Annotated in this window: 91 protein-coding genes (2 of these 91 only partly in view); 41 read left to right on the top strand and 50 right to left on the bottom strand. The window is 65.3% G+C overall.

Going from position 1 to position 115,343, the window contains the following annotated elements; translation table 11 throughout:
• From ACLIMP_RS19925 to ACLIMP_RS19940, 4 genes are all read left to right on the top strand, one after another.
• Positions 1 to 389, top strand: the final stretch of a protein-coding gene (locus ACLIMP_RS19925; protein WP_185999693.1) for a TonB-dependent receptor domain-containing protein. 2,338 nt of this gene lie to the left of the window's left edge; 389 of the gene's 2,727 nt are visible here — the last part of the coding sequence; its start codon lies beyond the left edge, outside the window; its stop codon occupies positions 387 to 389.
• Between the two features lie 116 nt (positions 390 to 505).
• A complete protein-coding gene (locus tag ACLIMP_RS19930) occupies positions 506 to 2,068 on the top strand; it encodes a sodium:solute symporter (protein ID WP_185999694.1) in 1,563 nt (520 codons plus the stop codon).
• A gap of 46 nt (positions 2,069 to 2,114) precedes the next feature.
• On the top strand, positions 2,115 to 3,005 hold the full coding sequence (locus tag ACLIMP_RS19935) for an N-acetylmuramic acid 6-phosphate etherase (RefSeq protein ID WP_443478887.1): 891 nt from the start codon (positions 2,115 to 2,117) through the stop codon (positions 3,003 to 3,005).
• 6 nt (positions 3,006 to 3,011) lie between these two features.
• A complete protein-coding gene (locus ACLIMP_RS19940; protein ID WP_185999696.1) occupies positions 3,012 to 3,740 on the top strand; it encodes a GntR family transcriptional regulator in 729 nt (242 codons plus the stop codon).
• 112 nt (positions 3,741 to 3,852) lie between these two features.
• Here the strand turns inward: ACLIMP_RS19940 and ACLIMP_RS19945 are convergent, their stop codons facing one another.
• The 4 genes from ACLIMP_RS19945 to yaaA form a co-directional block, all read right to left on the bottom strand.
• Positions 3,853 to 6,120 (bottom strand): FdhF/YdeP family oxidoreductase, encoded by a 2,268-nt coding sequence (locus ACLIMP_RS19945; protein ID WP_185999697.1) that lies wholly within the window; start codon positions 6,118 to 6,120, stop codon positions 3,853 to 3,855.
• Between the two features lie 108 nt (positions 6,121 to 6,228).
• Complete coding sequence (locus tag ACLIMP_RS19950) at positions 6,229 to 8,616, bottom strand: membrane-bound PQQ-dependent dehydrogenase, glucose/quinate/shikimate family (RefSeq protein ID WP_132468916.1); 2,388 nt, start codon at positions 8,614 to 8,616, stop codon at positions 6,229 to 6,231.
• 184 nt (positions 8,617 to 8,800) lie between these two features.
• Complete coding sequence (locus ACLIMP_RS19955; RefSeq protein WP_443478888.1) at positions 8,801 to 9,511, bottom strand: SDR family NAD(P)-dependent oxidoreductase; 711 nt, start codon at positions 9,509 to 9,511, stop codon at positions 8,801 to 8,803.
• The gene (yaaA, locus tag ACLIMP_RS19960) at positions 9,508 to 10,260 is read right to left on the bottom strand and encodes a peroxide stress protein YaaA (protein WP_054441937.1); all 753 of its coding nucleotides are present in this window, start codon (positions 10,258 to 10,260) and stop codon (positions 9,508 to 9,510) included. The genes ACLIMP_RS19955 and yaaA overlap by 4 nt, the downstream gene beginning before the upstream one ends.
• 204 nt (positions 10,261 to 10,464) lie before the next feature.
• Here yaaA and ACLIMP_RS19965 point away from each other — a divergent pair, with 204 nt between their 5' ends.
• The gene (locus ACLIMP_RS19965) at positions 10,465 to 11,106 is read left to right on the top strand and encodes a DsbA family protein (RefSeq protein ID WP_165913202.1); all 642 of its coding nucleotides are present in this window, start codon (positions 10,465 to 10,467) and stop codon (positions 11,104 to 11,106) included.
• A gap of 10 nt (positions 11,107 to 11,116) precedes the next feature.
• Here ACLIMP_RS19965 and ACLIMP_RS19970 read toward each other — a convergent pair whose 3' ends face one another.
• The 7 genes from ACLIMP_RS19970 to ACLIMP_RS20000 form a co-directional block, all read right to left on the bottom strand.
• A complete protein-coding gene (locus tag ACLIMP_RS19970) occupies positions 11,117 to 12,088 on the bottom strand; it encodes a copper resistance protein B (RefSeq protein ID WP_185999698.1) in 972 nt (323 codons plus the stop codon).
• A complete protein-coding gene (locus ACLIMP_RS19975; protein ID WP_443478889.1) occupies positions 12,088 to 13,860 on the bottom strand; it encodes a copper resistance system multicopper oxidase in 1,773 nt (590 codons plus the stop codon). Before ACLIMP_RS19975 ends, ACLIMP_RS19970 begins: the two co-directional genes overlap by 1 nt.
• Before the next feature lie 24 nt (positions 13,861 to 13,884).
• Positions 13,885 to 14,442: an RNA polymerase sigma factor gene (locus ACLIMP_RS19980; protein ID WP_054441939.1), complete on the bottom strand. Its 558-nt coding sequence runs from the start codon at positions 14,440 to 14,442 to the stop codon at positions 13,885 to 13,887.
• Positions 14,443 to 14,448: 6 nt separating this feature from the next.
• Positions 14,449 to 14,889: a periplasmic heavy metal sensor gene (locus tag ACLIMP_RS19985; RefSeq protein WP_132468835.1), complete on the bottom strand. Its 441-nt coding sequence runs from the start codon at positions 14,887 to 14,889 to the stop codon at positions 14,449 to 14,451.
• Positions 14,890 to 14,891: 2 nt separating this feature from the next.
• Complete coding sequence (locus ACLIMP_RS19990; RefSeq protein ID WP_054441940.1) at positions 14,892 to 15,167, bottom strand: hypothetical protein; 276 nt, start codon at positions 15,165 to 15,167, stop codon at positions 14,892 to 14,894.
• A 124-nt stretch (positions 15,168 to 15,291) separates the two neighbouring features.
• Entirely contained in the window at positions 15,292 to 16,698 is a 1,407-nt protein-coding gene (locus ACLIMP_RS19995) for an ATP-binding protein (protein WP_443478890.1), read from the bottom strand.
• Positions 16,695 to 17,423, bottom strand: a complete 729-nt coding sequence (locus ACLIMP_RS20000) for a response regulator transcription factor (protein WP_186000143.1) — start codon at positions 17,421 to 17,423, stop codon at positions 16,695 to 16,697. Before ACLIMP_RS20000 ends, ACLIMP_RS19995 begins: the two co-directional genes overlap by 4 nt.
• Before the next feature lie 218 nt (positions 17,424 to 17,641).
• On the opposite strand from ACLIMP_RS20000, the gene ACLIMP_RS20005 reads away from it, so the two are divergent.
• The 3 genes from ACLIMP_RS20005 to ACLIMP_RS20015 all read left to right on the top strand — a co-directional run bounded on the left by ACLIMP_RS20005 (position 17,642) and on the right by ACLIMP_RS20015 (position 23,541).
• Positions 17,642 to 18,721, top strand: coding sequence for an efflux RND transporter periplasmic adaptor subunit (locus tag ACLIMP_RS20005; protein WP_292636157.1), 1,080 nt, complete (start codon positions 17,642 to 17,644; stop codon positions 18,719 to 18,721).
• A gap of 4 nt (positions 18,722 to 18,725) precedes the next feature.
• Positions 18,726 to 21,995 carry an efflux RND transporter permease subunit gene (locus tag ACLIMP_RS20010; protein ID WP_185999700.1) on the top strand — a complete coding sequence of 1,090 codons (3,270 nt, stop codon included), beginning with the start codon at positions 18,726 to 18,728 and terminating at the stop codon, positions 21,993 to 21,995.
• 139 nt (positions 21,996 to 22,134) lie between these two features.
• On the top strand, positions 22,135 to 23,541 hold the full coding sequence (locus ACLIMP_RS20015; RefSeq protein ID WP_324699634.1) for an efflux transporter outer membrane subunit: 1,407 nt from the start codon (positions 22,135 to 22,137) through the stop codon (positions 23,539 to 23,541).
• A 14-nt stretch (positions 23,542 to 23,555) separates the two neighbouring features.
• On the opposite strand, the gene ACLIMP_RS20020 is transcribed toward ACLIMP_RS20015, so the two are convergent.
• The 6 genes from ACLIMP_RS20020 to ACLIMP_RS20045 all read right to left on the bottom strand — a co-directional run bounded on the left by ACLIMP_RS20020 (position 23,556) and on the right by ACLIMP_RS20045 (position 31,887).
• Positions 23,556 to 23,975, bottom strand: coding sequence for an acyl-CoA thioesterase (locus tag ACLIMP_RS20020; protein ID WP_132468833.1), 420 nt, complete (start codon positions 23,973 to 23,975; stop codon positions 23,556 to 23,558).
• 164 nt (positions 23,976 to 24,139) lie between these two features.
• Positions 24,140 to 26,287 (bottom strand): methyl-accepting chemotaxis protein, encoded by a 2,148-nt coding sequence (locus tag ACLIMP_RS20025; protein ID WP_185999702.1) that lies wholly within the window; start codon positions 26,285 to 26,287, stop codon positions 24,140 to 24,142.
• Between the two features lie 22 nt (positions 26,288 to 26,309).
• Positions 26,310 to 27,017, bottom strand: coding sequence for a TorF family putative porin (locus ACLIMP_RS20030; RefSeq protein WP_185999703.1), 708 nt, complete (start codon positions 27,015 to 27,017; stop codon positions 26,310 to 26,312).
• A gap of 146 nt (positions 27,018 to 27,163) precedes the next feature.
• A complete protein-coding gene (locus tag ACLIMP_RS20035; protein WP_185999704.1) occupies positions 27,164 to 27,928 on the bottom strand; it encodes a nuclear transport factor 2-like protein in 765 nt (254 codons plus the stop codon).
• Between the two features lie 85 nt (positions 27,929 to 28,013).
• Complete coding sequence (locus ACLIMP_RS20040; RefSeq protein WP_443478891.1) at positions 28,014 to 29,363, bottom strand: carbohydrate porin; 1,350 nt, start codon at positions 29,361 to 29,363, stop codon at positions 28,014 to 28,016.
• Between the two features lie 97 nt (positions 29,364 to 29,460).
• Positions 29,461 to 31,887: a glucose/quinate/shikimate family membrane-bound PQQ-dependent dehydrogenase gene (locus tag ACLIMP_RS20045; RefSeq protein WP_185999705.1), complete on the bottom strand. Its 2,427-nt coding sequence runs from the start codon at positions 31,885 to 31,887 to the stop codon at positions 29,461 to 29,463.
• Between the two features lie 491 nt (positions 31,888 to 32,378).
• Between ACLIMP_RS20045 and ACLIMP_RS20050 the strand changes: the two genes are divergently transcribed.
• The 4 genes from ACLIMP_RS20050 to ACLIMP_RS20065 all read left to right on the top strand — a co-directional run bounded on the left by ACLIMP_RS20050 (position 32,379) and on the right by ACLIMP_RS20065 (position 38,451).
• Positions 32,379 to 34,649, top strand: a complete 2,271-nt coding sequence (locus ACLIMP_RS20050) for a glycoside hydrolase family 3 N-terminal domain-containing protein (protein WP_185999706.1) — start codon at positions 32,379 to 32,381, stop codon at positions 34,647 to 34,649.
• A gap of 235 nt (positions 34,650 to 34,884) precedes the next feature.
• Complete coding sequence (locus ACLIMP_RS20055) at positions 34,885 to 36,471, top strand: toll/interleukin-1 receptor domain-containing protein (RefSeq protein WP_324699636.1); 1,587 nt, start codon at positions 34,885 to 34,887, stop codon at positions 36,469 to 36,471.
• 9 nt (positions 36,472 to 36,480) lie between these two features.
• Positions 36,481 to 36,957, top strand: a complete 477-nt coding sequence (locus ACLIMP_RS20060) for a nucleotide synthetase (RefSeq protein WP_185999708.1) — start codon at positions 36,481 to 36,483, stop codon at positions 36,955 to 36,957.
• A gap of 18 nt (positions 36,958 to 36,975) precedes the next feature.
• Complete coding sequence (locus tag ACLIMP_RS20065; protein WP_185999709.1) at positions 36,976 to 38,451, top strand: TRAFs-binding domain-containing protein; 1,476 nt, start codon at positions 36,976 to 36,978, stop codon at positions 38,449 to 38,451.
• A gap of 14 nt (positions 38,452 to 38,465) precedes the next feature.
• On the opposite strand, the gene ACLIMP_RS20070 is transcribed toward ACLIMP_RS20065, so the two are convergent.
• Complete coding sequence (locus ACLIMP_RS20070; protein WP_324699637.1) at positions 38,466 to 39,026, bottom strand: Crp/Fnr family transcriptional regulator; 561 nt, start codon at positions 39,024 to 39,026, stop codon at positions 38,466 to 38,468.
• 710 nt (positions 39,027 to 39,736) lie between these two features.
• Between ACLIMP_RS20070 and ACLIMP_RS20075 the strand changes: the two genes are divergently transcribed.
• Both ACLIMP_RS20075 and ACLIMP_RS20080 read left to right on the top strand, forming a co-directional pair.
• Positions 39,737 to 41,869: a TonB-dependent receptor domain-containing protein gene (locus ACLIMP_RS20075; protein WP_443478892.1), complete on the top strand. Its 2,133-nt coding sequence runs from the start codon at positions 39,737 to 39,739 to the stop codon at positions 41,867 to 41,869.
• 240 nt (positions 41,870 to 42,109) lie between these two features.
• Positions 42,110 to 44,881: a TonB-dependent receptor gene (locus ACLIMP_RS20080; protein WP_231636264.1), complete on the top strand. Its 2,772-nt coding sequence runs from the start codon at positions 42,110 to 42,112 to the stop codon at positions 44,879 to 44,881.
• 42 nt (positions 44,882 to 44,923) lie between these two features.
• On the opposite strand, the gene ACLIMP_RS20085 is transcribed toward ACLIMP_RS20080, so the two are convergent.
• From ACLIMP_RS20085 to pcaF, 3 genes are all read right to left on the bottom strand, one after another.
• A complete protein-coding gene (locus ACLIMP_RS20085) occupies positions 44,924 to 45,787 on the bottom strand; it encodes a class I SAM-dependent methyltransferase (protein ID WP_324699942.1) in 864 nt (287 codons plus the stop codon).
• A gap of 97 nt (positions 45,788 to 45,884) precedes the next feature.
• Complete coding sequence (locus ACLIMP_RS20090; RefSeq protein ID WP_185999713.1) at positions 45,885 to 47,285, bottom strand: aldehyde dehydrogenase; 1,401 nt, start codon at positions 47,283 to 47,285, stop codon at positions 45,885 to 45,887.
• Positions 47,286 to 47,355: 70 nt separating this feature from the next.
• A complete protein-coding gene (pcaF, locus tag ACLIMP_RS20095) occupies positions 47,356 to 48,567 on the bottom strand; it encodes a 3-oxoadipyl-CoA thiolase (protein WP_443478893.1) in 1,212 nt (403 codons plus the stop codon).
• 224 nt (positions 48,568 to 48,791) lie between these two features.
• On the opposite strand from pcaF, the gene ACLIMP_RS20100 reads away from it, so the two are divergent.
• The 6 genes from ACLIMP_RS20100 (at position 48,792) to fumC (ending at position 56,773) form a co-directional block, all read left to right on the top strand.
• The gene (locus ACLIMP_RS20100) at positions 48,792 to 50,783 is read left to right on the top strand and encodes an alkyl/aryl-sulfatase (RefSeq protein WP_443478894.1); all 1,992 of its coding nucleotides are present in this window, start codon (positions 48,792 to 48,794) and stop codon (positions 50,781 to 50,783) included.
• Between the two features lie 85 nt (positions 50,784 to 50,868).
• On the top strand, positions 50,869 to 51,639 hold the full coding sequence (locus ACLIMP_RS20105; RefSeq protein ID WP_185999716.1) for an enoyl-CoA hydratase/isomerase family protein: 771 nt from the start codon (positions 50,869 to 50,871) through the stop codon (positions 51,637 to 51,639).
• 49 nt (positions 51,640 to 51,688) lie between these two features.
• Complete coding sequence (locus ACLIMP_RS20110) at positions 51,689 to 53,719, top strand: 3-hydroxyacyl-CoA dehydrogenase NAD-binding domain-containing protein (RefSeq protein ID WP_185999717.1); 2,031 nt, start codon at positions 51,689 to 51,691, stop codon at positions 53,717 to 53,719.
• The gene (locus tag ACLIMP_RS20115) at positions 53,716 to 54,864 is read left to right on the top strand and encodes an iron-containing alcohol dehydrogenase (RefSeq protein ID WP_185999718.1); all 1,149 of its coding nucleotides are present in this window, start codon (positions 53,716 to 53,718) and stop codon (positions 54,862 to 54,864) included. The genes ACLIMP_RS20110 and ACLIMP_RS20115 overlap by 4 nt, the downstream gene beginning before the upstream one ends.
• A complete protein-coding gene (locus tag ACLIMP_RS20120) occupies positions 54,861 to 55,292 on the top strand; it encodes an acyl-CoA thioesterase (protein ID WP_185999719.1) in 432 nt (143 codons plus the stop codon). The genes ACLIMP_RS20115 and ACLIMP_RS20120 overlap by 4 nt, the downstream gene beginning before the upstream one ends.
• A 101-nt stretch (positions 55,293 to 55,393) precedes the next feature.
• Positions 55,394 to 56,773 (top strand): class II fumarate hydratase, encoded by a 1,380-nt coding sequence (gene fumC, locus ACLIMP_RS20125; RefSeq protein WP_185999720.1) that lies wholly within the window; start codon positions 55,394 to 55,396, stop codon positions 56,771 to 56,773.
• 74 nt (positions 56,774 to 56,847) lie between these two features.
• Here fumC and ACLIMP_RS20130 read toward each other — a convergent pair whose 3' ends face one another.
• The 4 genes from ACLIMP_RS20130 to ACLIMP_RS20145 all read right to left on the bottom strand — a co-directional run bounded on the left by ACLIMP_RS20130 (position 56,848) and on the right by ACLIMP_RS20145 (position 62,165).
• Positions 56,848 to 58,302 carry a sensor histidine kinase gene (locus tag ACLIMP_RS20130; RefSeq protein ID WP_185999721.1) on the bottom strand — a complete coding sequence of 485 codons (1,455 nt, stop codon included), beginning with the start codon at positions 58,300 to 58,302 and terminating at the stop codon, positions 56,848 to 56,850.
• Positions 58,303 to 58,375: 73 nt separating this feature from the next.
• On the bottom strand, positions 58,376 to 59,713 hold the full coding sequence (locus ACLIMP_RS20135) for an MFS transporter (RefSeq protein ID WP_443478895.1): 1,338 nt from the start codon (positions 59,711 to 59,713) through the stop codon (positions 58,376 to 58,378).
• A gap of 42 nt (positions 59,714 to 59,755) precedes the next feature.
• Entirely contained in the window at positions 59,756 to 60,514 is a 759-nt protein-coding gene (locus tag ACLIMP_RS20140; protein WP_185999723.1) for an enoyl-CoA hydratase/isomerase family protein, read from the bottom strand.
• Between the two features lie 103 nt (positions 60,515 to 60,617).
• The gene (locus ACLIMP_RS20145; RefSeq protein WP_185999724.1) at positions 60,618 to 62,165 is read right to left on the bottom strand and encodes an SDR family oxidoreductase; all 1,548 of its coding nucleotides are present in this window, start codon (positions 62,163 to 62,165) and stop codon (positions 60,618 to 60,620) included.
• A 207-nt stretch (positions 62,166 to 62,372) separates the two neighbouring features.
• Here ACLIMP_RS20145 and ACLIMP_RS20150 point away from each other — a divergent pair, with 207 nt between their 5' ends.
• Positions 62,373 to 63,128, top strand: a complete 756-nt coding sequence (locus ACLIMP_RS20150; RefSeq protein WP_185999725.1) for an SDR family NAD(P)-dependent oxidoreductase — start codon at positions 62,373 to 62,375, stop codon at positions 63,126 to 63,128.
• A gap of 33 nt (positions 63,129 to 63,161) precedes the next feature.
• Here ACLIMP_RS20150 and ACLIMP_RS20155 read toward each other — a convergent pair whose 3' ends face one another.
• The gene (locus ACLIMP_RS20155; RefSeq protein WP_443478171.1) at positions 63,162 to 64,907 is read right to left on the bottom strand and encodes an acyl-CoA dehydrogenase; all 1,746 of its coding nucleotides are present in this window, start codon (positions 64,905 to 64,907) and stop codon (positions 63,162 to 63,164) included.
• Positions 64,904 to 67,060 (bottom strand): acetate--CoA ligase family protein, encoded by a 2,157-nt coding sequence (locus ACLIMP_RS20160; protein ID WP_443478172.1) that lies wholly within the window; start codon positions 67,058 to 67,060, stop codon positions 64,904 to 64,906. The genes ACLIMP_RS20155 and ACLIMP_RS20160 overlap by 4 nt, the downstream gene beginning before the upstream one ends.
• A 375-nt stretch (positions 67,061 to 67,435) precedes the next feature.
• Here ACLIMP_RS20160 and ACLIMP_RS20165 point away from each other — a divergent pair, with 375 nt between their 5' ends.
• The 3 genes from ACLIMP_RS20165 to dmeF all read left to right on the top strand — a co-directional run bounded on the left by ACLIMP_RS20165 (position 67,436) and on the right by dmeF (position 71,057).
• On the top strand, positions 67,436 to 69,613 hold the full coding sequence (locus ACLIMP_RS20165) for a TonB-dependent receptor (protein ID WP_231636267.1): 2,178 nt from the start codon (positions 67,436 to 67,438) through the stop codon (positions 69,611 to 69,613).
• A 210-nt stretch (positions 69,614 to 69,823) separates the two neighbouring features.
• A complete protein-coding gene (locus ACLIMP_RS20170; RefSeq protein ID WP_054441961.1) occupies positions 69,824 to 70,099 on the top strand; it encodes a metal/formaldehyde-sensitive transcriptional repressor in 276 nt (91 codons plus the stop codon).
• Between the two features lie 13 nt (positions 70,100 to 70,112).
• Positions 70,113 to 71,057 (top strand): CDF family Co(II)/Ni(II) efflux transporter DmeF, encoded by a 945-nt coding sequence (gene dmeF / locus ACLIMP_RS20175; protein ID WP_185999727.1) that lies wholly within the window; start codon positions 70,113 to 70,115, stop codon positions 71,055 to 71,057.
• 13 nt (positions 71,058 to 71,070) lie between these two features.
• On the opposite strand, the gene ACLIMP_RS20180 is transcribed toward dmeF, so the two are convergent.
• From ACLIMP_RS20180 to ACLIMP_RS20200, 5 genes are read right to left on the bottom strand one after another with little or no spacing between them, the layout of a single operon-like run.
• Complete coding sequence (locus tag ACLIMP_RS20180) at positions 71,071 to 71,856, bottom strand: SDR family oxidoreductase (RefSeq protein ID WP_185999728.1); 786 nt, start codon at positions 71,854 to 71,856, stop codon at positions 71,071 to 71,073.
• Complete coding sequence (locus ACLIMP_RS20185) at positions 71,853 to 72,683, bottom strand: NAD(P)-dependent oxidoreductase (protein ID WP_185999729.1); 831 nt, start codon at positions 72,681 to 72,683, stop codon at positions 71,853 to 71,855. The genes ACLIMP_RS20180 and ACLIMP_RS20185 overlap by 4 nt, the downstream gene beginning before the upstream one ends.
• Positions 72,680 to 73,441 carry an SDR family NAD(P)-dependent oxidoreductase gene (locus ACLIMP_RS20190; protein WP_443478173.1) on the bottom strand — a complete coding sequence of 254 codons (762 nt, stop codon included), beginning with the start codon at positions 73,439 to 73,441 and terminating at the stop codon, positions 72,680 to 72,682. The genes ACLIMP_RS20185 and ACLIMP_RS20190 overlap by 4 nt, the downstream gene beginning before the upstream one ends.
• A 16-nt stretch (positions 73,442 to 73,457) precedes the next feature.
• Entirely contained in the window at positions 73,458 to 74,249 is a 792-nt protein-coding gene (locus ACLIMP_RS20195) for a carboxymuconolactone decarboxylase family protein (protein ID WP_054441966.1), read from the bottom strand.
• Positions 74,246 to 75,733 (bottom strand): aldehyde dehydrogenase family protein, encoded by a 1,488-nt coding sequence (locus ACLIMP_RS20200; protein WP_054441967.1) that lies wholly within the window; start codon positions 75,731 to 75,733, stop codon positions 74,246 to 74,248. Before ACLIMP_RS20200 ends, ACLIMP_RS20195 begins: the two co-directional genes overlap by 4 nt.
• Before the next feature lie 153 nt (positions 75,734 to 75,886).
• Between ACLIMP_RS20200 and ACLIMP_RS20205 the strand changes: the two genes are divergently transcribed.
• From ACLIMP_RS20205 to ACLIMP_RS20220, 4 genes are read left to right on the top strand one after another with little or no spacing between them, the layout of a single operon-like run.
• On the top strand, positions 75,887 to 76,612 hold the full coding sequence (locus tag ACLIMP_RS20205) for a GntR family transcriptional regulator (RefSeq protein WP_132468823.1): 726 nt from the start codon (positions 75,887 to 75,889) through the stop codon (positions 76,610 to 76,612).
• 51 nt (positions 76,613 to 76,663) lie between these two features.
• Entirely contained in the window at positions 76,664 to 78,091 is a 1,428-nt protein-coding gene (locus ACLIMP_RS20210; RefSeq protein WP_443478174.1) for an aldehyde dehydrogenase family protein, read from the top strand.
• The gene (locus ACLIMP_RS20215) at positions 78,091 to 78,432 is read left to right on the top strand and encodes a gamma-glutamylcyclotransferase family protein (protein WP_185999732.1); all 342 of its coding nucleotides are present in this window, start codon (positions 78,091 to 78,093) and stop codon (positions 78,430 to 78,432) included. Before ACLIMP_RS20210 ends, ACLIMP_RS20215 begins: the two co-directional genes overlap by 1 nt.
• Complete coding sequence (locus ACLIMP_RS20220) at positions 78,429 to 79,325, top strand: bestrophin family protein (RefSeq protein ID WP_185999733.1); 897 nt, start codon at positions 78,429 to 78,431, stop codon at positions 79,323 to 79,325. Before ACLIMP_RS20215 ends, ACLIMP_RS20220 begins: the two co-directional genes overlap by 4 nt.
• 4 nt (positions 79,326 to 79,329) lie before the next feature.
• On the opposite strand, the gene ACLIMP_RS20225 is transcribed toward ACLIMP_RS20220, so the two are convergent.
• Positions 79,330 to 80,406, bottom strand: a complete 1,077-nt coding sequence (locus tag ACLIMP_RS20225; RefSeq protein WP_185999734.1) for a Rieske 2Fe-2S domain-containing protein — start codon at positions 80,404 to 80,406, stop codon at positions 79,330 to 79,332.
• 181 nt (positions 80,407 to 80,587) lie between these two features.
• On the opposite strand from ACLIMP_RS20225, the gene ACLIMP_RS20230 reads away from it, so the two are divergent.
• A complete protein-coding gene (locus ACLIMP_RS20230; protein WP_185999735.1) occupies positions 80,588 to 81,253 on the top strand; it encodes a M24 family metallopeptidase in 666 nt (221 codons plus the stop codon).
• A 70-nt stretch (positions 81,254 to 81,323) separates the two neighbouring features.
• Here ACLIMP_RS20230 and ACLIMP_RS20235 read toward each other — a convergent pair whose 3' ends face one another.
• The 6 genes from ACLIMP_RS20235 to ACLIMP_RS20260 all read right to left on the bottom strand — a co-directional run bounded on the left by ACLIMP_RS20235 (position 81,324) and on the right by ACLIMP_RS20260 (position 87,978).
• Positions 81,324 to 82,970 (bottom strand): flavin-containing monooxygenase, encoded by a 1,647-nt coding sequence (locus ACLIMP_RS20235; RefSeq protein WP_324699639.1) that lies wholly within the window; start codon positions 82,968 to 82,970, stop codon positions 81,324 to 81,326.
• A gap of 135 nt (positions 82,971 to 83,105) precedes the next feature.
• Positions 83,106 to 84,221 carry an acyl-CoA dehydrogenase family protein gene (locus tag ACLIMP_RS20240; RefSeq protein WP_185999737.1) on the bottom strand — a complete coding sequence of 372 codons (1,116 nt, stop codon included), beginning with the start codon at positions 84,219 to 84,221 and terminating at the stop codon, positions 83,106 to 83,108.
• Positions 84,222 to 84,228: 7 nt separating this feature from the next.
• Positions 84,229 to 85,404 (bottom strand): acyl-CoA dehydrogenase family protein, encoded by a 1,176-nt coding sequence (locus ACLIMP_RS20245; protein ID WP_185999738.1) that lies wholly within the window; start codon positions 85,402 to 85,404, stop codon positions 84,229 to 84,231.
• Positions 85,405 to 85,464: 60 nt separating this feature from the next.
• Positions 85,465 to 86,349, bottom strand: a complete 885-nt coding sequence (locus ACLIMP_RS20250; RefSeq protein ID WP_185999739.1) for an SMP-30/gluconolactonase/LRE family protein — start codon at positions 86,347 to 86,349, stop codon at positions 85,465 to 85,467.
• Positions 86,350 to 86,354: 5 nt separating this feature from the next.
• On the bottom strand, positions 86,355 to 87,095 hold the full coding sequence (locus ACLIMP_RS20255; RefSeq protein WP_221937309.1) for a carboxymuconolactone decarboxylase family protein: 741 nt from the start codon (positions 87,093 to 87,095) through the stop codon (positions 86,355 to 86,357).
• 103 nt (positions 87,096 to 87,198) lie between these two features.
• Positions 87,199 to 87,978, bottom strand: coding sequence for an IclR family transcriptional regulator (locus ACLIMP_RS20260; protein WP_054434371.1), 780 nt, complete (start codon positions 87,976 to 87,978; stop codon positions 87,199 to 87,201).
• A 293-nt stretch (positions 87,979 to 88,271) separates the two neighbouring features.
• Here ACLIMP_RS20260 and ACLIMP_RS20265 point away from each other — a divergent pair, with 293 nt between their 5' ends.
• Complete coding sequence (locus ACLIMP_RS20265; RefSeq protein ID WP_185999740.1) at positions 88,272 to 89,912, top strand: long-chain fatty acid--CoA ligase; 1,641 nt, start codon at positions 88,272 to 88,274, stop codon at positions 89,910 to 89,912.
• A gap of 1 nt (position 89,913) precedes the next feature.
• The gene (locus tag ACLIMP_RS20270; protein ID WP_185999741.1) at positions 89,914 to 91,095 is read left to right on the top strand and encodes an acetyl-CoA C-acyltransferase family protein; all 1,182 of its coding nucleotides are present in this window, start codon (positions 89,914 to 89,916) and stop codon (positions 91,093 to 91,095) included.
• 85 nt (positions 91,096 to 91,180) lie between these two features.
• Here ACLIMP_RS20270 and ACLIMP_RS20275 read toward each other — a convergent pair whose 3' ends face one another.
• From ACLIMP_RS20275 to ACLIMP_RS20295, 5 genes are all read right to left on the bottom strand, one after another.
• A complete protein-coding gene (locus ACLIMP_RS20275) occupies positions 91,181 to 91,705 on the bottom strand; it encodes a Dps family protein (RefSeq protein ID WP_185999742.1) in 525 nt (174 codons plus the stop codon).
• 134 nt (positions 91,706 to 91,839) lie between these two features.
• Positions 91,840 to 92,229 carry a response regulator transcription factor gene (locus ACLIMP_RS20280; RefSeq protein ID WP_221937310.1) on the bottom strand — a complete coding sequence of 130 codons (390 nt, stop codon included), beginning with the start codon at positions 92,227 to 92,229 and terminating at the stop codon, positions 91,840 to 91,842.
• A 94-nt stretch (positions 92,230 to 92,323) separates the two neighbouring features.
• Positions 92,324 to 92,977 (bottom strand): response regulator transcription factor, encoded by a 654-nt coding sequence (locus ACLIMP_RS20285; protein ID WP_185999743.1) that lies wholly within the window; start codon positions 92,975 to 92,977, stop codon positions 92,324 to 92,326.
• Positions 92,974 to 94,503 (bottom strand): sensor histidine kinase, encoded by a 1,530-nt coding sequence (locus tag ACLIMP_RS20290; RefSeq protein WP_185999744.1) that lies wholly within the window; start codon positions 94,501 to 94,503, stop codon positions 92,974 to 92,976. Before ACLIMP_RS20290 ends, ACLIMP_RS20285 begins: the two co-directional genes overlap by 4 nt.
• A gap of 92 nt (positions 94,504 to 94,595) precedes the next feature.
• Positions 94,596 to 95,309, bottom strand: coding sequence for a sensor histidine kinase (locus ACLIMP_RS20295; RefSeq protein ID WP_443478175.1), 714 nt, complete (start codon positions 95,307 to 95,309; stop codon positions 94,596 to 94,598).
• Between the two features lie 230 nt (positions 95,310 to 95,539).
• Between ACLIMP_RS20295 and ACLIMP_RS20300 the strand changes: the two genes are divergently transcribed.
• Together ACLIMP_RS20300 and ACLIMP_RS20305 are read left to right on the top strand one after the other, a co-directional pair.
• Positions 95,540 to 97,216: an FAD-dependent oxidoreductase gene (locus tag ACLIMP_RS20300; RefSeq protein ID WP_185999746.1), complete on the top strand. Its 1,677-nt coding sequence runs from the start codon at positions 95,540 to 95,542 to the stop codon at positions 97,214 to 97,216.
• Positions 97,213 to 97,515: a UBP-type zinc finger domain-containing protein gene (locus ACLIMP_RS20305; RefSeq protein ID WP_054434618.1), complete on the top strand. Its 303-nt coding sequence runs from the start codon at positions 97,213 to 97,215 to the stop codon at positions 97,513 to 97,515. Before ACLIMP_RS20300 ends, ACLIMP_RS20305 begins: the two co-directional genes overlap by 4 nt.
• 137 nt (positions 97,516 to 97,652) lie before the next feature.
• Here the strand turns inward: ACLIMP_RS20305 and ACLIMP_RS20310 are convergent, their stop codons facing one another.
• Complete coding sequence (locus tag ACLIMP_RS20310; protein WP_324699640.1) at positions 97,653 to 99,368, bottom strand: methyl-accepting chemotaxis protein; 1,716 nt, start codon at positions 99,366 to 99,368, stop codon at positions 97,653 to 97,655.
• 362 nt (positions 99,369 to 99,730) lie between these two features.
• On the opposite strand from ACLIMP_RS20310, the gene ACLIMP_RS20315 reads away from it, so the two are divergent.
• Positions 99,731 to 103,120: a trifunctional glycoside hydrolase family 18/polysaccharide deacetylase/glycosyltransferase family 2 protein gene (locus ACLIMP_RS20315; RefSeq protein ID WP_132470216.1), complete on the top strand. Its 3,390-nt coding sequence runs from the start codon at positions 99,731 to 99,733 to the stop codon at positions 103,118 to 103,120.
• A gap of 75 nt (positions 103,121 to 103,195) precedes the next feature.
• On the opposite strand, the gene ACLIMP_RS20320 is transcribed toward ACLIMP_RS20315, so the two are convergent.
• The 3 genes from ACLIMP_RS20320 to ACLIMP_RS20330 are packed head-to-tail and all read right to left on the bottom strand — an operon-like array spanning position 103,196 to position 105,759.
• Positions 103,196 to 104,584: a sensor histidine kinase gene (locus tag ACLIMP_RS20320; RefSeq protein WP_324699641.1), complete on the bottom strand. Its 1,389-nt coding sequence runs from the start codon at positions 104,582 to 104,584 to the stop codon at positions 103,196 to 103,198.
• Positions 104,581 to 105,267 (bottom strand): winged helix-turn-helix domain-containing protein, encoded by a 687-nt coding sequence (locus tag ACLIMP_RS20325; protein ID WP_054434631.1) that lies wholly within the window; start codon positions 105,265 to 105,267, stop codon positions 104,581 to 104,583. The genes ACLIMP_RS20320 and ACLIMP_RS20325 overlap by 4 nt, the downstream gene beginning before the upstream one ends.
• A gap of 45 nt (positions 105,268 to 105,312) precedes the next feature.
• Entirely contained in the window at positions 105,313 to 105,759 is a 447-nt protein-coding gene (locus tag ACLIMP_RS20330) for a PDZ domain-containing protein (RefSeq protein WP_132470213.1), read from the bottom strand.
• A 206-nt stretch (positions 105,760 to 105,965) separates the two neighbouring features.
• Between ACLIMP_RS20330 and ACLIMP_RS20335 the strand changes: the two genes are divergently transcribed.
• The 3 genes from ACLIMP_RS20335 to mprF are packed head-to-tail and all read left to right on the top strand — an operon-like array spanning position 105,966 to position 109,734.
• Positions 105,966 to 106,733: an AcvB/VirJ family lysyl-phosphatidylglycerol hydrolase gene (locus ACLIMP_RS20335; protein ID WP_324699642.1), complete on the top strand. Its 768-nt coding sequence runs from the start codon at positions 105,966 to 105,968 to the stop codon at positions 106,731 to 106,733.
• Positions 106,730 to 107,155: a DUF2147 domain-containing protein gene (locus ACLIMP_RS20340; protein WP_132469542.1), complete on the top strand. Its 426-nt coding sequence runs from the start codon at positions 106,730 to 106,732 to the stop codon at positions 107,153 to 107,155. The genes ACLIMP_RS20335 and ACLIMP_RS20340 overlap by 4 nt, the downstream gene beginning before the upstream one ends.
• Complete coding sequence (gene mprF / locus ACLIMP_RS20345) at positions 107,137 to 109,734, top strand: bifunctional lysylphosphatidylglycerol flippase/synthetase MprF (RefSeq protein WP_324699643.1); 2,598 nt, start codon at positions 107,137 to 107,139, stop codon at positions 109,732 to 109,734. Before ACLIMP_RS20340 ends, mprF begins: the two co-directional genes overlap by 19 nt.
• On the opposite strand, the gene ACLIMP_RS20350 is transcribed toward mprF, so the two are convergent.
• Both ACLIMP_RS20350 and ACLIMP_RS20355 read right to left on the bottom strand, forming a co-directional pair.
• A complete protein-coding gene (locus ACLIMP_RS20350; protein ID WP_185999750.1) occupies positions 109,722 to 110,426 on the bottom strand; it encodes an energy transducer TonB in 705 nt (234 codons plus the stop codon). The two genes, mprF and ACLIMP_RS20350, sit on opposite strands and share 13 nt — an antisense overlap.
• 67 nt (positions 110,427 to 110,493) lie before the next feature.
• Positions 110,494 to 110,964 (bottom strand): Lrp/AsnC family transcriptional regulator, encoded by a 471-nt coding sequence (locus ACLIMP_RS20355; RefSeq protein WP_324699645.1) that lies wholly within the window; start codon positions 110,962 to 110,964, stop codon positions 110,494 to 110,496.
• Between the two features lie 135 nt (positions 110,965 to 111,099).
• On the opposite strand from ACLIMP_RS20355, the gene ACLIMP_RS20360 reads away from it, so the two are divergent.
• The 4 genes from ACLIMP_RS20360 to ACLIMP_RS20375 form a co-directional block, all read left to right on the top strand.
• Positions 111,100 to 111,846 carry a tryptophan 2,3-dioxygenase family protein gene (locus ACLIMP_RS20360; RefSeq protein WP_443478176.1) on the top strand — a complete coding sequence of 249 codons (747 nt, stop codon included), beginning with the start codon at positions 111,100 to 111,102 and terminating at the stop codon, positions 111,844 to 111,846.
• A gap of 5 nt (positions 111,847 to 111,851) precedes the next feature.
• Positions 111,852 to 112,967: an aminotransferase class V-fold PLP-dependent enzyme gene (locus tag ACLIMP_RS20365; protein ID WP_324699646.1), complete on the top strand. Its 1,116-nt coding sequence runs from the start codon at positions 111,852 to 111,854 to the stop codon at positions 112,965 to 112,967.
• Positions 112,968 to 113,099: 132 nt separating this feature from the next.
• The gene (locus tag ACLIMP_RS20370; RefSeq protein WP_324699647.1) at positions 113,100 to 114,461 is read left to right on the top strand and encodes an amino acid permease; all 1,362 of its coding nucleotides are present in this window, start codon (positions 113,100 to 113,102) and stop codon (positions 114,459 to 114,461) included.
• 78 nt (positions 114,462 to 114,539) lie between these two features.
• On the top strand, positions 114,540 to 115,343 hold the 5' portion of the coding sequence (locus ACLIMP_RS20375; protein WP_443478177.1) for an amidohydrolase family protein. Its footprint extends 585 nt past the window's final position; only the first 804 of its 1,389 coding nucleotides appear in the window; the start codon lies at positions 114,540 to 114,542; its stop codon lies beyond the right edge, outside the window.

Consider the following 115,343-nt stretch of genomic DNA (forward strand, 5'->3'; position numbering starts at 1 on the left):
CAAACTCGACGGTTTCGGCGGTCCAGTGCAAGGGCACCTTCGGCGCCACCTGCTCCAGCGACGGCACCACGCTGGTGCAGCCGGACTATCGCCACACGGTCGGCCTCTCCTGGCTGTTCGACAAGGGCGTGGTCCAGTTCGACTGGCAGCGCATCGGCAAGGTCCGGTCCAGCACCGTCGGGTCTACCGAGACGATCTCGGCCCAGAACACCTTCGATCTGTCCGCCTCGTATGAGTTCACCGACGCGATCACCTTCAGCGCTGGCGTCTACAACCTCTTCGACAAGAATCCCCCTTATGTGTCGACGGGCGGTGTCTTCAACACCTTCCCCGACACATACGACATCCTCGGACGCACGATCGGCTTCTCGCTGACCGCGCATATCTGAGGAAAACCCACCCTGCGCGGCGCCCGGTCAACCTCCTCCTCCGGCCGGGCGCCCGCTTTTTTGCAAGGCTCTGATAACGGGAATCCCGTTCAGGGCCGGGTTCGGAGATGAATTCGATGACGCTCCCTTTCTCGATGGCAGACTGGCTGGTGATAGCCGCCTACCTGCTGCTGCTGGTTGCGGGGGGCTGGATCTTCACGCCGCGCAAGACCGAATCCGCGCATGAATACTTTCTCGCGGGCGGCAGCGTTCCGGCCTGGCTCGCGGCGATTTCGGTACTGTCGGCGACCCAGTCGGCAGCGACATTCCTCGGTGGCCCGGATTATGGCTATCACGGCGACCTGACCTATCTCAGCGGCAATATCGGCGGACTGATCGGCGCGATCTTCGTCGCCCATGTCATGATCCCGCGCTTCTACGCCATCAAGGCGACCACGGCCTACGAAATGCTGACATTGCGCTTCAGCGAGAAGGCGACCCGGTGGGCAGGGGGCATGTTCCTCGTCGGCCGTGTATTCGCGGGCGGTGCGCGCGTTTATCTGGCGGCGATCGCCCTGGCCATGGTCATCACCGGCGGCGTCGATGCCCAAGGCATCATGATCGCGGCAGCCGTTCTCGTCGTCGCGAGCGTGCTGTTCACGTTCGTGGGCGGCCTCAAGTCGGTCCTCTGGAACGATCTTATCCAGTTCGTCGTCTACCTCGGTTCGGCCATAGCCGTCCTGGTGTTCCTGCGCATGTCGATCCCGGCCACCACCGGCGATATCATCCAGGGCCTCGCCAATACCCCCGAGGGTGTCAACAAGCTCAAGTTCTTCGATTTTTCGCTCGACCTTTCACGCCCGTTCTCGATGCTCGCGATCATCACCGGTCTGTCGCTGCTCTATATCGCCAATGCGGGCATGGATCAGGACACGACCCAGCGCCTGCTGTCTTGCAAGGACGCCAAGACCGGCGCGCGCAGCCTCTACCTTTCGGTTCTGGCCACCATTCCGGTGGTGGGCATGTTCATCGTCATCGGCCTCCTGCTCTATGTCTTCTATGACCGGCCAGACCTGATGGGCGGCGCCACGGCGGCGGCAGGAAACGAGTTCGGCGGCGAGAAGATCAGCATCTTCATGCACTACATCCTCACCCAGCTTCCCGGCGGCCTGCGCGGTCTCGTAACCGTGGGCATCTGCGCTGCCGCAGTGGCGACCACCAATTCGGCGCTCAACGCGATGTCATCGGTGCTGGTGCAGGACTTCTATCGTCCCTGGCGCGAAAAGCGCGGCCCGGCGCCGGAACGCCATTTCGTTTCGGCCGGACGCGCCGGCATGGGCGTGATCGGCTTTGCCATGTTCGTGATGGCGGTGGTTTCGTTCTACTGGCAGCGTTACAGCGACATGGGACTGCTGGAGTTCGCGCTGCAAGTCATGGTATTTACATATGCCGGCCTGCTGGGTGTCTATTTCACCGCGCTGTTTACGGGGCGGGGCACCACGGGCTCGGTCATCGCGGCACTGCTTGTCGGCTTTGTCACCATTCTGCTGCTTCAGCCCGGTATCGCGCACGCCATCGGCCTTCCGCCGATCCTCAATGGGCTGTCGTTCCCGTTCCAGCTCTGCATCGGCACGGTCGTGGCCTTCCTCGTCTGCGCCGCTCCTGCAGGCTCGGGCAAGCACATGGCCCCGGCCGAATAATGATCCCCGGCCAGATAAACGTCACCGGACAGGGACAAAGGACAACATGAAAACTGAAGCGCTCGACCCCCGTTACGTCGATCTCGACCTCTGGCCGACCGAACTGGCGGTGGAAGCCATGCTCGAAGGCCAGATGGCGGCCATAGCGGCGATCCAGTCGCAGACCGTCGCCATCGCCCGCGCCGCGGAAGCAGCAGCCGGGCGCCTTGGCGAAACCGGCCGCCTCGTCTTCCTCGGCGCCGGCACCTCCGGCCGTCTTGCGGTGCAGGACGGTACGGAACTCTACCCGACATATGGCTGGCCCATGAGCCGCATGGTGTTCCTCATGGCCGGCGGCACCAGCGCGCTTACGGAAGCCTATGAAGGAGCCGAGGACGATGTGGAGGCCGGACGCGCCGATATCGGTAATTGCGGGATCGGGCCTTCCGACATCGTGATCGGCGTCGCCGCCAGCGGCCGCACGCCCTATACCGTTGCCGCGATCGAGCAGGCACGGGCAGTGGGCGCGTTGACCATCGGGATTGCCAACAATCCCGGTTCGGTGCTGCTGGAGAAGGCCGAGCACGCCATTCTGGCGGTGACCGGGAGCGAGATCGTCGCCGGTTCGACGCGCATGAAGGCGGGAACGGCGCAGAAGGCGATACTCAACCTGCTCTCCACCGCGATCATGATCCGCCTGGGCCTCGTCTATCAGGGCCGCATGGTCGCCATGCGCATATCGAATGAGAAGCTCTTGCAACGGGGCAGGGGCATGGTTCAGGATATCGCCGGGGTCGATGCCGACGTTGCGGCACGCGCTCTCGAAGCGGCAGACAACGAAATCCGGCTCGGCGTGATCGTCGCGCTCGGTGTTTCGGCCGAAGAAGGGCAGGAACTGCTCGATGCACACAAGGGCAGTCTGCGCGAAGTCATGCAGGTGCTGGAAAAGCGAGATTGACCGAAGATGCGTGACATTGCCTGGACGCGAAGCGAGGAAGGGACGCCGCTCTATCTGCAACTCGCCCGCAGCCTGCGCGAGCATATCAGCAGCGGCGGGATCGATCCGGGCAGCGCACTGCCTTCTGAGCGCGATCTCAGCGAAATGGCCGGCCTTTCGCGCGTTACCGTGCGAAAGGGCATCGAACAGCTGATCGATGAAGGCGTACTGGTTCGCAAGCAGGGGTCCGGCACGTTCGTTGCCCGGCGGATCGAAACGGCGGGCTCGCGGTTGAGCAGTTTCAGCGACGACACCCGCTCACGTGGCGAGAACCCCGGCGTAGTTTGGATCTACAAGTCCTACGCGCAGCCCACCGAGGAAGAGGCTGCGGCTCTCGAAGTCCCCGCCACGGCGCGTGTCGCCCGTCTCGGCCGCGTGCGCCTTGCTGGCGGCGAACCACTGGCGATCGAACATGCCGTGATACCTGCGGAGTTCATGCCGGACCTCGATAGTCTGGGAGATTCCCTCTATCAGGCGTTGGAAGCGCATGGTTTTCGTCCCACATCCGGCACCCAGCGTGTGCGCGCTTCGCTAGCCACACAGACGGAGGCCGGCATCCTGTGTGTTCAGCAGAATTCAGAAGTGCTTCGGATTGAGCGAACCACGCGAATTCCGAATGGGCAGATCGTGGAATTCACGCGCTCGGTCTATCGCGGGGATCGCTACGAGTTCGTCACGGATCTCAAGGAAATCTAGGTCAGGGCCCGTGACACCGCGCTCAGCGGTGCATGGTTTAACATAATGTGAATTATCGATCTTGGCATTGATTCTGCGTGAAGAGTGATGATCGAGCCCTTTGCTCGCCGAATTAGGCTGAGCTCGCTGCCCGGATCGTCACAGGAATCGATTTGTAGGCAGGCGTTCCGCTGGCCGGATCATAATCGTCAAGCGGAACGAGGCAGTTGGCTTCCGGATAATAAGCTGCCAGCGATCCCCGTGCGATGGCGTGTTTCACCACGGTAAATCCCTCCAACGTCCTGCCGCCGGTCGCAGTCACGTCCACGGCATCGCCGTGAGCCAGACCCAGCATGGCCAGATCGACTTCGTTGGCAAAGATGATATCCCTACGCCCGGTTACGCCGCGATAGCGATCGTCAAGGCTGTAGATCGTTGTGTTGTACTGGTCGTGGCTGCGAATGGTCGTAAGCAGCAGCGGCTTGCTTGCCGCATCCTCGACATGAGGATGCGTGATGAACTGCGCCTTCCCGCTTGGGGTATGCCAGACACGCTCGCTTGGTCCGATCGTCAGCCGAAATCCGCCGGGCGTGCGAACACGCACGTTGAAGTCGCGGAAGTCCGGGTAGACGGCTTCGATCCCGTCGCGGATGAGATCGTAATCGGCGACCAGTTCGTCCCAGGGCACCCTGCTCTGCGGCATCGCGGCCCTGGCAAGACCCGCCACGATCGCCGGTTCGGACCGGACCATCGGCCCCGGTGCCTTGAGTTTACCGTGAGAGGCGTGAACCATCGACATGCTGTCTTCCACCGTGACCCACTGCGGTCCCGCGTCCTGCATGTCCAGTTCGGTGCGTCCAAGACACGGCAGAACAAGGGTTTCCCTGGCTGTGAGCAGGCAGGTGCGATTGAACTTGGTGAGAATGTTCACCGAGAGGTCAAGATTGCGGACCGCGGCAAAGCAGGCCTCCGGGTCCGGCATCGCCACCGCGAGATTGCCGCCAAGCGCGATCAGCGCTTTGGAATGCCCATCGCGCATCGCCGCCAGGGCTTCCACCGCGTTGTGGCCATGTTTGCGCGGGGACTTGATGCCGAACGCGGCATCAAGCCGTTTCAGCATGTCCTCTGCGGGAATTTCGGTGATGCCGACGGTTCTGTCGCCTTGAACGTTGCTGTGCCCGCGCAGGGGGCAGATCCCGGCACCGGCCTTGCCGAAATTGCCGCGGAGCAGCAGCAAATTGGCGATCGCCTGCACGTTCTGGGTGCCATGGCGATGCTGGGTGATGCCCATGCCATAGCAGACGATGACCCGCCCTGCCGCTGCATAGACTTGCGCCATGCTTTCTATGGCTTCCCGCGCCAAACGGGACTCCGCTTCGATCCACGTCCATGAGGTTGCTTCGATATCGGCCCGCAGCGCTTCGAAGCCTTCGGTATGTTCCGAGATGAAGGCCTGGTCGAGTATTCCCGGCGTGGCCTCTTCCATCGCGAAAAGGGCCTTCATCATCCCTTTCAACATGGCCATGTCGCCGCCGATACGGACCTGATGATAGGCCGAGGCCAGCGGCGTGGCGTGCGTAGACAGCATTTCGGTCGGGTGCTGAGGAGACTTGAACCTTTCAAGTCCGCGTTCGCGCATGGGATTGGCGACGATGATCTGCGCGCCGCGCTTGGAGGCAGCCGCCAGCGTCGAGAGCATCCGGGGATGGTTCGTGCCGGGGTTATGACCGATGCAGAATATCGCATCGGCGTGGTCGAAATCCTCCAGCGTCACTGTGCCCTTGCCGATGCCGATGGACTTCGGAAGACCGGTGCTGGTGGCTTCGTGGCACATGTTCGAACAGTCGGGGAAGTTGTTGGTCCCGAACTCACGAGCGAAAAGCTGGTAGAGGAAGGCCGCCTCGTTCGAGGCACGGCCCGAGCAATAGAACTCCGCCTGGTCGGGATGGTCGAGCGCCTGCAAGGCAGCCCCTGCCCGCATGAAGGCCTCATCCCAACCGATCGGGACGAAGTGATCGGTTTCAGGATCATAGCGAAGCGGCTCCGTCAGGCGGCCTGCGTCCTCAAGCTGATGGTCGCTCCACTCCCAAAGCTCGCTGGCGGAATGGAGCGCGAAGAACTCCGGGTCTACGCGTTTGACGGTCGCTTCCCAGGTTACCGCCTTGGCGCCGTTTTCGCAGAACTCGAAGGAGGATGTATGCTTAGGATCGGGCCAGGCGCATCCCGGACAGTCGAACCCGTCAGGCTGGTTCATCTGGAGCAAAGCCCGCGTATCCGGGCTTGCCTTCATCTGTTCGCGAACCGTCCGGGCAACGGCCGCCAGAGCCCCCCAGCCCCCTGCCGGTCCCTTGTAGTCACTGATGCCCTTCAGGGAACCGCGTTCGTTCTGGGTGTCGGTCATCGGCAAGTTTCCCCGGAGCCATTTTTGGACATCGCCTCGGTAATGTCATCTTACTTACGAAACGCATTTTCCAGCGAATTCGACCGAGCGTGGTCATCAACAACCGCATCAGGGCAATGCATAAGCGATGACCTCGTCGCCGATCGGCGTCTCCATGAAGTGATGACCGCCCGGAGCGATCACCAGGTATTGCTTGCCGTTCATCATGTAAGTCATCGGCGTGGCCTGGCCGCCGGCAGGCAGCACGTCCTTCCATAGGACCTTGCCGGTCCTCAGGTCGATTGCGCGGATCAGGTTGTCCGTCGCGGCCGCAATGAAGATCACTCCGCCCGCCGTTACGACAGCGCCGCCGTTGTTCGGCGTCCCGATCGTCAATGGAAGCATCGAAGGGATGCCGAAAGGCCCGTTGGTGCGTGCTTCACCCAGAGGACGATCCCAGATCGTACGCCCGGTCGCCATGTCGATGGCGCGGATACCGCCATAGGGAGGCTGCTTGCAGAGCATGCCGGTGAGCGGCAGGCGCCAGCCGGCATTGACGTCAATCGCGTAAGGCGTGTGGGCTTGCGGATCGCCCGCGCCTTCGGCACCGCCGATCTCGCCTCGTGCCTGATCGCGCGGCGCCCAGCCCTTCCTGTTCGCCTCCGCGCGAGGAACGAGGCGCACGTAATTGGGCATGTCGTTGTAATTGGCGATGATCACACCCCGGCGCGGATCAACCGCAATGCCGCCCCAGTCGGTACCCCCGTTATAGCCGGGATACTCGATCGAGCGGCGATCGCTTTCCGGCGGGGTGAAGAAGCCCTTGTAGCTCGCTTTGCGGAACTGGATACGGCAGATCATCTGGTCGATCGGCGACATGCCCCACATGTCCCGCTCGGTCAGATCCGGCTTGCGCAAGGTATGCCACAGGGACACCCGCTGGACCGGTGCCCGCTGCGCCGGCTCGACCCCACCTCCCGGCGCCTTGATGGTGCCGACAGGTGTCAGCGGCTGGCCGGTGCGCCGGTCCAGCACGTAGATATCGCCCTGCTTCGATGGCAACACCAGCGCCGGCGTTCCCTTGAAGTCCACCAGCGTCGCCTGTGCGCCGAAGTCGTAGTCCCAGACGTCATCCCTTACCGCCTGGAATTTCCACCTGGGCTTGCCGGTTGCCACGTCGAGCGCGACCAGTGAAGTGGCAAAGTCCCTTTCCGGCGGACGACGCAAACTGGAGTAATAGTCGGCCGCCGCGTTGCCCATCGGCAGGTAGACGAGACCGAGTTGCTCGTCGCCGCTGGCGATAGTCCACATGTTCGGCGTGCCTCGGGCCCAGGTCTGTCCTTGCGGGGGGTAACCGTTCCAGTCCGGGTGCATCATGTCCCAGGCCCAGCGCAGCTTGCCGGTGATCGCGTCGAAGCCTCGGATCACACCGGAAGGTGCCCAGCGATCCTGCCCGTCCAACACCTGATGGCCGGTTACGACGACACCGCGAACGATGGTCGGCGGAGAGTTGATGGAAACATACCCCGGAGGAGTGTCGCCCATCCCGATCTTGGTATCCACCTCCCCGTTCGTGCCGAAGCCCGTACAGCGCGCGCCCGTACGCGCATCAAGCGCAAAGAGGCGGGCATCGAGCGTTCCGTAGATGATCCGCCGGGCGCAGGGCTGATCGGCCGGCGCATTCGGAACCGCAAAGTAGCTGACGCCGCGGCAGGCCGCCGTGTAGGGAATGGCATCGTCCGCAACCTTGGGGTCGAACTTCCAACGCTGCCTGCCCGTGGCTGGATCCAGCGCGAGAACCATGTTCTTAGGCGTGCAGACATAGAGCATGTCGCCGACCTTCAGCGGCGTATTCTCGCCGCCGTAAGTCTTGGCGATCTTTGCGGACGACGGTGTATCGCCGGTATGGATGAGCCAGGCTCGCTTGAGTTTGCCGACATTGGCTGCCGTGATCTGGCCCAGCGGAGAGAAGCGGCGAGCCGCCTCGCTGCCGCCATAGGCAGGCCAATCGTCTCCCGCGGAGGCCAGCGAAGGATCGCTCATCTCGAAACGCAGATCTGGCAGAGCCGATTGAGGGCCACGATCGGCCATGCGGGCGAAGATCGTCGCGGTCACCCCGGCCAGGGCTATGCCGGCAACGGCTGCGCCAAGGCCGAATTTCCAGCGTGCCGGATGAACCGAAAGCGTTGGCATGACCAGGAAGCAAGCCACCAGCAGGACAAGCGGTGCGACCACCCGAGGCACCAGCGCCCAGTTGTTTGTGCCAACTTCGCCCAGGGCCCAGATAACCGTCAACACGAAGATTATGCAGTAAAGCCAGCCGCCGAGGATGTTCCTGCGCAGAAGCAGCGCTCCCGAACCGAGCAGGCCGATCCCGGCAAGAATATAGTAGGCCGAGCCGCCCAGCCCTGCGAGCCAGACCCCGCCTATCGTCAGTATCGCTCCGATCGCTGCAATGATGCTGCCCAGGACGATTGGCGCCGGCGATGGCCGGTGCTGCGCATTTCGAGACAGCATCATTCACACTCCGGAAACATTTTACGGCTGCGATCATGGAATGACAGGAGAGGCGTAATGTTCCAGAAAACTTCGTGTAGTCCTGACGCTATCGCTGATTTGCGACGTCAGCGGCGCTGACGCCGGCCAGCCACAGACGCGCTCAGGAAAAGCGGCTGGCAGGAAAAGCGGCTGGAAGTATCGGCTAGAATGGAATCTCGTTCGCTTCGTAGTCGAGCAGTTTGCCGCTATCGGGCACTTTCAGCTCTTCGATGACGTCAAGCAATTGCAGAGCGGCACGCTCTGGGTCGAACAGCCGCCCGGGCGGCACATTGCCCTGGAATGGCCGGGACAGAGCAGTGTCTACGGTGCCGGGATGCAAGGCAACAACGATCGCGCCGGGATTGCGGCGACGTTCCTCGATGGCAAGATTGCGCACCAGCATGTTGAGCGCCGCCTTCGACGCGCGATAGCCATGCCATCCGCCAAGACGATTGTCCCCTATCGAACCGACCCGCGCCGAAAGTGCCGCAAATACCCCTCGTCCGCCTTTCGGCATGAGCGGCAGGAAGTGTTTCGCGATAAGCGCGGGACCGATGGCGTTCACGGCATGGATTTCTGCAAGCCATGCAGGATCGAGATCCGCCAACGCCTTTTCCGGGGCGAGACCCTCCCTGTGCAGCAAGCCAGTCGCTACGATTATCAAGGTCGGCGCTGGCCCCTTGGCAATGTGTCCGGCCGCTTCCGCAATGCTTGCCTCGTCAAGAAGTTCGAGGTGCTGCGATCCTCCACGGGACCGAGCGAAGCCGTGAACGACCCTGAAAGCCCCCTCCTCGATCAGCGCAGCTTCGAAAGCGGCACCGATGCCGCCCGATGCCCCGACGACGACGGCGGACGCTTCGCCTCTTCCGGTCATGACCGGATGAAGCGCCAATTGTCGGCGTCACTTTCGTCCGGGGCGAACCGATATCCGTCGCTGTCAAACCCGCGCATCGCATCTGCATCGACGATGTGATGCTCGCACATCCACCGCGCCATCATGCCGCGGGCCTTTTTCGCATTGAAGCTCACGAAACGGGGGCCGTCCGGGCCTGGCTCGCGGAAGTCGACGTGAATGACGCGCAAGCCCTTCAGCTTGTTCTCGACGGCGGCAAAATACTCCTGGCTGGCCAGATTGAGCACTACGCCAGACCCCTCGTCCGCGACCTGCTGGCGCAACAGCGCTGCGATGCGGTCACCCCACCAGTCGGTCAACTTCTTGTGCCGGGGCGCCCAGCGCGTACCCATTTCCAGGCGATAGGGACGGATCGCATCCAATGGCCGGAGAAGCCCGTAAAGGCCGGACAGAATTCGCACATGGTCCTGTGCAAAGTCCACACCCGGCTCGTCCAGCGTGTCCACCTCGAACCCCGTGTAGACATCGCCGGCAAAGGCATAAAGCGCCTGTCGCTCGGGCAGTTCGGCAAAGTCGCGGAACCGGTCCGCATTGAGCTTTGCGAGGCGCGGCGAGATCCGCATCAGCTCCGCCAAACGCTTCTGCGAGAGGTTGGCCGCCGATTTGGCGAGATTATGCGCTTCCTCGGTGAAATGCGGCGTCGTGGCGGCAATCGCGGGCAACGTCCGTTCGAAGTCGAGGGTCTTGGCGGGAGAAAGCAGAACGATCATGTCTCACGCGGTAGCTAGGCCCGGATGATGCGTCAAACCTCGACGTTCATTCTTTCCGCGTCGGCCGGAGATCGGCCGAAGGCGCAAGTCTGCGCATCATCCGTTTGCGGGAATGTCCAGTTACATAGGGGCTTGCGGTCCCGTCCAATCTGGCGCAGCGCCGCCGCAAGAGCTTTGAATGGAATTCACGATATGAAATTGGGCATGGGACCGGCCATCTCCGGGTTGGCCATTGCGCTCGCCGCATTCCTGGGTTGCGGACAGGGCTCCCTTGACGCAAGGGCCGAGACCATCGCCTCTCCTCAGGAGCGCGCCCGCATGAAGGAGGCCCTGGCAAACGATCCGGGCGTCCCAATCCTGGCTCCGCAAGGTTACGATGTCACCGTGGTCGTCTTCTCGGACTACCAGTGCCCATACTGCCGCAAGTTTCACGCAGACCTGAACCGGCTCCTCGCCTCAGACCGAAAGCTGCGTGTCGTCTACAGGGACTGGCCAATCTTCGGAGGCCTATCGCGCGAGGCCGCTCGCGTTGCCATGGCAACGCGCTATCAGGGCAAGCACGCTGCCTTCAATGACGCCCTGATGGCTGGCCCGGTCAAGCTCGATGCAACAACCATTCGCCAGGCAGCGGCGCGCGCCGGTGTCGACTGGCCCCGGTTGCAGACCGACCTCAAGCTCCACGGCAATGACATCGATGCGGCCTTACAGAGGACCGGACGGCTGGCGGAGACCCTTGGTCTCTCAGGAACGCCTTCGCTGGTTATAGGCGACTACCTCATTCCCGGCGCCATCGATTTCGCGACTTTGCAAAGGGTCGTGCAGAAATCGCGAAGCGGGAAGCCGTGAAATGCGTAAATCAGAACATCGCGCGCACGCCGAATACCGCTGAAACACCGGAAACATCCTCACCAGCAGCCCGTGCGAGGTCTGCCGTTCCGCCGAGTTTACGCTCCCAGTTGACGCCAACGTAAGGCGCTAGCGAGCGGTTGCGTTCGTAGCGAAGCCGAGCACCCAGTTCGAGACGCTCGAAGCCTGCGCCAACACTCAGGGCGGGCACGTCCTGAAACGCGAAATCTATCTCGGCTTCAGGCTCGACGACCAGTGACTGCGTGATGCGCTGGGTGTAACCCGCCTTGCCGCGTGCATGAATGTCGCCCTTGTTCGAGACGAGCAACTGACCTTGCAACTCGAACCAGTAAGGCGCCAGTCCTTCGATGCCAACCAGCGCGTAGGTTCGCTGCGGATCGGGTCGGAAGTCCTGCCGCGTACCGAGTTGCAGGTTGAACCAAGGGTCCAGCGCGTGGCGCCAGTAGGCGTTAAGCTCAATTCGCTCGGCACGCTGACCGAATGTGCCCTCACCCTCGCTGGCCAGCACGATCCGGTCTATATCACCGCCGTACCACGCCTGCCCTTCCCAGCCGAAACCGTCGCCGCCCTTGCCGGTGCGGAATTCCAGTTGATCAACCTGAAGGGCGAAGGTGTTGAACCTCATCTCCTTCACCATTGCCGCGCGCGAGGCGGCCATGCGGTCAGGCGCGAAGAAGCGGTCGGCGGGAAAATCGGTCGGCACCGGGGGGGGCGGAGCATCGCCCGGCTCATCGGAGACGGTGCTTGCGGGCATGACGTGGGCGGAGTGATCCATGCCTTTCATGTCCGCTTCGCTCATGTTCATGCCGGACATGTCCATCTGCGAATGGTTCATGCTGGCATGGTCCATCCCGGCATGTTCATCGGCCCGTGAGGATGCAGCCTCACTCTCCTGCGCGTGTGCTGCAAGCGGAAAACCGGCCAGCAGGAGCGAGGTAAGGATCGGGAAGAGTCTTGCCATCAGGCTTCTCCCTCCCGGCGCACCGTCACCACGCGCATCATCCCGGCGTGCATGTGCAGAAGCATGTGACAGTGGAACGCCCAGTCACCCTCTGCATCGGCAGTGAGATCGAACGAGACCTTGCCGCCCGGCAGCACGTTGACGGTGTGCTTGCGCGCGCGGTTCCCCGGCTCGCCGCTGACAAGTTCGAAGAAGTGGCCGTGGATGTGGATCGGGTGCGGCATCATCGTGTCGTTGATGAGATTGACGCGCACGCGCTCGCCCAGACGGAACGGTATCGGTGCCGGGTTTTCCGACATCGCCTCGCCGTCCATAGACCACATGTACCGCTCCATCGCAGCAGTCAGGTGCACGTCGATCTGGCGGCTCGGCACGCGCGGATCGGGATTGGGGTCGCGCGAGCGCAGATCGGCGTACGTCAGCACGCGGTGATCGACGCTTTCCAGCCCGGTCGGCCGGTCGGCAAGTCGGTCCGCGGGCATCGGCGAGAGCGTGGCAACTCCCGGCCCCATCTTCACGCCGGCGGCGACCGAAGGATCGCGCATCGACATCGAATGGCCGCTCATCGAACTGATGGCGGGCTTGCTGAGATCGATCTCGCCGCCCTCGCCCATATCCATGCCGCTCATGTCCATGCCCATGTCGCGCATGGTGAGGACCGGACGCTCACGTAGCTTCGGCGTTTCGCCGACGAGACCCGGCCGCTGTGCCAGTGTCGCGCGCACGAGCCCGGAGCGGTCGATTGCCTCGGCGATCACGCCGTAGCTTTCCGCGGTGCCGGGTTCGACGATGAAGTCGTAAGTCTCGGCAATCGCGATCTGCACTTCGTCCGTCTCGACCGGTTGCACAGGATTGCCATCCGCTGCCACCACGGTCAGCGGCAGGCCGGGGATGCGGAAGTTGAAGTTGGTCATCGACGAGGCGTTGATGACGCGCAGGCGTACTTTCTCGCCCGGTGCGAAAAGCCCGGTCCAGTTCTCGGCATTGCCGTGGCCGTTGACGAGGAAGCTGTAGGTCGATCCGGTCACGTCCGAGATATCGGTCGCATCCATGCGCATCTTCCCCCAGGCGAGGCGGTCGGCCAGCGACTGGTCCTTGCCTGCCAGCAGCCCCGCAAGCGTCTGGCGCTGCCGGTTGAAGTAGCCGCCCATCATCTTCAGGCGGCGCATCTGTTCGTGCGGATGGATCGGACTCCAGTCCGATAGAACCAGCACATGCTCACGGTCGCAAGCGATCGTATCGGGGCCGGCGGGGTCGATCACGATCGGGCCGAACAGCCCTTCCGCCTCCTGCATGTCGGAGTGCGAGTGGTACCAGAACGTGCCCGAATGGGTGAGCGGGAACTCGTAGACGAACGTTTCGCCCGGATCGATGCCGGGGAAGCTGACGCCCGGCACACCGTCCATGTGGAAGGGCACCAGCAGCCCGTGCCAATGGATCGAGGTCTGCTCCTTCAGGTGGTTGGTGACGGCGATGCGCACCGTCTCGCCCTCACGCAGGCGCAGCAGCGGCGCGGGCAGTGTGCCGTTCACGGTCACCGCATGACCCGAGCGCCCGCCGGTCGCAAAATGGCTCTCGCCGATCTGAAGCGCGATGGTATCGCCTGACAGCACACCGGGCTGGTTACTCGCATGGACAATGCCCGCCGTCCCGCTTCTTGCCCAAGCCGGGAACAGCCCCGCCATGCCAAGGCTCCCGGCGAATGCACCGCCCAGCGAGAGGAAACGTCTGCGTTCGAGCAGGTGACTATGGTGAGTATCGCGCGGCGTCATGCTCTTCATACGCCGTCTGGGCTGCTACCCCTCGGAGAGATGCGACAATTTTTGCCGAGCGCGATAAATTCGTGTTTCCACCGCCTTGCGGCTGATCCCCAGGATCGATGCGGCTTCATCCTGCGATAGCCCCTCCAGCGCGCAAAGCAGCAGCGGTTCCTTCAGCGCATCGGGCAACGCCGCGATTTCCGCATGGATATGCGCGACCTGTCGGCGCGAGGCCAATCCCTGTTCGGGATCGAGCCCGCCATCGGCAACGCCGGCCGCTTCCTCGATCGGCAGCGCGAAGGAGAAGAAGCGCCGGACCTTGCGGCGACGCGCCCAGTCGTGACACTTGTTGAGCGCTATCCGCAGAATCCACGCCCGAAAAGGCCGTGCCGGATCATAGCGCCTCAGCGCCAGAAAGGCAGCGACGAAGGCCTCCTGCGTTATGTCGAGCGCATCTGCTTCGTTGCCGACATGCGCTCTTGCGAAACGAAATACCGCCTCCCGGTGGAAGCCCATGAGAGCGGAATAGCCTGCCTGTCGCCCGGCGAGCGCGGCCCGGACCGCTTCGGCCTCGCTCAACTCCGATCCGGCCACCCGGATTCAGTCCTGCCGGGAGGTGGTCAGCGCCTGGCCCACGGCCTTGTCGAAGCGTGCTGTCTGGTCCGGTCGCAACACGGCTCGCATGGCGAAGACGTGCTGCAACGTCGCCTTCTGCAGTTCGCCCATCGCCACATGCGATCGATCCACCGCTTTCTCGACGTCGGGGCCATAAGTGTGTTCGTGAGCGATGGCCCGTGCAAGATCGGCGTTCGCGGCTTGCAGTTCCCCTTCCAACTGTCCCCGGCGCTCGGCGAAACCTTGCTCAAGCGCATCGATCCGGCGCTTCTGGCCGGCGTCGAGATCGAGTTCTCCGTGAAGCAATACGTGGATACGGCTCTCTTCCGGGGCATCCCCGCGCAGCTTCTGTCCGAACCACAGCGCACCGAGAGCCACAAGGAACGAGACAAGCGCGACGAGGATATAACGATGGGCGTTCGCCATGATCAGAGCGCCAGCAGATGAGAAGGCGCCGCTGCAGGAATGGCCAGCAAGGGTTCGCTTGGGGAAGTGCCTTGCGCCGTTGCGGAGGTGGGCAGCGCGAGACCTCCCCACAAGCCGACGAAGCCGGCGATGCAGCCCGCCAATACCAGCCCGCGACGTCCCGCCATGCGCTCGCGCCCCGCAGCAAGGCCTGAAAGCACGGCGGCATCAAGCGAACCGAGACCCTCAGGTAAGGCTTCACCGCGAAGCATCGACAGCATTTCGTCCAGTTCGTTCATCGGCCCAGTCCCACCTTCAACCGCTTGCCCAGCAAACGCTCTCCCGCCGCATACGCAACGCAAGCCCGTATCCCTCAAAGCCCTATCAGAAAATTCGGCAAGGCCCTCGGCCGAAATGCAGCAATCAGGTTCCCGGCTGCCCTGGGCTATCGGGAGGATTGGCGATGCCGGGGATTTCGATCTCGGCCACGAGCCCTCCCCCGTCGCGATTGCGCAAGGCAAGGGTTGCACCGAAGGTTCCGACCTGCGCCTGCGCGATGGCCAGCCCGATACCCGTACCGCTGCCCTTGCCTGAAGACAGCCGGCGAAATGGCTGGAAGGCCAGCGTCAGTTCGTCTTCGTCCAGCCCGGGACCGCGATCGGCAACGCGGATCAGGAGATCGTTTCCCGCGTAAAGGCAGCTCAGTTCGGCGCTGCCGCCATATTTCAGGGCATTGTCCACGAGATTGCCAAGTGCGCGTGCCAATGCGTTCGGCTTGACCCTGGCCTGCGCCCCGCAGCCGCGCGCGAAGACCACGCGGTGGCCAAACTCGCCGGCGTCCTCGGCGATGCTGGAGAGGATGGAATCGATATCGAGAACGGCCCAGGGTTCACGCATTTCGCTGCTGCGGGCCAGATCGAGCCCGTTTCGCACGATCTGCTGCGTAATCGCGAGGTCCGCCACGAGCCGGTCGCGCAGGGCTTCGTCCTCGACCTGTTCAAGGCGCAGGCGCAGACGGGTGAGCGGGGTCTGCAGATCGTGCGTTACCGAAGCAAGTATCTGCGTTCGTTCGCGCAGCCCTTCGCGTACGCGTTCCTGGGCGAGATTGAAGGTCTCCAGTGCGGCGCGGACCTCGCTCGGCCCCTTGACCGGGATCGGCTCGAAATCGCCAACCAGCGAGAACGAGCGTGCGGCGCGCTCCATCCGCCTCAGCGGCGTCGTGGCTAGGCTGGCCGCAAGCAGGCCCAGCAGGGCACCGGCCACGATGATGAGTTCGAGATAGGGCGGCCCCACGCTGTGCCGGTCCCAACTCCGGTCGGGCCAGAGATCGACGACGTAGCGATATTCGGCGCCCTTCCCGGACTCGACCCGGACGAACCAGCAGTCAGGCAAGGGATCGGTGTTCATGCCGGCAGCATGGGGAAAACGCGAGAACTGGGCGAAGCACTGATCGTTCAGCAGCGGCATCACGAACGCGGGCCTGCCGAGCCGCTCGCTCAGGCGGCGCGAAAAGGCGGGGTCGAAAGAGGTCATCTTCAGCTCGGCACTGGCACCGTGCGCGCCCAGCACTTGTCCGCGCGAAAGCACCTGCTCGGTTTTCTCCGGCTGCCTGTCATAGCGGTGGGCGATGTCCTCTGCGCTTTTCAGGGCGGCTTCGACCTGCTCCTTGCGGAACATCCGGTGGCGCAGGCTGTCCGAGGCCTGCAGGGCCAAAACGGCCGAAGCGGCCATTCCCAGCGAGAGGACAAGCGTAAGGCGCCCCGCCAGCGAACGCGGATAGTCGCGCAGGCGCTTGAACAAACCTGGCCTGTCGGGCTCCGTCATGGTCATTCGAACTCGACTGGTCCGGGCAGGACATAGCCTTCGCTGCGGACGGTGAGGATCAGTTCGTCTCCGCCCGGCTCGCTGGCGAGCTTGTGGCGCAACCGGCTGATCTGGATATCAATCGAGCGATCGAAGGCGACGGTGGCACTGCGTTCCGGCAGCAATTCCTCGCGCGAAAGCACCTGGTTGGGCGCCTCGATGAAACGGCTGAGCAAGCGGTACTCCGCGGAGGACAGCATCACGAGGCGCTCGTCATTGGTCACCAGTCTGCGCTGGTGCAGATCGAGCCGCCATGGACCAAACCGGGCGAAACGGGCAACGCGCGGCCGGCCGTGATCGAATATCCGCGAGCGGCGCAGGAGATTGCGAACCCGTGCCAGCAGTTCGCGTGGCTCGAACGGCTTGGTCAGATAATCATCGGCGCCCAGTTCCAGCCCCAGAACCCGGTCGATAGGTCCCTCGCGCGCGGTCACCATCATGATCGCGCCCTGATGCCCGGAAGCGCGCAAGTCCCGGCAGATGTCGAGGCCGTCTCCATCCGGCAGGTTGAGATCGAGGATCAGCAGGTCGACCGGATCGCCCTGAAGAATGGCGCGCAGATCCGCGACCGTACCGACCGAATCCACGTGCTGCGGTTCACGCGAAAGCTGCGCGGCGATCAGTTCGCGAATGTCGGGATCGTCCTCGAGGACGATGATGCGCCCCTCCGGCGCATCGCTCTGCGGGATCATGAATGAGGTCATAAACGCGCTGCCCCTCGAAGTCTGCCCCGATGATACACGATGAAACAATAGGCTACGCCCGGCAACCTGACGATACGCGTCGATCCTTGCCCCCGCTTGCTGCGGCGCACAATTGCGAAACCGAGCTGCAACTGTGCACAGGAGCCTTCCGCTTGCGCCCCTCCTTCCAACATCTCGCCATGGTCTCGGCGCTTGCTTTGTCCGCCATGAGCCTCGGCGGCTGCGGCCAGCAGCAGGCCATGCCGCAGCAGGACGTCGAAGTCGGCGTGGTCATGCTGACGGCCGAGCCGGTAACAGTCTCCACCACGCTTTCCGGCCGCACCGCCGCGACGACCGTTGCCGAGGTTCGACCACAGGTGGACGGCGTGATCCAGTCCCGGCTCTTCGAGGAAGGCTCGCTCGTCCATGCCGGCCAGCCTCTGTACCAGATCGACGCGCGCCTTTACCGCGCATCTCTCGATACGTCCCGTGCACAGCTGGAAAGCGCGCAGGCCGATCTTTACAGCGCCGAGGCCAAGGCCCGCCGCTATCGAACCCTGGGCGATAGCGAAGCGGTCAGCGGTCAAGACAAGGACGAGACGATCGCCGCCGCCCGCGCCGCACAGGCTGCGGTGCACCAGTATCAGGCAACCAGTCGCAGCGCCGCGGTGAACCTGGAGTTCACCCGCGTTCTCGCGCCGATCACCGGCCGTATCGGCCGTTCCTCGGTGACGAAGGGCGCGCTTGTTACCGCCAGCCAGACCGACGCCATGGCGACGATCCAGCAACTCGACCCGATCTTCGTCGATATCACCCAGTCCTCCGCCGAACTGCTTCGCCTGCGGAGCGCGCTGGCCAAGGGCAACATGCTTCCGGCCAGTGCGAAAGTGACGCTGACTTTGGAGGATGGCACCGTCTACCCCCAGCAGGGGACCATCGAGTTCAGCGAAGTCAACGTCGATCCCGAGGCAGGCACGGTCACCCTGCGCGCGAAGTTCCCCAATCCCGATGGTCTCCTGCTCCCCGGCATGTTCGTGAACGTGGCCGCGCCGCAAGGCGTTGTGCGCAACGGCATTCTTGCCCCGCAGCAGGGGATTTCGCGCGACGCCAAGGGCGACGGGACGGCGCTCGTCGTCGATGCTGCAGGCAAGGTCGAACAGCGCAAGGTCACGACCGGCCAGGCTATCGGCAACAAGTGGCTGATAACCAGCGGACTGAAGGCAGGCGACCGCCTGATCGTGGAGGGAACCGACAAGGCCCGCACCGGGGCCAGGGTCAAGGCCGTCACCGTAAAGCAGGGCGACTGATCCCATGAACCTCAGTCGCTATTTCATTGACAGGCCGATCTTCGCCTGGGTCATCGCCATCATCGTCATGATGGCCGGCATCGCCGGTATCATGAGCCTTCCCGTCGCCCAGTATCCCGACGTTGCGCCGCCTTCCGTCACTGTCAGCGCCACCTATCCCGGCGCTTCGGCGCAGACGCTGGAAAATTCGGTGACGCAGGTCATCGAGCAGCAGCTTACCGGCATCGACAACCTGCTCTACTTCTCATCCAGCTCGGACAGTTCCGGTTCGGCCTCCGTCACCGCGACGTTCGCCAAGGGCACCGATCCGGACGTTGCGCAAGTGCAGGTCCAGAACAAGGTCCAGCAAGCCAACTCACGCCTGCCGACCCAGGTGCAGCAGCAAGGCCTGACCGTCACCAAGTCGGCCTCGGACATGCTGCTTGTCGTCGGCCTCTACGACCAGAGCGACAAGAGCAGCGACAGCGACGTTGCCGATTATCTGGTCTCCAACTTCCAGGACGATCTTGCCCGCGTGAACGGCGTGGGCGGGGTGCGGGTCTTCGGCGCGCAATATGCGATGAGGATCTGGCTCGATCCCACCAGGATGGCCGCGCGCCAATTGATCCCCTCCGACGTCACGAGCGCGATTTCGGCACAGAACGTTGACTTGTCCGCCGGACAACTCGGCGCCGAACCGCTCGCCAAGGGGCAGATGCTGAACGCGGTCGTCAAGGCCAAGTCGCGCTTGCAGACCCCCGCCCAGTTCCGCCAGATCGTCGTCAAGACGCTGTCGGACGGGTCGATCGTGCGTCTCTCGGATGTCGCCCGGGTCGAACTCGGGCAGGAGAGCTATTCCAGTTCGGCTCGCCTCAACGGGCATCCCGCCTCGGGTATCGCCATCGAACTGGCCTCCGGCGCCGATGCCCTCAAGACCGTCGCCGCCGTAAAGGCGCGGGTGGACGAACTCGCGCATGACCTGCCGGACGGATACAAGCTCGCCTATGCCCGCGACACCAGCGACTTCGTCAAGCTTTCGATCAAGGAAGTGATCGAGACGCTGGTGATCGCCATCATCCTCGTCGTTCTGGTGATGTATGCCTTCCTCCAGAGCTGGCGCGCGACGCTGGTGCCGGCAATTGCCGTGCCGGTTGTCCTGATGGGCACCTTCGGCATCCTCGCGCTGCTGGGCTACTCGATCAATACGCTGACCCTGTTCGCAATGGTGCTCGCCATCGGCTTGCTGGTGGACGACGCCATCGTCGTGGTCGAGAATGTCGAGCGCCTGATGCACGAGGATGGGCTCAGCCCCTATGGCGCCACGGTACGCTCGATGGACGAGATCGGCTCCGCACTTGTGGGCATCGCGCTGGTGCTGTCGGCGGTGCTCTTGCCGATGGCGTTCTTCGGCGGGTCGACCGGGGTGATCTACCGCCAGTTCTCGATCACCATCGTCTCGGCCATGGGGCTTTCGGTACTGACGGCGCTGATCCTCTCGCCCGCGCTCTGCTCGACCCTGCTCGTGGCCAAGGAGCACGCCGATGCCGAGCGCGAACCCGCATCTCGCCTGCGCGGTGCACCCCGGCGGTTGCAACACAGGCTCGACGGATGGTTCGGCAGCTTCAACCGCTGGTTCGACCGCATGACCGGCCGTTATGTCGATACGACGGAGAAACTCATCGCCCGCCGCCGTATCTGGCTCGCAGTCTATGGACTGGTGATCGTGGCACTCGTGATTGTCTTCATGCGCCTGCCGACCGGCTTCCTGCCTACAGAGGACCAGGGCCAGGTCATGGTGGTCTACCAGCTTCCCGCCGGCGCCACTTCCGAACGGACTGACAAGGTTCGCGAACAGATCGAGCAAGCCTTCAGGTCGGAAGGCGCGAACGTGCCCCTGCGCTTCACCATCGGCGGTTTCAGCTTCAATGGAGCCGGCCAGAACGCAGGCATGGGCTTTGCCAGCCTTGCCCCCTTCGATGATCGCAAGGACTCCGAAAAGTCCGCGCAGGCCATCAGCGGCCGCGTCATGGCCAAGCTGGCGAAGATCCGCGATGCGCAAGTCTTCGTGATGACCCCGCCTTCGATCCAGGGCCTCGGCCAGTCGAACGGCTTCACCTTCCAGCTCCTCAATTCGACGAACATGGACCGCGAGAAATTCGTCGCCCTGCGGGACAAGCTGATCGCCGCCGCCAACCAGAGCTCCAAACTCTCGCAGGTCCGCGCTTCCTCTCTGCCGGACACGCCCCAGTTCGACATCAATTACGACGATGCCAAGCTGTCGGTCCTCGGCCTTTCGGTGGCCAATGCAACCGATACGCTCAGCACGGCCTGGGGCGGCACCTACGTCAACGATTTCATCGATCGCGGACGGGTGAAGAAGGTCTACGTACAGGGAGAGGCAAGCGCGCGAATGCTGCCGAGCGATCTCGACAAGTGGTTCGTCCGCTCGACCGCCGCCACCAATGCCGATGGGACCAGCAAGATGGTTCCCTTCTCGGCCTTCACGACGATGAACTGGGAAACCGGCCCGAACAGCCTTTCCCGCTTCAACGGCCGTTCGTCCTATACGATTCAGGGCGATGCCGGGTCTGGATACAGCTCGGGAGACGCGATGAAGGAGATGGTCGCCCTGCAACAGAAGCTCGCGCCCGGCACGAGCTATGCCTGGAGCGACCTGTCCTATCAGCAGAACCAGTCCAGCGGTCAGGCCGTTTACCTTTACGCCCTTTCGATCGCCGTGGTGTTCCTGTGCCTTGCGGCGCTTTACGAAAGCTGGTCGGTGCCGCTGGCGGTTCTGCTGGTGATCCCGCTCGGCGTGATCGGCGCGGTGCTGGCGGTGGCGGTACGCGGGCTGGAAAACGACATCTACTTCCAGGTCGGCCTGCTGACCACCATCGGACTTGCGGCCAAGAACGCGATCCTGATCGTGGAATTTGCCGAGCAGGCGTGGCGAGACGGCCGCGACATGCTCCATGCGGCGCTGGAGGCGGCCCGCGTGCGCCTGCGCCCGATCATGATGACCTCTATCGCCTTCATGGCCGGCGTCATTCCGCTTGCGATCGCCAGTGGAGCAGGCGCCCAGGGGCGTATCGCCATAGGCACGGCGGTGCTTGGCGGCATGTTCACCGCCACCGCGCTGGCGATCTTCTATGTGCCGATGTTCTTCGTCATTGTTGCCGGGCTCTTCCACCGAGGGGGCTCAGGCACGACTGACGGGAGCGCCGGCGCTGCCCGGAACCTGCGGCAAGGGTCACATGCCGAAGTTCCGGGCGCCCCATCAGAGGGCGATGGCTGACGGCATTCGGCTTGGCATCCCGTTTACATCCCCTTTCCCCCACATTCACCGGCGCGGAACAGTCGCACCCTCCCGCGCCGGTGAAGCCCGGAGCCCCTTCAGGTCGGGGCTCCGGGCGCCTTCATCGAGGAATGATCCGATGCGCCGTACCCTGATCCCGCTCATTCTCGCCGCCGGTTCGCTGGCCGGGTGCAACATGGCGCCCCGCTACGTCCAGCCCGAGGCGGCCGCTCCACTGCAGTGGCCGCAAGGCGCCGCCTATGCCCCGGCAGAAGCGGGCGAGGCCGGCCTTCCCTGGCGGGCCCTGTTCGCCGATCCCCGCCTGCAAACGGTGATCGAGCGGGCGCTGGCGAACAACCGGAACCTTCAGGCCAGTCTTGCCAACGTGGCTTCGGCGCGCGCGCAGTATCATGTCGAACGTTCGTACCAGTTGCCGACACTAGCCGGAACGGCAAGCGCGAGCGCCACGCGGGGCCTCAAGAGCTCGCAGGGCGATAGCCAGAGCTACGATGCGAACATCGGTGCCAGCGCTTTCGAACTGGACCTGTTCGGCCGCCTCAGGAACCAGAGCCGGGAGGCTCTCGAGACCTATCTTTCCACCGAGTCCGGCTATCGCGCGGCGCGCCTCACGCTGGTGGCAAACGCCGCGACCGCCTACATAACACTCGCGTCCGACCGCGACCTGCTGTCGCTCGCCGAGCAGACGCGCGACAGCGGACGCCGTTCGGTGGAATTGACGCAAAGACTGCTCAAATCGGGCCTTGCCGCAGCGGGAGACCTGGCTGCCGCGCAGACGGTGCTGGAACAGGCGACTTCCGACGTCGCTTCGCAGACGACGCTGGTCGCGCAGGACCGCAATGCGCTGGAATTGTTGGTGGGCGGCCCCGTGGAAGACGCCCTGCTGCCCGCGTCGCTGGCGGAACTCGACACGCGCATCGGGCAGGTTCCGGCGGGGCTGTCGTCCGATGTCCTCCTGCGGCGACCCGACGTCGTGGAGGCGGAGCATCAGCTCAAGGCCACATATTCCCAGATCGGCGCGGCCCGCGCCGCGTTCTTCCCGACCATCTCGCTGACGTCCGCTCTTGGCCTTGCCAGCACTGCGCTGGCAGATCTGTTCACCGGCGGCGCGCTCGGCGCCAGCGGCACGGCGAGCGCCAGCCTGCCGATCCTTGGCGGCACGAACAAGGGCAACCTTGAATATGCGAAGGCGCAGCAGGAATACTACCTTGCCGCTTACCGGGCGGCGGTGCAGTCCGCATTCCGGGACGTGGCCGATGCGCTTGCCCGGCGCGGCACCATCACCAGTCAGCGCACCGCGCAGGACCGGCTGGTTACCGCAGCACAGAAGAGCTACGATCTGGCGGATGCCCAATACCGGGCCGGAACGGATACCTACCTGAACGCGCTCGTCGCCCAGCGTTCTCTCTATGCCTATCGCCAGACGCGGATTGCGACAATTCTGGCGGACCTCACCAACCGCGTGACCGTTTACAGCGCGATTGGTGCGGACGATACGCTGGCAGAGGAGAAGGCCTCAGGAAACTGAGGCCTGCGGCGGCCTTATTCGCCGGTGTCGCGGCTTTCCGGAGCAAAGAAATGCTGGATCACTTCGCGGGCCAGCCTGGCCGGCCGCATGGTGGAAGCATCCAGGCAGCACCAGCTCGACTTGACTTCGGCCAGCACTTCCTCGCCGCGACGGATGATGGTTTCGTAGAACGCCCGCGCACCCTGCACTTTTTCGAGCAGGACCGTGGCGATCACGTCATCGTCGATGAAGGTCGGCTTGCGATAGGTGATTTCGTGCTTGAGCGCGACCCAGAGATGCTGCGCGACCGCTTCGGTGGGCGCAAGCGCCCGCCAATGATCGAGCACGGCATCCTGCACCCACTTCAGATAGCTGGCATTGTTGACATGCCCCATGAAGTCGATGTCGACCGGGTCGATGCCAATGGGATAGCTGTGGGGAATCGCGTTGCTCACGTCCCCGAAAGTAACAGTTCAGGCCCCCCACAGATAGCGGAAATGGGGGAAACGCCGAGATTTCCTCGGAATGAGGCAGTAACCTGCGGTTTTAATGTGGAATGATCGAAAGAGGAAAGGCCCGCGGATCGTTGCGATCGGTCCGCGAGCCTCGTTTCATCGTATCAGGCCGCCGCGGTGTAGCGAGCCGGGCTCCGGCCGCCGCCCGTGTCGAAGCGGGCCGCCTGATCGTTGAGCGAAATCGCCTCGATCGTCAGGTTGCGTGCCGCGGCCGAAGTTTCCTCGACCATGGCGGCGTTCTGCTGGGTCGACTGGTCCATGGTGGAAACCGCGACCGTGATCTGGCTGATCGCCGACGATTGCGCCTGATTGTCTTCGGCCATCTGTCCGAGCAGGGTGTGAACCTCGCCCACCCCGCCCGAGATGGTCTCGAACGCGGCATCGACACGCTGCACCGCGTCAACGGCGGTCACGATGTCCGTCTGCGTCACGGTAAGCTGGTCACGCGCACGCTTGGCCTCTTCCTCGGCCCGCATGGCAAGCGCGGAAACCAGATCGGCGACGACCGCGAAACCGCGCCCGGCATCTCCGGCGCGCCCGGCCTCGACGGCGGCGTTCATGGCGAGGACGCGGGTCTGGAACGCGATCTTGTCTACGCCTTCGATAACCTGGTCGATGCCCTTTGCGCTCAGGCTCACGCGGTCCATCGCCTGAACGGCCTCGCCAGCCACGGTGCGGCCACCGGCAACGGTCGAGAGAGCCTCGTCGGCGCGGCGCACGGTCTGCGATGCCGCGGTTGCGGAAGCCTTCAGGCGGTGGTCGATCTGGACGAGCGCCGCCGAGGTTTCCTCAAGGCTGGCGGCGTTGGACTCGGTCCGCCGGGCAAGGTCTTCCGATGCCTGGGCGATTTCCTCCGACCCGGTGCGAATGCCAACGGCGCTGTTCGTTACGGCACCGATCATGCGGCGCAATTCGCCAAGGGCGGCGTTGAAGTTTTCCTTCAGTGCGGCATATCCCGCCGGGAACGGCGCGGAAATCTCTGCCGTGAGGTCGCCCCGCGTCAGCGCGTCGAGCCCGGCACCGACGGCGCTGGTGACGATACGCTGTTCCTCGGCCGAACGATGGTCGGCTTCCGCCCGATCTTCCGCGGCCTGACGGAACACATCCGCTGCGCGGGCCATCGTGCCGATCTCGTCCTGACGGTCCAGTTCGGGAATGGCGCAGTGATCGCCCTTGGCCAGACGATCGACAGCGCGGCTCAGTCCGGCGATCGGTTTGCCGATGATGCTGCCGGCCGCGTAGAACAGGCTGGCGAGGACCGCCGCCACGATGACGAGGCCACCGATCACGAGTTGCCATGCCATCGAGCGAGCCGGCGCAGAAATGGTCGCCTCCGGCACGTCGAGAACGAGACCCCAGGTGGTATTGAGCCCCTGAAGCGCGATCGGGCGAATGACACGGCGCGTGGGCACGCCGCCGATGTCGAGATCGTTGAGCACGCGGGTCTCGCCGCTGGCAAGAGCGGCTTTCACCTCATCGAGACCGGCACCTTCATAGGGCTTGCCGAGCTGGGCAGGATCTGGATTGGCCACCCATGTTGCCGAGGAGGACAGGAGCATCACGCGGCCCGTCCCAAACGGCTTGAGCGCTGAAAGACGCTCGGAGAGGCTGCCCAGCTCCATGTCCACGCCCACCACGCCGATAACCTTGTCCCCGGACCTGACCGGATCGGTGATCGATGTCATCAGGATGGTCTTGCCGTCCACGTCATAGGCATAGGGATCAACGATCGCGCCCTTTCCGCTTTCGAATGCCGCCCGGAAATACGGCTTTTCGTAAGCTCCGGCCTCGTTGTTCGGCATTTGCGCCAGCACGCCGTTGCTCTTCACCCAGTATGGCGTGAAGTTGCCGTCTCCGCTGGAGCCGGGAAGCCCGCTCTTGCCGGCGTCAGGACCATCCCACTGGTTGGGCTGGATCATCGTCCAGCTTCCCAATGCCACTTTCGATTCCAGGAGGTCCGTCTTGAGCACCAGCAGGGCCGCGCCGCGATCGCGCATTCCGGCGGCATGCATCTTGCCCAGAGCCGAAGCCATGGAACGCGCCGTCGCCTCGAAAGTGGCGATATCGGTACTGACGCGGTTGCCCTCCGCATCGGCCTGGGCAACGGCGGACTGATCCGACAGTGTCCCCACGACCGAGCCGGTTTCCACGACAACAGCGGTAAAGCCGAACAAGAGCAGCAAGGCGATCGCCAGTCCGGCCACCGTCATCAGCTTGCCCGCAATGCGCATGCGACTGAACAGGTCTTTCATTTAAAAGCTCCAGAAGAAATCTTCAGAAGGCGGCGCTGACCCAGAACAGCGCGGCGCCGTCGGCCCGGGCTCCCCGGCCGAGATCGGTGTCGATGTAGGATAGTCCCAGCGTGACAGGCCCGAGGTTCGCATCCGCGCCGAGCGACCAGTCGTAATAGCCGCCGGGCCGAGGACTGATCGCGCCCTTGCTGCGGCCCCCATGGGCACGAAGCGTGAGCGGCGTCCGCGGGATCGGCACCGCCGCTTCTCCGTAAAGATAGAGGTGATCGCCCCCGAGCGCGGCCTGGTCCCAGCTATAGCCGCTGCCCAGAGTGGCCTGCATGGGGCCGAGGTCCTGCGTGAGCTTCGCCGTGGTTTCGAAGTATTCGATCTTCCCGGAACCCTCGCCGCCGGGATAGCTGTAATAGGCCACGGCCACATCGACGCTGGTGTGGGGCGCCAGGCTTCCCGCCCACCCGGTGTAGAGATCCACCTCGGTCGCGCCGTAGCGTTCGCCCATGTCGATGGAGGAGGCCCAGGTGCCGACGTAGATGCCGCTCTCATGAGACAGGTTGATGGTGGCCTGTACCGCCGGGTCTTTTCCCGTCAGCGAGATGCCCCGAAAGCGATAGTCGCTGATGATGGTAGCGCCGCCGGAAACGGTGAAGGCGGGAGTATCGGATTGGGCATGTGCGGCAATCGGCAACGACAACAGGGTCAGGGCGAACCCTGACGAAATGGCAAAACGCATGGAAGTCCTATTCCGGGACAGATGAGGCAGTGCCATTATAGAAGGGGCACGCCCCGCACCGGGCGTTCACGCCGCAGGTTTGGCCGGGAATTCCTCTAATGCATTAGGATTACGCGGAAATTATAAACTCATGCCGAAAAAGGGGCTCAACGGGCCGGACCGGCCTTGAGGCTGGCGGAGTCTATATGCCAGCGCAGCTGGGCGGGGCTCGCGCCGTCCACGTCGTTGACACGCCTTATCACGTAGCTGCCGCGAAACGTCTGGTGGCGCCCATCGGCAAGGGTCGCATCCACCGTGACGGGCACCGGCTGGTAGATCGACCCAGCCCCTGCGTCCCCCGGTTCGAGCTTGCCGATGGTAACCCTGGTGGATACCGTTTGCGCAAAACCGGCCCTGAAGGTTTCGCGCGTCTGCCTTGGCGGTCCATCCTCGCCCCATTGCTGCCATGCAGTTTCGTAATCCCGCGCATCGAGCGCCGAATAGTAGCGCCTGACGACATCGGCTGCGGCTTCCATGCTCTTCGGTGCGGGGGTGCAGCCGGCCATCGGCGATCCCTTGCCATCGAACAGAGCGCAGCTCCGCGCAATCTCGTCCTCGATCATCGCGCAGCTATTGGACACGTTGCAAGGCGGATGCGTTGCGGGAGAGACGGACCGGCACACCTCGACGCGGCGGGCTGCCGCCGCAGCACCGATCTGCTGCGAACAGGACAGCAGCGCGGAGCCGGAAGCCGCTGGTGCCTGCGTCCTTGATGGTTCCGTTATCGGCGGCGCCTCGGACAGGGTTGCGGTTGGAGGCGCCGAACTTGTCGCCGCCTCCTCGCCATCGGCGCCATCCGGCCCGCCTGGCGATCCGCACGCCGTCACTGCAAGGCCCAGCAGAATCGGGAGAACGGACGCCAGTTGCTTCATTTCCAGAGTTCCTCGTTCCGGCCTTGCCGATGCGCGACGGAAGGATCAACGCACGGGAACCCCGATCGGATGCCGGAGCGCATTCTCAGAACTGCATCTTGACCTGACAGCCGAGCGCGAGGGCATTGGGCGTATTGCGGAAACCGAAGGCGCCCGGCTCGATGATGTACTGGATGTCGGGACGGAGGCTCAGCCAGCGGCGCAGTTGCAGGCCGTAGCTCAGTTCGATCGCGGTCTCCCCGGCGGGCAGCGCGGCATATCCTCCCGGCAGACGATTGGCTTCGACATGGGCCCGGCGAAGACGCGGATCCACGACGGCATGCGTGAAGCCGAGCGCAATCGAATCCGCATCACGTCCCCGGAAAGTGCCCGTCTTGACGAGCCCCGCCGCATACCAACGGGTGATCTGGCCCGAGATCGCGGGATTGGCGGTGAACTGGCCGAAGATCGACAGTCCTCGATTGCCCTGCCCTTCGCGCAGGATCATCTGGTCAGCCAGCAGATAGACGCCGTAACGTCCACGAACCGTGCCGCCGCCGCCCTGACGGGTCACACGCGAAGTGTCGTAGTAGACGCCAAGCTTGTAATGGCCGGGCAGCGAACGGCTGCCCTTCGCCGCGCCGGGATCGTATTCGACTTCCAGCGGCAGAAGTACCCCGGTGGTTCCTCCCGCGAAGGGGTTGAAGGCGTTCTCCTCGTCGTTAAGGCGCGGATTGACCTGGAAGGCGCCGGTCCTGACGATAATGTCCGAACGCAACTTGTAGCGCACCGCCGCGCCCCACCTGGCATTGGGGTAATTGTACCATCCGCTGTCGCCGGAAAGCGAAAGAGGGTGGGCGCAGAACGCGGCGTTCACGAAGTTGCAGCCGATCGGCATGCCGCCCAGATCGTTGCCCATCGCAAAATAGCCCATCCGCAGGTTGAGCTTGCCCTCCAGGAGGTTCTGCTCCCAACTCGCCTCGGTGAGCCGCGCGTAGTATCCGCCTGCCGCTTCCTGAATGGGCAGCCGGTTGCCTACATAGTCCGAGGAAATGCCAACGCCGCGCCGGTCGTTGAACGTGAGGTGCAGCGTCGCACCTTCCCATCCTGCAAGCCGGTCCATGTCGAAGTCCGCGCCCATGCGGACCTGCTGGACATAGGCGGTGCCCCGCTTGAGCCCTCCGTCCACCGCTGAAAAAGTCTCTGAAACATAGTCGCCCCGGAACGTGACGCCGGCCGTCTTGAGCTGCGTGCGCAGTCCGCCCCAGTCACCCGTGAGCGTATCGCGCGCCGCCGGCTGGGGGGCGGGCGTTTCCGCTGCCGGAAGGGTGGCGACTTGCGCGGTCTGCTGCGCTTCGCCGGTTTCCTCGGCACGGGCATCGACCGCCGCGAACGGGGCGGAAACCATAAGGCCGCAGCCGGCCAGACGCGTGAATCTATCCAAACGATGGGCCATGGCCCCCTCCTCCCCCGACGCCTCGGGAAGAGACGCAGGACCAATATGTCTTGAAGAATGGATGGGGGCGGAAGGCTGTGTTCCGCCCCCGAAAGCGTTACGGCAGCTTATAGGCGATCACATAGTCACCGCGATCGGGCGACTGCCGCGCACCGCCGGCGGTGATGACCACGTACTGCTTGCCGGTCTTCAGCGACTTGTAGCTCATCGGGCCGCCCTGGCTACCCACCGGCAGACGGGCCTTCCAGATTTCCTTGCCGGTCGCCGAATTGAAGGCGCGCAGATAGTAGTCCTGGGTGCCTGCGATGAACACGAGACCGCCCTGCGTCGCCAGCGTGCCGCCCAGCGTGGGCAGACCGATCGGTATCGGCAGGCCCATCTTGATGCCCATCGGGCCGGTATCGCGAACCGTGCCGACCGGAACCTGCCACTTGATCTTGCGGGTCTTCATGTCGATCGCCGTCAGCGTGCCGAAAGGCGGAGCCTGGCAGGGAACGCCCAGCGCGGAAAGGAAGCGATCCTTGACCACGGAATAGGGCGTGCCCTTCAGGGGAACGCTGCCCATGCCGGTATTGACCGCCTCACCCGCGGCGCCCGCCTTGCCCGCCTGCTCCTTCGTCTGCGGGAACATCTGCACCCAAAGGCCGAGACGCATGTCATTGGCAAAGATCGTGCCGGTGGTCGGGTCTGTCGAAAGTCCGCCCCAGTTCATCCCGCCGAGCGATCCGGGGAAGCTGAGCGACTTGTCCGTGCCCGGCGCGGTGTAGAGCCCTTCGTAACGCATGCCCTTGAAGGCAATGCGGCACATCAGCTGGTCGAACGGCGTTGCGCCCCACATGTCGGCTTCGGTCAGCGGACCGACGCCGATCTGCGGCATGCCGACCGACTTGGGCTGCACGAGCGAATAGGGCTCGTTCGGGATATTGGCAGCCTTCACCCTGACATTCGCGACTTCCGTCAGCGGTTTGCCGGTGGTCCGGTCAAGGACATAGAGCTGGCCTGCCTTGGTGCCGAATACCAGCGCGGGCACGGTCTTGCCGTTCTTGGCAAAGTCGATGAAGCTCGGCTGCATCGGCAGGTCGAAGTCCCAGAGGTCGTTGTGAACGGTCTGGAAATGCCACTTTTCCTTGCCCGTCGTCGCGTCGAGCGCGAGCATCGAGGCGCCGTACTCGTGGTCGAGCGCGCTGCGGGTGACGCCGTAGAGATCGACCGAGGCACTGCCCACCGGCATGATCACCGCGTTCGTCGCCGGGTCATAGGACATCGCCGCCCAGACGTTGGGAGTGGAGCGGGTGTAGGTCTTTCCTGCGGCAGGCATGCCGGTGATCGCGGGGTTGCCCGGATCGAATGCCCAGCGCAGCTTGCCGGTAACGACATCGAACCCGCGCATAACGCCGCCAGGCATGTCCACCTGCACGTTGTCCGCCACGCGGCCGCCGATCACGACGGTCGTCCCCGCCAGCGTGGGCGCCGAGGTGAGCTGGTACTGCGGGTCGGGCGCGTTGCCGAGGCCAGCCTTGAGGTCTACGCGGCCGCCGTTGCCGAAGTCCGGACAGAACTTCCCGGTATCCGCATCGAGAGCGACCAGTTCGGCGTTGATGGTGTTCATCAGGATGCGGCGCTGGCACAGCGCGCCCTCGGCAACGGTGACGGCCGGGACCGGAGTTGAGCCCGGCACGTCAGGCTGCCGAAGCGGGGCCTTCGCATCGAAATAGGCCAGACCGCGGCAACGCATCCAGACAGAGGCCTTGGCGTTGATGATCGTTTTCCACTTCTCCCTGCCGGTATCGGCATCGAGCGCGATCACGTTATTATGCGGCGTGCAGACGAACACGGTATCGCCGACCTGAAGCGGCGTGTTCTGGTCTTCGGCGCCGTTGCCGTCACTCACCGCGACATCGCCGGTCCGATAGGTCCATGCGACCTTGAGATCCTTTACATTGTCGCGGTTGATCTGATCGAGCGCGACAAAACGGCTACCACCGCTGGTGTTGCCGTATGCTTCCCAGTTCTTCTGCTCATGCGCGGCATCGACGGGAACGAGTCCGCCCATGTCCCCCGAGAATGCCACGGTCGGATGCGCAACGAACATCGCGGCAAAGCCGGACGCGGAACACAGGGCCAGCACGCCCCCGATCGCCAGGGACGGTCCCCAGGCACGTTTGCCGGCAACGGCACCGCGCAGCAGCGGATAGGACAGCGCGATCACGGTCGCGCCGACGCCCATTGCCAGCAGGCGCGAGATCAGCGGCCAGAACGAAAGGCCCACTTCCCACAAGGCCCAGACTATCGTGCAGAGGAAAGTGGCGCCGAAAACGAGAGCGCCCGCCGGGCGTCGGCGAGCGATGAGGAAGCCGGATACGAGCAGCGCGAGGCCCGCGATCACGAAGTAGAAACTGCCGCCGAGGCTGGCGAGCTTTGCCCCGCCTGCGGTGAAGAAGATCCCTGCTAGCAGCACCACCGCGCCGAGCAGCCAAAGCCATGCTCTTGTCAGCAGACTACCGTCGTTCTTCGTGCCTGGCATCCGGCACCTCCTTCGTTTCCTGCAATTATACTCAAAGAAGCCAACAAGGCCACGCAAATGCATGAAACCGCTCAGGGCATGAACGGCTATGCGATCCATTTGTCAGATGCCGCGCACGGAGCAGTGGAACTCGGCGCGTCTCCTGATTACGCGACCTCTCTACCGGCGTTCGCCGACGGAAGAGATGGATCGCCCAGGACAGGGATGCCCGCGCCTATGCGCGTGCTCCGGAACGGCTGCCAATTTGAAATGTGCAGCAGGGATTACGAACCCGGAATACAGCGCAATCCTGGACCCATCATAATGGCATGGTGATATGCCCCGGCGTTATGGGCCGCGCCCTGCCCGCCTGCAGGCAACAGCCGGTCGTGCCGGCGCCCCGGTCGGCCCCGCCTTTCGGCGGCTCGCCTTGCCGCAGTGCAACAAACTCCATACGACTGGATTGCAGCTACTCCCTCCCATCACATTTCCGGGTCTGCTCGCTCTCCTTCATGAACCTAGATCGCCGTAGCATCCTGTCCGGCATCGCCGGTGGCGCATTCGCTTTCACTGTCCCTCGTGCGGCGCTCGGCGCTGACGATGTCCAGCGCGTGGACGACCTGATCGCGCGGATGACGATAGAGGAAAAGGCCGGGCAGATGACCTGCCTTGCCGACAGTTTCCGGCCCTTCAACCCGCCCAATCCGCAAGCCGGCATCCAGGACGAGAAGCGGCTGGCGCAGGAAGTGCGCAAGGGGCGGGTCGGCTGCCTCTTCAATGGCATCGGTGTTGCCGGAGCCCGCCGGGCGCAGGAGATAGCGGTAAAGGAAAGCCGCCTCGGCATCCCCCTGCTCTTCGCCGGAGACGTGATCCACGGCCTCAAGACGATCTTCCCGGTTCCCCTTGCCGAAGCGGCGAGCTTCGACCCATTGCTTGCGGAACGCACCGCCCGCGCCATGGCCATCGAGGCGACGGCAGCCGGGCTCCATCTGACGTTTGCGCCGATGGCGGACGTGGCCCGGGACCAGCGCTGGGGCCGCGTGGTGGAAGGTTCGGGCGAGGACGTGACGCTGACCGCGCTGCTTTCCGCCGCGCGGGTTCGCGGTTTCCAGGGGCGGGACTTGCGACGCGACGATTCGCTGCTTTCCTGCCCAAAGCATTTCGCAGCCTACGGTGCGGTGGCCGGCGGGCTGGAGTACGGCAGCGTCGATATCAGCGACGAAACCCTGCGCGAAACCCACCTTCCGCCCTTCAATGCCGCCTTTGCTGCCGGCGCACTGACCACGATGGCAGCCTTCAGCGAGATCAACGGCGTTCCCGCCACCGCTGATCGCGCGCTGCTCACCGATCTCCTGCGCGGCGAGATGAAGTTTCGCGGCTTCGTTTTCTCCGATTACACCGCCGACGAGGAACTGATCGCTCACGGCTACGCCGAGGACGAGCGCGATGCCGCCCGCCTCGCGGTGCTTGCCGGTGTCGACATGTCCATGCAGAGCGGGCTCTATGTCCGCTATTTGCCGGAACTGGTGAAGAGCGGAGCCGTGCCGATGGGCACGGTCGACGTCGCCGTACGGCGCATCCTTTACGTCAAGGCGGCGATGGGGCTCTTCGAGAATCCATGGCGATCGCTTGACGAAAACGCGGAACGGAGCCGGATCGGTACCAGCGCTCACCGCGCGCTGGCCCGTGAATCTGCAGCCCGTTCCATTGTATTGCTCAAGAACAGCGGCATTCTTCCGATCGATGCCCGCAAGACCGGAAAGATCGCGCTGATCGGGCCGTTCGCCGAAGATAAGGACAACGTCTATGGCCCATGGGCCTTCTACGGCGATCCGGGCCAGGGCGTGGATATCGCCAGCGGCCTGCGCGCCGCGCTGCCCGATCCCTCCGACCTGATCGTCGTTCAGGGCAGCGGCATCGAAGGGCCTGTCGCGGGCGGCATTGCCAAGGCCGTGGAAGCCGCCAGGGCCTGCGATATCGTGCTGCTGGCGATCGGCGAGTCCCAGACGATGTCCGGGGAAGCCCAGTCCCGCACCACTATCGAGATTCCTCCCGCCCAACAGGCGTTGGCCGATGCCGTGGGAGCGACAGGGAAGCCTGTCGTGGTGCTGCTCCGGCATGGCCGGGCGCTGGCCCTTCATGACAGCGTCGCGAATGCGCAGGCGATCCTTGCCACCTGGTTCCTCGGATCGGAAAGCGGCCATGCCATTGCCGATATCGTGTTCGGGAAGGCTGACCCTTCCGGCAAATTGCCGGTGAGTTTCCCTTGGGAATCCGGTCAGGAACCGTTCTTCTACGATCGCAAGTCGACCGGGCGCCCCGTTGTGGACAGCCGCACCGAATATCGCGCCCGCTACACGACAACCGACAACAGCGCGCGCTTCCCGTTCGGCCACGGCCTGAGCTACACGCAGTTTGCGCTCGATCAGTTCAAGCTCTCGGATGAGGTCATGCGCTGGAACGAAACCATCGAGATCAGCGCGCGCCTCACGAACAAGGGCGATCGCCGGGGCAGCGAAGTCGTGCAACTCTATATGCGGGACCGTGTTGCAAGCCGGACCCGTCCGATCCGCGAACTGAAGCGCATGTCCCGGGTTTCGCTCGAACCGGGGGAATCCCGGACCGTCCGCTTCACGCTGTCGCGCAAGGACCTTGAATTCGTGGGCGCCGGAAACCGCAGGATTGCGGAACCCGGCCTGTTCGACCTGTGGATCGGCCAGTCTTCGACGGACGGCCTCCACGGGCAGGTCACGCTCTATGCCGACGTGCCTTCCAAAACATGACCTTGCGGGCTCAGGCGCTCTCAAACATCTACAAGGCATGAGCGCCCCCGTTGCCGTCTACGACTAGCTAACGCCGGCGGGTCCCGTTCATGCCAAATTCACCATGGAATTCATCCGGATAGGGAAAACTCCACATCCCCGCTGGACGCCGCCGCGCTTGTCCCAGTAAGCATACTTGCCCGGGGGCCAGAAAGCCGGGGCTCGCAGGGCGCAGGCAGATGATCGGTTCGCAACGATGAAGGCGAATGAGGAAACCCCGGGACCGGGCGGTGAGCGCCGCTTCCGGGCCTTCCTCAGCTATAGTCACGCGGACGAGCATTTCGCACGCAAGCTTCATCAATGGCTGGAATCCTATCGTATTCCGCCAAGGTTGGTCGGCTCGGCAACACCGATGGGCCATGTGCCGCCGCGCCTCTCGCCCATCTTCCGGGATCGCGCGGAACTCCCGGCGGCATCCAGCCTTGACGAGGAAGTGCGCCAGGCGCTCTCCCAGTCCGACGCGCTGCTCGTGCTGTGCTCTCCGGCAGCGAGGGCTTCGCGCTGGGTCGATGCGGAAATCGCGCTCTTTCGCAGTCTCCACCCCGATCGGCCGATCATCGCGGCTCTGGTCCTGGGCGATCCGGCAGTCAGTTTTCCCTCCGCGCTTCTCGAACCCGATGCGGAAGGCGTGGTGCGGGAGCCGATTGCAGCCGATTTCCGGCCCGACCACGATGGTGCCCGCCTTGCCCGCCTGAAGATCGTCGCCGGCCTGACCGGCGTGGCGCTCGACCAGATTATCCAGCGCGATGCCCAGAGACAATTGCGCCGTGTGATCGCCATCACGCTGCTTACGGTTCTGCTTACCCTATCGATGGCCCTCATGCTGATCTTCGCGTTGCGCGCGCGGATTGAAGCCGAGCATCAACGTCAGCAGGCCGAGGGATTGATAGAATTCATGTTGACCGACCTCAGGCAGAGGCTGGAAGGCGTCGGCCGGCTGGACGTGCTCCAGTCCGTTAACAAACGCGCACTAGACTATTACGCCGACCAGTCCGACCTCAAGACCCTGCCGGCCGACTCGCTCGAACGCCGCGCCCGAATTCTGCACGCCATGGGAGAGGACGACCACAAGCGTGGTGACGTAGCCGGAGCGCTGGCGAAGTTCAGCGAAGCGCACCGTGTGACCGGCGCCCTGCTGGCGGCAAGCCCGCAGGATCCGCCACGGCTCTTCGCCCATGCCCAGAGCGAGTTCTGGTTGGGCTATGTCGATTTCATCGACTACCGGTATGAAAAGGCCCTGCCGCGTTTCATCGCCTATCGCGGACTTGCCGAGCAATTGGTCAGGCTTGTCCCGGGCGATCAGTCCTACTGGCGCGAACTGGCCTATGCCCAGGGCAACATCTGCACGATCGCGGTCACGCGGCGCGGCCCGGAAAAGCAGCTCGCGGAATGCAGCGATGCGCTGGCCACGATGGAGCGCGTGGGCAAGATGGTCCCCGGCGATCTCAGCGTCAAGGCGGACATCGCCAACCGCCATGCCTGGATGGCGGATGCCCTGCGCGTGCAGGGCAGGAACGTCGACGCGCTGCATGAACGCGCGCAGCAGGCGGCGATCGTGCAGCGCCTGCTCAAGGACGATCCGAAGAACGTCAGCTACCTCCAGGACTGGATGCTGGCGCGATATTCGATGTCGCAATTGCTCAATTCGCTGGGCGAGCGGCACAGAGCCGAGAAAATGCGAGAGGATGCTCGTCGCGATGTCGAGCGATTGATCGAATCGGATCCCGAGAACAACGATTGGCGCTTGTGGAAGGCCAAGCTGACCAAACCCCTCGATAAATAGGAACCCATCATGTCGACCCTGAACTACATGCAATACGGTCTGGCGAACCAGCTCGACCTCGAACTGACGGGCGAAGAGCCGATCGTCTTCAACGTCATCCTCAAGGCCGAAGAAGGACGCATCGTCCTGGAATATGACCAGCCCGCCGCACCGGGCCAAGACTATATCGCGATCACCTGCGACAGCGTCGTCGACATCACGCTGGTCGGGGACCAGCTCTGGTTTTCCAAGGAATTCGACGCCATCACCACCAAGGAACCCCTCTCGTCCTTCTATGGCGGGCTTGAGTACAGCGCCTATGACGAGAAGCTCGACCGGTACAAGGCGGTCCGCTTCAACGCGCGCTTCAATCAAGGTGGAAAGTACGGCACGCGCCACCGCTTCAACATCAACGTGGACCTGCTGCAGGACGTAAATGCCTGCGAACCGCGCTGGATCGGACTGACCATCGATCCCGACATCAAGAACCCGCCTCCGCAGGTCTGAATAGCGGATGATCGATTCGTGATCCTTTCGGTACTGGCCCAGATCCGGCAGACGGCACGCGCGGGGGATATCCTCCGCGCGTGGCGCATGTTCGAAAGTGCGGGGCTACTGGCCTCGCAGGCGCCGGATGCTCTCAGCCTCAAGGGCCGGCTGCTCAAGGACCGCGGCCTGCGCAGCTTGGGCGACGAGCGTAGGCAGCTTCTGGACCAGGCGCAGGCCGCCTACATGCAGGCGGCGGGCGAGCGGCGGGCCACCTATCCGCTCATCAACGCGGCGACCATCGCCTTGCTCAACGGCAAGACGCAGGAGGCATCTCTCGTCGCAACAAGAGTGCTGGAACTGCTGGAAAGCGGCGACCATGAACCGGAAACGCGCTACTGGATCGGCGCGACGGCTGCCGAGGGCCACTTGCTGCTTGGCAATACAGAGGCAAGCCGCACCGCGCTCGAACTGGCAATCGCGGCGGCGCCCGAGGCATGGGAAGATCACGCGGTCACGCTGCGTCAGTTCCGGCAGATACTCGAAAGGATCGGGGCGCCTAGCGATCTCTTCGATCATCTCCGCCCGCCGCCGAGCCTCTATTTCAGCGGCATCATCGGCCTGCCGGGAGATGAAAACGAAATCCGCGAGAAAGTCGGCGTCCTGCTCGACGATATCCGACCGGGCGCGGTTTTCGGCGCGCTTGCGGCAGGATCAGATATTGTCATCGCCGAAATGGCACAGGCAAGGGGCGCTCGGCTCAACATCGTGCTGCCGCTCTCCCTGCCCGCTTTTCGCCATATCTCCGTCTCCCAGTACGGCGGCGATTGGGCCGAGCGGTTCGACCGGCTCATCGAGGCTGCCGACCTGGTGGAAACGCTTGACCGGACGAACTGCCTCTCTGCTCCCGCGATCCTGAACGGATCACGCGTCGCGATGGGGCTGGCGCTGCGACGATCGAGAATGCTCGCAACGCGGGCCATCGCACTCCATGTCGGCCGGGAAACGGACAGGATCGCACAAGCCGAAGCGGAATGGCGGGCCCAGGGGCTGGAAATCCATGACCTCACCCTGGACTACTCCGTCCCGGCGAGCGGAGCCGGGTTCGGCAGAGCAGTCGATCGCACCGTCCTTGCCTCGACACGTCCGTTACCGCCTTGTTCCGACCCGTCGGTAGGGGCACCGGAACTGACGGAGGAAGGGTTCTCGATCCTTCGGTTCGGCGATCCCGTCATGGCCATGGATCACGCGGCCGCTATATTGCACATGGCTCCCGAGAGCCGGCTTGGGTTCGATTGCCGCCCCTGCGCGCCGGAATCCGGTGTGGAGGAAGATGCCGAACTTGCCATAGTGCTCGCACGGGCGGCGCCCGCGGGAAGCATTTGCGCGCCTTGGCCGCAGATCGCCGTCATAGACCTGCTCGCCCCCGATTACCGTTTCGAGGCTGCCGGAGACATCGTCACCCCATTGGGCGATTTTGCGATAGGCCTGTTCAGGCTGCTTTCGTCGGCCTGAACAGGCGGCCGCGTTCAGCAGACCAGTTCATGGAGCATGCGGGGGGCGTGGATCACCAGTTGGCCTTCATCACGGCTGATGATGCCCCGCCGGATCAGCGCCGCGATCGCGCGCGATGCCGTCTCGCGAGTGGTATTGGCGCTTAGTGCCAGCGTAGTCACGCGTGGCGGAGGCGCGATCCGTTCCCTGCCATCCGCAAGGGCCAGCAATTCGGCATAGACGCGCCCGGCCGCGCTGTATGTCGTGCGGGCAACCATCCGGTCCAGCGCCCGATCGAGTTGCCTTGCCAATAATCGAGCCATTCCGGCGCCAATTTCCGCATCTGCGGCCACAAGTTCGGCGATCTTTGTGGCTTCTGCGCGCAATAGGGTCGATTCTGCGAGAGTGCCGATTTCCGCGCGATGTACGGTCGGAGCCGGATAGGCGCCGAAAAATTCGCCCGGGCCATGCTGGGCGAGTTGCTGACGCTGCCCTTCAAGGCCAAATGTCTCGATCCGAACCGCCCCATCGATCACCAGCCAGCAGTACTGCGAAGGCTCCCCCTGATGCGCGATGATCTCCTTGGCGCCGAGCAACTGCGGAATCAGGACGCGCGAAAGCGACTCGGCCGATGACCGGCCGCATCGAAAAATCGCCCCGATTGCCTCGATTTGCTCTTCAATATCCAACAGTTGCTGCCCCAGGCCGGAACGGCCTCATCCGTCCCACTATCATGGACCTGACCGATTTTAACAGCACCTGAGGAACAGCAAACCAATTCTGATTCGCTGCATGTGCGTGATCCGTGTCACGCGGAATATGGATTCAATCCGTTAGAAAAGCCTTGCGACCCGAAGGCGGCTCCTAACCGAGCAGCCCCATTTCCTGGCCCGAAGGCTTCACGCCTTCGGGCCATTTTTTTGTACTTTCGGGGCAGGAGCTGAACTCTCTGCGGCATTTCCGTGACGATGCTGCCGAACTGCAAAATTCCACGCAAGGGCGATCGCGGTCAATTCGACGCCATTTAATGCACCGTTTCGAATCGAAACGCTTTCCATGAATTCATCGGGCCATTCAACAGCTGCCACCCTAAACCCGAAAAGGGAAGTTCAAGAGCGGTTCGAACAGTCCTTCTGCAATACTTCGATGCGGCATCATGTCGGGGTGGCAGCCGAAATGTTGCTCCTCGTAATAATTCATTTCCCATAGCGACTTGCCGATCCGACCCGATTGACAGCTTGCAGCAGCGACCACACTGGCCCGTGCAAATGCGATGCATTCGCATTACTCATCAGGGGGATCAGTCTTGTCGAACACGTCCTATCGCCGCGCGCGCATCCTTTCCGGAGCCAGCCTGACCGCGCTCGCCTGCACCGCTCTTACCTGCCTTGCAGGTCAAGGCGCCCATGCTGCGGAAGCCGAGGAAAACACCGGCCCGGCGATCGTCGTCACGGCGGCAGGCTATGAGCAGGACATTACCGTAGCCCCGGCCAGCGTCACTGTGCTGGACCGCGAGGAACTTCAGGAAAAGCGCTTCGGAAGCCTGGCGGAGGCATTGCAGGATGTGCAGGGCGTCGATGTCGGTGGTGAGGCCGGCAAGACCGGGGGCCTCAACATCTCGATCCGCGGGATGCCCAGCGACTATACGCTGATCCTGATCGACGGCCGCCGCCAGAACGCCCCGGGCAACGTCACGCCCAACGGCTTCGGCGAATCCTCAACCAGCTTCATGCCACCCTTCTCCGCGATCGATCGGATCGAAGTGGTGCGCGGACCCATGTCCACGCTCTATGGCTCGGACGCGATGGGCGGCGTCGTCAACATCATCACCCGCAAGGTCGGGACGCGCTGGGTCGGCACGGCATCGGCCGAAACCACGGTTCAGGGCGACGATCGGTTCGGCAATATCCAGTCGATCAACGGCTTCGTGCAAGGACCCGTCGTCAAGGATCTTCTCGGCCTGACCCTGCGCGGCAGCGTGTTCCACCGCGAGGGCGCGAATATCGAGATACCCGGAGATCCTGCGCTCACGCTTGGCCGCAACCCGGTGGAATCGGATATCTACACTTACGGCGGGCGCCTCAGCTTCACGCCCCATGTCGACCATGATCTCTGGGTGGAGATCGACCGTAACGAGCAGACCTACGACAACAGCAAGGGCCAGCTCGGCACGCTGGGATCGGGCGGCTATTCACCGAGGCAGCAGTTCAACCGCACGAACTACGTGGTCGCTCATAGCTGGCGCACCGGCCTCGGCACACTCGACACCACTTTGACGCGCAACGATACCGAGACGATCGGCCGCCTCATTCCCAACGGCACCCCCGGTGCGACGCCCGGGAGTGCCCGCAATCTCGAAGCCCGCAACGACATCATCGATTCGCGCTTTGCCGGAAAGGCAGGCCCCGTTGCCTTCACGGTCGGCGGACAGTACTGGCGCGCGCAGATGAAGGACGGCGTCGCGCCCGCACCGTTCAAGTTCACCCAGTGGGCAGGCTTCGCCGAAGCGACCCTTACCGTGGTCGACGGGTTCAACCTGACTGGCGGCGCCCGTTACGACGACCATTCCACCTTCGGCAGCAAGTGGTCTCCCCGCGCCTATGCGGTCTGGAACATCAACGATGGCCTGACCGTGAAGGGCGGCGTCAGCCGTGGTTTCAAGACCCCGCGCGTCGAACAGATCGCCAGCGGCATCATCGGTTTCGGCAGCCAGGGCCGCGTACCGCTGATCGGCACGCCCGACCTGATGCCCGAGACCAGCACCAGCTACGAAGCCGGTCTCTACTACGACAGCCATGGCTTCTTCAGCGGCAACGTCACCCTGTTCAACAACGATTTCGACGACAAGATCGCCTCCGGACCCGGCATTCCGAACTGCACGTTCTCGGGCTATACCACCCCTCCAGCGGGCTGCATCGACGTGGGCAACTTCCCCAATGTCGAGCTGTTCGGCCAGTCGATCAATATCGACAAGGCCCGGACCCGCGGTGTCGAAGTGGCCACCCGCTTCGCCTTCACACCGGCGATTTCGCTCTCGGTGAACTACACCTACACCGAAACCGAACAACTCAGCGGCAGCGAAAAGGGGCTCCCGCTGGTGGGCATGCCCAAGCACATGCTGAACGGGAACCTGCGCTGGAAGGTCAGCGAAGAAGCGAGCCTCTGGGCCAGGACCGAGATCCGCTCCGGCCGCTGGCGCGGCAACAATGTCCAGCAGGCAGCGGTGGGCGATTTCCGCAGCTACGAAGTGTTCCACCTTGGCGGGTCGTACCAGATCACCCCCGCCTTCCGTCTGGCGGCCACGGTCTACAACGTGCTGGACACCGACTACGCGGTCTACGTGCCTTATGCGAGCGGCACGAGCACGGTCTACACTCCCGCCTACTCGATCAATCAGGAAGGCCGCCGGCTCTGGCTGTCGGCGACGGTGGATTTCTGAGGCTCAACCCAGACGCGCTCCCTTCCTTTCGCGGGAAGGGAGCGCGTTTGCGCAATCGCCGGAAATAAGACGTGAGCTACTTATTACCTTTCGGAAACAGTTTTAATTAGTCCGACTATTTTATTGTTGTAGAATCCATTCTTCGACGATAACTCCCCGGATATCGGATAAATAATCCGACGTTAGCGCCTTCGCTGCGCTGACGTTGCCCCGACAATGGGGAACAGGGGAGAGGGAATCGTGAATAAAGTCAGACTAAGTCTGTCCTGCGCACTCGTCGCGTTCGCTACACCGGCCTGGGGGCAGGCCGTATCGAACGACAAGGACGCCAAGCCTGAAGTCCAGCCCGTTCCGGAAGACGATGCCGCGAAGGAAGCAGTGTCGCCGGAAGACATCATCGTCACCGGGTTCCGTGCCAGCCTGTTCAACGCAGCCCAGATCAAACGCGATTCCGACGCGATCGTCGATGCGGTCGTGGCCGAAGATATCGGCAAGCTGCCGGACAACAACGCGGCGGAATCGCTGGCGCGCGTTTCCGGCATCCAGGTCAGCCGTTCGGGCGACGAGGCCAACCAGGTGCTCGTGCGCGGGCTGCCCGATCTGACGACGACCTTCAACGGTCGCGACATCTTCACCGCGGAATCGCGCGGCGTGGCGCTTTGGGACTTCCCTCCCGGCGCCCTGCGCGCGCTGGAAGTCTATAAGTCCGGCACCGCCGATCTCATCGAGCCGGGCCTGGCAGGCCTCATCAACGTGCGGACATGGCGCCCGTTCGACTTCAAGGGCTTCGAAGTGGCCGGATCGGTTCGCGGCACTTACAACGACCAGTCCAAGAAGTACGACCCCGCCAACGCCAATCTCCAGATCACCGACCGCTGGCAGACCGGCATCGGCGAGATCGGCGCGCTCATCAACTTCGCCTATACCCAGCAGCAGTTCCGCAACGCAGCGCGCTGGAACAGCGCCGATGTGCTGGCGCCGGATGCCGGCAATACCGTGGAACCGGAATCGGTCGGCCGCGATTTCGTCTTCCCGGAAGCGGTCGGCGTCTTCTACAACAGCGGCATCCGCAAGCGCCCGTCGATCAATGCGTCGCTCCAGTGGAAGCCCGCGCCCAATCTGGAAATCTACGTGGATGGCCTGTGGCAGGCCTATCGCGGACGTGATGCGAACGACTTCTTCGCGACCTCGCTGCGCTTTGCAGGAGCGCAGCTCAGCAATGTCGTTCTCGATCCCGACGAGCCCAACAAGGTTCTCAGCCTGACCAAGACGGGTGGCTGGCGCCCCGATATCTATCGCTCCACGGTCAATGGCGACACCAATACCTATCAGGGTGCGATCGGCGCGGTCTGGACCACCGGCAAGGCGACGATCTCGACCGACTTCGCCTATACCGACAGCACGTTCAAGCAGACCGAATGGAGCCTGGACTCCGCCCTCACTTCCGCGCCGACGGTGGATGCCGCCTTCGACGTGAAGGGCTCCGCGGCCTTCTCACTTCCCGGCTTCGATGCGACGGATCCCGCCAACTACCAGTTCCGCGGCTTCTTCGACCGTATCTACGTGGGCAAGGGCAACGGCATCCAGTGGCGCGGCGACGTCTCGCTGGAAACCGACATTCCCTTCCTGCCCCTGCTCCAGGTCGGCAGCCGGGTGACGACACGGGATTCGTCGGTGCGTTCGGGTTCGCGCTATGCCTACCTGATGGATCTCGGCATCGGGATGAACGAACTCGGACTGGGCGACATGTCGCTCATCGACAATACCTTCCGGGGCGGCGTGCAGGGCTTCACCCAGTGGCTGGCGCCGAGCCGCTCGGCAGTCCGCAGCAATATCGACGGCCTGCGCGCGATATCGCTTGCCGGATTGCAGCAGCTGGCGCTGATGTATCCGAACGATGCCGGCATCCGCGACAATATCCAGCGGTGGTCAAGCGTTGACGTTCCGCTCGATCCGCTGGCTTCATGGGATGCGAGCGAAAAGACCTATGCCGCCTATGCGCAGGGCAAGTATGCCTTCGACATCGGCGGGGTGGAGATCGGCGGTCTCGTCGGCGTGCGCATCGTCAATACGGATGGCCGCTATTCGGGCACATCGCTGGTGGACGGCGTGCAGACGCCCGAGGAAACGCGCCAGAACTATGTCGACGTGCTGCCCAACTTCAGCACGCGCATCCGCTTCACGGACAAGTTCCAGGTCCGCCTGGCCTATACCAAGACGCGTACCCGTCCGACGTTCGGCCAGTTGAATCCGGCCGTGAACATCACCCGCGCGCAGAACACCGGCGGCACGCCGGGCCGCTATGACGCTTATGGCCGCGCCGGCAACCGCGACCTCGCGCCGCTGACCTCGCGCAACTATGACGCCACGCTCGAATACTACTTCTCCCCGCGTGCGGCGGCGGGCGTCTCGCTGTTCTATCGCGATCTCGACGGCTTCATCAGCGATTATACGCGCGACGTGCAGGACCCGGTCTACGGGCTGATCCAGGTGGTTCGCCCCGAAAATGCCGGCTCAGGCCGCATCAAGGGCGTCGAAGCCGGGTTCCACAGCTTCTTCGACTTCCTGCCGGGCATGCTTTCCGGCTTCGGGGTGCAGGGCAACGTCACCTATCTTGACGGAAAGAACCAACTGCCCAACGCGCTTGGTCAGGACACCAGGATGGTGGCCATCCCCGGCGTTTCGCACTGGAGCTACAACGCCGTGCTGTTCTATGAACGCGGCAAGCTCTCGACCCGTCTTTCGTACAATTACCGGTCGAAGTTCACCAACTTCTACTCGCCCGACGCCAATGGCAATCTCTACGTGGGCGAAGGAACCAAGGCGATCGCCCGACTGGACTATTCCCTGTCCTACACCGTGATCCCGGCAATCACGATCACGGCGGACGTCAGCAATATCCTGGGCAAGCCGTTCAACAACTACCGCTACTTCAACCAGACCCAGACCTACCCGCGCGACATCCGCTACGAAGGCCGCTACTTCGGCCTCGGGACGCGCTTCCGCTTCTGATCGGACAGAAGGGCGCGGTGTTTCGCCGCGCCCTTCTGTCCATCACGAAGATGCGTTGCGTGCGGTCACGATCCATGCCGCACCGTCGATCATCACCGAGTGCTCGCCCGGACGCCGGGCGAAAGCATCGCGCACTGCTGCTGCGGCGCTTTTTCTCACGTCCGGGGCGGCGTCCGCCAGAGCGCGGGACAGCGGGCCGACCTCGAAGGCCATGTCCACCGCATCGCCGATGGCCCCTTCCCTGCTGGTCCCGAGCCCGAAGGGGATTTCGCGGTCAAACGGCGCGATCGCGATATCCGTGAACCCCGCAAGCGAGAGGATCGATCGGACTCTTTCCCCGTCACCGAACGAAAACGGCCCCGGTGCATCAGGCTCCGGCGGCGGCGAAGCTGGGACGATGCCCTTGATCGCCCCCATCGGCAAGCGCACCCAGTCATTCTCGTCGGCCCCGCGCCAGCAGACGAAGGCTGCCCGTCCTCCCGGTTTCAACGCCAGACGCAGATTGGTGAAGGCCGCGACCGGCTCGGCGAAGAACATGACGCCGAAACGCGAATAGAGCAGGTCGAACCGCGCCGCCCCCAGATCGGCACTGCCCGCATCCTCCAGTTCGAAATCGAGCCCTGTATCTGCCGGGTAAAGCCCACGGGCGCGTTCGATCAGGGCGGCGGAAATGTCGATGCCGGTGACGTGGCCGTCAGGGCCGACACGATCGGCGAGCACGCGGCTCGTCGCGCCCGCTCCGCAGCCGATATCCAGCACCTGTTCGCCCGGCACCGGCACGGCAGCCTCGATCGCGGCGGCTCCGAAATGTTCCAGCATGGCATCGAGACGCGCCTGGTTGGAGACCCAGCGTTCGCCGCTCTTTCCGTTCCATTCGCTCACTCGGTAGACGTTGGCCTGCGGCATGTTCACTCGCTATTTGAGAACTGTTCGCAAATAGCCTATCGAGAGTTTCCGCGATTGGAAAGCGCCAAGCATCGAGCCGGGCCCTGGAGCCGAGCGGTCAGATCGGGAAATGACCCGGCTGCGTCTCGGCGGTGATCCAGCGCAGTTCGGTGAAGCTGTCGATCCCGGCCTTGCCGCCGAAGCGGCCATAACCCGAAGCGCCGACCCCGCCGAACGGCATCTGCGCCTCATCGTGAACGGTCGGTCCGTTGACATGGCAGATGCCCGAACGAATGCGGCGCGCGATGCCGAGACCGCGCGCGGTATCGCGCGTGAACACGGCCGCCGAAAGGCCATATTCGGTATCGTTGGCAAGTTCCACGGCATGGTCTTCGTCCCGCGCCCGGATCACGCCCACCACCGGGCCGAAGCTCTCGTCACGGAACAGCTTCATCTCCGGCGTTACCCCGTCCACGACATGCGCAGGCATGAGAACCTTGTTCGTCGTTTCGCCGCCTACCAGAAGGCGCGCCCCTCGCGCCACGGCATCCTCCACCAGGCTGCGGCAATGCGCGACCGTCTTCTCGTCAACCACGGCACCCAGCGGCGTCGCGCCCTCGCGCGGATCGCCCACTGCCATCCCGGCGACCCTGGCCGCGAACCGTGCCACGAATTCATCGGCCACGGCATCGACCACGATGATCCGCTCGGTCGACATGCAGATCTGGCCCTGGTTCATGAAGGCCCCGAACGCGGCCGCCTTCACCGCCTCGTCGAGATCGGCGTCCTCCAGAACGAGCAGCGGCGCCTTGCCGCCCAGTTCGAGCAGGCAGGGCTTGAGATGGCCCGCAGCGCGGGTCGCGATGATCCGGCCGACTGCGGTGGATCCGGTGAAGTTGATGCGCTTCACTTCGGGCGCATCGATCAGGGCGCCCACCACCCCTGCGGCATCTGCGGGTGCGTTGGTGACGACGTTCACCACGCCTTCCGGGAACCCCGCCTCGCCCAGCGCCTCCACGATCAGGCCATGCGTCCGGGGACAGGTCTCGCTGGCCTTGAGGATGACCGCATTACCGCAGGCGAGCGGCATGGCGATGGCCCGCACGCCGAGAATGATCGGCGCATTCCAAGGAGCGATGCCAAGGATGACGCCCACCGGTTCACGCAGGGCCATGGCAATGCAGCCCGGCTTGTCGGAAGGGATCACCTCGCCGCCGATCTGCGTGGTCATGGCGGCCGCTTCGCGCAGGATACCGGCTGCCAGCGTCAGGTTGAACATTGCCCAACCGGCGGTTGCGCCGATCTCGCCCATCATGGCGGCGACGAAATCGGCCTTGCGCGCCTCCAGCGCATCGGCCGCCTTCATCAGGACCGCGCGACGCGCCGCAGGCCCCTGCGCTGCCCACAACGGCTGCGCTGCCGCGGCACGGGCGGCAATGGCCGGCATTTCGGCAGCGGTCATCGCTGCCGCACTGGAGGCGACCTCGCCGGTCAGGGGGTTGATGCGCTCGAACTGCATGGATGCTCTCCCGGAACTTAGCTATTTTAGATAGCAATGCAGCTCCACCGGCGCAACCATGCCGCAGCGGTCAAACGCGTTCGACAGCCAGCGCCAGTCCCATGCCCACGCCGATGCACAAGGTTGCCAGACCCAGCCTGCCGCCACCCGCCTCCAGTTGCCGCGCCAGCGTCAGCGCGAGACGCGCGCCCGACATGCCAAGCGGATGGCCGAGAGCGATGGCGCCGCCATCGGCGTTCACATGCGGCGCATCGTCAGGCAAGCCAAGCGCGCGCAGCACCGCGAGCGACTGGCTGGCGAAAGCCTCGTTCAGCTCTATCGCGTCGAAATCGGCGATGGAAAGGCCCAGTTGCGCCATCAGCTTGCGGGTCGCCGGAACTGGCCCGATGCCCATCACACGCGGCTCCACCCCGGCAGAGGCCATACCCAAAATGCGCAGGCGCGGCACCAGGCCATGGCGCTTCGCCGCAGCCTCCCCGGCAATGACCAGCGCCGCCGCGCCATCGTTGATGCCGGAAGCATTGCCTGCGGTAACCGTGCCCTCCGGGCCGAACAGCGGCTTCAGCCTGGCCAGCGCCTCAGCCGTGGTATCGGCGCGGGGATGCTCGTCAACGGCGATCTCCACGCTTTCCCCCCGCTTGCTCCCCGGCACCGTGACCGGCACGATTTCCGCCGCAAGGCTGTTCGCGGCCTGCGCGGCAGCGGCGCGCTTCTGGCTCCGCAGCGCGAAGGCGTCCTGATCCGCGCGGGAAATCCCGAACTGCTGCGCCACGTTCTCACCGGTGCGGGGCATCGTTTCGGTCCCGTGAAGCGCATCGAGCGCGGGATTGACGAAGCGCCAGCCCATCGTCGTATCCTCGATCTTCTGGCTACGCCCGAACGCGCCTTCGGCCTTGCCCATGACGAAAGGCGCGCGGGTCATGCTCTCTACCCCTCCGGCGACAGCGAGTTCCATCTCCCCGGTCCGCACCGCGCGTGCAGCGGCCCCCACCGCCTCGAGACCGGAAGCGCAGAGCCGGTTGACGGTCACTCCGGGGACGGACACCGGCAGGCCCGCCAGCAGCAGGCTCATCCGCGCGACATTGCGATTGTCTTCGCCCGACTGGTTGGCACAGCCGTAGAACACTTCCTCGATCGCGGCCGGATCGAGCCCGGGATTGCGCGCGAGCAAGGCTCGCAGCGGCACCGCGCCCAGGTCGTCCGCACGAACAGCCGCAAGCCCGCCGCCGTAGCGCCCGATCGGGGTGCGGACGGCATCGCAGATGAAGGCATGGCTGGTCATGGCGCAGGTTCCTCGGCCCCGGGTCGGGGTGATCCGGTCCCGCTCCTCCTAGCAACCCGCCCTTCGCCCCGGCCCCTTACGCGGGAGCCCCGGAAACATTATCACAACCGGGAATTACGCCGCGCCGATCCTCGCGGGGTTTGCCGGTGGCCGGCCCGCGAGGACAGTGCGGCGGCTGTCTGGCCGGGGAACGACACCCGGCGCCGGTCGCAAAGAGGATGCCCATGACCCGTCGCATACATTCGAAAGCGGTAGTTGCCGCGATCTCCCTCGCCGCTTTCGCCGCCGGAACCGCTCATGCGCAGGACGCCGGCACCGCCGAATCGAAACCCGCCTCGCCCGCCACCTTGCGCTACTTCGAGGAAACCACATCCCGGTTGCCGTGGAACGACCGGGAGGATTTCGAACTTGCCAGCCGCGGGTTCATCGCGGGCATTCCCGGCAGAGTGATCGCGAAGGAAGACGGCCGCAAGATCCGCGATCTCTCCGAACTCGACATGTTCAAGGGCCCGCGCCCGGACAGCGTCAATCCCAGCCTCTGGCGCAACGCGCAGCTCCTGTCGCAATCGGGGCTCTTCAAGGTGACGGACCGCGTCTATCAGGTGCGCGGGATCGAACTCGCCAACCTGACCGTGGTGCTGGGGAAGACCGGCTATATCGTCGTCGACACCCTCACCACCGTGGAAAGCGCGAAGGCGGCGATGGACCTCGTGCGCGCGAAGCTCGGCGACCGGCAGGTCGTCGCGGTGATCTACACCCATAGCCATATCGACCATTTCGGCGGCGCTGCGGGTGTCATCGGCGCCGAAGAAGCCGCGCGCCGAAAAGTGCCGATCATCGCGCCCGGCGGATTCCTCAAGGAAGCGATTTCCGAAAACGTGATCGCAGGCCCGGCCATGAGCCGCCGCGCCACATATGCCTTCGGCCACCTGCTGGGAACCGGCGCCAGAGCCGACGTGAGCGACGGCATCGGCCCGGCCTTCAACCGCCTCGGCATGGCGACCGGCACGGTCCGGATGCTCCCGCCCACGCGCGAAATCCACAAGACCGGCGAAACAGCGACGATCGATGGCGTGCAGCTCGAATTCCAGTACATGCCCAATACCGAGGCCCCGGCGGAAATGGCGATCTATTTCCCCGGCCTGCGCGTGCTGGACATGGCGGAAAACGCCAATTCCTCGCTGCACAACATCCTGACCCTGCGAGGTGCGCAGGTCCGCGATGCAAAGGCCTGGGCGGACGACCTCACCGAATCCATCCGGCTTTACGGCGCGGGTACGGATACGCTCATCACCTCCCATTTCTGGCCGCATTGGGGCAATGCGAAGATCCTGGACTACCTCTCTGCTCACCGGGACATGTACAAGTACCTGCACGACCAGTCGGTAAGAATGATGAACCAGGGCCTGAACGGCACGGAAATCGCGGAGAACCTCAAGCTGCCTGCACCGCTTGCCGATCGCTGGTTCAATCAGGGCTATTATGGAACCCTCAGCCACAACGCCAAGGCGGTCTACCAGCGCTACATGGGATGGTACGACGGCAACCCGGCGAACCTGAACCCGCTGCCGCCGCAAGCGGCCGCGCCGAAATATGTCGCGGCGATGGGCGGGCCGGACGCGGTGCTGGCGCAAGGACGCAAGGCCATCGAGGGGGGCGACTATCGCTGGGCATCGGAACTGCTCTCCCGCCTTGTCTTCGCAGAGCCGGACAACCGCGCCGCCAAACTCGCCCTGGCCGACAGCCTGGAACAGCAGGGCTACGAGGCGACAAGCTCGATGTGGCGCAACGCCTTCCTCTCCGGCGCGAAAGAACTGCGCGAAGGCGTGAAACAGGCCGGGTTCGATTCCGTAGCCGGCTCGATCCCCGCACTTTCGCTGGACGAGATACTCAACCTGCTCGCCGTGAGGCTGGTCCCGGAACGCGCCCTCGCGCAGCCGATGACGCTCGATCTCGCGCTGGATGGCGGGAAGGAAGCGCAGCACATCGACGTGCGCAGCGGCGTACTGATCCATCAGCCGGTCGGGCCGGGCGTACCTGCAGCGCCGCGGCTCGAAATGACCCACGCCCAGCTCGTCGCCGCGATCACGAACACGCCGCCGGTCGATCCGCTGGACGAGGATCGGGCCGGGCGGCTCAAGGCCTTTCTGGGCCTGTTCGAGGCGCCCAGGGGTACTTTCGGGCTCGTTGCACCCGCACCCCAGGTTGTAAACTAGCATAAGGCCCCATCATATCCGTGAATATGGCCGCCCCCGCGCACTTGGCCTCCTGCCGAAAGGACAGGCAGCCTAAGCCGGGGGCATGAGCATTACAGTCACCCGCGATGGCCCGGTCGCCATTGTCGCCTTCGATCGCCCACGCGCGAAGAATGCCTTCACCATGGCGATGCGGCGGGATTTCGTCGATGCCTTTGCCGCGCTGGACGCGGATCGTTCCGTCCGCGCCGTCGTCCTTACCGGGAGCGAAGGCAACTTCTGCTCCGGCGCGGATATCGGCGAAATGGGAGACACTGGCCCCGAGGACTTCCTGGCCCGGATGCATCTCCTTCATGCCATGGCCCGCGCGGTAGCCCGCTTCCGCGCTCCGGTGATCGCTGCGGTGGACGGCGTTTGCATTGGCGCGGCGTGGGGCTTCGCCCTCGCCGCCGATATCGTGCTCGCCGGTGAAGAAGCACGCTTCGCCGCCACTTTCCGCCGCATCGGCTATGCTCCGGATGCGGGCCTCGCCTGGCACTTCCTGCGCACCGTCAATCCGATGCGCGCACGGGAGATCGTCTATTCCGGACGCGAGGTCCGTGCCGAAGAAGCCCTCGCGCTCGGCCTTGCCATGGAAGTCCTGCCGGGAGATGCCCTGATGGACCGCGCCATGAAACTCGCGCGCGATATCGCCGAAGGGCCCGCCACCGCGCTTCATCTCGCCAAGCGCCAGTTCGCCGCAGCTCCCGCGATGAGCTTCGAGACCTTTCTAGACTTCGAAGCCACGATGCAGCCCCTGCTCGGACAGACCGGCGACCACCGCGACGCCGTGACCGCCTTTCGCGAGAAGCGCCCGCCCCGGTTCAACGGCGGCTGAGCCCTTCCTTCCTGCCCCGATCCCCGCTCTTTACCTTCTGGAGTTCCCCATGATCCGCACGGCCCTTTCCGGCACCATTCTCGAGATCACCCTGGACAATCCGCCGGTCAACGCGCTCGGCGCTTCCGTGCGCGCGGGTCTTTCCGAAGCAGTAGCCCGTGCCGCCTCGGACGACGCGGTAACCGCGATAATCCTGACCGGCGCGGGCAGGCTGTTCAGCGCCGGGGCCGATATTTCCGAGTTCGGCAAACCACTTGCCGATCCCCAACTGCCCGATGTGCTGGACGCGATCGAGACCTGCCCCAAACCGGTGATCGCCGCGATCAACGGCACCGCGCTGGGCGGCGGTCTCGAACTCGCGCTCGCCTGCCATTACCGCATTGCCCTTGAAGAGGCGAAGCTGGGCCTGCCGGAAGTGACCCTGGGCATCCTGCCGGGCGCTGGCGGCACCCAGCGTCTGCCCCGTCTCGTCGGCCTGGACGAGGCTCTGCGGATGATCGTCTCCGGCTCTCCCATCGCAGCGGCCAAGGCGGCCGGGATCGGGCTCGTCGATCACATGGTTGCGGATTACGCGGAACTGCTTCCGGCCGCCCGCGAACTGGCCGCTTCCGGCTTGCCCGCGCGCCCTACCCGCTTGCGCGAAGTCTCCGGCGAAGCGGGAAGCGCGGATGCGTTCGTGGCGGCCAACCCCCGACTGTTCAAGGGCCTCCATGCCCCGGCCGCCTGTGTCGAGGCGGTGAGGGCCGCCGCCGCGCTACCATTTGCCGAAGGCATGGCGGTGGAGCGCCGCCTCTTCCTCGATCTCGTCGCCGGTGACCAGTCCCGCGCGCTGCGCCACGCCTTTTTTGCCGAGCGCTCCGCCGGACGGATCGAGGATCTGCCCAAGGACACGCCCCTGCGCGAGATCGGCCGCGTCGGCATCATCGGCGCAGGCACGATGGGCGGCGGCATCGCCATGAACTTCCTGTCGGCGGGAATCCCCGTCACCATGGTCGAGACCAATGGCGAAGCATTGGAGCGCGGCACCGGGGTGATCCGCCGCAATTACGAAGCGAGCGCCGCCAAGGGCCGCCTCACCCCGGAACAGGTCGAGACGGCGATGGACCGACTTTCGCCGACCCTGGATTTCGAGGCTCTGGCCCAGTGCGATCTCGTGATCGAGGCGGTCTACGAGAACATGGACGTGAAGAAAGAGGTTTTCGCACGGCTGGACAAGGTTGCCCGCCCCGGCGCGATCCTCGCATCCAACACGTCCTACCTCGACGTGGATGAAATCGCCGCAAGCACTTCCCGTCCGCAGGACGTGGTCGGCCTGCACTTCTTTTCGCCCGCCAATGTGATGAAGCTGGTGGAAGTGGTGCGCGGCGCGAAAACGGCGCCGGATGTGATTGCCACCGCCATGGCGCTCGGCCGCAGGATCGGGAAAGTTCCGGTGGTTGCGGGGGTCTGCTACGGCTTCATCGGCAATCGCATGCTGATCCCCCGGCAGGACAATGCCCTGGCCCTGATCCTGGAAGGGGCCAGCCCCGATCAGGTGGACAAGGTCCACACCGATTTCGGCATGCCCATGGGACCGTTCCAGATGACCGACCTCGCCGGGGTGGACATCGGCTGGCACCGCGATCCCGCCCGGATCGAAAACCTCAAGGACGCCCTTTGCGCACAGGGACGCTGGGGCCAGAAAACCGGTGCGGGCTTCTATGATTATGACGAACAGCGCAAGCGCACGAACTCTCCGGTCGTCACCGCCCTGATCGAGGAATTTCGAGAGCGCGAGGGCATCGTCCCGCGAGAGATTGCAGACGAGGAAATCGTTGTGCGCACGCTCTACACGATGGTCAATGAGGGGGCAAAAATCCTGGAGGAGAGGATCGCCCAGCGCGCTTCCGATATCGACGTGGTCTGGCTCCATGGCTACGGCTGGCCCCGCTGGACCGGCGGCCCGATGTTCTGGGCCGGGGAGACAGGCCTTGCCAGGATCGTCGAGGCGCTTAACCGCCACGCAGACCGTCTCCCGGCCGATTTCACTGTCTCGCCCCTGCTGCGCGACCTTGCCCGGCGCGGGGAAGGCTTCGCATGAGCGCCCCCTTCAGCTTCACTTACGGCCCGCGCGTGACCTGCGGTGAAGGCACCGCCAGGCGGGTTGCCGACATGCTGCCCGACGGCCCGGTCCTGTTCGTCACCGATCGCCAGATCGTGTCGCTGGGACTGGCGGAACCGGCGCTGGAAGCGCTGAGAACCTCCGGTCGGCCAGTCGCGGTTTTCGACGCGGTGGAAGCAGACCCCTCCCGGGCGACACTAGAAGCTGTCGTGGCAGCGGGGCAGGACATCGCGGCAGCCGGTGTCGTCGGTTTCGGCGGTGGCAGTCCGATGGATGTCGCAAAGCTGGCAGCCTATCTGCTCGGCTCGGGCGATGACCTCGACAAGATCTGGGGCGTGGGCAATGCACGCGGCACCGGCCTGCCGCTGGTGCTGATCCCGACGACTGCCGGCACCGGTTCCGAAGCCACGCCGGTTTCGATCATAACCCTGCCCGGCGACGAGAAGCGGGGCGTATCCTCACCCGCGCTGGTGGCAGGAAATGCCGTGCTCGACCCCGCGTTGACGCTCGGTCTCCCCAGCGCAGTGACGGCCGCCACCGGCATGGATGCGATGGTCCATGCGATAGAAGCCTATACCTCGCGGCATCTCAAGAACCCGCTGTCAGACATGCTGGCCCGGGAGGCGCTGACCCTGCTCGCAGGCAATCTCCTCACCGCCTGTACCGAGCCCGCCAATATCGCCGCGCGCGAGGCCATGCTGCTCGGCGCGCATCTGGCGGGAGTGGCCTTCGCCAATGCCCCGGTGGCGGGGGTACACGCCCTTGCCTATCCTCTCGGAGGCCGGTTCCACGTTCCCCACGGCCTGTCCAACGTGCTCATGCTGCCCCATGTGCTGGCGTTCAACATGAGTGCCGCATTGCCGCTCTACGCCCAGCTCGGCCCGCTGGTCGATCCGGGGCTGGCAGGACTTGGCGGGCAAGCGCAGGCCCAGGGTCTGCTTGAAGCGCTGCGGAACATGGCCGAAACGGCAGGAATGCCATCCCGTCTGGCCGAAGTGGGCATTTCCCGCGCCGATCTGGACAGGCTTGCCGCCGACGCCATGTTGCAGGAACGCCTGCTGCGCAACAACCCGCGCCCGATCACGCTTGACGATGCGCGTCAACTCTACGAGGCAGCACTATGAGCCGCGAACCCTTGCGCCCGCGCGAAACCTATCGCCACTTCACACCGATCACCACGCGCTGGCACGACAACGACGTCTACGGCCACGTCAACAATGTGGTCTACTATTCGTGGTTCGACACTGCCGTGAACGCATGGTTGATCGAGGCAGGCCTGCTCGATGTCGAGAACGGCAATCCGATCGGCCTCGTCGTCGAAACCGGCTGCCGCTACGCCGCTTCGGTGCAGTTCCCGCAGAAGCTGGAAGTCGGCATCCGCGTCGCCAGACTGGGTTCGAGCAGTGTCACCTACCACCTCGGCATCTTCGTGGAAGGTTCGGGAGCAGCGGCCGCCGAGGGGCATTTCACGCATGTCTACGTCGATCGCGATAGTCGTAGGCCGGCGCCCTTGCCAGAGGAGTGGCGAATGCTGCTTGAAACGATAACTTGATATTGATTATCAAAAGCAAATTGGTTGCATCCTTTGCAGTGAACTCCTAACTCGGCTCAGGGCCACGTTCCCGGCCCGGCAACGAGGAGTAGGCTGCGGCCATGGATATTCGTCGCGAATCCGACAGCATCGGTGAAATCGAAGTTCCCGCAGCCGCCTACTGGGGTGCGCAAACGCAGCGCAGCATCGAGAATTTCCCCTTCGCATCCAGCGAGCGCATGCCTCTTGCGATCGTGCGCGCCCTTGCGCGCGTCAAACTGGCAGCGGCACGGGTGAACCGCGCCCACGGCCTTGAAGGCGGGCTCGCCGATGCCATCGAGGCCGCCGCTGCGGAGGTGGTGGAGGGCAAGCTCGACGACCAGTTCCCGCTCGTGATCTGGCAAACCGGCAGCGGTACCCAGAGCAACATGAACGTCAACGAGGTCATCGCCGGGCGCGCCAACGAAATCCTCAGCGGCCAGCGCGGCGGCAAGTCCCCGGTGCATCCCAATGACCACGTCAATCGCGGACAGTCCTCCAACGACAGTTTTCCAACCGCGCTTCATGTCGCGGCAGTCGTGTCGATCGAGGACGACCTCGTGCCCGCGCTGGACCGGCTTACCGCGTCGCTCGATGCCAAGGCACAAAGCTGGCAGGACATCGTGAAGATCGGCCGCACGCACTTGCAGGATGCCACCCCGCTCACCCTCGGGCAGGAATTTTCCGGCTATGTGCAGCAGCTTCGCGATGCCTATCAACGCATCCGCGATGCCGAAAAGGGCGTGCTGCGACTGGCGCAGGGCGGTACGGCGGTCGGCACCGGCCTCAATGCCCCGGAGGGCTTCGGGCTGGCTGTCGCCGCCGATCTCGCGGAGCAGACCGGCAAGAACTTCGTCCAGGCGCCCAATACATTCGAGGCGCTCGCCAGCAATGACGCGCTCGTCCAGCTTTCCGGCACACTCTCCACCCTCGCCGTCGCGCTCACCAAGATCGCCAACGATGTGCGTCTGCTGGGTTCAGGCCCGCGTTCCGGCCTCGGCGAACTGGATCTCCCGGCGAACGAGCCCGGCAGTTCGATCATGCCCGGCAAGGTCAATCCGACCCAGTGCGAGATGCTGACGATGGTGGCCGCGCAAGTCATCGGCAACCATCAGGCCGTTACCGTCGGCGGGCTGCAGGGAGCATTCGAGCTTAACGTGTTCAAGCCGATGATTGGCGCGGCGGTGATCCGCTCGATCGATCTGCTCTCCACGGGCATGACCAGCTTTGCCGAACGCTGCGTGGACGGGATAGAGCCCAACCGTGCGCGTATCTCCGAACTGCTCGAACGCTCGCTGATGCTGGTGACCGCGCTTGCGCCCGAGATCGGCTACGACAATGCCGCCAAGATCGCCAAGCATGCCCATGCAAAGGGCCAGACCCTGCGCGAGGCGGCGCTGGAGCTCGAACTCGTGGACGACGCGACTTTCGACCGGCTGGTACGGCCCGAAACAATGGTCTGAAGGAACGACCGGTTAAGGCTATCAGCCTTCAGGAAGCGGCGGCGCGCTCAAGGAAAGCGCCGCCACTTCCTGTTTCAGTTGTTGCCCCCGACTTCAGGCTCCTGCGGCAGCATGAGCGAAAATCGGCAGCGAAGCCCCTTCGGATCGAACTCCATCGACGACTGGCCCTTGTCAGCCGCAAAGCTGCGTTCGATCAGACGGGTACCGAACCCGCGGCGGACCGGCGGCGAGACCATCGGGCCACCGCTTTCAAGCCAATCGATCACCAGCCTTCTGCCGTCTTCCTCATCCAGAATTCGCCAGTTTATCGCGATTTCCCCCGAGACCGACGACAGCGCGCCGTATTTCACGGCATTGGTCGCCAGCTCGTGCATGGCCAGTGCCATCGATACCGAGGCGTGCGGCACGAGCAGCACCGACGGGCCATCGATGCGCACCCGGTCGATGGCCGATCCTACCGCAGCCGCAACCGTGCCGCGCACCGTCACGCTCAGTTCCGCAGGTTGCCAACTTCGTTCGGTCAACAAATCGTGCGCGACGGCGAGTGCCCGCAGCCGCCCCTCGAAAACCAGTCTCGCGTCGGCAAAGGATTTCGGGTCGCGGAAGGACTGGGTGGCAAGGCTCTGCACGATGGCGAGCGTGTTCTTGACCCGGTGGTTGAGTTCGTCGATCAGCAATTGCTGCCGTTCGACCGCTTCGAACTGCTCGGTAACGTCCTGACCCTGGACGAAAATCTGTACGACCGAACCTCGCTCATCGAGGATCGGCTGATAGATGAAATCGAGATATCGATCCTCGAAACGTCCGGTCCGCTTGCTCTCCAGAGAGACCCGGGAACCGCGTCCGATATAGGGGATCCCGGTACGATAGACCTCGTCGAGCAGGTCGACGAACCCCTGCTCCACAACTTCCGGCAAACCTTCCGCCACCGTCTTGCCGATGATCGGACGGCCCGCCGTCAATTGGCGATAGGCATTGTTGGCGATAGTGAAGACGTGGTCCGGCCCATCGACGATGGCGATGAAGCCCGGTGCCTGATCGTACATCGTCTTCAGACGCTGACTTTCCGCCGCCAGGTCGCGATTACGGGCCTGCACTGCCCTGGCGCGCTCGACGACATGTTTCTCGTCCCGCAATTGCCGCAGCCCGTGAAGTTCGGTCACGTCGACAGTGTGCTGTAGAATATGCGCCACCTGCCCGTCGCTGCCGAACAGGGGGGTGTGGGTTGCACTCCAGTAGCGACGCTCCATTCCGCCATCGGCGCGTGGTATATCGTAACGAACAAAGGCCAGTTCATCGGCACTGGCCGTTTCAAGGACCCTCTCGAAGGAAGCCTTGAGCATCTCATGACTTTCCGACCCCGGCTCGCTCGGGAAAGCCTCGAAAATGCCCAGGCCGGTCAGTTCCTCCCGGCTCCGCATGGTCGAGCGCGAATAGGCATCGTTCAGCCAGGCAATATCGAGATTGCGGTCAACGACGATGTAGGGGTTGGGAGAAAGCGCGAAGAGCGCCTCGAAATCGATGGACAATCAGGGCTCCATGCCTTCACGAAGAGCCCGTGCGCCCCGCGACGACAAGCACTGCGCCGAGCCCGGTTCCAAGTCAATCGGCTGCGATCCGTGTACCGGCGCCGCCTTGCCGCGAGGCAAGGCACATCAACAGCGCCCCGAGCGGTCCGAAGGCCGCCGCCATCGTCGTCAGCCAGAGATTGAGGCCGTGAGCGCCGTAGACATGGTCGGTGAGCAATCCGACCATGACCGAGCCGAATGCCCCGCCGGTGAGATTTACGAGCGCCATGTACAGCCCGGTGTAGAGCCCTCGCAAGGTGGGCGGCACCACCGCGACGATAAGCACGAAGATCGATGCCACGGATATCGAACTCACGAACAGGTTCACATAGGACATCGCCACTGCAAGCTGCACCGTGGGCACGATCGGGCCGACCAGCGTGGTCACGGCCAGCACCGCCATCGACGAGAAGCTGAGGTAGTAGGCCGCCCTGTCGCCGAAGCGGAAGCGCAGCCACTTGTAATAGGGATGAACCGCAAGGCACCCTGCGATGCCGCCCAGCAGGAAGGCGGGACCATATGTGGTCGCCACCAGACCGGGGGTCATTTCGTAGGAACGCATGAGCATCGCCGGGTACCAGTTCAGCAACCCGTAGTTGTTCATCGACCATGACACGATGCCGAGCGCCAGCAGCACGATGAGCTTGCGGTTGGCGCGGGCAAAGGCAAGGGCTTCCCCCTTGGCGGGCGCCGCGCGCTGTCCGCCGCCACGCTCTTCCCTGACGGATGACTGGACCAGCAGCGCCACGAACAGCCCCGGCACGGCCAGTAGCAGGAACACCACGCGCCAGGGCTCCGCGCTGTCGATGAAGGGCAGGTCGTATGGCCCGCCTGCGGCAAACCGGGTGAGCAGATGCGCGCCCAGCATCATGGCCATGCCGCCGCCGACGTAGAGCCCGGTGGTGAACAGCCCGATCGGCTTCTGCACCTTGTCCTGCGGAAAACGGCTTGAAATGATGCCGATCGCCGCCGGATTGAGCCCCGCCTCACCCACGCCGACAAACATGCGGGCAATGAACAGGGTGACGAAACCGGTGGCGAGGCCGCTCGCAGCCGTAGCGACGGACCAGACGAGGATGCAGGCGGCCAGGATCGTCACTCGCCGTCCCCGATCGAGCATGCGCCCGATGAAAACACCCCCGAAAACATAAAGCACGGCGAAGGCCATGCCGGTCACCGCGCCCAGTTCCGCATCGGATAGCGAGAGATCGGCCTTGATGTCCTCCACCAGGAAACTGAGGATCACCCGGTCGATATAGCCGAGCACCGAAACCGAGAAGAGAATGGCGACGACGTACCAGTCGTAGGCGCCGGCGGTCCTGGGGCCGGATGCCGCTGGCGGCGCCTCTTCGATCGTCATCGTCGCTGTCATTTCCTCGATCTCCCGCATCTTCTTTATCGTTTTCGGGCGACCTTAGCGGCCCTGGAACACCGGCTGGCGCTTTTCCCGGAAGGCGGCAATCGCCTCCTTCGAATCTTCCGACTTCGAAAGCTTGTGCGTGTTGTTCTGCTCGTAGCGATAGCCGTCGCGCAGGGTCATGTTCTCGATCGTGCGCATGGAATCCTTGGCGAGGCGGGTTGCCATCGGGCTCTTCGAAGCGATGGTCCGGGCCATGTCCATGACCCAGGGCATCAGTTCGTCCTGCGGCAGGCAGGCCTCGATCACACCGCGCCGGTAGAGTTCGCCGGCTTGCGCCCGCCAGCCGGTCAACATCATGCGGCGGGCCATCGAATGCGGCAGGATACGCGCGGCATGTTTCCCGCCGCCCATCAGGCCCACGTCGACCTCAGGCAGCCCGAACACCGCATTCTCGGACGCCACGATGATGTCGCAGCTCGCGGCAAGCCCCAGTCCGCCGCCCAGAGCCGGGCCATTGACGGCGGCGATCACCGGCTTGTTGCATTCGATGATCGCATAGCTGGATTCCCGCACCGCGCGGTTCCGCTTCCAGGTCGAACCCGGTGCTGACAGGTCGGGGCGGTTCTTGAGATCGGCCCCGGCGGAAAAGCACTTGCCCGCGCCCGTCAACACGGCGACGCGCACGTCGTCGCGATCGCTGATCTCGTCGAAGGCATCGGCAAGACCGTGGATCATCTCCATCGACTGGGCATTGACCGGCGCATTGTCCATGGTGACCACGGCGACATGGTCGGCAACTTCAAGTCTGATCATCTTCCAGCATCCTCTGTTCCGCCCACCATCAGACCGCAGGACAGCACCTTCCGTCGCGCTTCCGAACCTGCGGAGCGGGTTAATTCCATATGCGATTGAAGGTTCACTCGACCTCGGCCGCATCACCGGCGTCGCCGAAGGCGGACCAGCCGCCATCCACCGGCACGATCGCTCCGGTGAGGTAGGACGCACGTGGTCCGGCAAGGAACGCGATAGCCTCGGCGATCTCCGCAGGATCGCCCAGCCGGCCCAGCGGAACCCGGCGGCGAACAGGGCGCAGCGACCGCTTGCCCTCTGCCTCCAGCGCGGAAACGCCGGGCGTCGCGATATAGCCGGGGGCAACGGCATTCACCCGCACGCCGCTCGCCGCCCATTCGCAGGCCAGGGAACGCGTCATCGCTTCCACCCCGGCCTTCGCGCCGCAGTAAGCATTGCGCCGGGGCAAGCCTCCGCGCGCTGCTATCGAGGACATGTTGATGATTGCGCCGCCACCATTGCGGGCCATCACCCTCGCCGCGGCCCGCGCCAACCGGAAAGGCGCCATGAGGTTCACGGCAAGGCTGAGGTCGAACGCAGCCAGCGTCTGGTCTACCGTGGGCAGGAAATCGTCGGCGATCGCAGCGTTGTTGACCAGTACGTCGATGCGCCCGTGACTTTCGGCAATCCCGGCGATCGCGGACTCCACGGCTTCGCCGTCCGTAATGTCGAGCACATGGCCCACGCGCCCGGACGGCAGCGCGGCAAGAGCGCTCTCGTCACGGTCCAGCACGATGACCCGGGCGCCTTCGGCTTCGAAGCGATCCGCCGTCGCGGCGCCGATGCCCCTCGCGCCCCCTGTAATGACGACCACGCGCTGCGAAGGCGGGTCAGCTTGCGGTGCAGGACCGGTCGCTGCGGCATCGGAACCGCCGTAGACGCCGTAACCGCCATCGGCGACCACGCTTGCGCCGGTGACATAGCGATTTCCCGCCAGCCAGTAGACCGCCTCGCCGATCTCCTCCGGCATGGCCATGCGGCCCAGCGGCACCCGCCGCGCCACCGCCGAGGTATCGACTTTGCCTTCCGCCACCAGAGAGGCGACGATCTCGGTCTCGACATAGCCCGGGAGCACCGCGTTGACGCGCACGCCGCCATGCGCCCACTCGCACGCCAGCGCCCGGGTGAAGCCCAGCAATGCCGACTTCGACATGGCATAGGCAGCGCGCCCGGGGATCGTCAGAAACGCGATCAGCGAAGAGAGATTGATGATGCAACCCTCTCCCTGCCGCAACATGGCCCGGCCCGCTTCACGCGCGGCGAGATAGCTTCCGGTCAGGTTGACCCGCAGGAGGCGCTCGGCGGTTGCCATGTCGATATCAAGCGCGGACCGGCCTTCCGGATCGACGATCCCGGCATTGTTGACCAATACGTCCACCCGGCCATGCCGCGCGAGAACCGCCGAGATTCCCGCAACGATGCTGCTCTCCTCCGCCATATCCATGACCAGGGCGGAATGCGGCGCCCCCAGTGCCCGCGCCGCCTTAGATACGGCGCCTTCGTCCCGGTCCGCCAGCACCACGATATCCCCGCGCGAGGCGAAAAGGCGGGCCGTGGCAAGGCCGATCCCGGCTCCTGCGCCCGTGATGACGATGATCCTCGATGGCAATGGCATCTGCGCGTTCTCCCATGGCTTCCGGTCTCGGGCCGGCTTCGTGGTACGGTCGTGAAATAAGGGCCAAGCATTTGCCGGAGACGCCCTCAATCGCGGGTGCCGTCCGCTGCCGCCTATCACCTATGCGATAAGCCGCCCTGCCCTGCGCCCCGCTTTGGCCGCGCCCACGCCGGCCATTAAGCGCCGGGGGAAAGGACGGAGAAGATCATGTCGGAAAGACTTTCAGGACGGGTAGCTCTCGTAACCGGCGCCTCGCGCGGTTTGGGACGGGCTATCGCCGAACTCTACGCTGCGCAGGGAGCTGCGGTTGCCGTGCTCGATCTCAAGGAGCACTGGGCGCAGACGGTGGTGGACGGGATTGTCGCACGCGGCGGACGCGGCATCGCGGTCGGCTGTGACGTATCGGATCGAGAGGCGGTACAAGCCGCCGTCAGCCGCACCGTGAACGAGCTGGGCGGACTCGACGTGGTGGTGAGCAGCGCGATGTGGAACCGCTATGAACCGATAGCCGATATCGCTCCCGAGACACTGGCCCGCATGTCCGGCGTCGGGTTCGACGGGATCGTCTGGATGATCCAGGCTGCCGCGCCGCACATGAGCGCGAAGGGAGCCTCCATCATCAACATTGCCTCGGTCTCGGCGCTCAAGGGCATGAAGAACGCGTTGCTCTACTGCGGCATCAAGGCGGGCGTCGGCGGATTGACGCGTGCCGCTGCGGTCGAGCTGGGTGCCCAAGGCATCCGGGTGAACGCCATCGCGCCTGCCACCGTGGCGACCGAAGGGGTCAAGTCGATGCTGGATGCAGAGGCGCTGGCCGAACGCGCCGCGCGCATTCCGCTCGGACGACTGGGCGAAGTGGAGGATATCGCCAATACCGCACTGTGGCTGGCATCCGAGGAATCCGCCTTCGTCAACGGACAGATGATTACCGTGGACGGTGGCCTGGCCAACGGTATTCTCTGACGCGAATGGGGCGGCTTGGGCCGCCCCGCACCATCAGAGCCAGTCGGCCTCCACCGCAAACAGGTCCGACGAAGCCATGCAAGGCGTGAGCCATGCGGCGATGCGCGGTATCTCGCAATCGAAGAAATACCGGCAGGCCGCCAGTGTGCCGCACTGCAGACGCGGCGAGGCCGCGCGCGCGGCTATCGCAAGATCCAGCCATACCCATCCGACAACGCCGTGCCCGAATGCATGGAGAAACGGCGTCGCCCGAGCCAGGGCCTGCTCCTGCGGCATCGTGCGCAGCACATCGAGCGCCGCCTCGATCGCATGCCATGCCGCCGACAGCGCATCGCCCATCGCCGCCAGTTCGGGCAGCCACCGAGCATTTCTGGCGGTTGCGGCGATGCGGGCCGTCAGCACCGCCGCGCCTTCTCCGCCGCGCAGCAGTTTTCGGCCAAGCAGGTCAAGCGCCTGGATGCCGGTCGTTCCTTCGTGGATCGGGTTCAGGCGATTGTCGCGATAGAGTTGCTCGACATCGAAATCCCGCGTGTAGCCGTAGCCACCATGGACCTGCATGGCGAGGGCATTGGCCTCCAGCCCGAACTCCGACGAAAAGGTCTTCACGACGGGTGTCAGCAGGGCGAGCAGGGCCGCACTTTCGGGATCGTGTTCCTCGTCCACCAGGCGGGCGGCAAACAGGCAGAGGGCCAGCGCGCCTTCGGCATAGCTCTTCTGGGCCAGCAACATCCGTCGCACGTCGGCATGCGCGATGATGGGAACCGCGCCTGTTGACCCGCTGCCCCGCATTCGTCCCTGCAGACGCTCCTGCGCATAGCCCAGCGCATGGCCGAAGCCCCGGCACGCGATGGCCGCCGCCCCCAGTCCGACAGATATGCGCGCCTCGTTCATCATCATGAACATCTGGCGCAGGCCCTGCCCCTCCTCGCCGACCAGCCAGCCGGCCGCACCTTCCTGTTCGCCGAATGCCAGCAGGCAATTCGGGATCGCCCGATAGCCCATCTTGTGATTGAGCCCCGCCACCGCAATCTCATTACGCGAACCATCGGGAAGCACGCGCGGGACGATGAACAGCGACAGGCCGCCCGTTCCATCCGGCAAGGAGCCGTCCTCCCGCGCGACCTTCGCAAGCACGAGATGGACGATGTTGTCCGCGGCATCGTGCTCACCGCCGGAAATCCACATCTTCGAGCCCGTCAGGCGGTAGCGGCGGCCGAGGCCGTCTTCGCCGTGGAATTCGGCGCGGGTCCGCACCGCGCCGAGATCGGACCCCGCCTGCGGTTCTGACAGGCACATCGTGCCGAACCATCGGCCCTCGATCTGCGGCCGGGCAAAGGCTTCGACCTGGGCGGGGCTGCCGAACGATGCGATCAGCCGCGCGTTGGCCACAGTCAGCATTGCATAGGACGATGTGGCGATGTTGGCGGCGGCGAACCAGGCAAAGGATGCGCTCGCGGCCAAGAACGGCAGGCCGAGACCTCCAAGGTGCTCCGGGAAACCGGCGGAGAAGAAGCCGAGCCGGGCATATTCCCCCAAGGCTGCGGCAACCTGCGGGTGAAGCTGCACGCCGTCCGGTCCGAACCGGGGTTCTTCGGCGTCTCCTTCCTTGAAGTGCGGCAGGAACATGTCCCGCGCGACCTCTTCCGAAAGGTCGATCACCGCATCCACCGTTTCACGACCATGTGCCGCGAAGCGCGGCTGCGCCAGCACTTCGCCGATATCCAGCCAATCATGCAGCAGGAAATCGAGGAACTCGCGGTCGAGCAGACGACTGCTCATCGCGAGAGCAGCACCAACGCATCAAGCGGAACCACGCCTTCACCCACTGGCATGACCCTGATAGGATTGATATCGACCCCGGCAAGCCGGTCCTGGTTGGCAGCGGCAAACCGCGAAAGCGCCGCCAGCGTTTCCGCCAGAGCGTCGATATCGGACGGCGGCGCGCCGCGAACCCCTTGCAACACCTTGCCGGCATTGGTTTCGGCAATCATCCGCCTCGCCTCATCCGCGGAAAACGGCACGGCACGGAACGAAACATCCTTGAGCACTTCGACGAGGATACCGCCCAGACCGAACATGACGACCGGACCGAGCGTCGGGTCCAGGCTGACACCGGCAATCACTTCCACGCCGCCCGCAATCATCGGCGCCACCAGAACGCCCTCTATCCGCGCTCCCGGCACGGCTGCCCTTGCCCTTTCGATCAACAGGCCGGTAGCCTCACGAACGGCGGCTTCGTCCTTCACGTTCACCGCCACACCGCCGACTTCGGTCTTGTGCGCGATATCGGGCGAACAGATCTTGAGCACGACGGGAAAACCGATCGCCCGCGCCGCGATCACGGCGTCGTCCGCATCGCCGGCCAGCCGTTCATCGGGGAATGTCATCCCGGCTGCCGCCAGCACCCGCTTGGCGCCATGTTCGGAGAGCGCGCCGCTGGCTTCTACTGGCGAGGGCAGTGGGGGAACAGGCTCTGCATGGCTGGCCGCCCGGGCAAAACTCCGCCGGAAGTGCACAAGCGCTCCCAGCGCGCGGTTTAGCGCCGCGCTGTCCTCGAACACGAGGAAACCACGCTCCTCATAACGGCGTACGACATCCTGCGGGGCCGACATGGTGACGGCCTTGATGATCCCGTCATGCCCCGTTGCCGCTGCATCCAGCGCTTCGGCCAGGCGCACCGAATAGGACGGCAGAGCCGGCGCGGTGCCGAGAACGGCCACGAAGATATCGTATCCGCCCTGCTCCATCACCGTGCGGATGTAACGGGTCATCAACGGCAAGTCGGTCATCGCCTGCGCCGTCGCGTCGATGGGATTTACCGGCGAGGCATAGGGCAGCAAGGCCTTCAGCTCCGCCTGTGCGGCCTCCGGCATGGGGGTCACGGCAAGGCCCGCCTCATCCGCGTCGTCCGCCATCTGGATACCCAGCCCGCCCGACATCGAAAAGATGCCCAGCTTGTCGCCTTCCGGCACCCCGGCCCGGGCAAGGGCATAGGCAACGTCGATCTGCTCTGCAGTGCTGCGGGCACGGTGGGCGCCGAACTGGCGGCAGATTGCATCGAAGACCGCGTCCGACCCCGCCAGAGCAGCGGTATGGCTGCCCACGGCATGAGCGCCGACTTCCGAACGACCGACCTTGAGCAGCACCACGCCGATACCGCGCCGACGCGCCACATCCAGCGCCTCGAAGAACAGGGCGCGGTTCCGCACGCCCTCGGCATAGGCCATGACCACTTTCACGCCCTCGCGGTCCACCACCCAGCGCAGGGCTTCCGCCATGTCCACGTCGCACTCGTTCCCGGTGGTGATCCAGTGCCTGATGCCCAGCCCGCGAGACCGCGCAAGCTGCGCGATATGCGAACCATAGGCGCCGCTCTGCGAAACGATGGCAACCGGGCCCGGCTCCAGGAAACCGTCATCGAGCATGACGGAAAAGGTGCCGTAATAACCGATCGAGGAATCGGCCGCGCCAAGACAGTTCGGACCCAGCAGCCGCAGCCCCCCCGCCCGCGCTATGTCCACTATCCGCGCCTGCTCGGCCCGCCCTTCTTCGCCCATTTCGGCAAATCCCGCCGCGAAGACGATCGCCGCCTTCACGCCTGCCGCCACGCAATCTTCCACCGCCTGCCGCGTGGCAGCGGCCGGAACGGCCAGCAGGGCAAGGTCCGGCGCTTCCGGCAAGGCCGAAAGCGAAGCGTAGGCCGGCTCGCCCTGCACCGTTTCGCGCTTGGGATTGACGGGATAGACCGGGCCGGAGAACCCGCTCGCGCGGAGGTACTTGAGCGGCCGCCCGCCGATACGCGCGGCATCGTCGGACGCGCCGACCAGTGCGATCGAACGCGGCGCGAAAAGCGCGTCGAGCCCGCCGCGCGATGCGCCGATGGCTGCCGGTTGTTCAGGCTGGGACAGGGTGGCTTGGCCGCTGGTCGTCACGATCACCTCTTCCGATGGTTCAGGCTTTTTCACGCAAGAGCCGTGGCACGGGGCCGGCACGCCCGATACCGATCGGCCGGCGGGGACGCATGTTTCATATCCGTGATATGGCTGGGCGATCCGTGCAGACGCGGGACGATATGCATCGCCCCACTTCCCCTGTTTCCCATTTGTGATAGCGACCGCGCGGCGCCGCTGAAATCGATATCAGCCTTGTGATAATCCCCCTCGAAACCCGGCTCCGAATTGAACAGGACGCCATCAGCAAGGATGCCTTGGGCGTCTGAAACGGAGGCGGCACCCGCAACAACGGGCCGCACGAGACAAAAAAGAACATGAAGGCGCGACGCGCCGGGATTTTGGGAGGATCGCTGAGTGAACATCTCCAGGACCATCAAGGCTGGGCTCTTGGCAACGAGCGCCGGGCTCGTGCTGTGCCACGCCTCTGCCGCGCTGGCGCAAGACGCCGCGCCGCAGGCGGACACGGCGCAGGAATCGAACAACGGCGGCCTTGATACCATCGTCGTTACCGCCACCAAGCGGGGCCAGGCATCCAACGTGCAGGACGTCCCCTTCGCGGTCACCGCATTTGGCGCGGCGCAGCTTGAGGAACAGCACTTCCAGACGTTCCAGAGCCTCAGCTACTCGATGCCGAACGTCCAGCTCAGCCAGATCGGCACCACCCCCGGCTACGCCAACTTCTCGATCCGCGGCCTGGGCATCAACAGCTCGATCCCCTCGATCGACCCCACTGTCGGCGTGTTCATCGACGGAGTCTACCTCGGCGTGAGCGCGGGCGTCGTCTTCGGCAACTTCGATATCGAAGGGCTTGAAGTGCTGCGCGGCCCGCAGGGACTGCTGTTCGGTCGCAACGTCACCGGCGGCGCCGTGGTCGTGCGCACCACCGTTCCCAAGGATCACTTCGCCGCCGACTTCAAGGCCTCGGTTTCGTCAGGCCCGGAATACAAGGTCAGCGGGACGATCACCGGCCCGATCGTGCAGGACAAAATCTCGGCCAAGCTCGCCGTCTACTATGACAAGGACGAGGGCTACTTCCACAACGATTTCAACGGCAACGACCACCTCGGCAAGAACCGCACCCTCATCGTGCGTCCGGCCTTGCGCTTTACGCCGATTGACGGGTTTGAAAGCATCTTCCGTTACGAATACGGCAAATATGACGGCGATGGCGCCGTGGCGACCAACCATGGGCTCTACCCGGTCAAGAGCTTCCGCGTGAACCTCGACGAAGAAGGCTTCGCGCACAACTACTGGCACATGGCCTCGAACGAAACGAACATCGATACCGATTTCGGCAACGGCAAGATCACCAACATCATGGCCTACCGCGAGTACAACTCGAACGTGGCCAACGATATCGACGCTTCACCGGTGCACAGTTTCCATTCGGGTAACACCACGCACCAGAAACAGATGAGCGACGAGCTTCGCTATGCCGGAACCTTCGGCAGAGTGGACGTAACGACCGGACTTTATTTCTTCACCCAGCGCATCGCCTACATCGAACAGCGCACGCTTTCGGGCGGCACGCGCACCCTTTCGGGCGGCGGCATCCAGAACCAGGATACCTACGGCGCATTCGGCGCGGTGGACTGGCACTTCACCGACAGCCTGACGCTGAACCTCGGCGCCCGCTATTCCAGCGAGACCAAGTCCGTGAAGGTCGCCAACCTCACCGCCACGGGCTGCGATTACGAAGCGCAGACCTGCGACTTCACCTTCCACGGAAAGAACACCTGGAAGGGCCTGACGCCGCGTGTGGGCCTGCAATGGCAGCCTGATCCCGAAACCCAGGTCTATGCCTTCTGGGCCAAGGGTTTCCGCAGCGGCGGCTACAACTTCCGCAACGTCAACCCGGCCGTCGATCCGGGACCGTTCGATGACGAAGTGCAGAACTCCTACGAAATCGGCATGAAGAAGGATATCGGCGGCATCCTGCGCGTAAACGTTGCCGGTTTCTGGAACAAGATCGACGGCGTCCAGCGCGAAATCCAGACCCCGGTTCTGGGCAGCGGCACGGCGCAGATCATCACCAACTCGGCCAATGCCCGCATCCGCGGCGTGGAAGGCGAAGTGACGCTGCGCCCGGGCGCCGGTTTCACCCTGAGCGGCCAGTTCGGCTATACCGAAGGCAAATACACCAAGATCATCTACGACCTGAACAACGACGGCGTCATCAACGACGTCGACTACGGGCTGAAGCTGCCGCGTCTCGCACCGTGGACTTATGGCGGCACGCTGGCATGGAGCCATGATTTCGACCAGTTCGGCGTCGATGCCCGCGTCAGCGCCAACCACCGCGATGCCGACTGGTACAACGACGCCAACACCGGCCTGCTGCGCGGCGCCACCATGGTCGATGCCAACCTGACCTTGCGCCATGGCGGTTACAGCATCTCCGCCTATGCCACCAATCTGCTGAACGAGGCGACTTACGGCACCGAGGCCCCGTTGCCGTTCTTCGCCGGATCGACCTTCGCCCCGCTCAACAAGGGCCGCGTCTACGGCATCGAACTGGCCGCGAAGTTCTAGGCAATCCGGAACTTCCCAATCCACTTGGAGACTGTCCGGGAGAGCATCTCTCCGCACATCCCTGACAGTGCCTGAGGGGCCGGCGGGCACCAACCCACCTTTTATGCCCGCCGGTCCTCTTTTTGCTGCCCCCCTGACCCGCAAGCGACACTGGCGCGAGTGCGCAGCACTTCTTGCGCCAGACTTCAATATACCATAGGGGGGTATCCTATGGCTCACTTGACCGAAAACAACGACGCGCTCGTCATGCGCGTCCGCCGCCTCATCGGGCAGCTCCAGGCCGTCGAGCGTGCGCTCGTCGGCGGGGAAGACTGCGCGAAGACGCTTCACCTGGCCGCAGCAGTACGCGGCGCGATCAATGGTCTCATCGACGAACTGATCGCCGATCATGTGAAGGCGCACGTCGCAGCCCCGGACCTGACGCAGGACGAACGAGAAGAAGGCGCGGAAGCCCTGATCGCGGCGATCCGCCGCTATGCCAAGTAGAAGGCGCTGCGCCATGGCCACTCACTTCGACCTCGATCGCTTCGCACACGACCACGACTTCCTCGGCGCCTCTCATGACGAGAACGCGCGGCGAACTCTGTGGGTCGTCCTGCTCACTGCCCTGATGATGGTGGGCGAAATCGTCGCTGGGTACCTGACCGGCTCCATGGCCCTGCTGGCGGACGGTTTCCACATGGCCACTCATGCCGGCGCGCTGAGTGTCGCCGCGATTGCCTACCGCTATGCCCGGCGGAATACCCGCAATCCGGCTTTCAGCTTCGGCACCGGCAAGGTCGGCGATCTTGCCGGGTTCGCCTCGGCGCTCGTACTCGCGCTCATCGCACTTGGTATAGGCGTGGAATCGTTCCTGCGCCTGTTCCGCCCGATCACGGTGGCATTCGGCGAGGCAACCGTGATCGCGGTGATCGGCCTGGCCGTGAACATCGTCAGCGCCCTGCTGCTATCCGGCCATCATCATCACGATCACCATGGACACCACGAGCATGGCCACCACGACCATAGTGGTCATGGGCACCATGGGCATGGCGACAACAACCTGCGTTCGGCCTATGTCCACGTTCTTGCCGATGCGCTCACTTCGGTTCTGGCGATCGCGGCGCTGCTGGCCGGACGCTACCTCGGCTGGATCTGGCTCGACCCGGTCATGGGCATCGTCGGCGGCGTAGTCATCGCGCGCTGGGCCTGGACGCTCATGAAGGAGACCGCCTTCGTCCTGCTGGACCGCACCGACACGCACGTCGCCGAAGAAGTTCGCGAGGTCGTGGAAGGGCCGGGAGATGCCCGCATCACCGACCTCCACGTCTGGCGGATCGGTCCGGAGGCCCACGCGGCAATCATCGGCGTCACCGCCCACGACACCGCCGTGGACACCGCCGAATTGCGCCGACGGCTCACCCCGGTCCACGAACTTCGCCACGTCACCATAGAGCGGCATTGACTGCCGCCGGGGATCACGGGCGCAGCACCCATCCTCCGTCGACATGGATGGTCTGCCCCGTGATCCACTGGCCCGCCTGCGAACAGAGCAGCAGCGCGGTGCCGACCAGTTCGTCCGGCTCTCCGCGCGGACGCAGCGCGCAGGTCATCTTGAGGAACTGGATGAAAGGGGAATCGTCCGGCACCAGCATCTTTCCGGCATCGGACATGACATTGCCCGGCGCGATGGCGTTGCAGGTCACGTTATCCTTCCCAAACTGCTTGGCAAGCGTGGTGGTGAGCCCGACCAGCGCCAGTTTCGAGATACCGTAAAGCCCGGTTGCCGGGAATGCCCCGCCCGACGTCTGGTTGACGATACGCCCACCCCCGCGCGCGCGCATGGAAGGCAGGACAGCCCTTGCACAGAGCAGTGCGCCGTTGAGGTTCACGGCAAAGGCCCGGTTCCAGGCATCGAGGCTGATCGTCTCGCAATTGTCGTAGCTGACATCGACCATGAGAGCGGCGTTGTTGATGAGGATATCGATCCCGCCAAAGGCTTCGCTCGCTGCAGCGGCCATGGCCAGGGTCGATTCCTCGCTGGCAACATCCACCTGCACGGCCAGCGCCCTGCCGCCCGCCGCGGCGATCTCGTCCGCAACAGCCTGAGCCCCTTGTTGATTGAGATCGGCAACCACCACGGCCGCGCCTGCATCGGCAAGTCCAAGTGCATAGGCCCTGCCGATCGAATTGCCGCGCCCGCCCGCTCCGGTGACGACAGCGACTTTTCCGTCAAGACGGAACTGGTCGAGAGTGAAGCTCATGGATGGGTCTCCGTAAGGTCAGCGCCGATCGCGGCGGAAAGGAAAGGTTCGGCAGCAATGCGAAGCGCCTCGGCGCCCCCGGCCTCGGGAAGCGTGGCCTTGAGCAATTTCACGTCCTTCACCAGCAAGGGCGCGCCGTGGGAGAAGGCCTGCGGCGACGGCAGCCTGGCATAGACCTCGAAACCGAAACTGCGGCCGCTGCTGGCCTTGACCAATTCGCGTAATGCCGCGCCTTCGAGCCCCAGTTCCGCGCCTGCCTGCATCGCGGCATGGGCAAGCCCCATGTTCGCGGCCATCAGCGCGTTGTTGACGATCTTGGCCCGCTGGCCCGCACCTGCTGCGCCAAGGAGGACGATCATCCCGCCGAACGTCTCGAACACGGGGCGCGCCGCCGCGAAGTCGTCAGCCTGACCGCCGCACATCACCGTCAGCGTGCCGGCGGATGCCCCCGCGCCGCCGCCGCTGACAGGAGCGTCCAGGAAGGCTATACCCTTCGCCGCGCACCGCGCCGCAAGCCGCTGGCAGTTTTCGGGCAGGATCGTGGAATGGACCACGATGCGGCTACCCGGCCGCATCGCCGCCAGCAGTTCCTCGACGATGGCGGCCACACCGTCATCGTCGACCACGCAGATGCCGACGTGGTCGCAAGCCGCGCCAAGCTCCGCGATGGTCGCCGCCCCCCGGGCTCCCGCGTCCACGAATGGCTGAAGCGCCTCGGGACGCCGCGCCCAGACGGTGAGCGGATAGCCCGCCGCCGCGATGCGCTCGGCCATGGGGCCGCCCTGGCTGCCGAGCCCGATGAAGCCGATGGTTTCCTTCGCGCTCATCCCGCGGTGATCCCGGCGTCGATCGAGATGCAATTGCCATGATAGCCGCGCCCGGCAGGCGAGGCGAGCAACGCCACCATGTCGGCCACATCGTCCACCTCCACCGTCCCGCGCATTCCGGAAAATCGCTTGAGCAGTTCGATGTCGCAGCCTTCGGGCGGCTTGTAGTTGACGGCGATGTTCGTGATCATCCCGCCCGGCGCCACCGCGTTGATGCGGATGGGCTTGCGCATATACTCCATCGCCATGGCCTTGGTCATGTTCACGAGACCTGCCTTGGTGGCGCAATAGGCCGCGGCATAAGCCTCACCGATGAATGATGCGCAGGACGCCACGTTGACGATCGCGCCCTTCGCTTCCAGCAGATGCGGGATCGCCGCCTGCGAAAGCATGAAGGGTGCCGTCAGGTTGACCGCCATGGTGCGGTGCCAGAGTTCCTCGGCCATCTCGTGCGAATGGGCGAGATAGATGAGCCCCGCCACGTTGCAGAGGGCATCGAGCCGACCGAAGCGTGCCGTTGCCGCCGCAACGGATCCCTTGCAGGCGGCGGGGTCCGAAAGGTCGGCGGCATGGACCAGCACTTGCGCGCCGATATCGGCCAGGGCGCCTTCGGTCTCTGCCAGCCCTTCCGCATTCACGTCCACGATGCAGAGCGCGGCACCCGCCTGCGCCAGCTTCAGCGCCACCGCACGGCCGAGACCCGATGCGGCGCCGGTAACGAGGGCCACTTTGCCCGTCATGTCGATTGCAATGGTCATGTCGGTTTCCTTCGCCTCACCCGTTCCAGGGCAGGCCCTTCTCGAACTTGGCGGCCATCTCGAAGACCACGCCCTGAACCACCGAGGCTTTCGGCCATCCCGCGTGGACCGCATATTGCAGCACGAATTCATGAAGTTCGGCCGGCGTGCAGTTCCCACTCGCCATGGCGGCATGGAAATGGCTGCCGATCGGCACGACCGCGGCGGAATCCGCAACGCCGACGAGCGTGAGGAAACGGCGCGAACGCTGGTCCAGCCCGGGGCGGCACCACATCTCGCCGAACACGAAGTTGAGGATGCCGTGTTGCAGGTACGGCATTCCGTTGCCCACGCGCGGGCCGTCGAACGTCATGACTTCGCGGAAGGCGGCAAAGCCCTGTTCCATGCGTGTCTGCGGATCCCACGGTTCGCCGCGGATCGGTGCCCAGGGCGCCGGGTCGAGGCCCAGTTCCGCCTCCACGCGCGTGATCGCGGCATCGAGATCGCCGCCCTTGTCCCACCCGGCATAGACCGCCACGTGCAGCGCCGCTTCCCGCAATTCGGCCAAGGTCAGGTCGCCAGTCGTCAAAGCGCCCCTTACATAGCCGTCAAGCGCATCGCGCGGGCCATTGCTTCCGGCCGACGAAGCCATCGAGATCAGGAAGCGCGCGCGCCGATCCAGCCCCGGACGCGACCAGATTTCCGCATATATGAAGTCGCGCCAGCTTTCCTGCAGCAGGCTTGCAGGCTGGGCTGCCGCCCTGCCGGTCACTTCCGACTGGACCGCGATGCCGCGCGAGGTCCGCTCACCCGGATCGAGCAGGCTCACGAGTTCACCTCCGGGGCAGCCATGCTCATCCAGACGTTTTTCGGCTGGAGGAATTCGTGAAGGCCCTCCACCCCGCCGAGCCGCCCATGACCGCTCTTCTTGAAGCCGCCGAAGGGACAATTTGGCTGCATCGCCTCCCCGGAGCCGTTGACATGGATCATGCCGGACTGAAGTTCCCGCGTGACGTGGTGTGCGCGGCGCAGGTTCTGCGTATGGACATAGGCGCCGAGGCCATATTCGGTGCCGTTGGCCAGGGCGATGGCTTCTTCCTCGGTATCGAACGGCGTGGCCACCAGCACGGGGCCGAACACCTCGTTCTGCGCGATTTCACAATCGTTGGCGACGTCGGCGATGACCGTTACCGGCAGGAAAAACCCATCCGCGAATTCGCCGCCAAGCCGCTCGCCCCCGGCCACCACTCGGCCGCCATCAGCAACGCCGCGATCGATCATGCCCTTGATCCGTTCCAGGGCGCCCCCGCTGATGACCGGGCCGAGCACAGTGGCCGCATCGAAAGGATCACCGCTCTTCACATGACCGGCCATGGCAGCCAAGATCTGCAGATACTGGTCGTAGACCCCGCGCTGGACGAGCAGGCGCGTTCCGTTCACGCAGCCCTGACCGTTGGAGGAAACGGCGCCGGTCAGGCCCTTCTTGGCCGCCAGCATCAGGTCGGCATCGTCGAAAACGATCACCGCGGACTTGCCGCCAAGCTCCAGCCCCACGGGCTTGAGCGATTGCGCTGCCGTGGTCAGCACCTTTTTGGCGGTGGCGCCGGAACCGATGAATTCGATCTTGTCGATACCCGGATGCGCGACCATCGCTTCCCCGACATCCGCCGCACCGGTCACGAGGTTGACGACGCCTTCGGGAAGACCGGCCTCGTGGAGGATCTCGACCAGTTTCATCACGCTGTAGGGAGCAAGGTCGGGCGCCTTCAGAACGATGCAGTTGCCCGCCGCCAATGCGGGCGCCATCACCATCGTTGCGGCGAACAGCGGGCCGTTCCAGGGGACGATGATGCCGACCACGCCATAAGGCTCATAAGCGACGTGATCGTGCGCGGGCGCGCCCCACATCGGGATCGTTCGCCCGTGGATCTTGTCGCACCAGCCACCGAAGTAACGGAACTTCTGTGCAGCGTCGTAGCCCATGTAAGGCGCCGTCATCGCGACCGAACCGTTTTCGGATATAAGGCTCGGCGCAAAATCGGCGGACCGGGCCTCGAACAGCGCGGCGATGCGGAACATGAGATCGCGGCGCTTGTCCCCTGGCATCGCCCGCCAAGCGGGAAAGGCCTTGCGGGCAGCCACGACCGCGCGGTCCACGTCATCGGCGTTGGCCATGCGGATTTCCCGCGTGACCTTGCCGGTGGCCGGATAGACATGCGCCAGCATTTCGCCGCCGCCTTGCTCTTCATGCCGCCCACCGATGATCAGCGGATGACGCGGCAGTGCGTCAATGGATGGATTCCTGAAAGCCATGGCATTCGCTCCCTGGCCGGCAGGTGCTCCGGCCCTGTGTTATACCGCATTCGGTCTTGTTGCCGAATATAACGGGCATGTTTTGATTCTATCAAGCCGATCCGCCGCAAGATCGCCCTTGCGAAATCATAATAATATGCTCATTTTTACAGGATGACATCGACAGAGGCTGAACGGGCAACCGGCCGCAAGAGCGGCGAAAAGCGCCAGGTGGTGCGAAATACGGCAGAATGCCTGCGCAACCGGATATTTTCCCTTCCGCCCGGAGAGCAGATCGGCTCGCTCCCGGAGCTTGCCCGGGAGTTCGGCGTGGGCATCGTCACCGTTCAGCAGGCGGCGCGAATTCTCGAGCACGAGGGCCTGCTCGAAGTGAAACGCGGACCCGGCGGGGGCTACTACGGCAGGAGGCCGGGCCGGGCCGACCTTGAAAGAGTGCTCAGCGCCTATGTGAGAAGCGAAAAATCCTCCTGGCGGGAAGTGCTCGACATAACCTCGCTCCTGTTCAACCGCCTCTGCGCGGCATCGGCGCGCTGCAGCGATCAGCCGCTTCGAGACGAACTGCGCAAGGTCAGGCAACATATCGCGCAATGCGCCGATGACGCCCAGCTCGGGCCGCTTGAATCCGGGTTGCAGGAAACCCTGTTTCGCATGGTCGATCAGCCCTTGTTCGAACTGCTTACCCGCGTGGCGCTTGAAACCTCCCGCAACACCCACCCCGATGGACCGATGCAGGGGATGTTCGGGCTGGACCAGTGGAAGGCGGGACGGTTGAAGATCATCGATGCCATCCTGGAGCAGGACCCGGCGCTTGCGCGGTTCGAGGCGGATCGACAGAACCGGCAGACCCTTGTCGCGCTCTACGGGCTCGACGACATCTGATCTGGTGAGACCATCCGCCCACTTTGCCGCGCGGCCTCCGGCGGCTAGGGCATGGCGATGCAATACCGACTACTTCTCGACGGCCGCCTGAAACAGGGCGCTGCCGCAATGGACGTGCTCAATCCCGCAACCGGCGAGGTGATCGCGGCAAGCGGATGCGCCGATGCGGCGCAGGCGGAGGAAGCCGTCGCCGCCGCGCTGCGCGCCTTTCCCGGCTGGCGCGCACGTTCGCAGGACGAGCGCGCCGCCTGCCTCGAAGCGATGGCACAGGCCCTTGCAGCCCGGAGCGAGGAATTCGCGCGCCTGCTGACGCAGGAACAGGGCAAGACGCTGGCCGAGGCACGCGGCGAAGTCGAAGGGTCCATCGCCGCGCTGCACTACCATGCCGGGCTGCGACTGGAGCCCGTGGTCCTCAAGGAGAACCCTTCCGAGAGAGTGGTCGAGCAGCGCTATCCGCTCGGCGTCGTCATTGCGATCGTGCCGTGGAACTATCCGCTGCTGCTCCTCATGCTCAAGCTCGCTCCGGCGCTGCTCGCGGGCAATTGCGTTATCGCCAAACCCGCACCCACAACGCCGATTACGACGCTGCGCTTCGGCGAACTCGTCGCCGACCTGCTTCCGCCGGGCACGTTCCAGACGCTGGGCGACCGCGGCGACCTTGGACCGGTGCTGACGGCACATCCCGATGTGGCTCATGTCAGCTTCACCGGTTCCACCGCAACCGGGCGCAAGGTACTTGCCAGCGCCGCGGGCACGCTCAAACGCTTCACGCTCGAACTGGGCGGCAACGACGCGGCGATCGTGCTGGACGATGCGGATATAGCCTCGGTTGCGCCACAGCTTTTTGCCGGTGCCACGGCCAATGCCGGTCAGATCTGTCTCGGCATCAAACGCATTTACGTCCACCGCGACAAGGCCGATGCGCTTTGCGAGGCGCTGGTCGAGCTGGCGCGTGCCGCCGTCATCGGCAATGGTCTGTCGGAAGACACCACACTGGGCCCGGTTCAGAACGCGGCCCAGCATGCCCGCCTGGGCGGCCTGCTGGAGGAAAGCCGAAGGCTCGGCCAGGTCCTCTGCGGCGGTGTTTTTCCGGACGGCCCGGGCTGGTTCGTTCCTCCCACCGTGGTGCGAGGGCTGCCGGACAATGCAAGGCTCGTGCGCGAGGAACAATTCGGTCCGCTGATCCCGGTCATGGCCTATGACAGCCTTGACGAGGCCGTCGCGCGCGCCAACGCCAGCGAATACGGGCTCGGCGCCTCAGTCTGGAGCGGCGACGTGACGCGCGGGATGGCCGTGGCGGAGCGGATCGACAGCGGCCTCGTCTGGGTGAACCGGGTGTTCGACCTGCCCTTCGAAGTCCCCCTTGGCGGCGCGCGGCAATCGGGCATGGGCCGCCATCAGGGACTTGCGGGTGTGGAGGAATTCACGCAGGCCCGCATCGTCAACGCTGCACTCCAGGTCATCGCTGAGAGGTCGTAATGTCGGATATCCTCCTTTTCTCCTACGGAACTCTCCGCCAGCACGAGGTCCAACTGGCGCTGTTCGGCAGGCTGGTGGAAGGCGAACCGGATGCGATACCGGGCTGGCGCCAGCGGATGATCGAGATCACCGACCCCGAAGTCATCGCCAAGAGCGGCACCCGCTGGCATCCCATGGTCGAACGGAGCACCGATCCCCAGGATGCCGTCGAAGGCACCCTGTTCCGCCTGTCCGAGGCCGATATCGCCGCCGCCGATGCCTATGAGGTCGATTACATCCGCAAGGAAGTGCGCCTGAAGTCAGGTACGCTCGCCTATATCTACGGGGACCCGGCGGAATGATTGTCCGCCCCAAGCCGGGACTTCGCGAGGTTGCCTTTGCGGTGCACGGCTCCATCCTGCCCCGCATTCTCGGCCGTTTGTTCTCGATCGCGGCGATCGGCGTGGTCGCAGTGCTGGCCGCAAGGTCGCATCCCGGCCTGTTCGCCCAGATCAGCGCGATCCCCTTCACCCTGATCGGGATCGCGCTTTCCATCTTCATGAGCTTTCGCAACAACGCCTGCTATGATCGCTGGTGGGAAGGAAGAAAGCTCTGGGGCTCGCTGGTCATCGCCTGCCGGTCCTTCGCCCGCCGCATCGCCACGCTGGACGAGGCAGACCGGCAGTTCCTGCTGAAGGGCTGCATCGGTTTCGCCGCCGGTCTCGCCGCCCGCCTGCGCGGCGGCGAGGAAGTGGCTGCGATAGCCGGCCCTTGCGGCCGGGGCACATGGAACGATGCCGTCAACCCGACGGACGCATTGCTGGTCCAGATGGGCCGCCGCTGCCTCGACCTCATGCAGCAGGAGCGGATCGGAGCGATCCACCATTCGCTGATCGAGGAACAGCTTCATCTCATGGCGCAGGTCCAGGCAGGCTGCGAGCGTATCGCGCAGACGCCGGTGCCCTTCAGCTATTCGCTGCTGCTGCACCGCACCGCCTATATCTTCTGCCTGGCCCTGCCTTTCGCTCTGGCCGGATCGCTGGGCTGGTGGACGCTGCTGCCGGTGCTGCTGGTCAGCTACACATTCTTCGGGCTCGACGCATTGGGGGACGAACTGGAAGATCCCTTCGGCCTCGAGCCCAACGATCTCCCGCTCGATGCGATGGCCCGCACGATCGAGCGCGAGATGTTAAGTGCGCTGGGCGAAACCGACCTGCCCGCACCGATCGCGGCGCGGGAGCACCGCCTCAGTTGATCGGTCAGCAGGTGAAGAAGCGGTTGAGCCCCAGCGCCTTGAGACCGCGCCGATACGTCATCGAACTCATGTCGGCGGGAATATGCGCCTCCTCAGCCGGATCGAGGGGCAGCCATTCGGGCATCTGCGCCTCGACGATGGCCTTGTCCTCCTCGAAGATGCGCAAGTTGAAATCATAGACGTCCTGCACCGGCAGGTCGGTGTCGAAATTCCGGCCGATCGGCGCGAAGAGGCGCGTCACCCTGGCGGAAACCGGCGAAGCCGCATTCATGATGACAAGCCGGTCCTTGCCGGGGAAATGGATTTCCAGCGTTGCCGTGAACGGCAGATGGCAGCGGAAATGACGCAGCCAGTTGAAGCCCGGCACGCCGCGCTGCGACACGCCGATCGGATAGTTCCCCACGCTGCTCCAGTATTCCGCCTCGAACCCGTAATCCGTGCGCCGGGGCGTATAAGTGGGCACTTCGGCATTGTCGGGATCGGCGAAGGTCGCATGGTGGACGAAAGCGAAGTGAGCGACATCGAGGAAGCCTTCGAGCTGACGGCCAGCAAAGCCGTTGATGTCGATCCATGGACAGACGATCTGCTGGAATTCCGGCTCGTCCCAATGGGGCATGTCGGCAATGGCGCCGGGCGGAGGCGCGGTGTCTTCGGTATCGAGGCAGGTCCAGACGAGGCCATAGCGCTCCACACTGGGATAGGCCTTGAGGCTCAGCCGGGCCGGGATATCCCGCGAGGGATGTGCCGGCACATGGACGCATTTGCCGCCCTTCCCGAATGTCAGCCCGTGATAGGCGCAGACGACGCCGCCCTCCCCTGCGGTGCCCATGCTCAACGGCACGCCGCGATGAGGGCAGACATCAGGCGCGACGACGACCTCGCCATCGACACGATAGAGCACGAGAGGCTGGTCCAGCAGTTTGGCCCCGAGCGGCTTCTCGTCCACTTCACGGGACAGCGCGACCGGATGCCAGTGGCGGGCGAGGATGGCCCAGTCCTCCGGCTCGAAAGTGCAACCGCGCGGTGGCACCGCCCCGGTTGTCGGTCGTTCTAAAGTGGCGGTGCTGGCGGCGGTGGTCATGGGCAGGTATCCGGTTGCGAAAAGGCGGCTCCACCCATCCCGCGATCAGCCCTCTCTATCAAACGCAATGATTCACACGTTGCGTTGCAAAAATAAGGTACCCCGTGATGCGAGCCGCTCTTGACGGCTAACCTGCAAGCCCGCCAAACGAGCGCCCCCGATCCCTTCCTGGAGCCCGTGCATGTCCGCCACCCCTGCGAGCCGCGAAGCGGTGGGACCGCGCTACGACCTTGATACCATTCGCCGTGCCCAGGCCCGGTCCTGGCTTGCGCTGGAGAGGATTGCCGCCATCGTCCGGCCCGGAATGCGTGAAAGCGAGGTCCACGAGGCAGGCCGTGCCGTACTGGCGGAACTGGGCATGGAAATGTCCTGGCACCCCCTGCTGATCCGCTTCGGCGCCAATACACTCAAGATCTTCAGCGACCGTTCGCAGGGCGACGCCGTGCTGGCCGGAGACGATATTTTCTTCATCGACATGGGCCCCGTGTTCGACAGCCACGAAGGCGATGTGGGCGCGACTTTCACGGTGGGCGACGATCCGGAGATGAAAGCCTGCGCCGCCGCCTCGAAACAGTTGTTCGAGCGCGTCCGCACCATCTGGAACGCGGGCGCGGTGACCGGCAGCGCACTTTACGACCGCGCCGCGCAGGAAGCGCTGGCGATGGGATGGGAACTCAATCTCGACATTCGCGGACACCGCGTGAGCGACTATCCGCATTCGGTGCACAAGGGCGGGAACCTCGGAGATTTCGAAGCAGTGCCCGGCAAGGGACTGTGGATCCTGGAAATTCAGATCCGCCATCCAACCCGGCCGTTCGGCGCTTTCTACGAAGACCTGCTGGTCTGACACGCCTTCGAAACGGCAAAGGCCCCGGAAGCAGGACGCTTCCAGGGCCTTTTTTCGTAAAGCGGTGCGATCAGGCGGTCGTTTCGGGAACGCCCGCACGCTCGAAGGCGATGCCGGGATAGTCCTGAGACGCGGCCTCTTCGCAGGCTTCGCGATAGGCCTTGAAACCACCGGTATACATGGTGAGCCCGCGCGATTTTCCCGCGATATTGGTGCCGGTGTACCAGGTCTTCGCCTTGGACACGAGCGTGCCTTCGGCAAGTCCCGCCACGAGGTCCATCCAGCCCTGCTCCGCCTCTCCCGTGGGTTCCATCGCGGTCAGGCCATGGGAGCGCATGTGGCTGATGGCGTCGGCGATCCAGTTCACGTTCTGCTCGTTGATCGTGAAGATGTTGGCAAGCGCCGAAGGTCCGTTGGGGCCGCAGATCATGAAGAGGTTCGGGAAGTCCTTCATCATCAGGCCTAGGTGCGAATGCGCGCCCCCCGACCAGCGTTGATTGACCGTTTCTCCGCCGCGTCCCACCACGTCGAAAGCCATGAGCGCGCCGGTCAGCCCGTCGTAGCCGGTGGCGAGTATCAGCATATCCAGCTCGATCTCGCGGTCGCCCACCTTGATGCCGTTATCGGTGAGGGTGTGGATCGGCTCCCTGAAACAGTCCACCAGCCTGACGTGCGGCAAATTGAAGGCTTCGTAGTAGTGGGTGTCGAGGCAGGCCCGGCGTGCGAAGATCGGATAGCCGCGCGGCTTGAGCATTTCGGCGGTTTCGGGATCATTCACGACCTCGCCGATCTTGCCGCGGACGAATTCGGCCACTTCCTCGTTCGCTTCCTCGTTCTGGAGAAGGTCCGAAAACGTGCCGAGGAAGGTGTGTCCGCCGTTCTTCCAGGCATCCTCCATCAAGGAAATGCGCTGCTCGGGCGGCACGCTGAAATAGGGCCGCGTGGACGAGGGACGCACCCCGCCAAGCGGACTGTTGCGCGCCGACGCGCGCATGGCGGGCAGGTGGCGCTTGATCTGTGCCTGGTACTCCGGCGTGTAGGCGTGATTACGCATCGGCATCGTGAAGCTCGGCGTGCGCTGGAACACCGTGAGTTCCTTCGCCTCCTGCGCCACCACCGGCACGATCTGGATACCGGTGGAGCCGACGCCGACCACGCCCACCCGCTTGCCCTCGTAGCTCACCGGCTCCTTCGGCCAGCGTCCCGAGTAATACAGTTCGCCCTTGAAGCTGCCGTTCGCCACGAATTCGGGCACCTTGGGCACCGAAAGCGGTCCCGTGGCCATGACCGCGTAACTCGCCTCGAAGACCTTGCCGGTGTCGGTATGGAACTGCCAGACCTGACGGGCCTCGTCATAGGCCGCCCGCTCTACCCGCGTCCCGAACAGGTAATCCTTGCGCAGTTCGTGACGGTCGGCCACGAAATTGATGTATTCCAGGATTTCGGGCTGCGCTGCGAACTGTTCCGACCACGACCACTCCGCGTCCACTTCCGGCGAGAAAGTGTAGCAGTAATCCACGGTCATCAGGTCGCACCGGGCGCCCGGATAGCGGTTCCAGTACCAGACCCCGCCGACATTGTCGCCCGCCTCGATGCCGAGCACCGAGAGGCCCATTTCGCGCAGCTTGTAGACCATGTAGAGGCCGCCGATGCCGGCGCCGACGACAACCGCGTCATAGGCGGCATCCACCCGACCAGCGCTGTTTGCTTCAACCATTTTGCCCATCATCTCCCGGAGCATTGACCCGCCGATTATGCGGGAGGGATGGTCGGTAATCCGACCGTTTGGAGCGATGCGGAGCCAAGATCACATCCGTGAACGCGGCCCCGCGAGATGCACGTCTCCCGCGCGTCAGGCGGCGCTTGCGAAGCGCGAAAGGTGATGCTCGGCAGAGCCGTAGGCGCAATCGAGCATCATCAGCCGCTTGAGGTGGTGGCTGATGACGAGTTCGTCCGAGAACCCGACGCCGCCGTGAAGCTGGACCGCCTGCCGCCCGACGTAGAGCCCGCATTGCCCCACGCGCACCTTGGCGGCGCTGACCGCGCGGCGGCGCTCGGCCACCGGCCGGTCGAGGCTGAGCGTTGCCCGGTAGGACATCGAACGCGCCTCTTCGAGGGCGATGGCCATGTCGACCGCCCGGTGCTGAAGCGCCTGGAACGTGCCGATGGCGACGCCGAACTGCTTGCGGGTGCGCAGGTATTCCAGCGTGGCCAGATGCGCCGCCTCCATCGAGCCGACCGCTTCCGCCAGGTTTGCACAGATCGCCCTGTCCACCGCCGCCTCGATGACCGGCAAGGCCGATCCGGCGCGGCCAACGGGGATCGCACCGGTCACATTCTCGAAGCGCAGGCGCGCGTGGCGATGCTGGTCGATGGCCCGGAACCGCTCCACGGCAAGGCCGGGCGCGGCGGCGGGAACAAGAAACAGGCCGATGCCTTCCGCATCCCGCACATCTCCCCCCGTTCGCGCGGAAACGACGAACCAGTCGGCGCCTGCCCCATCCTCGACGTGAAGCTTCTCGCCGCTGAGCGTCCAGCCTTGTGGACCTTGCGTGGCGGAAAGACCGACATGGGACAGATCGTACCCACCGCCCGCTTCGAGCAGCCCGGCCGCGGCGCGGGCACTGCCCTGCGCGATCGCCGCCAGTACGTCGGCAGCCGCCGGGTCGCCGCCGATCAGGGCGGGAACCAGCACACTGCTCGCGACATAGGGGGCCGGCACGAGATGGCGGCCAAGGCCCTCCATCAGCGCCATGACGTCAACCGCCGATCCGCCAAGGCCGCCATCGGCCTCCGCGATGGGCAGCATCAGCCAGCCCAGCTCGGCCATCCGCGCCCATGTTTTCGCGGAGATTTCCTCGAAAGCGTCGATATGGCGAAGCCGCTCGGCCGCCGGCCAGAGGTCGCCGCCGAGACGGTCGGCGCTGTCCAGCAGCATGCGCTGCTCGTCGGAATATTCGAAGTTCATGGCAGCCTCACAGACCCAGCGCGCGGCGGGCGATGATGTTGTGCTGGATCTCGCTCGATCCGCCGTAGATCGAGGTGACGCGGGAATAGAGCGCGCCCTGCATCGCATAAGGCATGTCGGGGAGCGCATCCCCGTCCAGCGCCCGGAAATGCGCGGCCTCGGGCCCAAGCGCTTCCATCCACAGCGCCATGCCGCGCTGGTAGAGATCGGACCAGCGCAGCTTCACCATCGAGCCGCGCGGGCCGGAATCCTGCCCTACCGCCAGATCGGCGAGCAGCCGAAGCACCATGGTCTCGAGCGCCATCGCCTCGATCTCGATCTGGGCGAGCTGCGCGGCGAAGGCCGGGGTCTCGACCAGCGGAATGCCGCCCACGCACCGGGCCGAGGCAGCCTCCCGCACACCGTCCAGCACTTGCGGCAAATGGAGCGCGGTGGCCGAGCAGACCATCCGCTCCCGGTCGAGCAGGACCTTACCGTATTCCCAGCCGCGACCTTCCTCACCCACGAGATTGCCGACCGGCACCCGCACTTCGTCAAGGAAGACCTCGTTGGTGGTATACTTCTCGTCCATGGTCTCGATCTTGCGGATCGAGATGCCGGGGGTCTTCATATCCACCAGCAACAGCGAAATGCCCTGCTGGCGCCTGGCCTCCTGTGAGGTGCGCGCCAGCACGAACATGTGGCTGGCGACCTGGGCAAAGCTGGTCCACATCTTCTGCCCGTTGAGGATGTAATGATCCCCGTCGCGCACCGCCGTCGTGCGCAGGGAGGCGAGGTCGGAACCGGCGCCGGGCTCGGAATAGCCCTGACACCACCAGTCGTCGGCGTGGATGATACCCGGCAGGTAGCGGTCCTTCAGCGCCTGCGAGCCATATGTGAAGATGATCGGGCCGATCAGTTCGAGGCCCTGATGGAACTGGATCGGCGCACCGGCACGGGCGGATTCGCTTTCGAAGATGTAGATCTGCGCAGGGCTCCACCCGGTGCCGCCATATTCCACGGGCCAGGTCGGCGCGCCCCATCCCCTTGCGGCGAGCGCCTTCTGGTAAGCGATCAGTTCGGCGGGTTCGAGGCGCAGCCCCGATCTTACGCGGGTGAGCCAGGTATCCGGCACATGTTCGGCGAAGAAGGCGCGTACCTCATCGCGAAAGGCCAGTTCGTCTGTTGTGAAATCGAGGTCCATGCCCGTTTGACTGCACGGGGACGGGTGCCCGCTTCCAGTGTCAGCCGGGCTCTGCGGGCACTAATTCCAAGTGTGATTATCTGGAACGAAGCGCGCCTCGCCGATCCCTCGTGCACCGAGCCCGGAAATCGCCAGCATCCGCCCCGCATCCGGGTGATCGGATTTCAGTTTATGCCCGGAATCGGAAATCGTCGTGACATAGAGCGTGGCCATATCCGGGCCGCCGAACGCCGGGCACGAGGGATAGGGCACCGGCAGGTCGACAAGGCGCAGCAGTTCTCCCTCAGCAGACAGGCAGGCGATCTGCGCGGAGATCACCAGCGCAACCCAGATGTGCCCCTCGCTGTCCACCGTGGCGCCGTCCGGCGCGGTGCCGGCAGCAGCAAAATCGAACAGCGACTTCATCGGCCCGAGCGCCCCGGTTTCCGGATCGTAGGGATAGCGGCGCAGCACGCCCTCCAGCGAATCCGAGACATAGAGCCAGCGCCCGCACGGCGAAAAGCACAGCGAGTTGGTCAGCCGGAAGCCATCCAGCAGCTTCTCGGCATCGCCGCCCCGGCCAAGCCGCCATAGCGTGCCCAGCGCGCTTTCCTGCCCGCCATGCTGCATGGTGCCTGACAGGAAGCGCCCCTGCCGGTCCATCTTGCCGTCATTGAAGCGGATCGCCCCCTCGCCGATCGCGGGGCGGACGAGATCGCGCACCCGGCCGTCGAGGTCGATCAGCGAGAAGCCGTCGGCAAAGGCGGCTACGAGGCCATCTTCGGCCAACCCGATGGAGCCGACCTGCCGGTCGAAAGTCCAGTCGCGCACGAGCGTTCCCGATGTATCCACGGCCATGACCCGGCCCTTGCGGATATCGATCCACCAGAGCCATTGGCGTTGCCCGTCCCACACCGGGCTCTCCCCGAGATCGCTGGCGATCGGGGTGAAAAAAGCAATGTCCATCGGCTCTACTCCTGCGAAGCGCGCATCACGGCGGGAATGCCTTCGGAACAGGCATGGAGACCAAGATGCGCGACAAGCTGGAAAACCTGAGCGATTTCGTCAACGCCCGCCCCCAGTTCCAGCGCCCGGCGCGTCTCGGTCCGCACCGCCTCCCGGCTGAGGTGCGTGGGAGAGGCGGCCAGCGCCAGACGGATCAGGGCCCGCTCCCTGGCGGTCAGGCGCGAGGTGCCGTCAGCCGTTTCAAGCAGATCGACCAGCACCCGCGCCCATTCCGGGGAGACGGCCGCCATCGCCGCCAGCCAGCCAGGCCGGTCGCCGTGCAGCGCTTCGTAGCGGTCCAGCACCCCGCCGTCCGCCTGCTCTACCGGTATCGCGCGGCCCATTGCCGCCAGTTCCTCTTCCAGAACAGACATGCCCAGCACCACGCTGTCGAGCCCCTGCATCGTCGCCAGTTGCAGGACCTCGACGAGCTCACCCGGCGTGCAGCCCACCTGCAAGGCCAGACGGACATGAATTTCCAGCCCCGCCAGAAAAAGATGCGTGGTGGAGCCATCGACAGCGACGTAGATCAGTTCGCGCATCCGCGCCGAAAGCGGCCCGACGCGCGCCGGGGTCGAGGAATAGGCGAGGTAGGCCTCAAGCCATTCGGGGCTGTGTTCCAGAAGGCCGTCGTTGAATTCGACCCAGTAGCCGCGCGCCTCGATATAGGCGCGCCTGAAGGCCTGTTTTTCTGTTTCGGACCGCAAGGCTCTCTCCCTTTTGCGCAGCCCGCAGAACGTCTGGGGGCAGGCACGGCGATGTCGAACCCGCCGTGCCTGCCCCCACAACTATCACGTCCGTGATCGCCCGCTACTCGGCCGCTTCGGCATAGTGCTGCTCTTCGCGAAAGGCCTTGAACTCGGCGATGCACTCCCGCATCGCCTCGATGATGTCGTACTGAGACTTGGCAATACGTTCGGCGAGCCCGCCCACGCCGATCGCCAGCGGAATGCCGTGGATCTTCTCGCCCAGCGAGATCGAGATCTGCGACACTTCCTTCAGCGGCTTGTGCGCGAGGTAGGCATGGCCGATCTGCCGCGTCCAGCGGATTTCCCGCATCAGTTCGGCGTGATCGAAGCGGCGCCCCTCGGCTAGCTGATAGTAATTGGTGTAACGGCAGATCTTGTCGATCTCGCGGTCCTTCATCTCGCTCATCAGGGCCAGGCCGCTGGAGGAATCTACCAGCAACCGCATCGTTCCCACCGGCGGCACCATCTTGAACTCGTGATCGGGCGCCTTAAGCAGGATGTACTGCACGAACAGATCGTTCTGGGTGGAAAGCCCCACGGTCTCGTCGGTGCGGCGCTGGAGTTCGTCCACCAGCCAGCGATAGCTTTCGTCCGAGTAGACGAACCCCGGCAGCCAGTTGCCCAGCGCGCCGACACGCATGGTGGGCAGATAGGTGCGGGTCACGCGGTTGTAGTTGAGGTAACCCATGACGACCATGGATTTCAGGAGGTTGGTGGCGCTGGACTGCGGATAGCCCAGGATCGTGTAGACCTCGTGCAGACGCATGGGCCTGCGTTCCTCGGCAAAGAGTTCGAGGACCTCAAGGGTCCGTGACGCCGATTTGACCGTTCGCCGGATCATTCTCGCCTCTCCATTTTTATCCGGAGCTTTCGCGCTCCTTTTTTCTCGTGCCGATTGGTAACGCCGTTCCGCCGGGCAAGGGAATGGCCCGCAATCGATATCACATATGTGATTCCACGGGATCGCGGCGAATGCAACTTCGCGGGTCCGGCGCATTTCGGGCCGCGACTATCCAGCCTGTGATATTCCACCGGCAGCCTGCTCCCTGCGTTGCCGCTCCCGCCCGCCGGCCACATCAAGGCCCTCAATCGCCGGGAGAAACCCGCGCGGAACGTAGAGGAGCCTGCCGCACCATGATGGGGCTGATGCAATGCCTGCCGCTGACCATCGGCAGCGTGATCGACCACGCAGAACGCAACCACAACGACACCGAAGTGGTATCGAGAGGCACAGAAGGCACGCTCGAACGCTCGACCTGGGGCCGCGTTGCCCAGCGGTCGCGCCGCGTCGCCGCCGCCCTGGAATCGCTCGGCGCGAAGCCCGGTGATCGCATCGCCAGCCTCGCCTGGAACCGGCTTCCCCATCTCGAACTCTATTACGGCGTTCCCGGCGGCGGCTATGTCCTCCACACGCTCAACCCCCGCCTGTTCGAGGAGCAGATCCGTTTCGTGCTGGCCGATGGCGGCGCGCGCATCCTGTTCGTCGATCCCGATCTTCTCCCCTTGGCGGAGGGCGTTCTTGCCATTCACGATGCGCCGGTGACCGTGGTGGTCCTGTGCGAGCGGAAGGACCTGCCGGAATCGCCGCTGGCCGATATCGTCGCCTACGAGGACCTCCTTGCCGCTGCCGAACCGCTGGCGGCCTGGCCGGACATCGACGAGCGTTCCGCCGCCGGGCTCTGCTACACTTCGGGCACGACCGGCAATCCCAAGGGCGTGCTCTACAGCCACCGTTCCACCGTGCTTCACGCCATGTCGCTCTGCTCGGCGGATTCGATGGCGCTGTCGGCGCGGGACCATGCGCTGCTGCTGCCGCCGATGTTCCACGTCAATTCATGGGGCGTGCCCTATGCCTCCGCCATGTGCGGGGCCAAGCTGGTGCTGCCCGGCAGCGCGCTGGACGGGGCTTCGCTTCACGCGCTGATCCGGGATGAGGAAATCACGTTTTCTCTCGGTGTTCCAACGGTATGGTTCACTATCCTCGACAGGATCGAGGCCACGACCACGGCCGAGGAACGCGCCGCGCTCAAGCTGGACCGCGTGTTCATGGGCGGCGCCGCCACCCCGCGCGCGCTCGTCCAGCGGTTCCGGGACCTTCTGGGCGTGGAGACGATGCAGGCCTGGGGCATGACCGAAACGAGCCCGGTCGTCGCGGTGTGCCGCACGGCAGCCCGCCACCGCGACCTTTCACCAGAGGCGCATCTGGACTTGCGCGCCAAGGCCGGGCGTTGCCTGTTCGGCAGCGAGATCGGCATCGGCGCGGAGGATGGCAGCGTCACCGGGCCCGGCGGCGACAACGTCGGCCCGCTGCTGGTACGCGGGCATTGGGTGGCCAGCGGCTACTTCGGCAAGGAGCCCGGCTCCGCGCTCGATGCCGGGGGCTGGTTCGACAGCGGCGACATCGCCCGGATCGACGGTGACGGCTTCATCCAGATCACCGACCGCGCGAAGGATGTCATCAAGTCCGGTGGGGAGTGGATCTCCTCGATCGAGCTCGAGAACGTCGCCGTCGCCCATCCCGCCGTGCGCGAGGCCGCGGTCATCGGCGTCCCGCATCCGCGCTGGCAGGAACGGCCGCTGCTGTTGCTCTGCCTCCATGAAGGGGCGAGCGTTAGCCGCGCGGAAATGCTGGCGCACCTGGCCGATCACGTCGCGCGCTGGTGGCTGCCGGACGATGTCGTCTGCGTGGACGAACTGCCGCACACCGGCTCGGGCAAGGTCATGAAGGCCGAACTGCGCCATCAATTCCGCAGCCATCTGGAACAGGCAGGCTGACATGAAGACGATCTACGCGGTATCCGCCGCCCGCACCGCCATCGGCGCCTTCGGCGGCACGCTCAAGGACAGGACGCCCGGCAACCTTGCCGCCCACGTCGGCCGCGCGGCGATCGATCGCGCCGGGATCGCGCCCGAAGCGGTGGGCAACGTGGTGTTCGGCCACGTCATCACCACGCATCCGCGCGACCATTTCGTTGCCCGCATTGCCGGGATCGGTGCCGGTGTCCCGGAGGAAGTGCCCGCGCTGACCGTCAACCGGCTTTGCGGCTCGGGGCTTCAAGCCCTGATAAGCGCCGCGCAGTCCATCATGCTCGGAGACTGCGAACTGGCCCTTGCCGGCGGAACCGAGGTCATGAGCCGCGCGGCGCATTACCTTCCGGACTTGCGCTGGGGCCGCAAGATGGGCGACGCCCGCGTGATCGACGGCCTCAACGGCGCGCTGACCGACCCGTTTCACGACATTCTCATGGGCGTTACCGCGGAAAACGTCGCACGCCGCTACGGCGTGACGCGTGAGATGCAGGATGCACTGGCACTTCTCAGCCAGCAGCGGGCGGCGCGGGCGATCGCCGAAGGGCGGTTCCGCGAACAGATCGTCCCCGTCGATATCGCCGCCCGCAAGGGCAGCGTGCGCTTCGATACCGACGAATACGTTCGCCGTGATGCGCAGCCGGAGGATTTCTCGAAGCTCCGTCCCGTCTTCGCGGAAACGGAAGGCACCGTCACCGCCGGGAATGCCTCGGGCATCAACGACGGCGCCGCCGCACTGGTGCTGGCAAGCGAACAAGCGCTCAGCGATCATGGGCTCACCCCGCTGGCCCGTCTCGTTTCCTACGGCCATGCCGGGGTTTCGCCGGAATACATGGGCATCGGCCCGGTTCCGGCGACCCGCAATGCCCTTGCCCGCGCGGGCCTGACCGTCGCCGATCTCGACGTGATCGAAGCCAACGAGGCATTCGCCGCGCAGGCCTGCGCGGTGACGCAGGAACTGGGGCTCGATCCCGAACGGGTGAACCCCAACGGCAGCGGCATCGCGCTGGGCCATCCGGTGGGCGCCACCGGCGCCATCATAACCGCCAAGCTGCTCTACGAACTGCGCCGCAGCGGCGGCCGCTACGGTCTTACCACCATGTGCATCGGCGGAGGACAGGGGATTGCGGCGATCTGGGAGCGTGTCTGAAATATCCTTCCCAAACCGATGAAATAACGCGGCATTGCGGGCATGTAACGTTCCCGTGTCCGCAATGCCGCATGGGAAGGTGGCCTCAGACGCGGCCGGTGCGGCAGCTTTCGTAAAGGAACCACGCGCGGCGCTCGGTCTCGTCGATCCATACCTCGATCAGGCTGGCGCTGGCGATATCGCCATATTCATCGCAAAGCGCGTGAACGGCGCGCATCTCGGCCACGAGCTGCTTGTTGTCGCCATGGAGTTCCGCCAGCATGTCCAGCGGATCGACATAGTCGGCATTGTTGTCGAGCAGCCGCTGGTGGCCGGAAATGTCGGAGATCGAACGGATCGTGGTGCCGCCCAGCTTGCGCGCGCGCTCGGCAATGGGGTCCGTCATCGCGAAGATCTGGTCGCCCTGCTCGTCGAGCAGAAGGTGATAATCGCGGAAATTTGGGCCGCTCATGTGCCAGTGGAAGTTCTTGGTCTTGAGATAGAGCGCAAAGACATCCGCCAGCAGCGCCTTGAGCCCGCCGGAGATATCGCGCGTCGCATCGGCGCCAAGGTCGGTGGGCGTACCCAGGCGGCGCTGGGCGGGTGTGACGAGGGTGTGCGGGTCGGACATGGGAGAGGCTCCTTCTGACGTGGCGGCGTCGGATGCCGCCAATCAGTCACCCAGATAGGCGCTGCACGGCGCCTGACCCAGCCACACCTAGGTATGGCCCGATGCCGGTATGGTACTGGCGGTATGGTCCGGTATCAGGCCAGCACCGCCTCGATCGCCGCCAGCAGCGCATCGGGGTCTATCGGCTTGGTGAGAAAGGCCGCCGCACCGCCAGCCTCTGCCTGCGCGCGCGCGGCGGGGGTGGGATAGGCGGTCATCAGGATCACCGGCTGCGTCCAGCCCTGCCGGGCCAGCTCGGACTGGAGTTCGAGCCCGGTCATCTCCGGCATGTGCAGGTCGGTGACCACGCAGGCGATCCGGGCGCGCAGGCCGCTTGCCAGCAGGCCAGCCGCGCGGTCGAAACCCAGGCCCACCATTCCCGCCGAACGCATCAGGCTGTCGAGGCTGCCCCGAACCCCGCTGTCGTCGTCGACGATGGCCACGATCGGGGGGGAGGCGGATGGATCGGGAAACGGGGCGACCAATGTTATCTCCGGCGTCTTCGGGCGGGGCCTTGCCCTCGCCCTGCTGGCCCCCCCTTGCCCAGTTGGCCCGGGGCGAGCACGCCCGCCATCATACTCAGGTGTTATAGCGATGGATGGATTCGTCCCGCACGCCCAGCATCTCGGCCATGCGCACCAGATCGGCGAGCGACTGCGCCGCCATCTTGCGCATCACGTTTCCGCGATGGATCTTCACCGTGATCTCGGACAGGTCGAGCCGGGCGGCAACCTGCTTGTTCATCAGCCCGGTCACCACCAGCGCCATGACTTCGCGTTCGCGCGGCGTCAGGCTCTCGTATGTTCCGCGCAGGAGCGTGCGGCCCTCCAGTTCGGCGCGGCGTGCGCGGTCGGAATCCAGCGCCGCCCGGACTGCCTCCAGCAATTGCCCATCCTCGAAAGGCTTGGGCAGGAAATCTATCGCGCCCGCCCGCATGGCCCGAACGGTCATCGGAATGTCGCCATGCCCGGTGATGAGGATCACCGGGATCGCCAGCCCCTCCGCCGCGAGCCGCTCCTGGAAATCGAGCCCGCTTTCGCCCGGCAGGCGGATGTCGAGCACGAGACAGCTCGCCACCTCGGGGCGGCGGGCTGCAAGGAACTGTGCCGTGGAGGCGAACAGCGCGACCTCGAACCCGCTTGCCCGCAGCAGGCTGCCGATGCTGCCGCGCACTTCGGCATCGTCGTCCAGCACGCAGACCAGCGCGGCCGTTTCGCTTCCGTTACCCGTCATGCCGGCACGATCTCCATTTCCATCCTCGCGGGAAGGCGCAAGCGGAACGTCGCGCCGCCTTGCGCATTGTTGGCGGCGGTCAGCGTGCCGCCATGCTGTTCGGCGATGGAACGGCAGATCGCCAGCCCCATGCCCATGCCTTCGCCCTTGGTGGTGAAGAACGGGCGGAACAGCGCTTCCGGGTCGCCCTCGATCCCGGTGCCGCAATCGGCGATCTCGACCGTAACCCCGCCCTGCCCGTCCGGCGAGGCGCGAACCGCCAGCGCGCGCCGTTCGGGCGCAAGCGGCGCCATCGCCTGTTCCGCGTTGAGCATGAGGTTCATCAGCACCTGCTGCAACTGCACCCTGTCTCCCAGCAGCTCGGGCAGGTCCGGCGCCAGCACGATGTCGAGCGCGACGCCCTTGGCCTGGAAATCGCGCCGCAGCAGGGCCGCCGTCTCCTCCACGAGCGGGGGAAGCGCGATGCCTTCGCGCTTGGGATCGGCCTTGCGGGCGAGTTCGCGGATGCGGGCGATGACATCGGCGGCGCGGGTGCCGTTGCTCGTGATATGGTCGAGACAGTCGGATACTTCGGCGGCTGAGGGCGCCTCGCGCTCCAGCCAGCGCTTGCCAGAGCGGGCATATGTGATGATCGCCGAAAGCGGCTGGTTGACTTCATGCGCGATAGACGCGGCAAGCTGGCCCAGCGTCGTCACCCGCGACATGTGTGTCAGCTCCGCCTGAGACTGGGCGAGCCGCGCCTGGGCGCGGTTGCGCTCGGTCACGTCGAGCGCCATGACCAGCACGCGCTTCCACCCGCCGTGATCGGGCGGCAGCGAGACTTGCAGCAGCACGTCGATCACCTCGCCCGCGCGGGTGACGAAGCGGGTCTCCTCCTCGATCGATTCCGCGCCGTCCAGCAAGCCCGAATAGATGCGCGACAGGGACTCGAAAGCCGCCGCGGTCGCGAATTCGCCGATGGTGCCGCCGATCAGTTCGGCCCGGTCCGCCAGCCCGAACAGCCGCGCCGCGGCATGATTGGCGTTGCGCACGCGCGCGGAACCGAAGGCCATGTCGACCATGCCGTCTTCGATATCAGAGCCTTGCAGCGCGCCGAACAGGCGATAGGCGCCCGACCAGTCTGATTCCCATATCGGAAAGCCCGCCGCCGAGAAGATCGTGCGATAGCGAGCATCGGAACGCTCCCGCTCCGCCCCTTCGGCAAGCTGGCGCAGGAACAGGACGGTAGTGACCAGAAGCGCCACGAGGCTCACCGCAAGCCGCATCGCGGGCGAACCCATCGGCGCGCTCCAGTGCGAGACGCAGTAGCCCGCGAATGCGAGCACCGCGCAGAACACCGCCGCGAACAGCACCAGTTCGCGCGACTGGGTGCGGCCCACCAGCACCACCACCGTGGTATAGAGCACCGCGACCGCACCCTGGAACGGGCTCAGCACGTCAAGCGCAAAGATCCCCAGCGCCAGAAGAGCGGCCGATAACGCATAGATCTTGCTGACCAAACTTCTTGCCTCGGCATCGCCGTGCATCGCCGCCTCCTGCCAGGAACCGTACCGGGGCCTGACGGGGAACGTGCCGGGGAGTTTTCCGGGGCGCAACCACAACCTTCGGTTAGGTCCGCTCATGCCAGCGGGACGGCAAGGACCACGCGGGTGCCGGGGCGGGCATCCTCCCAGACCAGCGCCGCGCCGATCCGCGCAGCCAGCATCGCGATCAGCCGGGCACCGAAACCGGCGGAAGGCAGCGCGCCGCCGTGCCCCGCGCCATCGTCCTCCACCGTCAGCCTCAGGGCATGAGGCCCTGCGAGGCTCAGGCCGATCCGCACCTCGCCGGGCGCTTGCGCGGCATAGGCGTACTTGCAGGCATTGAGCACGCATTCCGATGCGATGAGCCCCATCGCCGCCGCGAGCCGGGCGGGCACCAGAACAGCATCCGAACGGACCCGCAACCGCCGCCCGGCCGCCGCGTCGCAGCACCCCGCCTCGATCTGCCGCGCCAGCGTGCGGAGATAGCCGCCGATATCGACCACGGCCGAAGCCGCCCCAGCCCCTGCCCCTGCCCCTGCCTCTGCCGTCCGCGTAAGCTGGCGGTGGACCCCGGCGATCGCGCCGATCCGCCCCAGCATCCGGTCCAGTGCAAGCCCGGCTGCAGGATCGGAAACCTCGCGCTTTTCCGCAGCGATCATCGCCATGAGAAGCTGGAGATTGTTGGCGATGCGGTGATCGCTTTCCTCGGCCTCCAGTGCGGCTTCCGGCCAGGCTTCCCCGCTTCCGGGCAGCGGCGCGGCATGGCGGGCAGGACCTTCCTGGTTCGGCGTGCGTTCAGCCATCGGCATCGGGTTTTCCTCCTGGGCTGGCCGCTCGGGCCGGTTGGGATGAGGACTTTTCGCCGCACCGCCCGCGTCTGGCCATCATACGCAGGTTTGGGGGCTTAGGCGGTTTGGGGCTTGGGTTCGGGCCCTTAAACCTGCGTATGATGGCGCGGGATGCCGCCCGGCCCGATAACCATCGGTACACGGCGGCGCAGCCCGTCCGACCATGTCCAGATTTCGCCTTGGAGACCGGCATGAGCACGATCGAAACCCGCGAATACCAGATGTTCCCCGTGCTCGCCCCCGCCGAGATCGCGCTTGCCCGCCGCTTCGCCAGCGGCCCGGAGCGGCGTTTCGAGCCGGGCGAGACCGTATATGCCATCGGCGACCGCGAAGCGCCGACCTGGCTCGTGGTCAAAGGTCAGATCGAGGTGCTGCGCCGCGACGGGCTCAATCTCGACGGTTCCGGGCGCGAGGTCCACCTTACCACGCACGGCCCCGGCCAGTTCACCGGCGAGATCAACCAGCTTGCGGGTCGTCCCTCGATCGCGGGCGGCCGGGCGGGCCCCGAAGGCTGCACCGCCCTGCCCATCGATGCCGCGCACTTGCGGGCACTGATGATCGGCTCGGCCGAACTGGGCGAGAAGGTCATGCGGGCGCTTATCCTGCGCCGTGTCGGCCTGATCGAGGAGGGCGGAGCGGGAACCATCCTGATCGGCGTGCCGGACAGCCCGGACGTGGTGCGCCTGCAGGAATTCCTGCGCCGCAGCGGTTATCCTTTCCTCGTGCTCGACGTGAGCGCCGATGCCGAAGGCAAGGCCATGGTGGAGCGGCTGGGCGTGGCGCCCGCCGAATACCCGCTCGTCGTCTGTCCGACCGGGCCGCTGCTGCGCCGCCCCCGGAACGAGGAACTGGCCGCCTGCCTGGGGCTCACCTCCCATATCGATCCCGAGACCGTCCATGACGTGGCCATCGTCGGCGCGGGGCCGGCCGGGCTGGCGGCGGCGGTCTATGCCGCGTCCGAAGGGCTGTCGGTGGTGGTGCTCGATGCGCGTTCGATGGGCGGGCAGGCAGGCGCCTCCGCCCGGATCGAGAATTACCTCGGTTTTCCCACCGGCATCTCCGGGCAGGCGCTGGCCGGGCGCGCCTTCAACCAGGCGCTCAAGTTCGGTGCCAAGATCGCCATCCCCGTCGCGGTGGAGAAGCTGGAACGCCGGGACGGACACTTGCAGCTCGCCCTTGCCGGGGCGCGAAAGGTGCAGGCGCGAACCGTGGTCATAGCTTCCGGCGCGAAATACCGCCGCCCCGCCATCGCCGGGCTGGAGCGTTACGAGGGTTCGGGCGTGTTCTACTGGGTTTCGCCGATCGAGGCGCGGCTCTGCGCCGGAGAGGAAGTCGCCCTGGTGGGCGGGGGCAATTCGGCCGGGCAGGCGGTGGTGTTCCTGGCCCCGCAGGTCAGGCGGCTTCACCTGATCGTCCGGCGGGAACTGGCCGAGACGATGTCCCGCTATCTGGTGGACCGCATTGCCGAACTGCCCAATGTCGAGGTCCATGTCGCCGCCGAAGTGGTGACGCTAGAGGGCGACGAGACGGGCCTGCTGTCCGGCGTCGAAATCCGGCACAATGCCGACGGTTCGCTGCACCACCGGGCGCTGCGCCACCTGTTCCTGTTCATCGGCGCCGATCCCAATTCCGACTGGCTGCCCGGCGAGGTCGAAACCGACGGCAAGGGCTTCGTGCTGACCGGCCAGGGAGACCGGGGGGCGCAACCGCTCGAAACGGGAATGCCCGGCGTATTTGCCATTGGCGACGTGCGCGCCGGCTCCACCAAGCGCGTGGCTGCCGCGGTAGGCGAAGGCGCGGCGGTCGTGGCTCAGATCCATGCCGCGTTCAGCCAGGAACTTGCTGAAAAGACGGAGAAAGCATCATGACCGGCTGTTCGCATAGCATGACGATCAACACCGTGACGCCAAGCGCGAAAGGCTGCGAGGAATGCCTGCGGATCGGCAGCCCCTGGGTTCACTTGCGGCTGTGCCGAAGCTGCGGACACGTCGGCTGCTGCGACGATTCTCCGCACCGCCATGCCCGCGCCCATTTCCGCGAAACGCATCACCCGATCATCGAGGGCTACGATCCACCCGAAGGCTGGGGCTGGTGCTATGTCGACGATATCGAAATCGACCTGCCCGACCAGACACCGCAATGGGGCCCGATACCGCGCTTCTATTAGAAACGCGGTATCGGAACGGTGCTTATCCTCCCCCGAAGCGCCGTTCCGCCTCAGCCGGGCAGTGGAGGCGATATCCCTCCCCCGACCCTCGCAGCCGCTGCCCGGCGCTTCTTCGTCATATCCGGCGTCTCGCCCGATCAGGCGACCTTGAACTGCGAGGCATGGGCGGTCAGCCGGTCCACCTCGTCGGTCAGGCTGCGGGCTGCGGCGGAGGCCTGCTCCACCATGGCCGCGTTCTGCTGCGTGGCGATATTCATGGCGCCGATGGCGGCGGTAATCTCGCTGACCGACGTGGCGGAAGCGCGGTTGCCGGCCGCCATCCCGCCCAGGAGCTGATGGACCTGGCCGACATCGCCCGCGATATTCTCGAAGGCGCCGTCCACCCGTTCCACCGCGCCCACGGCGGTAACGATCTCCGCCTGGGTAACGGTAAGTTGCTCGCGCGCGCTGCGGGCCTCTTCCTCGGAACGCATGGCCAGCGCCGAGACGAGATCGGCCACGACCGCGAAACCGCGCCCTGCCTCCCCGGCCCGGCCCGCCTCGACGGCGGCATTCATGGCAAGGACGCGGGTCTGGAAGGCGATCTTGTCGAGCCCTTCGATGACGCTGTCGATGTTGGTGGCGCTTTCGGCCACGCGGCGCATCGCGCCCACCGCTTCGGCGGCAACGTCACGGCCACCGCCGACCGTGGCGATCGCCTCGTCCGCGCGGGCAACGGTCTGGCTCGCGGCATTGGCGCCCGCCTTGAGCCTATTGTCGATTTCGGCCAGCGCGGCGGAACTCTGTTCGAGGCTGGCTGCGCTGGCCTCGGTCCGGCGGGCGAGATCCTCGGAAGCCTGCGCGATCTCGAACGAGCCGCCCCGGATCGCCGCCGTGCTGGCGCTGGCCGCGCCGATCAGGCCGCGCAGTTCCGAAAGCGCGGCATTGTAGTTGCGGCGCAGCTCCTCGTAGCCGTCGGGGAAGGCGCGGGCGATTTCCGCGGTGAGATCGCCCGAGGAAAGCTCCGCAAGGCTCGAAGCCAGCGTCTGTACGACCTGGCGCTGCTGCGCGTCCGCCGCTTCCTTGGCCATCGCCGCATCGCGGAACACCACGAGGGCGCGGGCGATCCCGCCGATCTCGTCAGGCCGGTCCGTTCCGGTGATCTCGATGTCGAGCTGGCCTTCCGCCAGATGTCCCATCGCCGCTTCCGCCGTTTCGAGCGGTGCGAAGAGCTTGCGGGCGCCGCGCATGTAGCCGGCGGCCGCCAGCGCGGTCACCAGGACGGCAACCAGCAGGATATTCCAGCCCAGGCTGTTCACATGGGCATAGAATTCGTCGGCGGACACGCCCACGAACAGGATGCCGATCACTTTGCCGGACCGGTCCTTGATCGGATCGTAGGCCGCGAAATAGCGCTTGCCGAGGATTTCGGTCTCGCCGCGATAGGGCTTGCCGGCGTCCAGCACCTCGTCGTGCACCGGACCTGCGGCCAGACGGCTGCCAAGCGCGCGGCCGCCCTGCTCGTTCAGGACATTGGTGGCGACGCGCGTGTCGCCCATGAAGATCGTGGCGGTGCCGCCGACCAGTTCCTTCATGCGGTCCACCGCTGCGTTATTGTCGTTCAGCACGACCTCGCCGGCGTAGAGCCTGCCTTCGCGCAGGCTGTTGTCCAGCCCGTTCTGGCGGAGCACGGACCAGGCCACGCGCATGTTGGTATCCAGTCGTTCGGTGCCTTGCTCGCGCGCGCTGCTCACGAGCAGGAACCGGGTGCCGAGGAAGATCGCGGCCGACAGCAGGACAAGCGCGGCGACGGCCATCAGGGTAACCTTGGCCGAAAGATGTTGTCTGTTCAGGAATTCACGAAAACGTGTCATGACGAATTCTCTGCTGGGGGGAAGAAGAGAGCGAACATCGCATTCGAATGGAGCTGATCTTCCACGCGAAACCGCGATTGCAATCGTTATAGGACGGCTGTCCGGCTTCAGGACTCCAGCCCGCCATTTTCCGCCGAAAATGCGTTTGAACCGGCCCCGGCATCAATTCGGAAACATGAATCTTTTGTAACCTGGCCTCCACGCGGGCTCCATGCCCGCCGGGTTAGAAAGGCCGTGCGGTCCGGGAACCGTTTGTGACATTCGCACCCTCGTCATTGCCTCTGGTTCCCGGCCCGCACCCCCAAATACCAAATACTCCGGGCGGCGCCCCCCGCGCCGCCCGGATCTTTGCGAGAAACGCAGTGGCAGCACCCGTCTTCTTCGATCCCACCGGCAATCGGCGCGTCCGGGTTCGCCGCATGGGTCTTTTCCTGTTGCTCGTGGCTCTCGCGGCCTGCGCGATCTTCGCGACGACCGTTGCCAGCGTTCCCGCCCCGCCGCCGCTGCCGATCGCCTACGAGCACGCCTCGCCGCTGCCGTTCCGCGCGCAGATCGGGCACCTGACCCGCCGCGCCCGCAAATTCCTGTTCGGAAAGGCCACCGTGCCGGCGCCCACCCCGGGCGCCAAGCCGATCACCGTCGGCTTCTACACGCCGTGGAGCGATGACAGCGCCACCTCGCTCGAGCGCCATATCGACCGGCTGGACTGGATCGCCCCGGCCACGCTCTCGGTCGACGGGACCGGCGCGCTCAAGATCGAGGACGACGCCCGCCTCGCGCATATCCTCGCCACCGCGCTGCACCGCCCGCTGGTGGTTCCCGTGCTGCAGAACACCCTCGACGGCGAGTGGCAGGGCGATGCCGCCGCCGCCCAGCTCGCCTCGCCCAGCCGCCGCCATGCACTGGAAGCGCAGGTTTCCGCCTATCTAGACAAGACCGGCTACGCCGGCGTCATGGTCGACTTCGAGACCATGCCCGCCGCCAGCCTGCCGAACCTGCGCCTGTTCCTTGGCGAGCTGCGCGCGCAGCTGGCGCCCCGGCACCGCATCGTCTCCGTCACCATGCCGATCGACAATCCCGAATGGTCGCCCCGCGCCTTCGCGCAAGTTGCCGACCGGCTGGTGCTGATGGCCTATGACGAACACTGGCAAGGCGGCACCCCCGGCCCGATCGCCTCCAACCCGTGGTTCGCGCAGAAAGTCGCCCATGCACTGGCCGGGCTGCCGCGCGGCAAGGCGATCATCGCGCTGGGCGAGTACGCCTACAACTGGCACGACGGCAAGGCGGACAGCATGACCGTCGAGGAAGCCTGGCTCGACGCGCACGACAGCACCACCGCGCCCCAGTTCGACGCGATGAGCGGCAATGCCGGCTATTCCTACGACGATGCCCAAAGCGACGGGGATCACCGCCACGACGTCTGGATGCTCGACGCCGCCGCGACGTGGAGCCAGATGAAGATCCTCTCGCGCCTTGGCGTGGGCGACATCGCGCTCTGGCGGCTCGGCTCGGAGGACCCCGGCTTCTGGAACACCGTGAAGGCGTGGCGCACGCACAGCCTGCCCAACCTCGCTCACCTCGTGCAGGCCGCCAATGTCGATGTGGAAGGCCAGGGCGAGATCCTCGACGTGACCGCCACCCCGCAGGACGGCAGCCGTGCCGTCACCTTCGACAAGACCACCGGGATGGTCTCCTCGGAGCGCTATGTCCGGCTTCCCACGCCCTATGTCGTCCACCGCACCGGCGCGCTGCCCAGGAAGCTCGCGCTGACGTTCGACGATGGCCCGGACCCGACCTGGACCCCGCGCATCCTCTCGATCCTGGAACAGTACCACGTTCCCGGCACCTTCTTCATGGTGGGCGAGAACGCGCTGACCAATCGCGACCTCGTCAAGCGCATCGCCGACGATGGCGACGAGATCGGCAATCACAGCTACACGCACCCCAACATGGCCGAGGAAGCCGCCACCGGGATCGGCCTCGAACTCAACGCCACGCAGCGCCTGATCGAGGCCACCACCGGCCATTCGATCCGCCTGTTCCGCGCGCCCTATTTCGGGGATGCCGAGCCCACCACGGCAGACGAACTCGTCCCTGCCGCCATCGCGCGCCAGCACGGCTATACCGTCGTCGGCCTGCACGTCGATCCGGACGACTGGAAGCGCCCCGGCGTCCAGCACATCATCGACAGCACCATCCAGCAGGTGGAATCGGCCTCGCCCGACCGCTCGGAGAACGTGATCCTGCTGCACGACGGCGGCGGCGACCGTTCGCAGACCGTGGCGGCGCTTCCCGTCATCATCGAGCGCCTGAAGCAGGACGGCTACACGTTCGTCCCCGTCTCGACGCTCGCCGGTCTCTCGCACGACGCGGTGATGCCCAAGGTGGACGGCGTGGACCTCTTCGCCGTGCGCGCCGACGTGGCCCTGTTCGGGGCGCTGGCGGCCATTCTCGTGGCGCTGAACTGGACCTTCTTCTTCGCGATCTCGCTGGGCGTGCTGCGTTCCGTCGGCCTCGCCTCGCTGGCCAGCCTGCTGCGCCGCCCGCAGCCGATGGACGCGCCGGAAGACACCTGCGCGCCGCTCGTCACCGTGATCATCCCCGCCTACAACGAGGAGCGCGTGATCGAATCCTCGATCCGGCGCGTGCTCGAAAGCGACTACCGGCAGCTCCAGATCATCGTCGCCGACGACGGATCGAAGGACCGCACCAGCGCCATCGTTGCCGAAGCCTTTGCCGGCGATGCCCATGTCGAACTGCTCACCCTCGTCAACGGCGGCAAGGCGGCCGCGCTCAACCGCGCGCTCAGGGATGCGCGCGGCAGCGTGATCGTGGCGCTCGATGCCGATACCCAGTTCGAACGCGAGACGATCTCGCGCCTCGTGCGCTGGTTCGCCGATCCCGCCATCGGCGCGGTGGCGGGCAATGCCAAGGTCGGCAACCGCGTCAACCTCGTCACCCGCTGGCAGGGCGTGGAATACGTCACCGCGCAGAACCTCGAAAGGCGCGCGCTGACCCGGCTCGATGCGATCATGGTCGTGCCGGGCGCTGTCGGGGCGTGGCGGCGCGAGGCGCTGGACGATGTCGGCGGCTATCCCGAAGACACCCTGGCCGAGGACCAGGACCTCACCATCGCCATCCAGCGCAAGGGCTGGAAGATCGCCTACGACGAGGACGCCGTGGCATGGACCGAAGCGCCGGAAAGCTTCAAGGCCCTGTCAAGACAGCGTTTCCGCTGGTCTTTCGGGACGCTCCAGTGCCTGTGGAAGCATCGCGGCACGCTCAGGAAGGGCCGTCCCTCCGGCCTCGCCTTCATCGGCATGCCGCAGGCCTGGCTGTTCCAGATCGTCTTCGCGGTGATCTCGCCGGCGATCGACCTCGCCCTGCTGATCTCGATCGCCGGCACCGCCCTGCGCGTTTCCCAGCACGGCTGGGCCCAGACCCAGACCGACGTGCTGCGCATGGGCGCCTACTGGCTGGCCTTCACGCTGGTGGACCTCGCCTGCGGCTGGATCGCCTATCGCCTCGACACCCGCCGCGAACGGTTCCGCCCGCTGCTGCTGCTGGCCCAGCGCTTCGTCTACCGCCAGCTCATGTACAGCGTGGTGATCCGCGCGGTGGGCGCGGCCTTTGCGGGCAAGGGCATCGGCTGGGGCAAGCTGGAACGGACCGGCCGCGTCAACGCCAGCCCTGCGGCAACCACCGCTTCGCCTGCGGTGGCAGCGCAGCCGGAACTGGAAGCGGTGCCATAATCCCTGCCTGATGCCGCGTTGGGAAACAGGCCCGTCAGCCGGCGGAAGGATCGGTGGGTTACCGGCTGTCCGCCGTCACTCCCTGGCCCCCAGCAACAGCCGCACTTCAAGCCCGCCCCCCGGCGCATCGGCCAGTTCGACCCGGCCGTCGTGCAGTTTCGCCACCGCTTCCACCAGCGCGAGGCCGAGGCCCGATCCCGCCACGGAACGCGTGGGATCGAGGCGGCCGAAGCGCTGGAGCGCCGCCTCGCGCTGAGCTTCGGGAATGCCCGGCCCATCGTCGCGAACGCCGAGCACCACTTGCCCCTCGGACTTGCCCGCGAACAGCGTGATCGCGCTGCCGCCGCCGGCGTACTTCACCGCATTGTCGATGAGATTGCCCAGCGCCTGCCCCATCAGTTCGCGGTGGAGCAGCACCGAAAGGCCCTCCGGCGCCTCGGCGGCGAGCGTGAAACCCTCCTCCTCGGCATAAGGTTCGTAAAGGGCGGCGAGGTCTTCGAGGAAGCCGTCAAGTGCCGCTTCCTCGAACCGTTCGCGGCCGATCCCGGCCTCCGCGCGGCCGATCTGGAGCGCGGTGGCAAGGATGCGCGTCAGCGTATCGGCCTCGGCCAGCGCGCGGTTCATCGCCGCTTCTGCCGCGGGATCGCTTGCCTCCAGCGCGGCCTGTTCCAGCGCCGAGCGCAGCCGGGTGACCGGCGAGCGCAAGTCGTGTGCCAGCCCTTCCGCCACCACGCGCAGTTCGCCCACCAGCGTCTCGATCCGCGCCAGCATCGCGTTGATCTCTCCCGCCAGTTCGTCGAAAGCATCGCCCGAACCGTCGAGCGGCACGCGCGCGTCGAAAGCGCCGCTGCCCACCCGGTGCGCGGTCTGCGCCATGTCGTGCACGCGCTGGCCCACCAGCCGCGAGGTCAGCACCGCCACCAGCATCGCCAGCGGCAGGGCAAGGAACAGCGCCGCCACCAGCGCCTGCTCGAAACTGTGCTGGAGCTTGAGGTCGCGCCCGATCTCGATCCCGGCCAGCAGGGTGGCCCCATCCGGCAGCCGCGTCTCGGACAAGGCCATGTGCTGGGGCTGGGTGCTGTCGCTGCGGTAGAGCACCGTCTCGAACAGGCCGCCCGCAGCGGGGTCGGGCGGCGGGAGCGCCGAGAGGTTTCCGGCAAGGCTGCGGCCCTGCGCATCGGCAAGGAGAAGCACCGGCGCGCGGCGTCCTTCGCTGCCCAGCCTCCGTTCGATATTGGCTGCCAGCGCCGTGACGCCGCCGTCCTGGTAAGTGTCCAGCAGGTCGTCGCGCAGTTCCTCGACCAGCGCCTGCTGCTCGTCGCGCACGCTCTGCTGCCCCGCGATCCACACGAACGACAGCACGCCCCCGGTGGCAACGAGCTGGAAGAGGACCACCGGAACGAACAGCCGGAAGGTGGTGGAGCGCAGGAACGGCCGCAGGCGCTTGCCCAGCCGCGCCCTCAAGCGGCGGTGCCCAGCCGGTAGCCCGCCCCGCGCACGGTGTGCAGCAGCGGCGCGGCCCCCGCCTCGTCCAGCTTGCGGCGCAGGCGGCTGACATGGACGTCGATGACATTGGTGCCGGGATCGAAATGATAATCCCACACCGCCTCCAGCAGCATGGTGCGCGTGACCACTTCGTCGACATGGCGCAGGAAGTATTCGAGCAGGCGGAATTCGCGTGGCTGCAGGTCCACCGCGCGGCTGCCGCGCTTCACCTTGCGCGCCAGCAGGTCCATCTCGAGGTCGCCGCAGGTCAGCCGCGTCTCCACCGCCGCCTGCCCGGCGCCCCGCTTTACCAGCAGGCGCACCCGGGCGAGCAGCTCGGCGAAGGCGAAGGGCTTGGTGAGATAATCGTCGGCCCCCGATGTCAGCCCGGCCACCCTGTCCTCGGTCGATCCCAGCGCCGAAAGCACGATCACCGGCGTTTCTATGCCGCCCGCGCGCAACGCGCCAAGCACGGACATGCCGTCCATCTGTGGGATCATCCGGTCCAGCACGATGGCATCGTAAGTGCCGTCGCTCGCAAGGAACAGCGCATCGCGCCCGTTGCCCGCCCGGTCCACCACGAAGCCTTCCTCCGCCATGCCCTTGGCGATGTACGTGGCCGTGGCATCGTCATCCTCGACGACCAGCAGCTTGTGACCCATGTTCTCGTCCGGCCCCTTCACGCCTCGTGGATCACGTCCTGACCGTCACGGAGCCTTGCGGCCCTGCTCGCCGGCGAGGTCGATCATCCGAACCGCGCCCTGACGCACCACTTTGAGATGCATAGGGCGTGGACCCTGCGCAGACAACTCTTCCGCCAGCGCCTGAAGGGATTCGGTATGCTGGCCGTCCGCGCTCTCGATCCAGTCGCCCACGGTGAGCCCTGCGCGCTCGGCGTTGCCGCGTGCGCGAACGCTGGTGACGACGAGGCCCGGCTGAGGGCCGGGAACCGGGTCCGCGGTGAAATCCAGCACCCGCCGCCAGGCCTCGCCCGGCTGCGCCACCGGACCGTGCGGCATGGTGTGCCCGAGCAGGCCGAAATGCCGCTGCGCCCAGATATCCCCCCAGGTAAGCGCGCCCGTCACCGCGAGCAGCGCGCCCAGCATCGGCAGCAGGTTTATGATCCGGCTCCTGTTCCCGCTCGTCTCGGTCATGCGCAATGGTCCTGCGAGCAGGCGTTCGGCCGGGGAGAAGGGGGCGAAATGGGCATGCCTTGGAACGGTCCTCGATGCCAGTTCGCGACTGGCCGCAGTCTGCACCCTTGCCCGGCACTATCGCAGCAGCGCTGCGCGAAGTCACATTAAGGAAAGTCCATGTTTGCTCCACCCTGCGGCAAGGTCCGCAGGCGCAGACCGGCACCATGACCAGGGTAGCAACACGCAGGCGCCGGCGCTGGATCGGGCCGCTCATCACGGGAATCGTCGTTTTCGCGGTGCTTCTCGGCGCCGTGTTCGGATGGCTCGGCGCCTGGAACGCGAGCCCCTTCACCGACCTGCCCGGTAAGACAGGGGCAGGCGCGCGCGCGCAGGGCTATGCCGCCGTCGTCCTGTCGGGCGACATGGGCCCGCGTACCGGGCTCGGCGGTGAAATCGCCGAACGCCTCGCAAGCCATGGCGTCGCTACCGTCGCCGTCAATTCGCTCAACTACTTCAAGGTGCGCCGCACGCCGGAGCAGGTCACGGCCCTGCTGTCGGACGCGATCCGGCGGGCCATGGCGCTGGGCCATGTCGGCCGCGTGGTCGTGCTGGGCCAGTCGTTCGGGTCGGACATGGTCCATGTCGGCCTCGAACACCTCTCGCCCGACATGCGCCGCCATGTCGCGCTGGTCGTGCTGACGGTGCCCACGCAAACCGTGTTCCTGCGCGTCTCGCCGCTGGAATGGCTAGACCGTACCCCGCCCGATGCCCCCGCCATCGCCAGCGCCCGCAAGCTCGACTGGCTGCCGGTGGTGTGCATCCATGGCCAGGATGAGGCCGACAGCCTCTGCCCCCTGCTTCACCTGCCGCGGCTGACGCAGATCGTCCTGCCCGGCGACCATTATCTCAACAAGGATGCCGACCGGCTGTTCGGGGCGATTCATCAGGCGATCGCCCGCCTCGTGCCTTCCGGTCCGGAGACTGCCCGATGATCCGAGTTCCCTTTCCCCTGCGCTTCCTCCTCCCGGTACTGGGCATCGCCCTGGCCGCGACCGCCCCGGCCCAGCCGTCGAACGCGCCCAGCCCTTATGGACGCTGGCTCAATCCGCACGGCGACGTGGAGGTTTCGGTGGCGCCCTGCGGGGCCATGCTTTGCGGCACCGTCACCTGGGTCGGCGGGCAGGCGCTGGCGGATGCCGCCGATGCGGGCGTGCCCCATCTGGTCGGCACCCAGCTCCTGCGCGACTATCATCCCGAAGGCAGCGGCGCCTGGCAGGGCGAGGTCTATGTGCCCGACATGGGCGAAAGCTTCTTCTCCCGCATTCACCAGAGCGATCCCGCGCACCTGAAGATCAGCGGCTGCATCCTGCACGGCCTGCTCTGCAAGTCGCAGACATGGACGCGCCGGCCGTGAACGCGCACCTCAAGTCGCTGGCAGCGCGGCTGGCGGTTCCCGCCCAGCTCGCCGTCGCCGCGCTGGTGCTCGGCCTTGCTGCGCTCTGCCTGCACCGGCTGGCCACATCGCTGGACATTCACGCCGTGCTGCGGACCGCGCGGGCGATCCCCGGCTGGCGGCTCGCGGCGGCGTTCGCGCTCACGGCCGGCAGCTACCTGCTGCTCACGGCCTACGATGTCATGGCCCTGCGCACGATCGGCCGCCCCCTGCCCTACCGCACGGCCGCGCTCGCCTCCTTCACCAGCTACACGCTGAGCCACAATCTCGGCTTCGGCATCCTTACCGGCGCAGCCGCGCGCCTGCGCATCTACGGTGCGAAAGGCCTCGGCACCGGCGAAGTCGCCCGCGTGACCGCCATCGCCGGGGTGACCTTCTGGACCGGTGTCTTCGCCTCGGCCTCGCTGGCGCTGCTGGTCCACCGCCGTCCGCTTGCCGTCGCCGGGCACGTCGTCTCGATGGGCGCGCAGCACGCGGCAGGCGCGGGCCTGCTGGCGCTGCTGGTAGGCGCCACGCTGATGGCGCGGCGCTGGCACCTGCCCCGCCCTGCCGCCATTGCCCGCATGACGCTGGTCGCCCTGGCCGACATCGCCGCCGCCTGCGGCACGCTCTACGTCCTGCTTCCGCACCTCGCCATCGCGCTCTATCCGCCGCTGCTGCTGGCCTATGTCCTGGCCATCGTCGTCGCGCTGGTGAGCCACGTTCCCGGCGGCCTCGGCGTGTTCGAGGCAACCGTCGTCGCGCTCTGCCCGCAAATCCCGCCCGGAGAACTGCTCGCCGCGCTGCTGGTCTACCGCATCGTCTATTACCTGCTGCCGCTGGCGCTCGCCCTCGTGCTGCTGGTCCGGCACGAACATGCGCGCTGGCGCCGTCCGGCAGCCCTTGCCGCGCGCGCGGCGGAGACCATGATCGTCGGCCTCGCGCCGCGCGTGATCGCGCTGCTGGTGTTCTTCGGCGGAGCGATCCTGCTGCTGTCCGGCACGACCCCAGCGCTGCCCGAACGCATGGCGGCGATCCGGGGCGTGGTGCCGCTGCCTTTCGTCGAAGCCTCCCAGATCGCCGCCAGTCTCGTGGGAACCACGCTGCTGCTGCTCGCCCCCGCGCTCTACCGGCGGCTCGACGCGGCTTTCCTGCTGACCCGCGCCCTGCTGCTGGCCGGGGCCTGCTTTTCGCTGGCGAAAGGCCTCGACTATGAAGAGGCGCTCACCCTGCTGGCGGTAGCGGGTGTTCTGCAACTGGCGCGCAAGGGTTTCTGGCGGCGGACCGCGCTCACCACCGACGTGATGAGCGTGAACTGGATCATGGCTATGGTCGCCACGATCGCGCTGATGATCGTGATCGGCTACTTCACCCAGACCTTCCCCGCCTATCGCAGCAGCCTCTGGTGGAAGTTCGCATGGTCGGGCGATGCCTCGCGCTACATGCGCACGAGTTTCGCGGTGGCGGTGCTGACCGGCGCTTTCGTGCTGCTGGCGTTCCTGCGCCCGTCCCGCCACGCAGTCCAGCCCGGAGACGCCCCGGTCGACGTGGCGCAGGCGCTGACCCATGCGGTGCGCAGCGAGGCGATGCTGGCGCTGACCGGGGACAAGCTGTTCCTTGCCGGACCCGACAGCCGCAGCATGCTGATGTATCAGGTGCAGGGCCATTCCTGGATCGTCATGGGAGACCCGGTGGGCGATCCGTCCGACTGGCCCGAACTGCTCTGGCGCCTGCGTGAGCGCGCCGATGCCAACCAGGGCCGCGTCCTGCTCTATCAGGTGACTCCCGCTGTGCTGCCGATCGCCATCGACATGGGCCTGCAACTGATGAAGTACGGCGAGGAGGCCCGTGTGCCGCTGGCCGAATTCGGGCTGGACGGTCCCGCCGCCCGCCCGCTGCGCCACGCCATGCGCCGCGCCGAGCGCGAAGGCGCGGAATTCGCCATCGTCCCGGCCGCCCGCACCGGCGCGATCATGGGCGAACTGCGCGCCGTTTCCGACGCCTGGCTGCACGCCAAGGGCCAGCGCGAGAAAGCCTTCAGCGTCGGCCGTTTCGAGGCGGACTACATCGCCCGCTGCGACATCGCCGTGGTCCGCTGCGAGGGGCGGATCGTCGCTTTCGCCAATCTCTGGAAGACGGCGGGCCGCGAGGAGCTTTCGGTGGATCTCATGCGGCACTGCGCCGAAGTGCCCTACGGCTGCATGGACTTTTTGTTCACCCGGCTCATGCTCTGGGGGCGGCAGGAAGGCTATCAGTGGTTCAATCTCGGCCTTGCCCCGCTCTCCGGTATCGAGGCACGGCGGCTCGCGCCGACATGGGCGCGCGCTGCGGGGATGCTGTTCCGCCACGGGGAAGCCTTCTACGGGTTCGAGGGCCTGCGTAACTACAAGGAAAAGTTCTGCCCGGTGTGGGAGCCGCGCTTCATCGCCTGCAACGGCGGCATGGCGACCGGCCGCGCCCTGCTCGATCTCCAGTCTCTGATCGCCGATGGCAAGGGCAGCGCGGCGCGTCAGCAGGCGCGGCTCCGCCTTCGCGATGCGGAAAAGCTTCAATTGGCCTGAGCGAAGCGCTCCCTGCGGTTCAGGCTGAACTCGATCGGCACGGACACGTCGAGTTCGTCGGGCCGGTCGCGCGGGATTTCCGGCAGGGGCTCCGCGCGCCGCACCATGCGAAGCGCTTCGGCATCGAGCGCGGCAAAGCCCGAGCGGCCCACCACTTGCGCGGAAAGCACTTCGCCTTTCCGGTTCATCCGGAAGCGGAGCTGCACCACGCCCTGCTGGCGGCGGCTGAGCGCATCGGCAGGATAGCGGCGCATCTCCTCGATCCGGGCGAGCAGCAGGCCCTCGAAAGTGGTGTCGCCCTTGCGCGGCTGCGGGGGAGGCGGCACGTCCACCGCATCGACAGCCATCCGCACCGGCTCGAACGTCAGCGCGGCGGGCGCGAATTCCACCGGCGGCGCCAGCACGAGCCGGGGCAAGGGCGCCGCCATGGCCGGGGCGACCGGCAATGTGCGGGCCGGAACCGGGGTCTCCCGGCTTTCCTTGGGCCGCGAGGGATGAAGAATGCGCACCGGCGCGGCCGGCAGGGCCTTGAGCCGCACGACCGTGACAGGCGGCGAAGGCGGCCGAACCGGGGCCGGGCCAAGGCGCCACTGCATGAACAGCACCGCCCCCAGCAGAACGTGGAACCCGGCCGCCATCGCGGCGGCCATGCACTTCCTGGAAACCGAGACCTGATCTGCGACGCGAGCCATGCCGCGCCTTATACGCTAATGCGAATTATTCGCAACACCTGCCAGTTCGGGAAGAAGTCTCCCGCAGTCAGGACGCCGCATCGGTGAGATAGGCGCCGGGCTTGATGTCCCGCATGGCCAATGTCGTGTTGAAGTGCCGCACGCCGGGGAGTCTTCGCAGCCGGTGGCGCAGGAACTCGTCCAGTTCCGGCACCCCGCCGGTCATGACGTGCAGCAGATAGTCGAAATCGCCCACCGTCGCGTGGCATGCCAGGATCGCCGGCTGATCGAGCACGGCGCGTTCGAATGCCTCGTGATGGTCGAACTCGATGGAAACATGGACGAAGGCGCTGGTGGAAAGCCCGATCGCGACCGGATCGATCGTGGCCCGGTACCCGGTAATGACGCCCGCCTTCTCCATCGCCTGCACGCGTTTCCAGCTTGGCGTCTTCGACAGTCCCGCCGTTTCGCCCAGGCTGGCGAAACTGAGCCGGGCATCACGCTCAAGCGCTTCGAGCAGGCGGGTGTCGAGGGCATCGAGGACCAGCGGCTTTCGCATCGGAACGTTCGTTCTCCAAAACCTGCAATATGTTGCCATACGCTCCGGTTATCGCCGGAAATTCCACGATATTTGGGCCAATGTCCCGGAACCGCGGTGCTAAACGTCCTCTCACACAAAGGATTGGGAGGCAATATGGAACGCCGCAAGGTCTACGAACTGCTCGAAGCGCCCGCGACGCTGGACTACGAGCTCTATCTCGACACCGAACGCCTGCTGTCCTGCCAGAAGCCCTTCGACGAGCTGTGCAACCGGGACGAACTCCAGTTCCAGATCGTCCATCAGGTCGAGGAGCTCTGGATGAAACTCATGGCCTATACCATCGTTGAGGTGGACGAGTATCTTCGCGCCGGGCACGCTCTGCGCGTCACCACCCTGCTAGCCCGCTGTCATCGGCTCCTGCGGATGATGATCGACCAGCTCGACGTCCTGGAAACCATGTCGCCCAAGGAGTACCAGCAGATCCGGCTTCAGCTTGGCAATGGAAGCGGCCAGGAATCGCCCGGTTTCCGCGTGCTCCTGCGCATCATTCCCGATCTTTGGCAAAGCTTCGAGGCGACCTATCTCACCGCCGCCGGCCGCACCGTGCGCGACATCTACGACCATGGCTACGCGCATGACGAAGCCTATGTCGTTGCCGAGGCGCTGATCGAGCTGGACGAACTGTTCGGCAAGTTCCGCTGGCATCACCTGTTCCTCATCCACCGCTCCATCGGCATGGGCTCCGCTTCGCTGAAGGGCCGCTCGGTCGACCTGCTCCAGGCGGGCGCGAAGCACCGCTTCTTCCCCGCGCTGTGGGACGTCCGGGTCGAGATGACGGACGAATGGAGCCACGATTATGGACGCGTGCGCGAAAGCATCGCCGAAGCCGGAGCCCACTGACCCTCATGCGCGACCTGTTCCACCTTCCCTCCGGCGGCCCCTATCTGCTCAGCCACTCGGTAGGCTGCCTGCCCCGCCGCGCCCGCGCCGCGCTGGAGGCAGGCTACCTCGAACCCTGGCAGCAGACGGGCGGCGCCGCCTGGGGGCCGTGGCTGGAGACGATCGAGGGCTTTCGCGCCGCACTGGCCGCGCTGATCGGCGCCGACACCGCCGAGGTCGCCCCGCAGCAGAGCGTATCGGCCGCGCTGTTCTCCTTCCTTTCGGGCCTCCGGGCGGTCGGCGGGCGGAACCGCATCCTGATGTCGGAACAGGCCTTCCCCACGGTCGGCTTCGTCGCTGCGGGACTGGAACGACTGGGTTTCGAGACCGCGTTCATCCCCGCCGCACGCTCACCGGGCGACGCGGCGAACTGGGAGAGCCACATCGACGGCAGCGTCGCCGCCGTCGTCGCCATGCATGTCCACTCCAACACCGGGGTGGTTTCGCCGCTCGCCGAAATTGCGGCGCTGGCACGCCATCATGGCGCGATCTCGGTCGTCGATGCCGCACAGTCTGCCGGAATCCTGCCGATCACGCCTCGCGAATGGGGGGTCGACGCGGTGATCGGGTCGAGCGTGAAATGGCTCTGCGGCGGACCGGGCGCAGCTTGGCTCTGGCTCCGCCGCGAACTGGCAGGCGTGATCGAGCCGCTGGATCTCGGCTGGTTCGGCCACGAAGACCCCTACGCCTTCGATATCCGGCATTTTCGCCATGCCGCCGATGCCCGCCGCTTCCAGGGCGGCAGCCCGTCCATCGCGCCATTCGCCCTCGCCCGCGCCGGGATCGAGACGATCCTGGAGATCGGGCAGGACGAGATCCTGCGCGGCAATCGCGCCTGCATCGCCGCCTTTGCGGAAGCCGTGGGCCGCCCGGTCGACATGACGGATCGCGGCGGCACGCTGTGCCTCGCGTTCGATGATCCGGCCGCGATTGCCTCGGCGCTGAGCGCGCAGGGCTTTCATTTCGACATGCGGGGCAAGTGCCTGCGCGCCTCGTTCCACGCCTGGAACAGCCCGGAAGAAGCCGCCCTGCTCGGCCGGACGATCGCAGACACGAGGCTGGCGTTCCGCCCCGCGGCCTGACCGCCGCCGCATGTCCTTGGGGATCGGAAGGCGCGCCCGGCTTTTCGTGACCCGGCAGGAATGCTAGTCGGTGGCTCCTGAAAGCGCGATCCCGCCGGATGCGGGACATATCCGGGAAAGACAGACAAGACGATGACCGAAGCAATCCAGCCCGCGCCCGCCGCGCTGCCAAAGACCCTGTCCTGGCCGCACCTGCTGGCGCTCGGCGTCGGTTCCATCGTCGGCACCGGCATCCTGACGCTGATCGGCGTCGGCGCCGACCGTGCCGGTCCGGCAGTGCTGGTTTCCTTCGCCATCGCCGGTGCCATCTGCGCCTGCGCCGCGCTCGCCTATGCCGAGCTTTCGACGATGATGCCCACCGCCGGCAGCGCCTACAGCTACAGCCACAAGGTGCTGGGCAGCACGATAGGCTGGATCGTCGGCTGGAGCCTGATCCTCGAATATTCGCTGGTGGTATCGACCGTCGCGGTCGGCTGGTCGGGCTATGCCTCGCCGCTGCTCCACGCGGTGGGCTTCCCGAAGGCACTGACCGAGGGCCCGGAACTGGGCGGTCTCGTCAATGTCCCCGCCGTGTTCATCATCGCCGTCGTCGCGGGCCTGCTCGCCTTCGGCACGCGGGAAAGCGCGCGGATCAACACGGTGCTCGTCGTCATCAAGATCCTGACGCTCAGCCTCTTCGTCGCCGTGGCCCTGCCCGCGTTCGACGCCGCCAACCTTTCCCCCTTCATGCCTTACGGCTTCGGCAAGTCGATGAGCCCCGACGGGATCGAACGCGGCGTCATGGCCGCCGCCGCGATCATCTTCTTCGCCTTCTACGGTTTCGATGCGATCTCGACCGCGGCCGAGGAAACCCGCAATCCCAGCCGGGACCTCGTGATCGGCATCATCGGCTCGCTGGCGATCTGCACGCTCGTCTACGTGCTGGTTGCCGCCGCCGCGATCGGCGCGATGCCCTTTACCCGCTTCGCCGACAGCCCCGAGCCGCTCGCCCTGATCCTGCGCCAGATGGGCCGCGAGCCGGTCGCCCGCGTCGTCGCCATCGCGGCCGTGATCGCCTTGCCCACCGTGCTGCTCGGCTTCCTCTACGGCCAGAGCCGCATCTTCCTCGCCATGGCCCGCGACGGCTTCCTGCCCGCCTCGCTCGCAAAGCTCTCGTCGCGCGGAACCCCGGTGCGGGTCACGACGATGACGGCGGTGATCGTGGCCATCCTGGCCGGCATCCTGCCGATCTCGGAAATCGCCGCGCTCGCCAATGCCGGAACCCTCATCGCCTTTGCAGCAGTGGGCACCTGCCTGATCGTGCTGCGAAAGCGCGAACCCGGCGCGCACCGCCCGTTCCGCGTGCCCGCGGGCATTCTCGTCGGCGTGCTGACGATCGGCGGCTGCCTCTATCTCTTCGCGAGCCTGCCGAACAAGACGCTGCTGGCCTGCCTCGGCTGGAACGTCCTGGGTGCCGCGCTCTTCCTGCTCCATGGTCGCCGCCGCGCCGCCTGACGCGCGCGCCCCGACCGGACCGGTGAACTCCCGTTCATCGGCTTGCAACCCTGTAATCCGCCCATTACCGATGGCCGGATGATCGCCTTTACCCGAACGGCCGCTGCGGTCGGCGCGCTGCTTGCGCTTTCCCTTGCCGCCCCGCGCACCGTCCAGCCTGCAATGGCTGCCGAACCGGTCGTCCCCGTGCTTTACGGCGGCGCCACGGTGATCGACGGCACGGGCGCAGGCGCCCGCGCCAATCAGGACATCCTCGTCCAGGGAGACCGCATCCTCGCGATCGGTCCGCACGGTTCACTCCCGGCGGAAGAGGTCGCAGGGGCGCGCAAGGTCGATCTTTCCGGGCGCTGGGTCATTCCCGGCCTGATCGACACGCACGTGCACATGGCGACCCCGCCGAACCCGAAGCGCGCGCAAGGCCAGCTCCGCCGCCTGCTCTATGGCGGCGTGACCTCGGTACGGGACATGGCGGACGACCTGCGCTCGGTCAGCGAACTCGCGCGCGCGGCCCTCGTCGGCGAAATTCCGGCGCCGGACATCTATTCCGCCGCCGTCATGGCCGGGCCGCCGTTCTTCGGCGATCCCCGTGTCGGCGCGGTCAGCATGGGATACACGCCCGGCACCGCGCCCTGGGCACAATCGATCGACGCCAGGACCCCGATCCCCACCGCGATCACCCTGGCGCGCGGCACCGGCGCCACCGCGATCAAGATCTACGCCGACCTTCCCGCCGATCGCATCGCCGCGCTCACCGCCGAGGCACACAGGCAGGGCATGAAGGTCTGGGCGCACAGCGCCGTCTTCCCGACACGCCCGGCCGACGTCATCGCCGCCGGGCCCGACGTGGTCAGCCACGCGTGCTACCTCGCCTATCAACTCGAA

Origin of the sequence: Novosphingobium aeonii (assembly GCF_052279045.1) — a bacterium.
Taxonomy (GTDB): domain Bacteria; phylum Pseudomonadota; class Alphaproteobacteria; order Sphingomonadales; family Sphingomonadaceae; genus Novosphingobium.

Excerpts from the sequence above, each read along its gene's own strand:
- ACLIMP_RS19930 (WP_185999694.1), top strand. The coding sequence starts at position 506 with ATGACGCTCCCTTTCTCGATGGCAGACTGGCTGGTGATAGCCGCCTAC.
- ACLIMP_RS19935 (WP_443478887.1), top strand. The coding sequence starts at position 2,115 with ATGAAAACTGAAGCGCTCGACCCCCGTTACGTCGATCTCGACCTCTGG.
- ACLIMP_RS19940 (WP_185999696.1), top strand. The coding sequence starts at position 3,012 with ATGCGTGACATTGCCTGGACGCGAAGCGAGGAAGGGACGCCGCTCTAT.
- ACLIMP_RS19945 (WP_185999697.1), bottom strand. The coding sequence starts at position 6,120 with ATGACCGACACCCAGAACGAACGCGGTTCCCTGAAGGGCATCAGTGAC.
- ACLIMP_RS19950 (WP_132468916.1), bottom strand. The coding sequence starts at position 8,616 with ATGCTGTCTCGAAATGCGCAGCACCGGCCATCGCCGGCGCCAATCGTC.
- ACLIMP_RS19955 (WP_443478888.1), bottom strand. The coding sequence starts at position 9,511 with ATGACCGGAAGAGGCGAAGCGTCCGCCGTCGTCGTCGGGGCATCGGGC.
- yaaA (WP_054441937.1), bottom strand. The coding sequence starts at position 10,260 with ATGATCGTTCTGCTTTCTCCCGCCAAGACCCTCGACTTCGAACGGACG.
- ACLIMP_RS19965 (WP_165913202.1), top strand. The coding sequence starts at position 10,465 with ATGGGACCGGCCATCTCCGGGTTGGCCATTGCGCTCGCCGCATTCCTG.
- ACLIMP_RS19970 (WP_185999698.1), bottom strand. The coding sequence starts at position 12,088 with ATGGCAAGACTCTTCCCGATCCTTACCTCGCTCCTGCTGGCCGGTTTT.
- ACLIMP_RS19975 (WP_443478889.1), bottom strand. The coding sequence starts at position 13,860 with ATGACGCCGCGCGATACTCACCATAGTCACCTGCTCGAACGCAGACGT.
- ACLIMP_RS19985 (WP_132468835.1), bottom strand. The coding sequence starts at position 14,889 with ATGGCGAACGCCCATCGTTATATCCTCGTCGCGCTTGTCTCGTTCCTT.
- ACLIMP_RS19990 (WP_054441940.1), bottom strand. The coding sequence starts at position 15,167 with ATGAACGAACTGGACGAAATGCTGTCGATGCTTCGCGGTGAAGCCTTA.
- ACLIMP_RS19995 (WP_443478890.1), bottom strand. The coding sequence starts at position 16,698 with ATGACCATGACGGAGCCCGACAGGCCAGGTTTGTTCAAGCGCCTGCGC.
- ACLIMP_RS20000 (WP_186000143.1), bottom strand. The coding sequence starts at position 17,423 with ATGATCCCGCAGAGCGATGCGCCGGAGGGGCGCATCATCGTCCTCGAG.
- ACLIMP_RS20005 (WP_292636157.1), top strand. The coding sequence starts at position 17,642 with ATGAGCCTCGGCGGCTGCGGCCAGCAGCAGGCCATGCCGCAGCAGGAC.
- ACLIMP_RS20010 (WP_185999700.1), top strand. The coding sequence starts at position 18,726 with ATGAACCTCAGTCGCTATTTCATTGACAGGCCGATCTTCGCCTGGGTC.
- ACLIMP_RS20015 (WP_324699634.1), top strand. The coding sequence starts at position 22,135 with ATGCGCCGTACCCTGATCCCGCTCATTCTCGCCGCCGGTTCGCTGGCC.
- ACLIMP_RS20025 (WP_185999702.1), bottom strand. The coding sequence starts at position 26,287 with ATGAAAGACCTGTTCAGTCGCATGCGCATTGCGGGCAAGCTGATGACG.
- ACLIMP_RS20030 (WP_185999703.1), bottom strand. The coding sequence starts at position 27,017 with ATGCGTTTTGCCATTTCGTCAGGGTTCGCCCTGACCCTGTTGTCGTTG.
- ACLIMP_RS20035 (WP_185999704.1), bottom strand. The coding sequence starts at position 27,928 with ATGAAGCAACTGGCGTCCGTTCTCCCGATTCTGCTGGGCCTTGCAGTG.
- ACLIMP_RS20040 (WP_443478891.1), bottom strand. The coding sequence starts at position 29,363 with ATGGCCCATCGTTTGGATAGATTCACGCGTCTGGCCGGCTGCGGCCTT.
- ACLIMP_RS20045 (WP_185999705.1), bottom strand. The coding sequence starts at position 31,887 with ATGCCAGGCACGAAGAACGACGGTAGTCTGCTGACAAGAGCATGGCTT.
- ACLIMP_RS20050 (WP_185999706.1), top strand. The coding sequence starts at position 32,379 with ATGAACCTAGATCGCCGTAGCATCCTGTCCGGCATCGCCGGTGGCGCA.
- ACLIMP_RS20055 (WP_324699636.1), top strand. The coding sequence starts at position 34,885 with ATGAAGGCGAATGAGGAAACCCCGGGACCGGGCGGTGAGCGCCGCTTC.
- ACLIMP_RS20060 (WP_185999708.1), top strand. The coding sequence starts at position 36,481 with ATGTCGACCCTGAACTACATGCAATACGGTCTGGCGAACCAGCTCGAC.
- ACLIMP_RS20085 (WP_324699942.1), bottom strand. The coding sequence starts at position 45,787 with ATGCCGCAGGCCAACGTCTACCGAGTGAGCGAATGGAACGGAAAGAGC.
- ACLIMP_RS20090 (WP_185999713.1), bottom strand. The coding sequence starts at position 47,285 with ATGCAGTTCGAGCGCATCAACCCCCTGACCGGCGAGGTCGCCTCCAGT.
- pcaF (WP_443478893.1), bottom strand. The coding sequence starts at position 48,567 with ATGACCAGCCATGCCTTCATCTGCGATGCCGTCCGCACCCCGATCGGG.
- ACLIMP_RS20100 (WP_443478894.1), top strand. The coding sequence starts at position 48,792 with ATGACCCGTCGCATACATTCGAAAGCGGTAGTTGCCGCGATCTCCCTC.
- ACLIMP_RS20105 (WP_185999716.1), top strand. The coding sequence starts at position 50,869 with ATGAGCATTACAGTCACCCGCGATGGCCCGGTCGCCATTGTCGCCTTC.
- ACLIMP_RS20110 (WP_185999717.1), top strand. The coding sequence starts at position 51,689 with ATGATCCGCACGGCCCTTTCCGGCACCATTCTCGAGATCACCCTGGAC.
- ACLIMP_RS20115 (WP_185999718.1), top strand. The coding sequence starts at position 53,716 with ATGAGCGCCCCCTTCAGCTTCACTTACGGCCCGCGCGTGACCTGCGGT.
- ACLIMP_RS20120 (WP_185999719.1), top strand. The coding sequence starts at position 54,861 with ATGAGCCGCGAACCCTTGCGCCCGCGCGAAACCTATCGCCACTTCACA.
- fumC (WP_185999720.1), top strand. The coding sequence starts at position 55,394 with ATGGATATTCGTCGCGAATCCGACAGCATCGGTGAAATCGAAGTTCCC.
- ACLIMP_RS20135 (WP_443478895.1), bottom strand. The coding sequence starts at position 59,713 with ATGACAGCGACGATGACGATCGAAGAGGCGCCGCCAGCGGCATCCGGC.
- ACLIMP_RS20140 (WP_185999723.1), bottom strand. The coding sequence starts at position 60,514 with ATGATCAGACTTGAAGTTGCCGACCATGTCGCCGTGGTCACCATGGAC.
- ACLIMP_RS20145 (WP_185999724.1), bottom strand. The coding sequence starts at position 62,165 with ATGCCATTGCCATCGAGGATCATCGTCATCACGGGCGCAGGAGCCGGG.
- ACLIMP_RS20150 (WP_185999725.1), top strand. The coding sequence starts at position 62,373 with ATGTCGGAAAGACTTTCAGGACGGGTAGCTCTCGTAACCGGCGCCTCG.
- ACLIMP_RS20155 (WP_443478171.1), bottom strand. The coding sequence starts at position 64,907 with ATGAGCAGTCGTCTGCTCGACCGCGAGTTCCTCGATTTCCTGCTGCAT.
- ACLIMP_RS20170 (WP_054441961.1), top strand. The coding sequence starts at position 69,824 with ATGGCTCACTTGACCGAAAACAACGACGCGCTCGTCATGCGCGTCCGC.
- dmeF (WP_185999727.1), top strand. The coding sequence starts at position 70,113 with ATGGCCACTCACTTCGACCTCGATCGCTTCGCACACGACCACGACTTC.
- ACLIMP_RS20180 (WP_185999728.1), bottom strand. The coding sequence starts at position 71,856 with ATGAGCTTCACTCTCGACCAGTTCCGTCTTGACGGAAAAGTCGCTGTC.
- ACLIMP_RS20185 (WP_185999729.1), bottom strand. The coding sequence starts at position 72,683 with ATGAGCGCGAAGGAAACCATCGGCTTCATCGGGCTCGGCAGCCAGGGC.
- ACLIMP_RS20190 (WP_443478173.1), bottom strand. The coding sequence starts at position 73,441 with ATGACCATTGCAATCGACATGACGGGCAAAGTGGCCCTCGTTACCGGC.
- ACLIMP_RS20200 (WP_054441967.1), bottom strand. The coding sequence starts at position 75,733 with ATGGCTTTCAGGAATCCATCCATTGACGCACTGCCGCGTCATCCGCTG.
- ACLIMP_RS20205 (WP_132468823.1), top strand. The coding sequence starts at position 75,887 with ATGACATCGACAGAGGCTGAACGGGCAACCGGCCGCAAGAGCGGCGAA.
- ACLIMP_RS20210 (WP_443478174.1), top strand. The coding sequence starts at position 76,664 with ATGGCGATGCAATACCGACTACTTCTCGACGGCCGCCTGAAACAGGGC.
- ACLIMP_RS20215 (WP_185999732.1), top strand. The coding sequence starts at position 78,091 with ATGTCGGATATCCTCCTTTTCTCCTACGGAACTCTCCGCCAGCACGAG.
- ACLIMP_RS20220 (WP_185999733.1), top strand. The coding sequence starts at position 78,429 with ATGATTGTCCGCCCCAAGCCGGGACTTCGCGAGGTTGCCTTTGCGGTG.
- ACLIMP_RS20225 (WP_185999734.1), bottom strand. The coding sequence starts at position 80,406 with ATGACCACCGCCGCCAGCACCGCCACTTTAGAACGACCGACAACCGGG.
- ACLIMP_RS20230 (WP_185999735.1), top strand. The coding sequence starts at position 80,588 with ATGTCCGCCACCCCTGCGAGCCGCGAAGCGGTGGGACCGCGCTACGAC.
- ACLIMP_RS20235 (WP_324699639.1), bottom strand. The coding sequence starts at position 82,970 with ATGGTTGAAGCAAACAGCGCTGGTCGGGTGGATGCCGCCTATGACGCG.
- ACLIMP_RS20240 (WP_185999737.1), bottom strand. The coding sequence starts at position 84,221 with ATGAACTTCGAATATTCCGACGAGCAGCGCATGCTGCTGGACAGCGCC.
- ACLIMP_RS20245 (WP_185999738.1), bottom strand. The coding sequence starts at position 85,404 with ATGGACCTCGATTTCACAACAGACGAACTGGCCTTTCGCGATGAGGTA.
- ACLIMP_RS20250 (WP_185999739.1), bottom strand. The coding sequence starts at position 86,349 with ATGGACATTGCTTTTTTCACCCCGATCGCCAGCGATCTCGGGGAGAGC.
- ACLIMP_RS20260 (WP_054434371.1), bottom strand. The coding sequence starts at position 87,978 with ATGATCCGGCGAACGGTCAAATCGGCGTCACGGACCCTTGAGGTCCTC.
- ACLIMP_RS20265 (WP_185999740.1), top strand. The coding sequence starts at position 88,272 with ATGATGGGGCTGATGCAATGCCTGCCGCTGACCATCGGCAGCGTGATC.
- ACLIMP_RS20270 (WP_185999741.1), top strand. The coding sequence starts at position 89,914 with ATGAAGACGATCTACGCGGTATCCGCCGCCCGCACCGCCATCGGCGCC.
- ACLIMP_RS20275 (WP_185999742.1), bottom strand. The coding sequence starts at position 91,705 with ATGTCCGACCCGCACACCCTCGTCACACCCGCCCAGCGCCGCCTGGGT.
- ACLIMP_RS20285 (WP_185999743.1), bottom strand. The coding sequence starts at position 92,977 with ATGACGGGTAACGGAAGCGAAACGGCCGCGCTGGTCTGCGTGCTGGAC.
- ACLIMP_RS20290 (WP_185999744.1), bottom strand. The coding sequence starts at position 94,503 with ATGCACGGCGATGCCGAGGCAAGAAGTTTGGTCAGCAAGATCTATGCG.
- ACLIMP_RS20295 (WP_443478175.1), bottom strand. The coding sequence starts at position 95,309 with ATGCCGATGGCTGAACGCACGCCGAACCAGGAAGGTCCTGCCCGCCAT.
- ACLIMP_RS20300 (WP_185999746.1), top strand. The coding sequence starts at position 95,540 with ATGAGCACGATCGAAACCCGCGAATACCAGATGTTCCCCGTGCTCGCC.
- ACLIMP_RS20305 (WP_054434618.1), top strand. The coding sequence starts at position 97,213 with ATGACCGGCTGTTCGCATAGCATGACGATCAACACCGTGACGCCAAGC.
- ACLIMP_RS20310 (WP_324699640.1), bottom strand. The coding sequence starts at position 99,368 with ATGACACGTTTTCGTGAATTCCTGAACAGACAACATCTTTCGGCCAAG.
- ACLIMP_RS20325 (WP_054434631.1), bottom strand. The coding sequence starts at position 105,267 with ATGGGTCACAAGCTGCTGGTCGTCGAGGATGACGATGCCACGGCCACG.
- ACLIMP_RS20330 (WP_132470213.1), bottom strand. The coding sequence starts at position 105,759 with ATGACCGAGACGAGCGGGAACAGGAGCCGGATCATAAACCTGCTGCCG.
- ACLIMP_RS20335 (WP_324699642.1), top strand. The coding sequence starts at position 105,966 with ATGACCAGGGTAGCAACACGCAGGCGCCGGCGCTGGATCGGGCCGCTC.
- ACLIMP_RS20340 (WP_132469542.1), top strand. The coding sequence starts at position 106,730 with ATGATCCGAGTTCCCTTTCCCCTGCGCTTCCTCCTCCCGGTACTGGGC.
- mprF (WP_324699643.1), top strand. The coding sequence starts at position 107,137 with ATGGACGCGCCGGCCGTGAACGCGCACCTCAAGTCGCTGGCAGCGCGG.
- ACLIMP_RS20350 (WP_185999750.1), bottom strand. The coding sequence starts at position 110,426 with ATGGCTCGCGTCGCAGATCAGGTCTCGGTTTCCAGGAAGTGCATGGCC.
- ACLIMP_RS20355 (WP_324699645.1), bottom strand. The coding sequence starts at position 110,964 with ATGCGAAAGCCGCTGGTCCTCGATGCCCTCGACACCCGCCTGCTCGAA.
- ACLIMP_RS20360 (WP_443478176.1), top strand. The coding sequence starts at position 111,100 with ATGGAACGCCGCAAGGTCTACGAACTGCTCGAAGCGCCCGCGACGCTG.
- ACLIMP_RS20365 (WP_324699646.1), top strand. The coding sequence starts at position 111,852 with ATGCGCGACCTGTTCCACCTTCCCTCCGGCGGCCCCTATCTGCTCAGC.
- ACLIMP_RS20370 (WP_324699647.1), top strand. The coding sequence starts at position 113,100 with ATGACCGAAGCAATCCAGCCCGCGCCCGCCGCGCTGCCAAAGACCCTG.